The organism is Flavobacterium cerinum, from assembly GCF_004028155.1.
Classification (GTDB): Bacteria; Bacteroidota; Bacteroidia; order Flavobacteriales; family Flavobacteriaceae; genus Flavobacterium; species Flavobacterium cerinum.
Genome location: NZ_SBII01000014.1, coordinates 1 through 115,343 on the forward strand (window position 1 = coordinate 1; position 115,343 = coordinate 115,343).

The following is a 115,343-nucleotide window of genomic DNA, read 5'->3' on the forward strand; positions in this document are numbered from 1 at the left end:
ACCATCACTAAAATGGTCTGGCTGTTTGGAACTACATTGGTGTACAGCCTTGGAAGTGCTGTTCCTGCATCAAGTGCTGCCTGGTCAAAATAGAATTCGATAGTATAGTCTGCCGCTGAATTATTACCCAGTATCTTTTCAATATGATCGTTCAGCTTAAACTCTGCAAAACCAGTAAGGTTGTCCTGGCAGATCGGATACGGCGGTACATTACCGTTAGCATCGCCAATGGCCGGCAGAGGGTTTACTTTTAATTCCAGTTGCACAACCTGGTGGCATTTTGGATCTGCAGGATTATTCGTATTGGCTTCCATTCTAACCCATACAAAACCTGAGCCACTTGGATAGGCTGTCGGATCTGCTATCGCATTAGTTCCTGCCTCCGCATCGGGTTCCTGAGCATAGTAAGTAACTACCGACTGGTTGTCGTTGTCCCTGATGTCGGCTTCTGCCAATTTCAGGTTAAAGATCTCGATACCGTCGGGTGAGTTGTTGTCATCACACAGCTCAAGTCTATCCGGGGTGGTATCCGGCATTGGTAATGGAAGTACTTTTATGGTTAAGGTCGTATAGCTTTTGCAGCCTTCTTTACTGGTCACTACCACATACAGCGTTTTTGGGTTACCTGCAGGTGGTGCAGGGTTGGTATACGCCGTTGGTGTAGCGATAGCTACTGCCAGCGGATTGGTTTTTGGGTTGGTCTCGTAATACGCTACCGTGTATCCTTTACCTACCCCTAACGGACCTAAGATATCATTGTCTCTTTGGGTAAGGTCAAATACCGCCTGGCCGGTGTTGGGAAGGGTTTCTGTACATACCGTAAGCATAGGCGGGGTAGTTAACAATAGCGGTTTGTTCACTTTTAGAACAAAGCTCGTTACACTGAAACAGCCGTTGGCGCTTGCTACACGGACCCAGATAACCTGGGCGTCTGAACCAAAATAATTCCCCGAGGTAGTGATCCTAGGAGCTCCCGCTCGGGCTGCTGCCTCCGTTATAAAATAATGGATTGTAAGGCTTCCAGGAGCTGCATTAAGCGCTGCATAGATAACAGCATCCTGCTGGGTTAAGTTAAAGATCGTTTTTAAGTCCTGGTTGTTGCTGTCCTCATCACAAAGGGTCAGGGGATCAAGTGCAGGCGCCTGGGGTGCAGGCTCTACAATAAGGCTTAACTGGTAAACTTCTCCATTAACGCAGCCGCTTACCGTATTGACTACTCGTACATAGATGTACTCAAGGTAGGGATCCGTGTTGATGTACTCTGTGGTATTGCCGATAGGGTTGTTACCATCCTGAGCATCCTCTAAGGTATGGTGGAAAGTAATAGCTATATTAGGCTCTCCGTTTTCCATGGCAGTAATAAGAGCTGCAAGGTTAAACTCCCCAATACCATTACCATCAGTATCACATACCGTTAGCACATCCTGGGTAGGTTCCAGGATAATTGGAAGTGGTTCTACTTTAAGATCCTGAAGTACGATCCTGTAGCAGCCTGTACCTTCTACTGTTACTCTTACAAATACCGTCTCTACGGCAGGACCGCTTGGATAAGCATTTGGAGCAGCAATCGCTCCGGTATTACTCGGCATAACTGTGGTGGAACGTTACATTGATTCCCTGTTGTGCACCGATGATCGATGGAATAACACTCGTAAGGTCAAAGATCTCAATACCGTCCATAAGAGGCGCGGTAACATCACACAAGGTTAATGCTACTGTTGGCTGTACTGCCGTAGGAAGTAAATTTACTATAAGTTTAAGTTTGACAATGTCATAACAACCGGTAGCATTATTGGTTACTTTTATGAAAACCTCTCCACTTTCACTTAAGTAGCTTATGGGGTTGCCAATTGCAGGTGTACCTGCCTCTGCATTAGCCTGAGTCAGGTAATAACTTACACTGTAGAGTGCAGGGTTTAATGTTCCAAGGACTTCCGCTGCTTTTGTGGTAAGGTTAAATACCGCTTCTCCATCAGTATCGCTATTGCCATCATCGCATAGTATGTATGATTTTGGTGTTATAGCTTCAGGTAATGGGTTTACAATAAGTTGAAGGGTAGTGGTATCGAAACAATGTGTGAGTGTTGATTCTACACGAATATATAAAGTTTGGGTATTTAATTCGTTATTAGGGTAGGCATCAGTATCTGTAATAATGTTTTGTCCAAATATTGCATCCTCGGGGGTTTCATGTATGGTTACTATTGTATTACTTATTGTGTTTTGGATGGATTGAATTATAGAATCAAGACCAAAAAATGCAGTACCATCATTATTGTCATCACATACTTGAAGAGCCGGTAATATGTATGCTTGTGGAGAAGGTAATATATGAATTTGAAAATTTGTAACCCTAAAGCATCCTGTTACTGTATTGGTGAGCCTAACGTAAATTGTTTGAGGATTAGATGTATTGGCATAGTTATTTGGGGCAGCAATACGGTTATCGTCAATTTCGGCATCAGTAATGTCTTCATAATAGGTAATTGCTATGTTGTTTTGAGTGCCAATCATAACCCCAGTATGAACTCTGAGATCAAAGGGAGTAGATTGATCATCAATACCATCAGTATCACATTTATAGAGATCAAATGAAATATTGTCGGGGTTATTAAAAACAGGTAATGGCTTTACGCTGATGGTAAAAGATTTAATATCATAAACAACGCAAACCGGGGTTGTTCTTTCTAAGCGTGCCCAAAGGGTTTCGGTAGAATAAGGAATGGTTGTTTGATATAGCGGACCTATTTGATTTTGCCTGCTCACCGCATCATCAAATGATTTATAGTAGGTCACGCCACTATCAGTATTGCCGTTCTTTACATTATTATCATTTAAAGCAAGGTCAAATTCGTTTAATCCATCATCATCAAGATCACAATAAGCCATGTTTTCCGGTTCACCGGCTTTTATATCATAAACAGTAATATCGAAAGGTAAGATGTCAAAACATCCTGTTTCAATATTGGCAAGCCTCATATAAATGGTTTGTGGTGAAGCAGTATTTGTATAGATGGTAGGGCTTTGAATTTCATTATCGCCTGCATTAGCTTCATCATTATTTTCGTGGTAGGTAAGTATAACGTTTGACTGATCGCCAATAAGTATGTCTTTATACAAAGTAAGGTCAAAGACTGCTGTGTGATCGTCCTGACCATTTTCACATATGTGCAGATCTAATGTTAGATTTCCGGGATTATTAAATACAGGGAGAGGTAAAATACTAATAGTGAAAAAATTAAAATCATAACTGTAACAGCCTTCGGCATTTTCCAGGCGTGCCCATATTGTTTGTATTGGTGCTTCATTTTCAAAAAGAGGACCTACTGCATTAACCCCATCTCTGGCATCCTCTAGTGAAGTATGGTAAGTAACAAAACTTTCGGGATTATCGTTAATAACCGCTATATCATTAGACGAAAGATCAAAGGTTTGTACACCATTTTTGTTATCGTCACACAGTTCCATATTTAGCGGCTGTCCTGCGACCATTGGAGGTGTTATATTGATCGTAAAAGTTTCGGTAGAATAGCATCCCGTGACAGTATTTGTCATTCGCAGATAGATTATTTGCGGATTTGAGGTGTTAGGATAGGCTTCTGGTAAAGCAATAGGATCTTCACCAATAGTTGCATCATTAAGGTTTTCGTGGTAAGTAATTTCGACAGGGCTTTGTGTACCTATGAACATATCTTCATAAACGGTAAGATCAAAAGCAGTAGATTGATCGTTTACACCATCTTTATCACACTGGATAATGTCGAGAGGAATGTTGTTTGGATTTAAAAATTGTGGTACTGCATGAAAAGTTGCAGTGCCGGTCCATTCCATAGAAAAATTTCCAAATCCATGTGGCCTGTCGATAACCAAATAGTAAAATTCATTGTCCTGTACGGTTATCCATTGAACGAAGCCATTACCGTTAGGTCCGGGACCTTCAGAAACATCTGTTTCTGTTTCGTTCATGCCTGTTGTTATATAATTTAAATTAGCCTGCAATGGATTTGTTGTAGAACAGCGTATGGCAGTACCAATAATACCACATTCTTCGATAGGGCCGAAAAGCCAAAAATCAAAATCTATTACCATATCATCCTCTGTAGGAGTGAGGATAAAACCCAGCGTACCACCTTGATTAATTTGTATTTTTAGCCATATTGTATTGTTTTCTCCACTGGCGCAGGCATTATCAGGCGATATTTCAGGTGTCTGTCCAATACCTTCTGCTTCAAGGTCAAAATAATTTGCGTCACCACATACTATAATCGCATCAGGGCAATCGCTCTGAGCGTTAACGTTAAGGTGAAATAAAAATAACAGTATGAATACACATGTAATTTTCACAGCATAGCAATGTTAATTTTTCCCTAAATTTAGAGAAAATTATCTTACCATAGCAAAATGTCCTTTAATTATTCTTCCACTATCTAGTTGAAGCACAAACCAATAATCTGTAGAAGGTAGTTTTTTATCATTAAGTGTCCCATCCCATCCAGGGCTTCCGCCTTTAAAACCTGTAATTACTTTACCATATCTGTCATAAATGGTGACAACCGCCTGTGGCTGTAAGTTTAGGTATGGAATTCTCCATGTTTCATTTTTACCATCTCCGTTTGGAGAAAAGAATTTAGGGTAATTTAGGATTATAAGATCTTCACTTATGGTTTTACATCCACTTTTTGCTTTTATGTAAATAGTATAAGGACCAGGAAGTAAATTTTCAAATAATGGGGTGTCACTAAAATTTTTACCGTCTATAGAAAATTGATAATCTTCTGCATCAGGCATTACGATCCCAATTGAATTTGTAATATTTGTAAAGTCTTTTATATCCAGAGTGTATACTATTTTAGGCAGTGGTGTAACTGTTATAGTAAATGAAGTTATACTATGTCCCAGACAAACACTTGTGCTTTCCAGTCGTGCCCAAATAGTTTGAGTTGAACTTGTATTTTGATATTGTGGTGGTAATGGATTTACTTTATTTTGAGCATCTGCCTGCGAAGCATAATAGGATAATGCTGTATCTATACTACCATTAATTATGGCGTCATTATTTGCAGCAAGGTTAAAGGTTTGAAACCCGGTTTCCTTACTATCGCATAGTGCAAAATCCATTGGTTTTCCTGCAACTACAGAATTAGTAATCTCTAACTTAAGTTCTTCAGTTGTAAAACAATCCGTATTACCATTGGTCATTCTCATATATACAGTCTGAGGATTACTTGTATTGGTATACGCAGAAGGATTAATAATAGGATTGATGTTAGTAACAGCGTCGTTTATACTTTCGTGATAACTAAGAACTACATCAGGCTGGCCATTTAAAATAGCGATGCTGTTTGTGGTAAGATTAAATATTGATTTTTGATCGTCTACACCATCACTATCGCACATTGTAATAGCAAAAGGAGCTGCTTGTGGGTTATTAAATACAGGTGCATTGAAAAATGTTGCGGTTCCGGTCCATTGCAGTGAGAAATCGCTTCCTCCTATAGGCCTGTCTATTACAAGAAAATAAACTTCACCAGCCAGTACGTTTAATGCACTTACGAAACTGTTTCCATTTGGACCCGGACCTTCGGAAGTATCTGTTTCATTTTCATTTAACCCTGTTTGATTATTAGAAGCATTAATTGCAGCCGGATTTGTGGTTGAGCAGCGTATCGCCTGTCCAATATTACCACAGGCAGGATTAGGGCCAAATATATAAAAGTCAAAATCAATATCAATACTGGGATCATTAGGAGTAAGTACAAAACTTAAAGTACCGGATGTATTGATAGGCAGCCTAAGCCATAGGCTATTCGTTTCGACACCATCACAAGAATTTGAACTGTTTAATTCCTGCATGCCAACACCAATGGCGGAAAGACCTTCATAACCCATATTGCCACATACTGTAATAGCATCGCGGCAATCATTTTGTGCAAATAGAGAATGTATGCTGAAAAGTAACAGCATACTTAGGGTAAATTTAAATTTCATAGCAAGGGGCAACGTTAATTTTTTGTAAATATATAAATTACATTAATCTCATTATAAGGAATATAAAAAAAGAAGGCTCTTTATTTAAAAAGAGCCTTCCTGAGATGAAATTATATGTTACGAATTTATTATAAATCCCTATTTTTTAATGTTCTGTACGACATAAATATAAAAAAAGCTGTCCATACTAGCACTATTGCTATCTGGTACCAGTGTACGCCATAATCTTTTACATTTACCTGTCCGGCAGTTGCCTGGCTTTCAAGAGCTTTGTATAGCTGAAATCTCGATATAGGTTCTTTTATTAAGTTACTCATAGACTCCAGAGGGAAAAATTGCATATACTGATTCAGTATTTCCTTTTTTGTAATGACAAATCCCCATAAAAGGCCTTCGATGATTTTTTCGGCAATAAACCACACAAAGATAAATCCTATAGCAAAAGCCGAACGTTTTATTAGTATACCAATAAAAAGACAGAAGGAGAAAAACGCTACCAGTTTTATAAAGTAGGCACCAATATACTGCAGGTCTGAAAATACTATGGAAGCCTCGGTGTAAGATGAAAAACTATATCCTAATATAAGTGTCATTATAAAGATGAACACAGTAGATCCAAAGGCAAACAATATAACGGTAAGTACTTTAGATTGTATAAATTCTTTTTTACTAAGTCCGTCTATAAGGTTTTGTTTAAGTGTTCCATAGGTATATTCATTTGCCATCATCGATACAATTACTATAGCAAGGAATAATTTTAGAATAGCGGCTATCCAGGTATTAAAATGCCAGATGTATGGAAAATTGAAGATACCCTGATCTGCAAGGCGAAAATCGATACCAATGATTTTAAAATTTACCGATGCCAGTAATGCAATAAATGATAACAGTATAAAGTAGGTAAGGATAAGTACTTTACTCGCCCTGTTTTTCCACAATTTTTGGAGTTCTATATTTAAAAGTCGTTTCATGATAAGGAGTTAGTTTGATGGATAGTTAGAAGTTAACTGAAGGAACTGCTCTTCAAGGCTGTATTTCCTTTTTACCAAATGGTTAAGGCAAATACCTTTGTCGAATAGAAAACGGTTAAGTTCTCCTGCTTCTAAAGGCTGGCTTATATATACCATTAATTTCCCTTCAGACTCTTCTATTTTATCTATGGCAGGATGCTGAGAAAGTACAGTTTTAAGCTGTTCATTGTTATCTGCTAAAAGTTCAAAAAAGCCTTCATTAGATATCATTCCGTTTACACTACCGGTATATAAAATTTCTCCTTTTCTCAATACCACAACGTGGCTGCATACTTTTTCTACCTCGTCAAGCAGGTGGGAGGCAAGGAGTATGGTTGTTCCAAAAGAAGCTATGTGCCTGATGATATCTCTTATCTGGCGTATTCCCTGAGGATCTAAACCATTTGTAGGTTCGTCAAGTATAAGAATTTCCGGATCATTAAGCAGGGCAGAAGCTATAGCAAGACGCTGTTTCATACCCAATGAGAAAGTACGGAATTTACTGTCTTTTCGCTCTAAAAGCCCAACTAAATCTAGTTTTTCGTCTATTTTGCTATAATTAGTGCCTTTTATTTTGCAAACCAGTTTGAGGTTTTCATAGGCCGTCATGTATGGGTAAAAGTTTGGACGTTCTATAATTGCACCCACTTTTTTAAGTGCTTCGTGCGTTTCGAGTTTACCGCCAAACCAGCTGTATTCACCGGATGTTTTGTTTACAACATTTAGTATAATACCCAGTGTGGTCGATTTTCCGCTGCCGTTAGGACCTAAAATCCCATAAACATTGCCTTTTTTTATTTCGAAAGAGGCATTTTTAACTGCATGTACTTTACCAAACCTCTTATCGAGGTTATTAATGGTCAGGATGGTTTCCAAAATAATAGATTTATTGGTTGTTCTAATTTGACGAGAACAACCATCTTTTGTTACCAGAGAAAGTGAAAAAGAAAAAAAGTTTTTTTTAAATGCCTTACTCATAAGGTACAACAGTAGGTTTACCCACCTGGAAATCGGGTAGTTCTATATCGTCATTTTTAAAGGAATTGGTTTTAAAAATGTTATAGCCATTATCTGGTATACTTGGATAATAGGCAAATGATAACTGGAAGCTGTTAAAAATAAGGTAGTCATTGTAAATAAGCAGTCCAACACCAAATCGAGTATATACTTTACTGTTGTATAATTTGTTTTCTTCGTCGCCAATTACTCCCATTGTAAAGCTTGCAAAAGGATTTAAACGAAAACCAAATACATTCCAGGGAGAGTAGGACTGTGTTTGTAAAGTAAGTAATATTTTTTTGGTTCCCAGTAATGTTCTGGTTTCAAAACCCTGTATGCCATTATTACCATTTAGATCTAAAAGGTCTTTTATTATAGGCATCCTGTGGTCTCCAAAAACCAGTGTTGGTTTTATAAAGTGCCTAAAACGCCAGCGACCCCAGTTCTTAATGTTAGTAAAATAAATACCGTCTATGCGCAGCGTAGTCTGATCGGTTCTTTGTTTGTAATAAAATGTACCTACTTCGGCATCAACGCCGAGATAGCCCCAGGTAAAGAGGTTACCATAGGCATAGCGTCCTCCTAAATAAATGCGGTGTTCATCATTTTTATGCTGTACACCCGTAGTAAGGGAGTACACTTTACCAATGGGAATATCCTCTACGATGTCATAATTAAAAAGGAACTTATCCTGCACGAATTTCCTTGATGTAAGACCGATACTGGCCATATAAAACTTTTCATTCGAGAAAAAATTAATAGAATCATACGCAATTGGCGGTCGTTCTTTATAATGCTGAGAGAAGTAACGACCTGTTGCTACCAGTCGGGTAGTTCGTTCTTCTTCGGTTTGTCCTTTGTAAATTTTAAAAGAATACCCCGCCCAAAAATCCTGTGCATCAGATTTGAAATTTTGTATTGCCCATTCATCATTAGCATCCGGTAAAGAATCACGCAGCACTCTCGATTCAAAATAGGCACCACCAGCCCATTTGGTATAGGCAGAGAAGAACTTTCGTTCCAAACCAAAACTTTTTAAGGAGTTATCGCTTTTTTCTATCTGATAGTTTGCCGTAGCGGTGATGTACGTATTCAGGATATTCGGTACTGTATAACGTGCCAGATAAGAAGTTTCACCAGAACTGAACCGCTTGTCAAAGCTATTGCGGAATTCATGTCCCAGTCCCATAAAATTTCGTTCTGTAAGCTCTAATGATGTGGCAGATCCGGATGCCGATCCATTAGGAATAAGGCTCCAGGAATCCAGAACTCTAATATCAATATCTATTGAGTCATTGCTTGTGCCGGCTGGTACAGCTCTTATAGCTACACGGCGCACATAGCGCTGGCTTCTAATTAAACGTTCTGATTCTTTTACCAGTAGTGAATCTAAAGGTTCATTTCGCTTAAACAGCAGCAGGTTTCTTATGGTGAGTTGTTTTGTTTTTAAATGGACTCCGTTACCAAAACGATCCAGCCAAACTGCCGGTTTCCTGGTAGTGTCGTTTACAGAGTAACCAAATGGGTCTAAGGTTACAATATTTATTTTACGTATAATTTTCCCTTCATAACGATCATAAGTATTCGTCATTTCGGGGGTTTTTTCCTTAATTTTTCTTCTGGATTGCGATGGCCGCTGTGAAGCAACGGGTCTAAAAATAAGCTTGTGTATAAACTTGGTGAATTTTTTTTGTTTTGAATAATCTTCCAGTTTTTTATACATCTGGTCCCTCTTTTCCTTAACGGTATCCTTTTTTACAGGAGTAACCTGTGCCACTGCAGGTGCCATTACAAAGAATGCCAATAGTATAAGCAGTTTTATTTTTAAGGCCATTTTTTAAATAAGGTAAATTGTTAGTCGAAAATTAGGAAATATAAACTTAACATAGAGCCAAAATTAGCGTTAAAGCCTTTTTTTTATTAATGTTTTAACAATAAAAAAGAGACCGTGAGGTCTCTTTTTTATTCTAGTCAAAGTGATTAGCTTTTTTGCTCTTTATTAAAGTAAACAAGGTAATAGTACATTTGTTTTTCTTCGTCCCAGCCTTTTTCTACAAATTTTTCTGCACTTTCAGGGTTAATGAAGTCTAATTTGATCTGGATATTTGTATCCAGGTTAATTACATTTTTCATTTTTTTCCTTGCATCAGAAACAGCTGCATTTGCAATAGGGAATGACGTTACGTCTTCAATACTGTATTTAGGTGCTTTCTCTACTTTATAGTTTTTAAACTCAGGAATAAGATCCGGATTGTCTAATACTTCGTTAAGGAAATTTGTTTCTTCAAACTCATCATTTTTTGCAAAATAATTTACAGAGCGGTTCATGAACATTACCTCTTCTTTTTTGTCTTCTGCAGGAAGTACTACATCTTTAGCGAAGTCCTGACAGAATTTAAGGTATTTTTTCGTGATAAAGTTCTCATCCTGAAAAGCATCTACAGATAAAAAATGCTCTAACCAGTAACGTGCATCATAGCGGTTACTGTCTATAGTAAGTATTTTGTAACCTTCTTCTTTTTTGTAGTTAAAAATAATACAGCCTTTATCAAGTTTATTAAGATTGATACCTTGTTGAAGCATTACTTCAAGGTTGGCCTCTTTCTCTTCAAACTGAAGAAAATCTGTTTTAATCTCACTTTTAAAGATACCTATAGCATCTACAGGATTATTATCTATTGTAAGGTGTGTTAAATAAGCAACATATACCTCTCCGTTTTTAATGTGCGGGTGGTTAGACTGCTCAAATAAGTGCTTTGTTATTTTTTTTGAAACCTCATGAACTGATTCAGGATTTGTAAATACTTCTGTAGCAAAATTGTACATGTCGTGATAATCCAAATGCACATCATGGGCAAACTGAAAATAATTTTCTTCTTTATCCCTAAATGGCTTAAAGAAATATTCCTTTAATAGCGGAACAATCTCATCGTTTAAGTTATAAGGTTGTTCAGATAAAAAGAAAGCTTCGTTACGGCTTTTGTTACCTACTCTGTGTACAGAAAGGTTTTCAATGTGCGTGTTGAATAAATTGATCATTTTTTGGCGGGTAGCTAAATGCTATTATAAACAGTTTTAGTAATATTTTTTATTATAAATTGGATTCAGTTCCAAGTATCTCAGTTTCTCAGATTAATTCCAATTATGGTCATCCATACCTATGTCGCCAAAGCTTTGGTCGTCATCAAACATATCCAGGTCTTCCTCATCATAATCGTCATCAAACTCGCCATACAGGTCATCTTCAGCACCATCTGTACCAAAAGCATGTTCAGGAGCATTAGCCGGCATTTCGCCATGAGAAAAAAGCAATTCAGGATAACTGGCACCGCTTTCCGGTTCTTCAATAGCTGCAAGCTCAACAAAGAAGGTCCACATGTTTAAAAAGTCATACACGTAGATGATCTTGTTGTCCATTTCGTCAAGATTATCAGCAAGAATATAATCTGCCATTGTTTTTTGTTCACCGGCTACATCACCAGTATCAAACAACGGGATTTCTTCTCCCTGTGTCCATTCGTTATCACTCATATAGAATGATGCAATTTCAAGTCCGTCAAAGCCAAAAGCATTTACTATAGCGTTGTGCAGGTCTTCCAGCGTGTCTGTATTAAGGATTGCTATATCCCTAAAAATATCCTCTTCGGCATCAAGTATAACTCTGAATTTATAAACCATGGTTCAAGTATTTTGTAGAGGGCAAAGGTAATCTATAAATTCTTATTTTGGATTTTGGAATTTTAGATTTTTTGGATATGGATATTTAAAATGAAGATGAAAGTTATCCTAAATCAAATTTAAGTGATTTGTAATCAGTAGGATTTATAAAAAATGGTGAATCTAATTTTATTCTGATTTACGGATATTTATTAAGTATACTTAAATATGGAATCCTATTTTAAAACCTCCCCATTTATGGGCATATCCGGTTTTAAATTCGCGGGTAATATCGGCACGTGAATATTCAAAATAAAGTTTTTTGAATCGGATAACGATACCATAGTTGTTTTGCATAACAAAACGTTCTATGCCGCCAGCTGAAATAGTGTAAGGATTATTAGTACTAAAAAGACCTCCCTGGATTGAGGCATCATAACCCACAACTTTTATTTGGGGTTGGGTAAATAGATATACCTGGAAACGATTTTGATCTTTAAAAGATGTAAATGGCGAATTAATAATGCCTAATGTAGCATTTATTCCTGCTGAAATATGAGTGTTATAGGTACCCAGCCTTGCTTTTGAGTCCAGGTTGATCCTAAAAATGTTCTGTAATTGATATAATTGTTTTTCGTATACCAGTTCATAATCCAGTATCAGGTCATTTTTCATTTGGTATTTCCATCCCATAGGCAGTTCGTCGCCAATCCATTTATGGATTCCGCTCTGCATTTGATCGCCTAATGCTGCAGGTCCTATCATACCGGATGTTAATGATGAGGATAATCGTGATTTATTCAGGGTATCGGTAGCAATAACAAAACTTTTAAGGGCAATGGTTGCGGCATAAGGACGGTCGCCATACAGTATTTGATCTGCCGAAATATCGGTAGGTATAAATCCGGTCTGCTCAAACGAAAGTCCGTATCGTTTCTCGCTGGTTTTAGGCGCAATCAGTATTTTGTTTATCGGGTTTCCTTTTAGCCAGGGTGTAACCAATTCGAGAGTATAGCCCTGGGTATAATAAAGATCGCTTGAGGTGAAAAAATCATTATCATAATCAAAACGAAAGTAACGATCGTTTTTAATATCGCGAAAAGATGCTGTGTTGTCTATTCTTTGTGCTATAGAAGAGCTCGAAATAAGAAGGATAATTGCTGCTATGTATAATTTACTTTTCATAAAACTCTATAGGCAGCCCGTCCGGGTCGCTTATAAAGGTAAAGCGTTTCCCCGTGAACTGATCTATACGTACGGGTTCTGCTGATATCTGGTTTTTGTTAAGCCATTCTAAGGTAGTATCTATATCATTAACTTCAAAAGCAAGATGTCTTAAACCGGCGGCTTCGGGACGTGAAATACGTGTAGGTGGAAACGGGAAAGAGAACAGTTCTATAGCGTAATTTTCGTTTACTGCCAGATCCAGTTTATAAGAATCCCGTTCTTTGCGGTAATACTCAGCAAGTATAGTGAACCCCATTATTTGGGTATAAAATTGTTTTGAAACCTCGTAATCAGAACAGATTATAGCTACGTGGTGTATTTTGTTTATGTTTAGCATTCTTATAAATATTCAGCTTCAGTTATCCACCATTGATTACCAAAAGGATCTTCAAATCCGGCGGCATAACCATATTCTTTTCTTTCGGGTTTTTGCAGTGATGTACCTCCCTGTTCAATTCCTGCATTGTATATACGATCTACATCTTCAACAAACAGAAACATCCCTGCCGGTTTTTGTTTCCATGTATCCGTACTTTGTGCAAACATAATAACAGCATCGTTAATTTTTATTTCGCCATGCATAATCTGCCTGTTAGGATCATCTCCATCCGGCACGATCATTTGTTCTCTGGCACCAAAGACTTTTTTGGTATATTGAAGAAATTCGGCAGACTTATCTAAAATAAGGTAAGGCATTACCGGAAGATAGTGAGGAGGTATTTTCATGATGGTATGATTTAAGATACCATAAATATACAGTGTAACACCATTGTATAAAAGCCTTTTAAGGTTTTATTGACTTTTTAAGGTCTCTTTTAAATTTTTTAAATTTGGTAAGTGCCTGGTGTGATGGGTATCTTCTTTTCTCGGTTAGATTGTTGAAAAACAATGCTACTATAAGCAATATTACGGCTCCGCTTAAAACAGGTGTCACTACATAACTATAACCTAATGCTTTAATTTGCGGCGAACCTGTAACGGCTATCAGTGCTGTTGCGCCTCCAGGCGGATGCAGGGTTTTGGTGATCTGCATAAAAACGATAGATAATGAAACGGCCAGTGGAGCAGAGAGCCATAAAACATCCGGTATTAGTTTTTGAACAGTAACACCAATGATGGCAGATACTACGTGACCACCTATAAGATTTCGGGGCTGCGCCAGCGGACTTTGGATAACACCGTATACCAAAACACATGAGGCACCAAATGAACCTATAAGGAATACATAATCCTGCTGCGGAAAGGCTTCATACTCTAAAAAAGCAATAATACCCAAACCGACAAATGATCCAAGAAATGCCCAAAAGTGTTCTTTGTAGTCAACTAATGTTTCTTTATAAAAAACATACCGTGCTTTTCGGTAATTGTGTTTTATCTTTTTTATAGGCATATTAGTGTTTTATAGGTGCTAAGGTATAAACGGTATAAGGATATATTGCTTTAGCACTGTATTTAGCAATAAGGCTTATAATTAGTATAGGTACAAAAAGAGTATAGTCGTTTATAAGACCACAAACCAGAAATAATGCAGTGAATGGTGCATGGATACTGGCACTTAACATGGCTGCCATTCCTATAACCATAAAGTTAATAGGGATAACTCCTGCATCAAAATACGTATTTAGGAATACCGCTAAGAAAAGACCTAAAAAAGCGCCTATAAACAGGCTAGGGGCAAACACACCTCCATCACCTCCCGCCGAAAGCGTTATGGATGTTATAATAGGTTTTAAAAGCAGGATTCCGATCAAAACCATTACGTGAGGTAAAGTTAATGATAAGGTATTAGCCGTTAGTATACTGTCTTTCATGGCGTGGTATCCGTCACCATATAATTGTGGGAAAACAAATAGAATACTGCTTATTATTGCTGCTCCCAGTAATATCTTATAATAATGATTTGAAAATTTAGCAAACTGTGCTTTAAAGAAGAAAACACATTTGGTAAGGTATATTGAGTTTAATCCACACAGTACACCAAGTAAGACCAAATAGGGCATTGCATTTAAATGCCATTGCGTGATGTTCATAGCAAATAAAGGCTTCTCTTTAAGTACCAGTACAAAGGCAAAAGCAATTATAGCTGCCAGTATATTGGTTATTAAAAATACTTTATTGGCTTTTTTAGAAACTACTTCATAAGCAAAAAGCAACCCCGCAAATGGACTGCAGAAAAGCGCAGTAATACCTGCAGTAATACCCGCGCAGATCAGTTCTGTTTTATATTTTCTAAATATTTTTTCCTTTTCCTGAGCTAATGATCCTATTGCAGCTGTGGATACTACGGTTGAAACCTCAATACCGGTGCTTCCACCAAAAATTACAGTTATCAGTCCGTTTACAAAGTGCGAAGGAATCTTGTAAGATGGAAGATTTTTACCTGTCCGGGTACTTTCAAATACTTCTTTGATACCCTTGTTCTCTTTCTTTCTAAAAAGGTACTGCCTTAGGATATAAATAAGTGACAATCCAAAGAATGGGAATATGATAAGGTAAATACTGCTGTGTTGTGACTGATGGAAAAGTATTTCCTCATAATACTCAGTTATCCTTTTAAGAGATATGGCAAGCAATGCAGCTAAAAAGCCTATAACTAAAGAAACAACGATTAACTTTTGGTATTTAACAAAGGCATATTTTTCTTTAAGAGTATGGGGCAGCATTGCAGTATATGTATTTATTATTGCAAAAATAGCGATAACGATACATTTATTGCATTAAAAACGCGTTAAAGTTGGTTGAATGATATTGTTTTTCAACAGACTGTCTAATCACGCATCTTTATCTGCTCTATAAGTTCAAGTCTTTTTACAATAGTTCCTTTTTCTAAAATTGTTCCGGGAGATAATACTGCATTTGCGCCAATCTTGCAATGATCAGCTACTAAAGAGCCGAATTTTGAAACGTTTGTATTGATTATTTCCGATCTGTAAAGCACGCTGATGTCTTTTATTGTTCGTTCATTATAGTGATTGGCTGCAATTGATCCGGCTTCAAAATTTACATGACGTCCAATTATACTATTGCCAATATAATTGAAATGTGCGATCGCAGTATCGGAACTGATTATACTGCTCTTGATCTCGCATCCCGGACCAACTTTTACCGATTTATCAAGATAAATACCTTCCCTGAAATAAGCATTTGCACCTACATAGCACCCTTCATTTATAATAGCAGCATTTTTTAGGGTAACTCCTTTTTCTATAATTGCTGACTTATGTATTGCTACAGCTCCTGTAATCAAATAATCACTGTTTAGTTTTGGGATGAGTTCTTCTATAATTGAATTTAATCTGCTTGTAAGCTCCCAAGGTTTTAGTGTAGTATTATAAGTAAATGATGTAGAGAATCCGGTTATAAATTCATTAATGTTAATCATTTTTTTTACCTCTAAATTAAAATTAATAGGCAAACGATTTATGGTTTATATAAATTAATTTCTCTTAACAGTTCGTCCATGAAATTCTACAGTTGGGTATTGTTTTTTATGAAAGGTCAATTTACCGATGCAATTTTGACGCAACAAACCAATCTACCATGAAACTACTAATTACTCTCTTATTATTTTTATCGGGCTTAGCCTTGCAAGCGCAGACTAAGATAACCGGCACAGTAACCGATACCAAAGGCCAGCCACTTGCTGCTACAAGCATTTATATTGACGGAACGTATGACGGAGGCACGACTGATGATAAAGGACATTTCTCCTTTGAAACCACAGCAGCCGGAAGCCAGATACTGGTAATTTCATTCCTGTTTTATGAAGACATAAAAAAAACGATAGTAATAGAAAATTATCAGCCGCAAACCTTTAAAATGAAAGAGAGTATGAATACGTTGGATACTGTTGTTATTTCAGCAGGAACCTTCCAGGCCGGCGATAACAGTAAGGTAACAGCTTTAAAACCATTGGATATTGTTACTACTGCCGGTGCTGTGGGTGATATTACAGGAGCCTTTCTTACCTTACCAGGTACACAAACGGTAGGAGAGAGCGGCAGGTTATTTGTTAGAGGAGGGGAGGCTGATGAAACCCAAACCTTTGTAGATGGTCTTAGAGTGGCTCAGCCCTATGGTGCTCAGGCAAATAACCTTCCTACCCGCGGCCGTTTTTCTCCGTTCCTGTTTAGCGGAATGACATTTTCTACTGGAGGATATTCGGCAGAATATGGTGAAGCGCTTTCCAGTGTACTGCTGCTAAATACCATCGAAGAACCGGCTCAGGAACAAACAGACATCTCTCTGATGACCGTGGGATTAGGACTCGGTAATACGCAGAAATGGGAGAAAAGCTCATTAAGTTTCAACCTGTCTTATGTAAATTTAGAGCCGTACCAATGGATGGTTCCGCAAAAGGTAAATTGGAATAAGCCTTATCAGTCATTGTCAGGAGAAACGGTATACCGTTACAAGTTCAATGGCGGTATGCTTAAAGTATATGCAGCATTCGACCATGCTAATTTTGACATTAACCAAAATGATGTTAATGAACCTGACCCGGTTAGAGTAAATATGAAAAACGACAACTTCTATTTTAATACTTCCTATAAAGGAATGTTTGGTACCCAATGGACCATTCATACTGGGCTTAGTTATGGTTATAGTCACAATGACATCGGACTTAATAAAGACAATGTAACCAACGGTGAGCATTCATCACATCTTAAACTAAAACTTCGTAAAAGCTTTAGTGACAGGATAAAACTAACTTTCGGAGCCGATTATTTTATTACCGATTTTACCGAAGACTACCGCCAACCCGCAGGAACGACCTATAATCTAGGTTACAACAACTCGATAGCAGCTGCCTATGCCGAGACTGATATTTTTCTATCCAAAGAGCTGGCTTTTAAAGCCGGTATCAGAACTTCTTATTCAGATTTACTAAGCGAAGGAACTGTAGAACCTCGTGCTGCATTAGCTTATAAAGTAAGTAGTAAAAGCCAATTTTCTCTTGCTTATGGCGATTTTTACCAAACGCCGAAACAAGATTATTTAAAGTATTATAAAGATTTTGAGCACGAAAAAACAGCGCACTATATTTTTAATTATATGTACAATGTAGAAGGTAAGATGTTTAGAGCAGAAGTCTATTACAAACAATACGACCGTCTGGTAAAATACAATACAAAAATACCGGAGTACGGTACCCAGTTTACAAATGGAGGTGTTGGTTTTGCAAAAGGTATCGATCTTCTTTGGAGGGATAATAAGATTTTTAAAAACCTGGAATACTGGATATCTTATTCATATATAGACAGTAAAAGGGATTATAAAAATTATGAATATAGTGTGACACCCAGCTATATAGCAAAACACAATTTTTCTGTAGTTGGGAAGTATTGGGTCAATAGTTTAAAGTCGCAGGTAGGTGTCACTTATACTTTTAATAGCGGAAGACCATACAACAATCCTAATGAAAATGCTTTTATGGATGAGCATACAAAATGCTATAACAATTTGGTTTTGAGTTGGGCATGGCTATTGAGTCCTCAAAAAATATTATACTTTTCGGTATCTAATGTTATGGGGAGTGACAACGTTTTTGGGTATAGCTATGCCAATACTGCGGGAGCAGATGGACAGTATGCAAGACAGGCCATTACCCAGCCAGCCGACCGTTTCTTTTTTGTGGGCTTTTTCTGGACCATAAGTGCTGATAAAAAAAGAAACCAACTGGAGAATTTATAATTTTTTTTAGATTTTAGTTAGAAATTAATATTCCACTTTATGTTCGTAATATGCGTTTTTAGAGTGGAATATTGTTTTGTATTAAAATGCTTTAAATCAGATCCTTATAAAGTACAGGTCCGCTTTTGGTACTTTTTATAAGATCAGTGCAATCCAAAGCTTGTCGTAGCAAATTTTTAAGAATAATTACCTTATTTTTTCACTGCAAAGACCATTGCAGTAAATTCTTAAAATAGGGTTGTAATTTTGTAATGATAGAAAATAAATTCAAACGCCCGATATTTCTATAACACGAGTTACTTTCATAAAGTATAAACACAAAATTATTCTTTTATGGGTTTCATTTTTTTAATACTGTTTTTTAGGATAGGTATAAAGTAAATAAATACTTGGTTTATTTAAATATTTTTAGAATAGATGTTTGTAATTCTGAGGGTGTTAGGCCTGTGTAGATTTTAATGAAACCGCTAAAGTTTGCTGGGCTGTCGAAATTTAGTTCATAGGCAATTTCTTTGAGCGAATGCTTATTTAGTAATAGCATACGTCGTATTTCCAGTAGCATTTCTTCGTGAATAAGCTTTAGTGCTGTTTTTCCTAACGCCGATTTACAGGCTATATTGAGCTTATCAGGATTGCAGCCCATAAGATCACAATACTCAGATACTTTCTTTTTAGATTTTATATATTGAGGTAATAGTGATAGAAACTGAATAACAACATGCTCATTGGTATGTGCTGTTTTATCATGGTGCAATTCTGTTAATGAGATCAATATAATTTGTAAATAGCTATATGCTTTATGTACAGAAAACGGAGATAAGTCTTCTTTTTGAAGCAGCTGCCACATGCTTTCAGTAAGATTATACAAGTGCGAAAAAGTTTCTGGATCTAAAGTGAATACGGGTTCAGGAAAGTACAGATGGGAATGTTTTATGGGATAAATAAATTCGAAAATGTTTTTACGAAATTGTATGATCATACCCTCAGCGGTATTGCGTTCCATAAGATGTACCTGTCCTGGGTATACTGTAAAAACCTGCCCCTCATTAATGGTGTAAGGTGTAAAATCGATAAGCTGAAAACCAGTGCCGCTTTTTATAAGGATGATTTCAAAATAATCGTGACGATGCGGATGATGAAAATCATAAGGATTTGGGTAATCAAGCGGTTCAATGATTAGCAGCTTGCTGGGATGCGGTAATGAAACTGCATTAGTTTGAATGGTTTCCTTATAATTCATAGTGTTTGGCGTTTTATACTATGATTTCAAACAGGTGTGTGGCAGTTTACCCTAATTTTATTTGTTAATATAGTGGGTGTAATTAAAAATAAAATCTGTTATTACATTTTTTTATAGATGCATGTAATTTTTAATGTGATCCATTTGGCGGTAGCAAAATCATAATAATTTTTGCTAAACATTGCTTTTAGCATGTTTTTCCCTATTACCTGAACATTATCTACATTACCATATATCCCATTAGAACCATTGTTGTTAAGTGTAATTGTTTGAGTTGCATTATCAAACTCATAATAATAACCCAAACCACTTCGAATATAGGATATTGATCCATGAGGTTTTCCCGGAGTAGTAAAATTCAGTTTTGGTAATGGAAGGTAAAAGCTCATCATAGGAACGAGCTGATTATTAACTATTGTCGGTTTTATTTCAAGCTCCGGTGTTTGAGCATTAAAAAATGCAGGATCGATCTCTGTTAATAAATCGGTAGATAATATTCCATCATCATTTAAGTCTACTTCAATATTAGAAGTCATTGAAACAATGTTATAAGATCCCCCAATAGAGGAAGATGATGAAGTATGGGGTTTATTTCCGCTATCTTCTTCACTGCTGCTGCAACCATAAATAGAACTGAAAAAAGCAACGGCGAGCAGTACTTTAAGTAGAGATGCTTTCATTTTTTTCACGTTTTAATTAGTATAAATTTAATTAGTTGGCAATTTAATATCAAATATAACAACTAAAGTGATAAGTTTTAGTGTGATAGGATATTATTGCGAATATTTTTTGTGATTTTTTAAGAATTCACAAATGGTGTAACCTTGACGTTTTTGTTGCCTTCAAAAGCCTCAGTTACTAATTTTGTCAGTTCGGCAAAATCACATTGAAGGGTATTGGAAGAAATTGATAAGGGTGTGCCTACCATTTTCATATTGGCCTTCATTATTCTTGCTTTGTTTTTATTAGCCTTGGCTAAATATTTTTCAGGATTGTAAACGTGTATTAACAAGAACTTTGTAGACATTACAGCTGATGTACTTACACCCGCAATATCATTCCATTCTATCAGCCCAACACATACACCGCTGGAATTATCTGTAATACCTTTGTCATCAACTATCAGCCCCGGAGTACGGTCAAATATTTTTTTAGAGCCAAATATAGCTATTGCTCCAAAAAACACAACCGATACAAAACCAATACCCTGTACTAGTAAAGGGTTAAAATCTTCTTGTGAATGTGCACCTTTTAAAATAATATAAAAACCAAGCACTACAAAAAGTGCGGCACTGCCAACGCTAATTAAAAGTTTGGTTTTGCTTAAAGGAATTTCAATTCGTGTCATAGTAAAAAGGTTTGTTTTGCCAAATCTAACTAAAAATAACAACTCATCCCTAAAATTCTACAGTTGGGTAAAACTGTTTTTTACAAGAAGTTAATTGTTAGCACCTTTGCTACATCAAAAAACAACAACCTTAAACCTTAAATTATTATGATACGACTTATTACACTTTTAATGGTACTTGTAGTGAATGCAGTAACTGCACAAACACAGTATGAAACAGGAATGAAAAAAGCACTTACTTTATGGGGTGAAAATAAACCAACGGAAGCATCCGCATTATTTGAAAGGATTGCAACAGTAGAAAAAAATAACTGGCTGCCTTCTTATTATGTTGCATTGGTAAACACAACAGAGGCGTTTAAAACAAAAGACAAAGACATGATCAATGCATTGCTTACTAAAGCACAAACGGCTCAGGATAATGCAATGGTTATAGCACCTGATAATGCCGAACTGCTGGTTATGCAGGCCATGATCAATACTGCCTGGATTGTTTATGACCCAATGACAAACGGAATGAAACTCTCTGCTAAAACCAATGAACTTTATGATAAAGCAATTAGTATTGCGCCTAAGAACCCGAGGGTAGTATTTTGTAAAGCAGAATTTGAAATTGGAGCAGCGGCATATTTTAATATGGATACCAAGCCAATGTGTGCAGAGATTGAACGTGCAATTGGTCTTTTTGCTACCTTTAAGCCTGAATCTGCTTTTCATCCTAATTGGGGGCTGGACAGAGCTCAGAATGCTTTAAAACAATGTGATAAATAGAGAGTAGGATGAAAAGATTGTATAGAGAATTAATTAGGGGAATAGTACTTGGCACGATCATCTTTCTCGTGGTATGGATCATTGCACTGGCTAATGGATTGTCTTTACAATTGAACGATGACCTGCTAATTAATTTTTTATGTGTAATACTCTATACGCTCATTCTGTATGCAGTCAATTCTTTCGTTTTCCACAAGATGGATATCGTTTTTGGTAAAGGACATATTACGTTCAAAAAATTTATAGCAAGTGTTTTCTTTTCTTTTACCAGTACTCTTTTTTGTATTTTTTTATTAAGGATAGCGGAAGAGATAGTAATAAAGGGCAAAACAATCACAGAATTTATTGCTGCCGAAACACTTGGTAATTATTATGTGTCAATAATTATTACCCTGGTAATTACACTTTTAGTAAACGCATTTTATGTCTACAAAAGATATCAGGAAAATAAGATAAAAGAACAAAAAATAATTGCAGGAACGGCTTCGGCAAAGTTCGAAACACTTAAAAACCAAATAGATCCTCACTTCCTGTTCAATAGCCTTAACGTGTTAAGTTCACTTATAGAAGAAAACCCTGATAATGCCCAGCGTTTTACTACCTCGCTATCTAAAATATACAGATACGTTTTAGAACAAAAGGATAAAGAACTGGTAAGTGTAGACGAAGAACTGGCTTTTGCAAAAACGTACATGAATCTGCTTAAGATGCGATTCGAGAACAGTATTTTCTATGAATTGCCTCAAACGGGTTCAAGTCCGGATGCTAAGGTAGTACCACTTTCATTGCAGCTGCTGTTGGAAAATACGGTAAAACATAATATAGCGAGCCCTAAGAAGCCGCTTCGCATACGAATATTTGAAGAAAAAGGTTACCTCGTAGTACAAAATGATTTTCAAAAGAAAGAAGTACTGCAGGACAGACGGGGTGTAGGGCTGCAAAATATTATTAGCCGCTATGCTATTATTACTGCCCGAAAGGTGCAGATAGAACAAACAGACCAGTATTTTACGGTAAAATTGCCGGTATTAACGAAACAAATTACTATCATGGAAACAAGTCACGACGAATCAAATACTATATATTTCAGAGCAAAGAAAAAGGTAGAAGAAATAAAAGCATTTTATGGCAATTTAGCCTCATATATAGTGGTAATAACCGGGCTCGCAATATTGAATATTATTACCTATCCTGAACATTTATGGTTTATATATCCTGCTGCGGGTTGGGGCATAGGTGTAGTGATGCATGCTTTCAAAGCATTCGATTATATGCCCTTTTTAAATAATGATTGGGAGGAGCGTAAAGTAAAAGAACTTATGGAAAAAGACAAGTCTAACCGTTGGAAATAATATCATGGAAGAGTCTGAAAAAATTGCTTACGATAAGGCAAAGCGAAAAGTAAAAGAAATTAAAGGGTTTTATATAAACCTTACCTGTTATCTCATTGTACTACCCATTATTATCTATGTAAATCTTACGTACACGCCCGAATTTCAGTGGTTTTGGTTCTCTATGCTGGGCTGGGGTATAGGGGTAATCTCTCATGGAATGGGTGCCTTTGGATATTATCCGTTTTTAGGAAGAGATTGGGAAGAAAGAAAGCTAAAAGAGCTTATGGATAAGATGAACAAGATAGAAGAGCAGCGAACAAAATTTGAATAATACTGTTATGGACAATTCATTTAAAAATCAACACTTAGAGGATAAGTATAGAAAAAAAGTAAAAGCAATGGCAGGCTTTTATAAGCATCTGGCAGTTTATTTATTGGTAAATATATCCCTCTTGATAATGGAATTGGTTAGTATGAAATCCGATGACGTTTTTTTTGAATGGGCTACTTTTACAACAATGATCAGCTGGGGTGTAGGATTAGGTGTGCACTGGGTAAGTGTATTTAAACCAACTATCATTATTGCTAAAGATTGGGAAGAAGAAAAAATTAAAGAATACATGGAACGCGAAAAGAATAAAAAGAACCAATGGGAGTAGCGTGAACCAAAATGATACCTTACTAACAACCATTAACTTTGAACCAATCCTAATGAACGTAATAATAATTGAAGACGAAAAACCGGCAGCAAGATTGCTACAGCGCAAGTTGCAAAAACTGGGAGTAGAAGCTGGTGTCATGCTGCATTCTGTAGAAGAATCAATTGAATGGTTTCAAAACAATCCGCATCCGGAGCTGATATTTTTAGACATACAGCTCTCAGACGGTCTTTCATTCGAAATATTCGATACCATAGCCATAGATAGTGCCGTTATTTTCACTACAGCTTATGATGAATATGCCCTTCGTGCCTTCAAATTAAACAGTATAGACTACCTGCTCAAACCTATAGATGAAGACGATCTTGAATTGGCGATTAAAAAGTTTAGGGAACGCCTGCCAAAACTCCCAAGCCATTCACTGGATTTCGATCAGATAAAACGAATGCTGGCCAATCCGTTAGAGAAAAGCTACAAGAAGCGTTTTACGGTAAAAATGGGACAGCACCTCAAAATGATCAACATTGAGGATGCAGAATGCTTTTACAGCGAAAATAAAGGCACCTATATCCATACTACAGATGGACGCAATTATCTTTTAGAATGTACTTTGGAACAACTGGAAACAGAACTCGACCCTGCTCAGTTTTTCCGCGTAAGCAGGAAGTTTATTGTATGTATAAATGCAATAAAAGATATAGTAGTATATACCAATTCCCGCTTAAAAGTTATACTGCCTACCTATAAAGAAGATGAGGTAATCGTGAGCCGTGAACGTGTAAACGATTTTAGAGAATGGCTTAACTGATCTTTTTGAAGTTAGATAAAAATCTATGAATCAGATTTTTGTAATTTATTTGTTGTTAACTTTAGGGCAGCCAATCAATTACAATTATGAAAACAATTACCCATTACACCAAAACCCAAAATATCTTCAGGATACTATTGGGCTGTCTTTTAGTTTTTACAGGTATTGGACACCTTACTTTTTTACGTATTGATTTTCTCGCGCAGGTACCCAGCTGGGCGCCGCTCCATGACGATCTGGTAGTCCTCTTATCCGGTGTGGTAGAAATAGTGCTTGGACTTTCACTGATCTTCCTTAAAAGCTACCGCATTACTATTGGATGGATTGCTGCACTATTTTTTATTGCCATATTTCCTGGTAACTATGCTCAGTATGCCAATCATGTTGATGCTTTTGGTCTTAATACCGACCAGCTCAGGCTAACACGATTGTTTTTACATCCATTGCTTGTCCTGTGGCCGCTATGGAGCTGTGGTGTTTTTAATAAAAGACTAAAAGAATAAATTATAGACATAAAAAGAGCTGTTTGATAAACTTTTGCAACATCAGCATCTGCTAATTGCGTGTTTATGAAACAGCTCCGGAAGGTGTGGTTTTACAACCTGAAGGAAAATAGATTATTGGAATAAAGACATAATTTCTTTTTTCGCCTTACCTAATTTCTGTTCAAGTTTTCCCCACATTTCATCTTCTTTGCCTTCCTGATACGTAACGTCATCGTCTGTCAGTTCAGCATATTTTTGTTTTAGTTTTCCTTTAAATTCGTCCCAGTTTCCTTTTAGTTCAGTTGAATTTGGCATAACATTTATTGTTTTAAGTTTTTATTTCTTTTATAAAGTTACTGCCATAAAAGGTATAAAGCCAGTGGTTTAATACAAGTTTAACCGCTTACTAATATTATGTGAACGGATTATTTTTTATTTCAAAATAACCTCAAAAGCTTTATTAACCAAGGCATCAGTGTTGTTTTGAACATCTTTAATAGTGGGTTTTACAACAATATCCGGTACTATGCCTATTCTTTGGGTTTCGCTCTTATCAGTATAAAAAATACCTAAACCGGAAAATACCATAGTGCCTCCGTCAATCAGCGGGATTGGTGTTTTATTACCATCTGCACCTGCCGTCTGGCTTCCTATAAGCGTTACCCCCGGAATAGTCTTAAACATCATAGCCCACAATTCTTCGGCACTTTGAGTATATTCATTGATCAATACCACAACTTTACCATTGTAGGCATCAGGATTATTCTTTCCTGCATATTTATACTTTTCAATGATAATAAAGTCCTCAAAGCAAAACCTGCCCGGTCTACTAAAATCTGCTTTAGTCTTTATGCCAAACCATTTCGGTTCCTTTAGCAGGTAATGAAATGTTTTAAAAAGGCCGCCGTCATCATTATATCCCCTAAGATCAAAACAATCCCTTTGGTGTTTTTCATGGCTTTCATAAGGCTGTCGGTCTCAGCCGGATTAAGCATCGAAAAATCAATGTAACCAATGTTCTTATCTGTTATAGCAGAATAGATCGTTTTTTGTGTTTTTTCATCATAACGCACTAAAGGATTATCAGGTATACCTTCCTTGTACCAAACATTGATCTTGTCAGTACGCTTTATAGTTCGGTTAAATGGAACATTCTCTTTATCGTAACCCTTAATGGTAAAAGTATCCTCATTGTTACTTTTGAAGAGATAATTATAGGCATCCCTGTTTTTTACAGCATTGTTTGATGCCGGGATGTATTTCGATTTTTCAGCAATAATATCTTTAATAGGAATATTGTCTAGTGTTTCAATAACATCACCCGGTTTAACACCATAGTAAGGAGGCTCGATCATCTTTGTAACTACAGCTTTGTCTTCGGTGATCTGAATGGTAAAGGGCGCGCCATAGGTTCCAAATACTTCAGTATAAAGGCTGGGTGTAATTTCTCCATGTGTATCTTCAATCGTAGACGAGAAAGCCATTAGCGTTTTGCTGTGTGTAAGCCTGTCTGATGCATTCCTGAACTGCGGAATGAAATCTGCAAGTACTTTATCCCAGCTTTTGGAAATGGCATATTTATACGGGAAGAAATATTCTATTACATTCCATGCCCTGAAAAGATTTAGAATACGATAGCGTTCCTCTCCGTTTTTGTCTTTATAGGTCTTTTCATTATGCCCGGAATAGGTTATGGTCTCTATATCGTCAACATTATGAGAGTAATAAGTACCCGGATTGGGGTTTTGTGCTAATGCGTTAAGGTATTTCTTTTGTTTGTCGGTAAGGTTTTTATCGGTCTTTATCCAGTTTAACGAGACGTTGCGGTTATCAGCATCATCACATTTAGATGTATTTACAGCAGTATTCTTTACAGGCTTACGATCGATATACGTTAGCCATTCCTTTATATGATCTGACGCTTTACCGGCTCTGTTTAATGAAGTAAGCAAAAGAGAATCGGCATCAATTTTTCCATTAGAGACTTCAGGATGATAGTATTTTATTAGTCCCCATACTTTACAGAGGGTGTATAAATCTTCATCGGATTGTTTTACATTTTGCTGTGCGGTAGTGGCTGCTGTTACAAAAAAGGCGATTACAATCCAGATGTTTTTCATACTTCTAAAGTTATGGTTTTTCTTTTGCTTTCTAATATCATGTAAAACTGTACCCCAAAAAGCAAAGAGGCTACTACTAAGTGGGTACTTTGCATGCCAAATGGGAAATCAAAATAATACATTACAACACCCGATATTATCTCTATAACCATCAGCCACATTATCCAGGTTGTTTTGGCAAAGCCAAGGTTTAGTTTTTTGTTACGGAGGTACAGCCACAGGTTAATACCAAAAACTACAAAAGAGAAGGTTCTGTGAAAGTAAAAACTAACCAGCGGATTGTCCAGTACTAGGTGCATATTCTCGTACCCCAGCATTTTTACACGCTCGTCTACAAATTGGCGTACCTGTGTACCCAATACTACCTGTATAAGGGTTAATAGTATCGATACTATTAATAAACTTTTAAACAGTTTATCATATTTAAAAGCTGCAGTTTTTGCTTTGGCAAGCGATAGTATATATAGGATAAGAGCAACAATAACCAGTGCCATTACCATGTGTATAGTGATCTTAACAGGATTAAGCACCGAATAGACTACCGTTGCACCCAGCCAGCCCTGGAAGCCCATTAAAAAGACAGCTAACCACGACAGAAAAATAACTTTTGTTTTTTCACGCCAAAATGAAAATGATGCAATAGCCATAATAAATACGGCAACACCTGCAAGTGCACCTACAAGCCGATTTGCATATTCTACCCAGGTATGCATGGGGTTAAACGTTGCATAGTCGTGTTTGGTGTATAGCTCCCAATTTCCTGCATCATAGGTGTCGGTAGTGGTAAAGGTTTCTTTAGCTACCCAAAGTTTTTCATCTTTAATAATTACCTGACCTGATTTGAATTCATGGTTGGGCGACCACATCAGTTCCGAAATATCAGTTGGCGGAATGTAATACCCAAAACATCTCGGCCAGTCCGGGCAGCCCATTCCTGAGCCCGTCATACGTACTAATGCTCCGGCTACAATAACCAGATAAACAAGTACAAGTGCGATTTTCGTAATGCGGGTAAAATATTTTTTCATGATGCTTGTATTTTCCTGCAAGGTCTTAAAGTCCTTGTAGGTATGAAATGATAAAAGTCATAAGATGCTTAAAACCTATACAGGTTCCAACTGTGTTATTTTGTAACAACTAATCCCAGCTTTTTTGCTCTTTCCATCATATAAGCATAAGCCGAATCATAGTCGTTGTGTATTTCGCCTTCCAATATGGCTTCTTTAATAGCTTCTTTAAGAATACCAATCTCTTTAGACGGTTTTAAATTAAAGATCTCCATGATCTCCTCACCACTAATAGGCGGCTGGAAATTGCGCACATGGTCTCTTTCTTCAACTTCTACGATCTTTTGGCGTACGATCTTAAAGTTGTTATGGTACTTCTTGAATTTCTGAGCATTTTTTGTTGTAATGTCAGCTTCACAAAGTGTCATCAGGTCTTCTACATCTTCACCTGCATCAAAGATAAGTCTGCGCACTGCCGAGTCGGTCACGATATCCTGTGCCAAAACAATAGGGCGGGAGCTTAGCATAACCATTTTAGAAACAAATTTCATTTTATGGTTAAGCGGCATATGTAGTCGTTCAAACAGTTTTTTTACCATTTTTCCACCTACAAATTCATGTCCGTGGAATGTCCACCCTGCTTTTTTGTGAAATTTCTTTGTTGGTGCTTTACCGATGTCGTGTAATAGGGCAGACCATCGCAGCCATACATCATCAGTATTTAGTGCTATATTGTCTACCACTTCAAGGGTATGGTAAAAATTGTCTTTATGAGTTTGTCCTTCTACTTCTTCAACGCCTTTTAGAGCTGTAAGTTCAGGCAGTATAATATCCAGCAAACCGGTTTGGTATAAAAGCAAAAAACCTACAGATGGTACAGCAGATGATAGTATCTTGTTCAATTCATCAACTATACGCTCACCCGAAATAATACTGATACGCTCTTTATTGCGCTCAATAGCCTTTAGAGATTCCTCTTCAATAGTAAAATTAAGCTGGGATGCAAAACGGATGGCACGCATCATTCGCAACGGATCGTCAGAATAGGTGATATCAGGATTAAGAGGTGTACGGATGATCTTGTTGTTAAGATCTTCCACACCGTTAAAAGGATCTACCAGTGCGCCATAATCGGCTTCATCTAATGAAAGCGCTAAGGCATTTATAGTAAAGTCGCGTCGGTTCTGGTCGTCTTCCAGTGTTCCCGTTTCTACAATAGGGTTACGGCTGTCGTGCTGGTACGATTCTTTTCGCGCACCAACAAATTCGATATCAATCTCGTCAAAGCGAAGCATTGCAGTACCATAGGTTTTAAATACCTGTACTTTTGGTTTTTTAGGCAAAAGAGAAGACACTTTTTGTGCCAGATCAATACCACTGCCTACGGCAACAATATCAATATCCTTTTTAAAATCCCTTTTTAAAAGAAAATCCCTTACAAAACCGCCTATAACATAACTCTTAACGTTAAGTTCTACAGCAGCCTGCGAGGTGATTTTAAATATCTTATTATCTAATGCTTCTTTGTATGAAGTTTTGTTTTCCATTAAGGTCGTATCACTTTTACCTGTAAATCATTACCTAATTTTATAATGGTAGATGGTTTTGCGGCAACTTTATTGTGCTGCAAATTTACAATATAGTCTACGCCGTCCAAAATATGACGGGAGATTTCTTTAAAAGAATTAGGTGTAGGCATACCGCTCACGTTTGCCGATGTAGAAACCAATGGTTTTTTCATGCGTTCCATCAGCTTAAAACAAAAAGGTTCTTTTACCATACGTATACCTAGGGTTTTATCCGGAGCGATAAGGTTTGATGCTACATTACGCGGATTGTCCAGTATAAGTGTTGTAGGCTTTTCGCTAAGGTCCATAATCTGCCATGCTACTTCCGGGATATCTTTAAATACGCTGTACATCATCTTTTCGGCATTCATAAGCACGATCATGCTCTTGGTTTCTTCACGGCGTTTAAGCGCATAAATTTTGCTTACGGCCTCAGCATTGGTAGCATCACAGCCAATTCCCCAAACGGTATCGGTTGGATAAAGAATGATACCTCCATTTTTTATTACCTCAAAGGCATTGTGTACTTCTGCATTAATATCTTCTGTGCTCATGTTATAGGGTATACGCGTTGATGGTATCAACAATTAATCTTATTTCTTCTTGTGTCATTACCGGGCTAATTGGCAGGCTTAATACCTCACGATGGATCTGTTCTGTAATAGGGAACGATAAATGGTTTAGTTCCGGGTAAGCCTGCTGCTGGTGCGGCGGTATAGGGTAGTGGATCAGGGTTTGTATTCCCTTTTCATCCAGGTATTGTTTTAGTTTATCTCTTTGAGAGGTCCTGATCACAAACAGGTGCCAAACGTGCACATTATCAATGGGCAGTTGTGGCAGTATAATGGTACTGTTCTTAATGTTCTCAATAAAAAACAGTGCTATCTCTTTTCGAATCTGGTTTTCAGTATCAAGGTATTTTAGCTTTACATTCAGTACGGCAGCCTGTATTTCGTCCAGTCTTGAGTTAAGGCCCTGATACATGTTTACATACTTCTGTTCCGATCCATAATTAGCTACGGCTCTTATGGTCTTTGCTAAAGCATCATCATTAGTAGTAATCGCTCCGGCATCGCCTATGGCTCCAAGGTTTTTACCGGGATAAAAACTAAACCCGGCAGCATCGCCAAGATTTCCTGTTTTTATATCATTCCATTCAGCACCAATAGCCTGAGCATTGTCTTCAATAATTTTCAGGTTATGTTTTTCGGCCAGTATTTTTAAATCATTGCTAAATACTGCCTGTCCATACAAATGTACTATCATTATTGCTTTTGTTCTCTCAGACAATTTTGCTTCAATTTTAGCAATATCGATATTATAAGTATTTATATCCGGCTCTATCAGTACAGGTACAAGATTATTATCTGTAATGGCAAGTATTGTAGCAATATAAGTGTTAGCAGGTACAATAACTTCATCACCATGCTCCATAATACCCATTTCTATATAGGCTTTTAAGATCAGTCGCAGCGCATCCAGTCCGTTGGCCACACCTATGGCATGTTCAACACCAATGTAAGCCGCCAGGTTTTCTTCAAAAAGCTTCACTTCTTCACCAAAAAGGTACCAGCCGCTTCTAAATGTTTTTAGCAGCTGCGCTTCAATTTCCTGTTGGTACAGGAGGTTTACTTTTTGGAGGTCAAGAAATTTTATCATATTACAAACAGCACTTCGCCAGTTATAAGTTGTTTATTCGGTAAAATTAAGCATATCAGCCGATATATCTTTATGGTATCGCTTAGGATAATGATTTTAAGAACTTATAATAGTTCTGTTTCATTGTTTTAAGATCGTGATTTTCGGTAACGGTTGTATAAGCATTTTGAACAATACGTTCTTTAAAAGCATCGTCTTTTAGTATTCGGATAACGTTATCAGATAATGCTTCTGTATCTTTTACAGCTGTCATAAGTCCTGTTTTTTCATGAATAAGCACTTCTCTTATTCCTCCGGCATCAGTAGATACTACAGGTATTTTTGCAGCAAATGCCTCATAGATAGTAAGTGGAAGTCCCTCGGTAATAGAGGTCATTAAAAAGACATCAAATTCCGGAAGCAAATCGGCAGCATTGCTTCTAAAGCCCATCAGGAAAACATCATTCTGTAAACCAAGTTGTTTAATGTAAGCAGTAAGGTCGTCCATAAGTACTCCATTACCGGCTACAACAAATTTTACAGGGAAAAGACCGTTGCTTTTATCCAGTATTTTTTTTGCAGTATCCACAAAAGTGAAAATATCTTTTTGGTTGGTAAGCCCTGCTATATTGCCTACTATTTTGGTATCGGTACTTAAATTGTACTCTTCGTGTATAAGGTTAAGGCTCTTTTTAGAAGCATACTTTTGTACGTCGATGGCATCATAAATGGTCACCAGTTTACTTTTGTCGCTAATAATGTTTCCAAAAATAGCTTCTACAGCTTTTGATACCGATACTATTTTTACGATCCTTGGGTGTGAATATTTGTAACGGTTTAAGAACTTGTCTTTAATACGGTTGTTGCGTTTCCTGCTTAGTACCAATTTTATAGATGACGGTAAAAACTTCAGCGCCATCAGTGCATAGGTAAGTGCGGTAGAATCGTGTATATGCAGTATATCGATTTTTTCCTTACGGCATATCTTTATAATGGCACTCACAGTATTCAAAACCTTGAGCTTATTTTTCTTGTACGTATAGTATTGAGCATGGTCCCTCTCGCACATTTTAGCAAGGTCAGATGTTTCAGGGCAAAGTATAAACTGTTTTACATCTTCATACTCTCTAAGAAGGTTATATACGGTATACATCTGCATATCACCGCCTCTAATACCTACCATTGTAGTTACATTAAGTACATTCATCCTTGCTGTTACGATTTTAGTTTATAGATACCCAGAGCTTTTTTAAGCATTTTATTAAAAAGTACCCACTTAACATAGAGTTCGTTCTTAAAACTTGTCCATGCCCATTTGCTGTGGGGCAGTATTTCACTGTTTATGGTGGCTGCCATAGCGTCAGATACTATAAATTCATTACTGATGCTGTTCCACGGTACGTTACCATAACCGTCAAATTCATTCACTTTGTTTTTCTCATGGATTATAGACATCCATAATCTTTTATCGGTAATTTGTGTTACGCGGGTCTCTTTTTTCCAGTGGTTATGGTCGTTGGCCCACACGGTTTTCGGATTCTCGTTTTTCTCAATAAGACTGATAAAAGGGTTAAAAATGTGCTCTTTTTTACCCACCATTATCAGTGGTTTTATTTGGAGCGAGTATCCTTTTATAATATCTATAGCCATGTAATCCTGGCTGGCAAACTGTTTTTGTACTTCGTCTATAAAGTTTTTACTAATACAGTCGTCATTATCAATACGCGAGGTAATTAGATAGGGTTTGTTTGTGGCTTCAATAATGATCAGCTTGTTTATTTCAGGATAAAAAGCAGGCATGCCATCAATATAAAACAACTTTACATTAGGCTGCTGGCCAATTATTGCCTCAATTTTTCGCTTGTATGCATCGGGAGTTGTAGTGTCAAAATAGATCAGCCAGGTAAAATTCTGGTTGGTTTGCGCTGCTACCGATGGAAAGCAGAAATTTTCAAAAAGCCACAGCCTGTGTTCCAGCCACTCATCTGTTAACAGGGTTTCGTTATTTTTAGTAACATCCCATTTTGGGTTTTTAAGATTAAAACGGGTAATAAGATAGTGGTTAAACATGATGGCGCTTGCGGTTAGTGGAGGTAAAAATAAACCAATTATTTGAAGTAAGAAATTCAAAATGGTTACTTTTGTACAAAATTGCAATTGCTGAATGAATAAAGTCATCCATCCTGAATTCCTGCACCAATCTGAAGAGATAAACCGTATAATCGAAAATTTCGATACACAGGGTAGATTGTTTGTTGACGGAAAAAGAAACAAGATAAAACTGTTTGGACTGGGGACCATTACAGTAAATGTAAAATCGTTTAAGATTCCCAATATTGTAAACAAACTGGTTTACCGTTTTTTCAGAAAATCTAAAGCACGCCGCTCGTATGAGTTTGCAAACCTGCTTCTGGAAAAAGGTATTGGTACACCACAGCCTATAGCTTATTTTGAGCACCGTACCCTGCTGTCGCTACAGGATAGTTACTACATGAGCGAACAGCTGGTAACAGAACTTACCTTCAGGCAGCTGATAGAAATACCTGATTATCCTGAACACGAAATCATTTTAAGGCAGTTTACGCGTTTTACCTATGAGCTTCATGAAAAAGGAATAGAATTCCTTGACCATACTCCCGGAAATACCCTGATCAAGAAGGTAGGTGAGGGGCAGTATGCCTTCTTCTTGGTAGATCTTAACAGGATGAACTTCCACCGCAAGATGTCCTTTGAAGAAAGGGTAGTCAATATGGCAAAACTAACACCCGAAATACATTTGGTTGAGGTAATGAGTGATGAATATGCTAAACTGTATGGTAAGACTTATAATGAGGTTTTATCTCTTATGATAAAGCACACCCAGTATTTTAGCAACAGGTTTCACCGCAAACGTGCCCTTAAAAGAAAACTGGGCCTCCGAAAAAATTAAATATCTTTATTTTCAATAAGGTTCTTCTGTGCTAAGGCGCTTAAGTACTTAGAAACTCAAAAAAGAAATGAAAGCATCAGTTATAATGAGTACCTATAATGCAGAAGAATGGCTTGAAAAAGTGATTTGGGGCTTTAGTGTGCAGACTGAAAGAGAATTTGAAATTATTATTGCTGATGATGGTTCACGTCCTAAAACGAAAGAACTGTTAGACAGGATGCGTGAAGAGATAAGCATACCACTGGTACATGTGTGGCAGGAGGATAATGGCTTTCAGAAATCACAGATATTAAATAAAGCCATAATGGCTGCACAGTCTGACTATCTTATTTTTACAGATGGCGACTGCATACCAAGAAAAGACTTTGTTGCTACACATATAAAATTCAGGGAACCTGGATATTTTCTTTCAGGAGGATATTTCAAACTGCCTATGAATATTTCTCAGGCCATATCTAAAGACGATATTTTTAACCAGCGCTGTTTTGATGTAAAATGGCTTATGGATATGGGTTTACCATCTAAAAATAAGCTTAAGTTATCTGCAAGTGGATTTCTGGCTAAATTCCTTAATTTTATTACACCCACAAAAGCAACCTGGAATGGACATAATGCATCGGGCTGGAAAAGCGACCTCGTTTATATAAACGGCTTTAATCAGGAAATGCAGTATGGCGGACAGGACAGGGAACTTGGCGAAAGGCTTTTCAATAAAGGACTTAAGTCAAAACAAATACGCTACAGCGCTATCTGCGTGCATTTGGATCATGCCCGTGGTTATGTAAACGAAGAAACGTGGAAGAAAAACTACGCCATTCGTGAAAATACCCGGAAAAATAAAGTGATTAAAACTCCTGTAGGTATCGACTCTAATTAATTTCAAGATATTCTTCCAAAACCGGAATTACAAGATCGGGAGTAAACTCAGCATAAAGTTCTAAAGCTTTAGGCTTCATTTCTTTTGGTGACAGATTCCCGTAAATTTCAGGCTTAAAGTCTTTTAAGTGTACGGAAATTGTTGTTGTTCCGTCTTCAAAAGAGTTCCATGCTTCCTTTTTTATCCAGGTAGAGAATATGGTAAAAGTAGATATGTCTAATGCTTTAGCCATATTAACAGCACCGCCTTCATTACCAATAAGCGCATTACAATGGTAAAGTACAGAGATAAACTCCCTGATGCTTCCCGGAGCAATATCCATTCTTATTTTAGATTTAGTAGCATCGTTACATAAGTTGTAAATTGTCTCCGCTTCCTCTTTTTGAGCAGGAATATAATTAAATATTAAAACCGCATCACTTTTTTGAGCAATGGTATCCAGTAATGTTGCCATGTAAGGAGCAGGGTAGGACTTAATTTTTGTACTTCCCAGAACACTTATCATGTAAACTTTATCGGCAGGATTAATACCGCTATCCAATAAGATTTTAGCGCCATTATCAATTTCCTGCTGCGTAATATAAATTTTAGGTTTATTCTCTAAAGGAATCTCAGGCTTTAATGCCTTAAGTAACTGTAAACGGTTATCCAGAGCAAGACCGGCATTGGTTAAAGGTGTTTTAAGGTCTTTAACCGTATCAGTATATACAAAGCTGGTATAAGGTTTGTAAAAACCTATTTTCTTGTCTGCCATAGAGAAGCCTACAATAATATTGCTCCCTAATATGCCATACGCATCAATTACAATATCATATTTTTTGTTACGTATAGAAAATACAAATTTTAAAAACTGCCACTTACTGTCCCTGTACTTCTGTTCAAAAAGAATCACATTATCAATGTAAGGATTATTCTCAACGACGGGAGTTGTAAACGGGTAAATAAGGTAATCAACCTGAGCATCTTTGTACATCTTCTTAAGATTGGTACAAATAATACTGCTCGCCAAAACATCGCCCAGCATTTTTTGCTGGATCACAAGTATCTTCGGATTTGGCTTATAGTTGGTCATTTCTCTAAGATATACGTATCTCATGTATACATGGTATCCTAATATACGTGCAATTTCCAGTCCTCGGCTCCCGTTAAGGAAGCCAAGTCCCAGAAAATAATATTTAAAGAAACGAAAAGCGGGTCTTACCGTAAGGTGGTATAAGTTAGTCTTAACCCCTTTTTGGTAGAGTTCTTTTGCTTTTAGTTTAGAATATTGAAGTCTTTTAGTTAAGAATTCGTCTTTACTTTTAAAAGAAAAGTGATGGATAGATTCTTTTAAATAACCGGTTTTCCCATCAATAACCAGTGTTTCGTGTACAAGTTTTTCAGAATATCGTGCTTTAGACTTCCTGAAAAGCCTGATTGCCATGTCTTTATTGAAACTGTTGTTAACCATAGGCTTACCTTTATAATAAAAGATACGCTTAAACCAAAAAGCAACATCTGCAGGGTTGCTGTTTACGGTACTAACAATTTCATCGATACCTTTTTGGGTTACCCTTTCATCGGCATCAAAAAATATAACCCAGTCGTTTGTGGCCAGGTCAATGGTATAGTTTCGCTGCGAAGAGAAATCATCAAATGCACGCTGGTAAAATTTTACATGCGGATATTCTTCCTTAATAATTCTGGGAGTGTCATCAGTACTAAAAGAGTCAACCACAACGATCTCATCGGCAAAAGCCATGTTGTCAAGATATAATCTTATGTTGTGCTCCTCGTTAAAAACAATTCCAAGTGCTGATATTTTCGTCTTCTGTTCGCTCATTGTAAGTTTATTAAACCGCTACATCATACTCACGTAACGCATTGTTAAGCGAGGTTTTCAAATCGGTTGAAGGTTTGCGTTTTCCGATGATCAGTGCACAAGGCACCTGAAATTCACCTGCTGCAAATTTTTTGGTATAACTACCCGGTATAACTACGCTTCTTGCAGGTACAATACCTTTCATTTCTACAGGAACATCACCTGTAACATCTATAATTTTTGTAGATGCAGTAAGGCATACGTTTGCACCAAGTACCGCTTCGGTCTCTACACGAACACCTTCTACTACAATGCAGCGTGAGCCAATAAAAGCACCATCTTCAATAATAACCGGAGCAGCTTGTAAAGGCTCTAAAACACCACCAATACCAACACCGCCGCTAAGGTGAACGTTTTTGCCTATTTGTGCGCAGCTGCCCACAGTAGCCCATGTATCTACCATTGTACCTTCGTCTACATAAGCACCAATGTTTACATAACTTGGCATTAATATAACACCCGATGAGATGTAAGCACCGTGGCGTGCCACAGCATTAGGAACAACACGAATGCCTTTTTCGGCATAATTGCGTTTCAATGGAATTTTATCGTGGTATTCAAATATTCCGGCTTCAAGGGTTTCCATTTTCTGGATAGGGAAGTACATAACAACTGCTTTTTTTACCCACTCGTTTACCTGCCATCCGCCATCTTTAGGCTCGGCAACACGCAGTTTCCCTGCATCTAGAAGGTCAATAACTTCGCGAATAGCTGTTGTAGTAGCTTCTTCCTGTAACAGCGCTCTGTCGTTCCAGGCCTGTTCTATAATGGATTGTAAATTATTCATGGCATTTAAGTAGTTTCGGCAAATATAAGATGAATTTTGAGTAGCATAAAGTAATAATTACATTATATAACAATGTTGTTTTAAATCGTATGATTTATCTTTACTACAAAGAATTTTGTATTATGAAAGACAACTTCTCTGCACTCGCTGGCGGGTATTCCAAATACCGTCCGTATTATCCTCCCGAAATGATCGAATACATTGTTTCGTTTGTAAAAGAAAAGCATGAAGCGCTCGATGTTGCTACAGGTAACGGTCAGGTGGCAATTGAATTGTCGAAACATTTCAAGAAAGTATATGCTACAGATATCAGCCAAAAGCAATTGGATAATGCCACTCAGGCAGATAATATTGTATATAAGGTAGAAAGCGCTGAACATACTGCTTTCGCTGATGGTCAGTTCGATTTGATAACCGTTGCTCAGGCGATACACTGGTTTGATTTTGAGGCTTTTTATAAAGAAGTATACCGGATATTAAAACCCGATGGTGTTTTTGCTGTTTTGGGGTACGGACTCTTTTCTACCAATCCCGAAACCGACAAACTGCTGAGGTATTTTTATTATGAAACTATAGGTCCGTTTTGGGATCCCGAAAGAAAGTATATCGATAATAACTACACCACGATTCCTTTTCCGTTTGATGAAATTGAAGTAAAGCAGTTTATGAACGAATTCATCTGGACGTTCGATCAATTGATAGGTTATCTTGAAACCTGGTCGGCAGTACAGCATTATACCAATAAGGTAGGGAAGAATCCTGTAAATGATATTAAGGATGCACTTAAAATATCATGGGAGAAAAGTGATAAAAAAGTTACATTTCCATTACTTTTGAGGATTGGAAAAATAGTTTAAAGTTTCACGTTTCAGGTTACTGAACGTTATGCTTAGAAATTGTTATTTGTATCCACTGTTAACAATTTTTGCCAGCGAACTTGAAACTTTAAACCTGAAACAAAAAAACATGAGAATACTCGCAATAGATTACGGACAAAAACGTACCGGTATAGCTGTAACCGACGAGATGCAGATGATAGGATCTGGACTAACAACCGTAGCATCCGAAACGGCATTGACTTTTCTTGCTAATTATTTTGCCAAAGAAAAGGTTGAAAAAGTACTTATTGGCGACCCAAAACAAATGAACGGACTCCCATCACAAAGTGCTCCTTTGATCGAAGCTTTTATCGAAAAATTCGTAGTTCAGTTTCCAGATATGCCTTTAGAAAAAGTAGACGAACGCTTTACGAGCAAGATGGCATTTCAAACGATGATAGATAGCGGACTCAAAAAAAAGCAGCGTCAGGATAAAGCATTAATTGATGAGATTTCTGCAACAATTTTACTTCAGGATTATTTATCCCGAAAAAAATAAAGATATTTCTTTTGGTATTAATAAAAATTAAGAAATTCCTTTAAACCTGCCGTTTTAAGACAAATTTTAGAGAGATTCAAAGTAAATTTGCATATTCAAATTTACACAATGTCTACAACCATAAAACAGGAGCCAGATGTGGTTCTTATAGGCGCAGGGATCATGAGCGCAACGCTTGGCATGTTTCTTAAAGAATTAATGCCCGAAGTGAAAATTGATATCTACGAAAGGCTTAATGGAGCTGCCGCAGAAAGTTCTGATGCATGGAACAATGCCGGTACAGGTCACTCTGCCTTTTGTGAACTGAACTACACCCCGGAAATGGATAACGGTGCTATCGATACCTCAAAAGCGGTAAAGATTGCCGAATCATTTGAGCTTTCTAAACAGTTTTGGGCTTATTTGATTGAAAAGAACCTTATTAAAAACCCAAAAGAGTTTGTAAGCAGTATTCCGCACATGAGTTTTGTGTGGGGTCAGGATAATGTAGAGTACTTAAAGAAGAGGTTTGAAGCCCTTACTAAGTTCGCTATCTTTAAGGGAATGGAATATTCTGAAGACCGTGCTACTATAGCCTCATGGATGCCTCTTGTAATGGAAGGCCGTAATGAGAACGATGCTGTTGCGGCTACAAATATGCGTATCGGTACCGATGTGAACTTTGGCGAACTTACAAGAGATATGTTTGCATGGCTGGGTTCTCAGCCGGGTGTAAACATGTATTTTGAGCATGATGTAACAAGCATGAGAAGATCGGCTAAAAGCAGCAAATGGAAACTAAAGATAAAAGACATGGTGTCGGGCGATAAAAAACGCGTGTATGCTAAGTTTGTATTTATTGGCGCTGGCGGCGGATCATTACACCTGCTTGAAAAAGCCGACATTCCGGAAGGAAAAGGTTTTGGCGGATTCCCGGTAAGCGGACAATGGCTTAAATGCATCAACGAAGATGTTATACAGCAGCACAATGCTAAGGTATACGGTAAAGCATCTGTAGGCGCACCGCCAATGTCGGTACCGCACATAGACAGCCGTATGATCAATGGTAAGAAAGAATTACTTTTTGGTCCTTATGCAGGTTTTAGTACTAAATTTTTAAAGCAGGGTTCTTATTTTGACCTGCCTACTTCTATACGTGCTAACAATATCGGTCCAATGCTGGCTGCAGGTTATCACAACATGTCATTAACCAAATACCTTATTCAGCAGGTAACACAGTCGCAGGACGACAGAATGGAAGCCCTTAGGGAATACCTTCCGGATGCTAAGAAAGAAGACTGGGTACTGGAAATGGCAGGACAGCGTGTACAGGTTATTAAAAAGGACGAGAAAGAAGGCGGTAAGCTGGAATTTGGCACCGAAGTAATAAACAGTGCCGACGGTTCCTTAGCAGTGCTTTTAGGAGCTTCTCCGGGTGCTTCAACAGCCGTTTCTATTATGCTTGACTTAGTTGGGCGTTGTTTCCCTGATAAGATCAATACAAGCGAATGGCAGGATAAACTAAAAGAAATGATCCCGTCTTACGGGCAGTCGCTTAATGCGAACCCTGAACTGCTTGCCAAAATACGTGAGCATTCAGACAGGATGCTTGGTTTAGAACATTCACAGAAATAAATAATTTTTGTTACAATATATAATCCCCTCTTGAAGCTATTTCAGGAGGGGATTTTTTTTTGCGGTAAAACCGTAAGTATGTTGGGTCGAAAATTAGTAATATTGTGTTAGTCTGTGTTTTAAACAATTTGTTTAAGATCAATTCGCTTATCATGATCGAAAAATGGATAATAATGCTGGTGCTGTTTTGTTTTGCGACAGGTTATGCGCAAAATGATAAAGATGTTTATCTTCTTTTTAAGGAAGGTGCCAGATCTATATGTCGGCATAGTATGTTTAAGGATGGTCGCGAAAAAACTGAAATTGACTTTATTTGTAAAAAAAGGAATAGTGAAGGAAAGGTATGGTTTATAATGTGCCTCAGAAACTTTGAAGCGATAGATAATGGCGAAACAATAACAGTTGAAGAGTTCCAAAAGCTAAAGATTGGTACAATCGATGATTTAATGCGTAAAGCAGAGTCTGATTGGCAGGTTACACATAAGGGAAATATCTTTAAGGATATTTATATTATTGAAGAAAACGAAGGTAAATACAATAAATTCAAAGTGAAATGGATTGGTGTTTATGAGGATGAGTAATTATCGGATAAGGATTTCAACTTAATATTTTTTTGCATTGGACTGTAGATAAATTACTAATTTTATTAATATTGTACTAACAATACTACGTTATTATGGATAAGCTTATAAATAATTTTAGTTCAGGTCTGTTCTTATGGCAGCTATTTATGATCGTTCTGGCTGTTTTACTAATTGTTTTCTTAGTTAGACTGGGCAGGAAAATGCAAAGACATTATACTCAAAAGAAATAGCTTGTGAAGAGATTACTATTTTTCATGTTCTTATTACTATCTATTCCGGCTTTCAGCCAACCGGAAAAAGATGCTTTGCTTGCAAAAGATTCTGAATCAGTTCTTGAAAGATTAAAATTTATGCATTACCTCGATGAAGTAGGGATGGAATATTGGAAGATGGAGAATAATGAAATTCGTGAAACAAGTGATGAAACATTTCCGTATTATTTTTCAAGTAAGATCATTAAAAACAATCCTGCTTCTTCAATTGATATAAAAGAATACCTCGGGTTTAATTTCAAAGAATTTGTACCTATAACATGGAAGGATTTTCTCTACGCTGCTTATAATAAAAATATGCTGTCATTAATTGAGTTAACCGATAAATATGGGTATCTCTCTGCTGATAGGCTGAAAAAATACACAGCAGATGATAAAATAATGGATGGCAACGTCATATTTGCGGTACGTACTAATAAATATGACAAGCAGCTTAAAAAGATGCTTAAGCATGAGTGTAAACTGGGAAATATTTCTTTAAAGGAATATGAGAGTTTTAATTTTTTTTTACAAAGGAAAAATGCTTTGACAAAACAGGATATAGCAGAGCTGGAGAAGAATACTGGGAAGAAAGCTATCTTTGTTCATAAACAGTAGTTTATTTCGTTAACTCTAGCTGTCTTACTGCTTTTACAATTTTTTCTGATAAACTATTAAGCCATACCAGTTGTTCAATAACCAAGTGGGCTTCTTCCATTTTTAATCGAAACTCTTCCTCTTCGGTTACATGTACTTCACGAAGCTCACGTGCCCTGATGTTTTTTAATTCGGTAAAACGCATAGCAAGCTCTTCATTATTGGCAAGATGTGCCTCTTCTGCCTGAACATCCATGGTAAGCAATGCTATAGCGTGATCCAGGTTTTTAATTACGGTATTCACTACAACATTAAATGCCTCAGATGCTGTTGAGGTTTTATGCGACTGTGTATATGTGCCTAACGATGCCAGCGACGATAGTAGCGTGTGGTTAAGTACGGCAAGTTTATAAACCTGCTGCTGCTGTTTTTGTTTCGATTTTGGTTCCTGCACCATTCGCTGGTAAGACGACATCAGGTTGCCTATTTCTACAAACGCATTTTTTCTGGCAAGTCGGTAGGATGTAGTTACAGTGCCTTTTTTATTATAATACAGTGATATCTCTGTTAGGTAGTTTCTATTCGCTTCGATAGATTTTTTAATGAATACGGGAAGGTTCATGAATTCCCATGACGGCCATAGGAAATAATTAGCTATAAATGCAATAAGCGCACCCACAGCGGTATCTACTATTCTGTATTGAATAACATCATTAATATTTGGATTCAGCATACCATACACGAATACCACATATATGGTAACAAAAGTAGCTCCTATGCGGTAGTTAATTGCTGTAAATGTATAGCCCAAGATCATACACACAATGGCTAGTGTGCCTATAATAACGGGATGGTGTACAAAGCTCAAAACCGCAAAGGCAATAATGCCGCCGGTTATTGTACCAATAATCCTTTGGTAGGAGCGCTGTTTGGTTAATCCGTAACCCGGACGCATAATAACCACAATGGTAAGCAGTATCCAGTATACATTTTGGAGTGGAAAGATCAGCCCGATAACAAATCCCAAAGCGATAGACATCGTAAGACGAAGGGAATGCCTGAAAATCGTAGAGGAGAAACTAAGGTTTTCCTTTAAAATATGTACAGGATAATATTCCGGAGTAAGAAACTTTTCAAGGTCTTTATCTCTTTCTTTAATGTCTTTAAATTCTATGCTTGTAGTAAAAGCACGTTCTATAATATTGATCTTCTCAATTTGCTTTTCGGCATAGTGCAGCATATTCGACAGCATCCATACGCCTTCAGAGGCTGCTTCTTTACCCAGCTCATTTTCATATTCGGTTATGGCTTTTTCTAATGCTTCAACATCTTTTAAAAGCTGATGTTTTTTTACATATTTCTTTCGGTTCTCAATACTGTTCGAAATTTTCTTTAAAGCCGAGGCAAGGTTGTAAGCTAAGTTCTGGTAGGTAGTAAGAACCTTTGGGTGGGCACTAAACTTTTCATGCAGTTTGCTGTGATCAAAAGAAGCCGAAAGTGCCAATTCTAAGATCTCCATTAACGAAATGAATACCAATAGCATTTTACGGCTTCGGTTGGAGTTTTCGGCATGGGTACGGCTGCGTAATAGTACTTCTCTAATATTTTCGTGTGTAAGGTTTATTTCAACCTGCAGGTGAAGCTGTTTTTCTACAATACCTGCCCTGTCGGCATCAATATCCCAAAGGTCGCCGCGCAGTTTCATGTACTTAGCGGTAAGCTTCATGCATTCAGCCACCTGAAGCTCTGTATACCGGTGCGGACTCAGGTAGTTAAACGCTAACGATATCAGGGTATACATAAGTCCGCCCGATAATATATAGCTCGTGTAAATAAGAATATCCCAACCGGTATGCAGGTGTCCTGTGGCAAGCGCAATGGCTAAAAGTCCCGAGAACGAAACCATAGTGGCCCGCTGTCCGTAAACAGAGATCATAGAAAGGAAAAAGACCACTATAATAGTAGCCGGATAAAAGATCCACGGATAAGGGTGCAGTAGGTTCACCGCCATTATGCATCCCGCAACAATGAATGATGCGGTTACGAGTCCTTTAGTGCGGTGTACTAAATTACTAGGAATATCGGCAGGGTAGGTAAGAAGTGCACCCAGGGATATCGCAAAACCTATTTCGAACATTTCAAAATGAGAGAGGATAAGTACGGGTAGAGCGGCGGCTATGGTAACCATAACGGCCTTGGTAAAATTAGTATTGTCGGTGAAATTTCTTATCCTTTGCAGCATAAACGGAGACTTAGCTGTAAAGGTAGTAAATGCTAAAATCATTCTTTAGCTGGCTGAGTGAATTCTCACAAAATTTTAGCATTTGGCTTTGCCGTGGCAAATCATTTTTATTTACTATTTTTGCACCCTGAAAACGACAGTTTTACTGTATGTTGCCAAATTTTTAAAGCAATACGATTATGATATTACCAATTATAGGATATGGCGATCCTGTGTTAAGGAAAAAAGGAGAGGTTATCGCTAAAGATCATCCAAATTTGAAAGAGATTGTTGCCAACATGTATGATACTATGTATAATGCTTATGGTGTGGGGCTTGCTGCTCCACAGGTAGGTCTTTCATTACGCCTTTTTACTATAGATACTTCACCTTTTAGCGATGATGAAGACCTTTCTAAAGAAGAACAGGAGCTGTTAGCCAACTTTAAAAAGACATTTATTAATCCTGTAATGCTTAAAGAAGAAGGAGAAGAATGGGGTTTTAATGAAGGCTGTCTTAGTATTCCTGAAGTTCGTGAAGATGTATACCGTCATGAAAAGATCACGATCGAGTATTATGATGAAGATTTTAACAAACATACCGATGTATACGATGGTCTTATCGCCAGAGTTATCCAACATGAGTACGATCATATTGAGGGTGTGCTGTTTACCGATAAAATATCGTCATTAAAAAAACGTTTAATACAAAAGAAGCTGCAAAATATCATGGAGGGTAAAACAAGACCCGACTATAAAATGAAATTTATCGCCAAAAAAGGTAGATAATTTTTGTTTTTTAGCCCAAAGATTAGATATTTGCCTTCCTTTAAAAAATAGTAGAACAATGAGCATCGAGAAAATATTATCAATATCCGGAAAACCGGGACTATATGAATTAAAGCTGCAAACACGTACAGGTTTCGTAGCAGAATCTCTAATCGACGGTAAAAAAGTAACTGTTGGATTAAGGAGTAACGTTAGCCTTTTATCTGAAATATCTGTTTATACTTATGATGGCGAAGTGCGTCTTTCAGAAGTATTCCGTGCTATTGCAGAAAAAGAAGACAATGGACCATCGCTTTCTCATAAAGAGGATAACGCTAAACTGGAGTCATACTTTAGAGAAGTACTACCTGATTTTGATGAAGACAGGGTTTATCCATCAGATATGAAAAAGATCCTTAACTGGTACAGTATGCTTCAGGCAAAAGGATTGGTTTCTAAAGAGAAACCGGTTGCTGCTGAGGCTCCTGTTGCTGAAGAGGTTAAGACTGAAGAATAATAAAGTACGCCAATAATATTATCCTGCCTTTTGTTTTCAAACGGCAGGATTTTTTATTTTTACACAAAAAACAATGAATACACGACAACAACAGCTCGATGCCTTTGGCAGGTTATTGGATATAATGGATGATCTAAGGGAAAAATGCCCGTGGGATAAAAAGCAAACGCTTCAAACCCTGCGCCATCTTACCATTGAAGAAACCTATGAATTAGGTGATGCTATCTTGGATAACGACCTTCAGGAAGTTAAAAAAGAGTTGGGCGATATATTGCTGCACATTGTTTTTTATGCTAAAATAGGCAGTGAAACCGGAGATTTTGATATTGCAGATGTCGCAAATAACATCTGTGAAAAGCTTATTCACCGTCATCCGCATATTTATGGTGATGTTGTGGTTCAGGATGAAGAAGAAGTAAAACAAAACTGGGAAAAGCTAAAGCTTAAAGAAGGTAAAACGTCGGTGCTTGAAGGAGTGCCTAAGAGTTTACCTGCCCTTGTTAAAGCCAGCAGGATACAGGATAAGGCAAAAGGAGTAGGCTTCGATTGGGAAGAGCCGCATCAGGTTTGGGATAAAGTTCAGGAAGAAATTGAGGAATTTCAGGAAGAAGTGAAAATTGGCGATCAGGATAAAATGGAGTCAGAGTTTGGCGATGTATTATTCTCCATGATCAATTATGCACGTTTCCTTAATATCAACCCCGAAGATGCATTGGAGCGCACCAATAAAAAATTCATTAAACGGTTCATGTATCTTGAAAGCAAAGCTGGGGAGTTGGGTAAGCCATTAGCCGATATGACCTTGGCTGAAATGGATATTTTCTGGAATGAAGCAAAAAAACTATAGAACACCTTTACTACTATGAACAAATTCATGGCTCTGTTATTGTTTACGGGCATTTGTACTGCACAAAAAATTAGTGTTACCGAACAGCAATTACGAATAAATCCGGGAACTGTCGAAGAACTTTTTTACAGTTTTGCTGCACGAGATAAAATACTGCTTACTATAGAAGAGATAAGTGATAATACCATTGGTGAAGTCACTGTACTGGAATATCCGGATACCTATAAGTATAAAGGGTATGATGTGAAAAAAGAAAAGAACAGGGAATTTATAGCTAATAATAGATCGGTTTATAAGTTCAGGTTCAATAATACTTCAAAAGATGTTAGGGTATGTAATGTTAAAATTCAGCGTGTACCGACTTCTAAACAGACAGAAAATTTCAATACAGCTGTAAAATGGATCACAAAACAGGATACTACATGGAATTCGCTTACTAAAGATGTTGTTGTGGGCTATGACACATTAAGTGTGCAAAAAACCCGAAAGGCAGTAGTATTCGAGAAAAAATATGAAGAGGTAGTGATCGACAAAAGCCAGAGGGTAGATTCTAAAGCAACCCTTGGACAGAATAAAGCTAGTGTTGTCTTCATGCTGCCAATGAATTATGTAGCTAAAGATGAAACCAAAAAAGTTATAGCATGGGCTTACTGGGTAGGAGTAGGAGAAGAAAGTAATGAGTTCTGGAAACAAAACCGCAAGATCATTGTTGGGGCTGTGCAAGGCGCCACAACCCTATTTACATCGCCATTAGGCGGTATAGCTGCTGGTGCAATTACAAATCTTGTATTACCTACAAATGGTGAAGATGTAGAATATGCTCTTGTAAATGAGCAAAACAATAAGCTTTTCTTTCAGGATAAGACCTGCAAAATGCTGGACACAGGTAAAGGAGTTGCAGCCTATAAACGTTTTATAGATGCTAATATGCTTCAGGGGAAATTTTATATGGCGCTAACAAATGATAATTTTGTACAGCCAATAGATGTTAATGTAAAGATATCTGCGATCATAGAGCATATTAAATATAAAGATGAGAAATATATGGATAAGGTAATTACTCCGAGATATGAAAAAAAGATCGTAAAAGAACCTAAAATTATTTCAAGAATTATTCCTGTTCCGTTCGATCAAAAAATGCAATAGTATTATTTGATTTTTATGTAGTATATTTCTTTCTGCTGTAAAAAATAATAAAAACCCCAAATCTGTCCCGAAATTCCAGGCAGGTCTGGGGTTTTCTCGTTTTTTGTGTTAATTTTTTTTGAACTTTTTATAGTCAATTATCTTAAAATTAATATAAATTTTAACATAATTAAGGTTTATGTGTTTAATTTGTTAAATATTATGTTAACTTAAACTAAAACTTTATGATAAAAAAATTACTCAATTTATTGTGCATTATAATGGTACTGCCATTTTGCGCTGTAAATGCACAAAATTATCAGGCGTTTACTATAACATCCGGATACAATGCAGATGTTATAGCTAACGGTATTGGTCCATCTGCGTTGTCAACAACAATGGCTGTAGATAATGCTGATTTTAATTTCATGGCTAATAATTTTCAACTAACGGGTTCATCAACTGCGCCTGCTTATGCATTGCCTTCTACCGGATTAATTACTTCATTGGTAACACCGGGATTAAATTATCAGCTAGGTCCATTAACCGGACCTAATTCCTTAAGAATAGACACAACTACCAGTGGTACACTTGCTTTTTCTAGCCCTGTATCAGCGACTAAAGTATTCGTATTGATTACTTCAGGGAGCGGAATTTCAACTATAGATGCAGTAGTTAACTTTAGCGATGCTACATCACAGCCTCTTATTGCTGCAACTGTACCCGATTGGTTTTCAGGTACGGCACTGCCTACTGCGGCTTCAGGTTTCGGGCGTGTAAGCAGGCTTACTGATATATTGGAAAATCCTTCGGGTAATCCAAGGCTATATCAATTAACTATTGATATTCTTCCGGCAAATCAAACCAAACCAATAACAAGTATACAGTTTACAAAGACATCGACTGCAGAAGGTGTTGTTAATGTATTTGCTGTATCGGCCAATGTTTTGGGTACATGTCCTTCGCCATCATCAATAACTGTAGATCAAAGCAGTTTAGTAACAACGACAATTAACTGGACTGTTCCGGTAATAGTACCTGCTGGCGGATATGATTATTATTTATCAATACTAGCTACAGCACCTGTTGCAGCAACCACTCCTACAGGAAATGTTGCTGTACCCACAGTTGCATTAAACAGCCTTATTTTAGGAACACCTTATTATTTTTGGGTAAGGTCAAATTGCAGTCCTACAGATAAAGGACCATGGCAATTAAAGACATTCACACCTGGGCAGGTGTCTTATGTATATGCTGGAGGAGAAATTTCATCAATGTTTCAGGATGAGGATATAGAGCCTGTAACAGAAACATCTGTAACACCATGTCCTGGTTCGTTAACTGTAAACGTTCCTGCGGGTTACAAAATTGCATCTGTTGGAACGGCTTATACTATGACAACAGGTTCTGGTGCTTATCAGTCAGAACAAAGAAGTTTATTAAGATGTATAACAACAAATACATCCGAAGCAGCTATAATTACCGGACCTCCGGCTTTTGGAGGTACTGCTACTTATAACCGTACCGGATTGAATATAGCAAATAATGCTACAGGTGCTGTTCAGTTCGAATTAAGAGCATGGAGAGTATGGGGTGATTTTGAGGAAGATCAATGTGGTGTGATATATAATAAAGTAGATGCCGGAAGCTGGACAATTACAGTTACACTTGAATCGATTATTTGTGTGCCTCCCGCAGCTCCAACAGCAGCTGCTACTCAATCACTATGCGCAACGGCTACTGTAGCAAATTTAACAGCTACAGGAACAACGGGCGCAGTTATGCAATGGTATACAGCCCCAACAGGAGGTACTGCATTAGCAGTAACAACACCGTTGGCTGCCGGAAATTACTATGGCGCTCAAAAAATTGGTAACTGTGAGAGTTTAACAAGAACACCGGTAGCAGTAACTTTATTGGCAGCAACACCACTACCTGTAGCAGCTCCACAAGCATTTTGTTCTGGTGCTAATGTAACAAGTTTGCTTGCAACAGGAGTTACAGGCGGAACCTTCAAATGGTACACAGCTCTAACCGGTGGAACAGAATTGGCAGGAACTACACCGTTAGTAACAGGTAATTATTTTGTATCACAAACAGTAACAGGCTGCGAGAGTTTAAGAACGTCTGTAGTTGTAACAATAACTACAACGGCATTACCTGTAGCAGTTGCACAGGGACATTGTTTTGGGGCTACTGTGGCTAACTTAGTTGCTACAGCAGCTACGGGTGGAACATTAAAATGGTATGCAGTGTCAACAGGCGGTACAGAGCTGACGCCTACTACAGCATTAGCTTCAGGTAATTATTATGTGTCTCAAACTATAACAGCTTGCGAAAGTGTAAGAGTACTGGTAGTGGTAACTATAACTACACCTACACTGCCTACAGCGAATACCCAGACACATTGTTCAGGTGCTACCGTGGCAAATTTAACTGCTACAGGTACTACAGGCGCAACGTTTAAATGGTATACTGCTCTTACTGGCGGTACAGAACTGGTAGCAACAACACCATTAATAGCAGGCAATTATTTTGTGTCTCAAACTGTAAATGGATGTGAAAGTTTAAGAGTATCGGTGGCGGTAACGGTAACTATAACGGCATTGCCAACTGCTACTGCTCAAACCCATTGTTCTGGTGCTACAGTAGCAAATTTAACTGTTACAGGTACTACAGGGGCAACGTTTAAATGGTATGCAGCTTTAACAGGTGGAACAGCACTACCAGCAACTACGCCATTAACTGCAGGTACTTATTTTGTATCTCAGACAGTAAGTGGCTGTGAAAGTTTACGACTTCCTGTGATAGTAACGGTAAATGCAACTGCATTACCAACAGTTAATACTCAAATATATTGTGCTGGGGCTACCGTCGCAAACTTAGTTGCAACAGGAGAGACGGGTGCAGCATTTAAATGGTACACAGCTTTAACCGGTGGAACAGAATTGGCAGGAACTACACCGTTAGTAACAGGTAATTATTTTGTATCGCAAACAGTAAACGGATGTGAAAGTGCAAGAAAAATTGCTGTAGTAACGATTGCAGCTTCTGTAAATGCACCTGCTGCAGTAAATCAGGCGGTGTGTTCAGGTAGTTCAGTGGGCAGTCTGGCTGTTACTGGAGAAACCGGAGCAACATTCAACTGGTATTCGGCGCCAGCCGGAGGTACTGCACTAACAGTAGGCACTTCAGTTGTAGACGGAACTTATTATGTATCACAAACTATAGGAACTTGCGAAAGTATCAGGATTCCGGTTATTGTAACGATTACCGTTGTAACCGATGTTATAGTGCTTGAAGAATATTCATATTGTGGAGATGCTACAATAGCAGATATCACTATTGATGGTGTTATGACAGGAGCTACTGTTAAGTGGTATTCAGGAGGAGATGAATTACTTACTCCGGATACAGTGCTTGTAAGTGGTACTTATTTTGTTACACAGTCTATAGGTTTATGTGAAAGCGCTATGACCGAAGTTGTAGTGGTGGTTAACCCAATTCCAAATAGTCCTGAAGGAGAAACGCAACAGGATTTTGAAGAAGGTGAAACAATTGCAGCTCTTGATATCGAAACCATTACGGGCGCAGTTGTGTCATGGTATATACTTGACGAAGACGTATATGTAAGTGTACCGGTTGGTACAGTGCTTGAAGATGGTGTAACGTATTATGTTAAACAAGTAGTTGGTACATGCGAAAGTGAAATGCTTGCAGTTACTGCAAATGCAGTTTTAGGCAGATCATCTTTTGATGTAAAAAGCCTAATGGTATATCCAAACCCGGCTGTTGATGTACTTACTGTGTCAGGTAAGACAGATCTTTCTGAAATTGTAGTTAGTAATTTACTAGGGCAGGAGGTTATACGCCAAAAAGTAAATGGTAATTCTACACAAATTAATATCTCAGGATTATCGCAGGCAAGTTATATACTACAGGTGTATACTGCAGAGGGAGCATCAGCTTCTATTAAAATAGTCAAACAGTAACATAAATAGTTTTTAGTTTTTAGATAAAGGGTCTGGCTTATGCCGGCCCTTTATTTTTATAGTTATGCCTAAAATAAAGGCATAAAAAAACCATCCGTTAGGATGGTTTTTCATTTAATCAGGGTGTTTTATTGTTGCTTAAGGCTTCTGATCTGCTTAAGCTTTTCTTTCCATGTTTTAAGTTCTTCTTTGTGACGCTCAATGGTTTTAAGTACTTCTTTTACAAAAGGATTATCGCCTTTAGCATTCGAGATAAACTGGATGTTATTTTCCAGCTGGAAGATCTCTCCCTGTACTTCATCAATCTTACGCATAATGAATAACTGTTCGTTTTCCAGTCTGCGGGTATCATCACCTTCGGCAAGCTGGCCAAGACGGTTATTGAATTTAACCATATCGGTTTCCTTTTTAGAAAGGCTTAGCTTGTCAAAAAGGGCATCAAGAATCTTGTTGAATTTACCCTCGATATGTCTTCTTGCTTGCGGTACACGTCCAAAACTTTTCCAGTTTTCTATATGCTTTTTGATGGCATCAAGATCGGTCCTGTGGTCACCTGTAAGTTCAAATTCTTTAAGGTTATCAAGGTATTCTTTTTTCTTTTCAAAGGCATCAATCTCTTCTTTGTTAGCTTCGTTGCGCTGTGCATGTAGTCTGTCAAAGAAATGGTTACAGGCACCTTTAAAATCTTTCCAAACACTATCGGAATATTTTCTAGGTACATGACCAATTTTTTTCCACTCTTCCTGTATTTGTTTCATTACGGCAGTGGTGCCTTCAAAATCTTCACTTTCCTGTAAAGATCTTGCTTTCTCAACTAAAGCCTGTTTTTTATTCAGGTTATCCTGTTGGTCTTTTTTAATGTCTTTGTAAAAAGAGTTCTTTACGGTATTAAAGTTCCTTACAGCAGCTTTAAAAGCAGCCCAGGTGTCTTCATTTACCTCTAGTGGCACTTTACCAGCTTTAAAGAATTGCTCTCTTAATGCTTCGATACGGTCTATTTGACCCTGCCATGCGTTATGAGCTGTTATTTTCTCTTCAGCGATAGCATTTATGCCGGCAATGATTTCTTTCTTTTTAGCAAGATTTTCTTCTTCAAGTTCTCTGCTTTTAGCCACTAAGCCTTCACGTTTGTCGTGCAGCTGTTTTGTAAGCTCGCTAAAACGATTCCATATCTCCTCACGGTGATCTCTGGATACAGGGCCTATTTCTTCTTTCCAGATTTTGTGCAGTGCCTGCAATTCGCGGAAAGCTTTATTGATATCTTCTTCTTTTACAAGCTCTTCTACGCGGGCAATAATTTTTTGTTTTTGCTCCAGGTTATGTTTAAAGTCCATATCTCTGGCCTCTCTGTCAAGGTGCAGGTGGTCATAAAAACGCTCTATATGGAAGTGGAAGTTGTTCCAAACGTGGTTGTATTTGTCGCGAGGAATTGGTCCGGCGTTTTTCCAACGATCACGAAGATCACTCACATGCTTAAGAGCATCTTTCATGTTTTCACCGCCATCTGTAAGTCCTTTCAGCTCTTCAATAATGGCAAGCCTGTTTTCAAGGTTACCTTTTAAATCTGTCTGAAGCTTTTTAAAATGACTGTTTTTTCTGTCTCTGTATTGGTTATACAGTGTGTCAAATTTTCCTTTAAGAGGGAAGTGGTATTCAAAGTCAGTAGTGTCACCATTGTTATCATGGCTGTACTCATCTTTTTTCTCCTCAATAAAGTGATTGTATTTAGAGTAGAATTCTTTTTTTATTTCTTCAACGTGGTCCTTAACCGACATCACTTTTTCATTACCTACATGTTTCTCAAGTTCAGCTGTAAGCTCTTCCATGGATAACTCTTCGTAGTTTTGCATAGGGATATCATGCCTTTCTAAAAGGGAATCGTCTTCACCTTCTTCAGCATTAGTCTCAGCAATAGCTTCAACAGCAGATAATTGTTTGTCTTCTACTGCAGGAGCAGCAGTTTCTGCGGCAACTTCAGGCTCGTCAGCTACTTTAGCCGCTTCAAGTAGTTCTTTTGGCGCAAAAGGCAGCTGCCCTTCGGTTTCATGAACAACAGGAACCTCGTCGTTTTCAACATTGTTGTTTTCAGGTGAATAGTCGGTCTGTACAGTACCATTCACTTGATTTACTTGCTCTCCATCTGCGTCATGCAGGTTATCATTCTTTTCTTCTAACATTGTAAAATGCTTAAGGGATTAATAGCTTAATTGTCGAAAGATACTAAAGACAGTTTAAAATTCAAAGAAAAACATGAATTTCTAAAGTTTAAGTTATATTTTTTTAAATTTAAATAATAATTTTAGGATTGACTGAATACTTATTACCTATTCCAAATTTCCCATGCTTTCTCGGCCTGGTGCACTAGCATTTCATAACCATTCTTTATAACAGCACCTTTTTCTGAAGCACGTTTTAAAAACTCGGTCTTTACCGGATTGTAAACCAAATCAAAAGCGATGTGTTTACTGGTAAATAAATCATAGTTTATAGGTGGGCATTCTTCAACATCGGGAAATGTACCTAGTGGGGTAGTATTAATTATGATCTGGTATTCATTGAAAACTTCTTCATTAAGTGAATTGTATGCATAGATGGTTTCATTGCTGGTGCGTGAAACAAAATCATATTCAATGTTCATTTTGCGCAGGGCATAGGCAACAGCTTTAGATGCGCCTCCTGTGCCCAGTATTAATGCTTTTGTATGATGTGATTTCAGGAGAGGCTTCAGGGCTTTTTTAAAACCATAATGATCTGTATTATATCCTTTAAGCCCTTTCTTTGTAATAGCAATGGTGTTAACAGCTCCTATTATAGCAGCAGTTTTAGACACCTTATCTAATAGTGGAATAACCGTTTCTTTGTACGGAATAGTAATATTAAGCCCTTTAAGCCTTTTTGTATCTTCAATAAGTACAGGAAGCTGTTGTATATCTACAATGTCAAAATTGGTGTACATGTAACCGTCTAATCCTTCTTCTCTGAATTTTTTATTAAAATAGGCAGCAGAAAAAGAGTAGCTTATATTGTGGCCTACGAGCCCGAATGCTTTTGGTTTCAAATTAGTAAGGAATTAAAGATAAAGACATTTTTGTACTTACAGACCTGGTTTGTTCAAATGTTGGTGACCATTTTGGCTTCTGCATAATTACTATGGTAACGTCTTTTTTATGTTTTTTATTTTCTGAGTTCGCTCTATTTATATCAGAAACCCTGCCATTTTTATAATAATGAATATTATAAAAAAGGGGAAGAGATTTCATTGTTTTTTTAAAAGAACCGAGATTTAAATTTTCGTAAAGCAATTTATGAAAATTAGTTTTACCTCCTGGAAATTCTTAATCCCTATCAGAAACATTTAAAGATATTGTTTCATGCTCATGTGTATTGCTAAACAAGTGGCTGAGCAGTAATATTATATATTTAGCATACTTCCTGAATTATAAAAAATAAAAAAAACCTGATTAGGTTTGTGTTCCAATCAGGTTTTCAAAATAAATTAAAATGTATTATTTCTTTTTCTTATGCTTTGCTATTGCATCCTGCACGGTTTCTGAGTACCATATAGCAGGGAAATATTCTTCAATCAGCGTATGATGTTTAAAGCCCAATCGTAGTCCGTTGCTAAGGTGAAATACTGCTTTATCTGTTTCCTGCTGCATGAAATATAGCCCCGATAAACGGTATTCGATTTCATACTCATCAGTAAAATATTCAGATGCCTGCAGCAATGTAGTAATGGCGGTATCATACTCGCCAAGAACTACAAGTGTATCGGTCCAAAACAACCAGGTGTCTAACTGGTAATCACCAAACTCTACAGCTTTTCGGTAGCCTTCTTCAGCTTCTTCGTGAAAGCTCAGTGCTTTGTTTATAATGGCATAACGTTTCCAGTACAATTTATTCTCGTTGTCAATACCAATGGCTTTATTTACATAATACAGCGCTTTTTGGTGGTTTTTACGACGAATGTAAAAGTCGGTAATAGCTATCCATGCTTTGTCTAATAACGGGTCTTCATGAACCGTCTTTAGATAGAACTTAAGTGCCTCTTCAAAATTGTTTAAACGCTCATGGCATTTACCCACGCGCAATAACGCAAAAGAAGTAGGGTCATCAAGTTCCATTGTTGTTGTGTAACACTCGATAGCTTCTTCGTAGCGTTTTAATTTCTCAAGGGTTTTCGCTTTTTCAAGGAATGCTCCCAGGAAACTATCATCAATAAGAGTAGCATAATCAAATGCACGCAATGCACCTTCATAATCTTTTATGGCATAATGCTGCCTTCCTAACTGGTGCCATGCCACCTCACTGTAAGGATTCTTGTCAATAAATGTATTTAAAAACTCTACAGCCTCAAGGTTTTGGTCAAGGAAATCAAAACAATACACTACGTTATATAGTGCAGAGTGATCTTCAGTATCCTCTTCCAGGCATTTAATAAAATTATCCCTGGCCAGCTCTAAGTTATCCATAAACAGGTATTCCATACCTATAAGCGAATAAACATCGGCAAAGTCATCGGTGTATTTTAGAGCAATCTTTAAAAGTTCAACCGCTTTTTCGTGCTGGTCTCTCTTAGAGTAAATATTAGCCTTCTGGATGTAAATTTCTTCGTTAGTAGGCTCTATAGCATATAAGTCATTCAATAATCGTTCTGCTAGGTCAAGCTTATCGTCAAAAACTAAAAGCTCAACTTGTACTAATTTTAAGCCTGTGGATCTGGGATGCTGTTCCAGACCGAGTTTTAAGGCCTTTTTAGCTAAATTTATTTTTCCGGTGTCGAGATAATGAAGAATAATGTCCTCAAACTCTTCGGAGTCAAAGAATAAAACTTTGTTGGTTTTCAACATCGATTCAAACTTTGATAAGGATAAACTGTGATCTTCTTCTTCTTGGCTCAAATTCATATTCCTGATGTTTAAAATTATCCTTCTTAAAGTTACGAAATGTAAAGGTTAGAAAGAAATAATTTAGATTTGTTTTGAACAATTTAATTAACAAATTTTGACGCTAATTTTCCTATTGTTCAGCAAGGATCTCGTTCATAACTTCAATAATAATGCCACATCCTTCTTTAATCTCATCTTCTGAGATTGTTAGGGGAGGAGTTATCCTTATAGCACAGCCTTCAAACAGCAGCCAGAACAAAATAAGTCCTTTTTCCTGGCAGCGTAATATTACTTTATCTGTAATATCGGCTCTTTCAGTCATAGCAGCAAGCATAAGGCCTATGCCGCGTACTTCTTTAATTAATGGGTGCACTAAAAGTGTTCTGAATAATTTTTCTTTTTTCAGTGCCTGCGCCATTATGTCAGTCTCAACCAGCTCCTGCAATGTAGCTAAACATGCAGCAGCGATAACAGGGTGTCCGCCAAAAGTGGTTATATGGCCTAGTTTTGGGTCGTGGCTTAATAAATCCATCATTTCAGCCGATGCAGTAAAGGCACCTACCGGCATTCCGCCACCCATACCTTTACCCATAACAACTACGTCAGGAACTACATTATAGTTTTCAAAACCAAATAGTTTTCCTGTACGGCCAAATCCAGGTTGTATCTCATCCAGTATCATTACAGCTCCTACTTCGTCACAACGCTGTCTCACTTTTTTAAGAAATTCGTTGTGAGGCTGTATAAAACCGGCTCCGCCCTGAATGGTTTCCAGTATAATTCCGGCAGTTTTTGTCGTTATCTTTAAAAGATCTTCTTCGTTATTGAATGTAATAAAATCGACATCGGGTATTAGCGGTCGGAAGATTTGCTTACGCTCTTCATGTCCCATTACACTCATAGACCCCATCGTATTACCATGATAAGCACTAAAACACGAAATGAGCTGGCTTCTTCCTGTAACCCTTCGTGCTAGTTTTAAGGCACCCTCTGTAGCTTCTGTACCCGAATTGGTAAGATAAGTTTTGTTTAATTGAGCAGGCATGTTCATAGCAAGCAATTTACATAGTTCCGTTGCCGGATGCTGTGCATACTCACCATATACCATAACGTGCGAATATTTATTCAACTGGTCTATTATGGCACCGTTTACTCTTGGATGCTGGTGACCAAGGCTTGCTGCCGAAACTCCGGCTACAAAGTCAAGGTAAGACTTGTTGTTTGTGTCGTATATATAAGAACCCTTAGCATGAGAAACTTCCATTCCTAATGGGTAAGGAGAAGTTTGTGCCTGGTACTTTAAAAAATCATTGATCATTGTAATGTAATTTATGCGTGTGGCCGTATTGGGGCTGTTTGATTGCTGATATTACTCAGCTTTTACCGGAGCTTTTTTAGGTTTTGGCTTCGGATTGTTTTTGTCATAATTCAGCGTTTCTTTCGAAGGCGTCATAGGAGTGTCTACTTTGTCCTTATTCTTATCGCTATCTTTTACTATTTTATCGTGTATTTCCTGCTCTTCAGGCGGAAATATATCATCTTTGGTTTTTATTATTTCATCACCCCGCCATATGAAGCCCCGTAGTTTTCTAACATTCTGAGGTAATTCCGCATCAGGGTATATCTGGCTTTCGGTCTTTTTAAAAAGAGTAGCCGATGTGATCTGGTTGTCTTTTAATTCAAGGTGAATCCTGCTGCCTACACCTTTGTCTATTCCAAATAACACCTCTTTATCATACATGTAAAAGATCTTCTCGGCATTACCTATCAGGTCTACCTGGTAGAGTTTATTATCCCGGAATTTACCATAGAGGTTTTTACCCTTTATCTGATTGTACCCGGTTCCGAGTGTGTCCTTCTGAATAATAAAAGCATTACTGAGCACCTTAAGGGAGTCGATTTGTTCTGTTTTACTATTAGATATAATATGAATTACATCTCCGGTAAGCTGGCTGTCGCCATTCCATACTACCGGACGTTTTATTAGCTGTGTGAGCCCCCTTGCTTCATCCGAATGAATAGAGTCACATTTACCACTCATGTCGGTTTTATAAAATCGGGCATTGTTATAACCTCTCATAATCCTGCTGCCGGGTTTTCCTGTAACCACAAGACGTTTTGCATGGGTGTATAAAGAGTCATTCTCTACCTGTGTAACAGCCAGAGCTCTTTTTTCTATAAATAAAGAATCCTTCATTTTATATACTTCAGCATAATGCCCCATTACCTTAAATTTGTTTACAGTATCGGTAACGCTTACATTCCGTGTTGCCGATGAAAACTGTTTGTTCCGGTCATAATAAAGACTATCGCCCTTAATGATCTGGGTGTCCTGTTTTATATAGGATTTAGTTAGTAAATGAGCTAAATTTTTCTTGGTGTCGTAAAATCCTTTTTCGGTATAGATAAAACTGTCTTTTCCTGTAATGGTTGTTGGTCCAAAAACATACGAATGCCCAGAATTGGTGTAATAGTCCAAATGATTGGTCTTCATTACATATTTAGGATTCGTAAGTGTAACAGCGGTAAGGAACTGGTATTTTTTCTGCGCAATAAAAAAGCGTCCGGATTTGCTTTTTAAGGTATTTTCACCACTCACAATTGTACCATAAGAATTGTAATAGGCCTGCTGAGTATTTCGGTCTAAATTAATAGTATCGGTCACAAGGCTCATTTCCGGCGAACGCATGTTAACGTTACCGGTTGCATAGGCAAATTTCTTATCACCATTATATTCTGCATAACGGCTGTCCATAAATAAGGTGTCTCCCTGGTTAATTTTTACATTACCAAATAACTTAATATAGTTTTCATCAATAAACTGATAAGCCTTATTGCAGGTTATAATAGCTCCGTCATGGTTTACCCTTACATTGCCTATTAATACAACAGCGCCGGGAATTTCCGTTTGGTTATGATCTGTAAAATCAGCATATTCTAAAATAATCTTCTTTTTTTCCTGGGCTATAGAGAAATGGCTCCAAAAGAAGCTGAAGGATATAAATAAGAAAAATAGTTTTTTCAAGGTCTAAAAATTTGGGACAAATTTACGCAAATTATATAACAATAATCAGGACTCATCTATCGAAGATTAAAACGTTAAAATGGGTTTGAAAATTATATGAAAAGGTTGTTCTTTTGATCAATTTTAATATTTTAACTATATAGTTTCATTGGTCATTCGCATTGCAGAGAAATATTCTATTTTAATATGAACCAGTTCTTTTTTAATTTTTACAGCTATTTCATTTCCTTCCCGGTCAAGTTCATTACCTATATTGAGGTCGTTAAATCCGTTATGATGTGCGTCTTTGTATTTTGATAACCATATAATAATCTGATTTACTATATCGTCGCTTAATTTTAGGTCTTTTGGGTTTAAATATCCTGCTTTATATTTATCTCTAATTCCTGTTCCACCCAGATAACCATCAACTATTAAATATTTCATGTACTATTTATTATTTGTTAGGATTATGGTAGCATAAACACAGATAGATATATGAAAAAGGCCATTCTTTCGAACGGCCTTTTAAAAATTATTTCATTATCGTCTGAGTCCTGTCCGGACCTACCGAAACTACTTTGATAGGCACTTCAAGTTCTCTTTCAATAAACTCAATGTATTCTTTTAATTCAGCAGGAAGCTGATCGTAAGTTGTCATTCCTGTAAGGTCTGCAGCCCATCCTTTTTTCTCAACAAAAACAGGAGTTACATTTTCCGGTTCAATGTTGTAAGGAAGGTAATCTGTTTGTTTTCCTTTGTATTCGTATGCAGTACATATTTTCAGGGTATCAAAACCAGAAAGTACGTCACCTTTCATCATGTAAAGAGCAGTAACTCCGTTTACCTGTACAGCATATTTCAATGCTACAAGATCTAACCATCCGCAACGTCTTGCTCTGCCTGTTACAGATCCAAATTCGTTACCTACGCGTGCCATTGTAGCACCGTCTTCATCAAAAAGTTCAGTAGGGAATGGTCCGCTGCCCACACGTGTAGTGTAAGCTTTAAAGATACCAAATACATCTTTCACTTTGTTTGGAGCAATACCAAGACCTGTACATGCACCTGCAGCAGTAGTGTTAGATGATGTTACAAACGGGTATGTACCAAAATCGATATCAAGTAAAGAACCCTGTGCGCCTTCGGCAAGGATCGTTTTACCTTCTTTCATTGCTTTGTTAAGATATTCTTCGCTATCAATAAAAGTTAATTTTTTCAATTCTTCTATTGCAGTGAAAAATTCTGTTTCAAGTTCAGCAAGATCATATTCAAGATCTACGTTGTAGAAATCGATCATTGACTGGTGCTTGTCAGCGAGAGCACGATAGCGCTCTTTAAAATCAACAAGTTCGATATCGCCTACGCGGATACCGTTTCTGCCGGTTTTGTCCATATATGTTGGGCCAATACCTTTAAGTGTTGAGCCTATTTTCGCTTTACCTTTAGAAGCCTCAGAAGCTGCGTCTAATAAACGGTGAGTTGGCAGGATAAGGTGCGCTTTTCTAGATATAAAAAGACGTGATACAATATCAATGTTGAATTTTTCCAGTCCTTCAAGCTCTTTTACAAAAACTACAGGGTCAATAACTACACCATTACCAATGATGTTTACTGATTTTTCATGGAAAATTCCGGAAGGAATTGTTCTTAGAACGTGTTTAATACCATCAAATTCCAGTGTGTGACCAGCGTTAGGTCCGCCCTGGAAACGGGCAATAATATCATATTTAGAGGTGAGTACGTCAACGATCTTTCCTTTGCCTTCGTCGCCCCACTGTAATCCAAGCAGCAAATCTACGGTCATTCCTTTATTATTTATTATATTGAAATTATTGTTTTTTCGTGTAATCTTTAAAAATAAAAACCAATCCTTATTCAGGGTTGGTTTGTCGTTGCTTTAAAACGATCCCTTATATTAATTTTCAGCAGCAGGCTGTTCAGCGATGGGCTGATCGGCTGCAGGCTGTTTTTTATGGCCGTAAAGGTATAAAGAATGGTTATGAATTTCAATACCAAATATTTCTTCTATCGTTTTTTTGATAGTTTGTATTCTTGGGTCACAAAATTCTATAACTTCTCCAGTATCGGTCATAATAATGTGATCATGCTGCTTATCAAAATAAGATTTTTCATAATGCGACTGGTTCTGTCCAAACTGGTGTCTTCTTACCAGATTACTTTCCAATAGCAGCTCTATCGTGTTGTAAAGCGTTGCACGGCTCACACGATAGTTTTTGTTCTTCATTTTTATGTACAGCGATTCTATGTCAAAATGATCCTGAGCATTGTAAATTTCCTGAAGTATAGCATAGCGTTCAGGTGTTTTCCTGTGTCCCTTCTGTTCAAGGAATTTGGTGAAAACATTTTTTACAATGTCCTGGTTTTTATTATTTTCCATTGGTTTTTGTATCGATAGGGCAAAGATAATCTAATTTTCGTGAAGTGAAAGTATTAAACTTAATTGTTGTAGATACGTGTTACTTTATCTATACCCTCAATTTTTTTAATGTTGTCTATAAGTTTTTTAAGAATAGTGTTGTTTTGTACTACTACAGTTACCTGTCCGTTAAATATACCCGCATTACCACTAAGGGAAATACTTTGAATGTTTACGTGCATATTGTTCGAAATAACCTTAGTAAGTTCGTTAGTAAGGCCTAAAATGTCCATACCCGTAATTTTAAGTGTGGCCTTAAATTCTTCCTGTGAAGAATCAATCCACTTGGCCTGCATAATGCGATATGCATAATTAGACTGTAATCTAATGGCATTGGGGCAATCTTTTTTATGTACTTTGATCCCTTCATTAATGGTAATGAATCCAAAGACATCGTCTCCCGGTATAGGGTTACAGCAGCTGGAAAGTTTATAATCCAGTTTATCTTCATTTTTACCAAAAACCAAAAGGTCATAGTTACGGCTTATCTCTTCTTTATGAATTTGTTCCTGAGGCACACTAGGCGTACGCTTCATTTTATTCTTAAAGAAGTTCATAAATGTATTGCTCTTTAAGGCGGCGAAGTCCTTAAGCTGCTGATTGTCTATAGTCCCTACACCCACACGATAAAACAGGTCAAGACTGGTTTTTAACTTAAAATAATTTACCAGTTCGTTAACCGTATTTTCATTAAGTATGATTTTTAAATGGCGCAGTTTACGGGTAAGTAGTTCTTTACCGTCTTCAGCTATTTTTTTGGTACTTTCATTAAGTACGTTCTTGATTTTGTTTTTAGCACGCGATGTAGTAACATAATCTAACCAGTGCGGAGTTGGTTTTTGGTTGAGCGATGTAATTACCTCTACCTGATCACCACTATTAAGTACATGGTTAAGCGGTACTAATTTTCCGTTTACGCGCGTTCCTCTCGTGTGAATACCTATTTCTGAGTGGATACTGAAAGCAAAATCCAGTGAAGTAGCACCTTTGGGCAGAGATTTTATTTCGCCTTTTGGAGTAAAGACATAAATTTCCTTAGCATAAAGATTCAGTTTAAAGTCCTCTACAAAGTCAACCGCATTCGCGGATGAATTCTCGAGTGCTTCTTTAAGCAGGTTTAGCCAGGTTTCAAGACCATGTTCTTCGGTATTAGCACCCTGTTTGTATTTGTAATGGGCAGCATAGCCTTTTTCAGCAACTTCATCCATACGCTCACTACGCACCTGTATTTCTACCCATCGGCCTTTCGGTCCCATAACAGTAATGTGAAGGGCTTCATACCCTGTAGATTTAGGTGACGATATCCAGTCCCTAAGCCTGCTTGGACTGGGACGGTAATGATCGGTTACTATAGAGTATATTTTCCAGGCAACAAATTTTTCTTCGTGCTGGTCCGATTTATAAATAATACGCAGCGCAAACTTATCGTACACTTCGTCAAAGGTTACCCCTTGAGCAAGCATCTTTCTGCGAATGGAGTAAATCGATTTTGGACGGCCTTTTATTACATAGTCAATTCCTTCAACATCCAGAGAAGCTTTCAAAACATCCGATATTGATTTTATGTAAGCATCCTGTTCTTCTTTGGTCTCTTTCATTTTGCTCACAATGTCATTGTACACTGCGGGCTCTGTATATTTTAGTCCAAGGTCTTCCAGTTCGTTTTTAATGTTGTATAAACCTAAACGGTGTGCAAGAGGAGCATAAATATACAATGTTTCCGATGCAATTTTTGCCTGCTTGTAATCGGCCATCGATTCCATAGTCTGCATATTATGCAGCCTGTCGGCGATCTTGATAAGAATAACCCTTACATCATCATTCAGCGTAAGCAGCATCTTTCTAAAGTTCTCTGCCTGCATCGACATCTCCTGATCGGTCTTTACCTGTGCAATTTTGGTAAGGCCTTCCACGATCTGTGCAATTTTTGGATTAAACATCTTTTCGATGTCAGCCACAGTGATATCAGTATCTTCAACTACATCATGCAGTAGGGCAGAGGCAATAGATGTTGCTCCAAGTCCAATTTCTGAGGCTACAATTTTAGCTACAGCAATAGGGTGGAAGATATAAGCTTCGCCCGATTTTCTTCGCTGGTCTTTGTGTGCGTCCACTGCAACGTCAAAAGCTTTTCGAATTAGCTTTTTATCGTCTTCAGAAAGTGTTTGGTAACTAATACGGAGTAATTCCTTATATTCTTTAGCAATAGCTTTATTTTCCTGTTCTATATCAATTTCTATCATAGTCATGTATCAATAGCCTTAAAATTAATGATAATTTTTATCAATTGCAAGTGCCATGATAGTATTATTCTATGGTTGTATAGGTAATTTACCGGAAGGGTAGACTGTTAGATAGTTAGCCATAAACTTTAAATTTATCCTCTTTCAATAAAGAGATTATTTACAGTATTTTTCGAGTAGTTTTTTTTCTGCGCCAAGCTTTACAGCTATGTTATAAGCTAAGGATGCAAAAGGAGTCAGCAGGTAAAAAAAAGTGTTTTTTATATGGGTATCTCCCCATTTAAGTAATATTGCTGCATGAAAGGGATGTAAAGGCACCATGCCTTTGGTTGTTTTACCATCGTTTACCAGTCCAAAGAGAACTTTAATGAAATTTTCAAAACCGGGCTGCCCGTCACGGAGTATGATCCTGAAAACAATAGGCTCATTACCATCATTAAAAAAGCGGTGTTCAATTCCTATAGGTACCAACCTGCTTTCTCCAGGTTCAAGGTAGACTATGTCTTTTTCATACCTAAGGCCAAGCCTGCCGTTTACAGCAAAAAACTCTTCGGTAAAACGGGTATGGTAATGCACCGGATTCCCACCACCCGGCATAAGGCTGACTTCTAAGAGCGAGTACTCACCGTTAGTGTCGGCAGAAGTTTCCAGTATTTTGGTATACTCACCGTTTAAAGGATTATAGTATGTTTTAATTTGCTTCATTTAGCACGGGAAAAAGCACTCTATAGATTTTAAGTAACCATTTTTAAAAGTAAAACGCCATTCGCTGTCGTCCAGTTGGTCAGACGAGCCTAATAAGATGTATTTATAAGGTTCATTTTTCCCACTTTCTGTTTCTTTTACAGTGTTAGGAAAAAGTGCTTTAAGATCACTTAATCGTGTTGATGCATCAAACCGCTGCCCTTTATAGGTAAAATACAATCCTGTTTTTTTACTAAATGTTATCTGCCTGAAATTCATGATTCCATTATCCAGTTCATATTGTAGGTTTTTATAGTAATAGTACTGAAAGTTACTGCTTTCATCAGTTCCGCAAATGTTCTCATAATCCGGTGTGACAATACTATCGGCTTTTTTGTATACCTTTTCAAAATCTCTTTTATTGATTGTAAGGGAGAGTTTATCATTTATGGTCGCATCATCCCAGGTTATAGATTCGCTGGTTTGCGCAAATAGGGCAGCCGGTACTAATAATAGTAAATAAAGAAATTTCATTAAGATAATAGTTTTAAAATCCTCGCTGCCTTTTTGCTTCAAAGATCAATATAGCAGCAGCGACAGATACATTCATAGAATCGATCTCACCCTGCATAGGGATAATAATATTTTTTGTAGCAGCATCACGCCATTCCTGTGTTAATCCTGTAGCTTCAGTACCTACAACAAGTGCTGTTGGTGTAGTGTAATCCTGAGTATGATAGGAAGTTGAGTCCTGTAAAGTAGCACAGTAAATGGTAATATTTTTGGATTTAAGATAAGCTATAACCTCTTCTGTTGTTCCGGTTGCTATATTATTGGTAAATAAACAGCCTACGCTGGAACGCACAATGTTAGGGTTGTACATATCACTTTTTGGATTAGCGATAATTACAGCATCAAGATTTGCTGCATCGGCAGTGCGCAGTAATGCACCAAGATTCCCCGGTTTTTCAGGAGCTTCGGCAACTAAGAGTAAAGGATTGTCTCCCAGTTGTAAATCAGCTAATTCAAGGCTTTTGCTTTTAGCAATTGCAATTACACCTTCGGTAGTATCACGGTAAGCCAGTTTTTGATAAACTTCACGGCTTATCTCTATGATTTCAATCTGTCTTCCGGCCAAATTTTTCACTTCTGTTTCGGTAAGCATATCCGGAAGAAACAATATTGTTTCTATCTCATAACCACCTTTTCTCGCCAGTTGTATTTCACGTTGTCCCTCAATAAGAAAAGTACCGCTCAGGCGCCTTGCCTTTGCTTTTTCCTGTAACTGTACCAGTGATTTTATAAAAGGGTTTTGGGCGCTGGTTATCTGTTTCAATGCTCGATGTTTTTTGGTAATTATTATACAAATTTACAATGTTACTATGCACTGCAAACTATTTACCGTTATATTTTGTCTGCTCTGCCATTATTTCTGCTTTAAGAGCATCATAATTTTTAGTGGTTTCAAGAACTATTTTTACAAGTTTAGAAGTAAAGCTATCCGGATTTTGAGATATGAAATTATTAAATTCGGCTATATTTTCAGGATAGAGTTTAGTGTCAGGATACTCCATTGTAGGGGTATTGTCTTCTCCAAAAAGATAATTTAACTGGTAGCTGGTATACATTTCGGTAGCCCTATCCAGTAATGTGCTATTAGGATATTTATGTATGAATTTTTCCCAGTTCAGGATTCTTTTACCTACTTCATTAAACGAGACTGCTAAGCCTCCATCAGCACTATAAAGTACTTTGTCTTCTTCGGCATTGATCCTTAAAAAATCACGATAATCGTTTGTAACATAATTTTCGAAGATCAAAAGATAAAAATCAGCTTGAGTACGAATATCGGTATAGCCTTCGCCAATTTCCCAAAATTCTAATCCTGCCTTATTCAACAAGTCTTTTTTTACAGCAATAGAGTCAGGAGGAGTAATGCTTTCTCCTTTATCATTATAGAAATAGCTGAAATAATTATTCGTTTCAAGCAAATGTCCTTCGTGATTTTGAACTTTCATCACTTCCTCTGTGTTTTCAGCCAGATAGGATTCGTACAACTTGTTTGCTTGTTCAGGGGATAAAGACTTTAATTTTTCCTGTATTTTATGTTTTTTCTCTGTAAACAGTGATAGTAGTACTTTAAGCTCTTCGGCGCTTTTTTTAGATTTCGAAACAATATCAGTAGCACTGCTATCAATATCATTTTTTCCCTGAAGAGATTTAACCGTGGTAGTTTCTTCTTTGCAGGAAACTAAAATAAGTAAGCACATTGCGAGTAATGCATAGCTTGTTTTCATAATAACTAGAGGTGTTTCTATAGAAGGCTAAAGGATTATAAAATACCTCGTGCTTTAATTTCAAGGTATTTATTAATACTATCTATAGTAAGATTTTCCGGTTTTGTAAGTACTGAGTAAATTCCGTATTTTCTCAGCTCATTTACAATAAGTCTTTTTTCGAAAGCAAATTTTTCGGCAATTACCTGGTCATATATCTCCTGAATATTACCGGCACGTTTGTGTATCATCTCTTCCAGTTCTATGTTTTCAAAGAAAACAACAACCAGCAAATGGCTCTTTGCTATTCCTTTAAGATAAGGCAGCTGGCGTTTAAGCCCGTCCAGTGTTTCAAAATTAGTATAAAGTACTATTAAGCTTCGCTGCGTGATATTTTTTTTAATATCCGCATAAAGCCTCCCGTAATCACTTTCAAAAAAGTCGGTTTTAATATTATAAAGGTTTTCCAGTATGCGCTGCATTTGCGAAGAACGCTTTTCAGAAGCTACACGGTTTTCTACTTTTTTAGAAAAAGCAAACATACCCGCTTTATCCTGTTTTTTAAGTATAACGTTAGAGAGTACCAGAGTAGCATTAATAGCATAATCAAGCAGGCTTAACCCGTTAAAAGGCATTTTCATAACCCGCCCTTTATCAATTGCCATGTATACATTCTGAGATTTTTCGTCCTGAAACTGGTTTACCATTAATTGGTTCTTCTTAGCAGTAGCTTTCCAGTTTATAGTACGGATATCGTCTCCGGCAACATATTCCTTAATCTGTTCAAATTCCATGGTATGCCCTATACGGCGAATCTTTTTTAGCCCATACTGGAACAGTCTGTTTGAAAAAGCCATCAGGTCATATTTGCGAAGCTGGATATAAGAAGGGTAGGTAGGTACCATCTGTCCGTTGTCAAAAACAAACCTGCGGTTTACAAGATGCAGTGGAGAGGAAACATAAATGTTTAGATTTCCAAAGTAATACTCACCACGTTCAACAGGACGAAGAGAATATTCAAAACTATCGGTTCCACCAGTTGGTACTTTTCTTTTTACTTCAAAATTCCGTACCTGAAACTGAAATGGGATCTCGTCAATTATTTTAAGATTGACAGCAAAAGAATAACCGCTTTCTACTTTTATAATGATAGGGTTTTCATCGCCATTAGATAATTTTTCGGGAGTGTTACGTGAAGCAATAAATTTTTGATTGGATACAAAAAGAAGTATAAAATCAATAACAGTAAAACCTATAAAAACATACAGTAGCAGCCAGGTAGCATTATACAGTGCCGGAAAAAATTGGGCCAGTATAAAGCACAGCAAAATACCCATGAATACATAGAAAAAGAAATTGTTTAGGTATATACGTTTAAACCACTTCATTAACGCGGAATTTCTACGGTATCAATTATTTGTTTGATGATCTGCTCACTGGTAAGGCCTTCCATTTCACGTTCCGGAGCCACCATAACACGGTGCTGTAATACTGGTATTGCCGATTCTTTAATGTCTTCAGGTGATACAAAATCCCTGCCTCTTAAAGCAGCATAGCCTTTAGCAGCATTTAATATTGCAATAGAGGCACGCGGTGAAGCTCCTAAGTATAAGAAAGCATTATCACGGGTACTGGTTACAATTTTAGCTATGTACTCTATAAGCTGGGGCTCAATAACAATTTGCTTAACAAGAGCCTGATATTTAATAATGTCTGCCTGAGAAAGTACTTTTTTTATCTTGTCCAGTTTTGCTCTGTCCTGCAATGCGTTCTCTCTTTGAAGTATTGCTATTTCTTCATCCAGATTAGGATAGTCAATAACTACTTTAAATAGAAAACGGTCAAGCTGTGCTTCCGGCAGGCGGTAGGTACCTTCCTGCTCAATAGGGTTTTGAGTCGCAATAACTAAAAACGGAGCTTCCATTTCGTAAGTAGTTCCTTCTACAGTGATCTGGCGCTCTTCCATTACTTCAAAAAGTGCGGCCTGTGTTTTCGCAGGGGCTCTGTTGATTTCATCAATCAGAACAAAATTCGAGAATATAGGTCCTTTTTTAAAGGTAAAAGCCGATTTTGAAAGATCGAATACCGATGTTCCTAAAATGTCCGAAGGCATCAGGTCGGGTGTAAATTGAATCCTGCTAAAATGAAGTGATAAAGTTTTAGACAACAGTTTTGCTGTTATCGTTTTTGCTACTCCGGGAACACCTTCAAGTAAAACGTGTCCGTTAGAAAGTATGGCAACCAGTAACTGATCGATCATTTTATGCTGTCCAACAATAACCGAATTGATTTCTTCCTTTATAGCAGTAATGCTTTGCTGAAGTTCAGTAAGGTTCAATCTTGATTCAAAATTTATATTTTCACTTTCAGAAACGATAGTTTCAGCTGTGTTTTTTTCAAGAGTAATTTCTCCGGTATTTGTTTCTGGAATTATTCCTTCGGGATTAATGTTCTCTGTATTGCCGTTTTCAAATGATTCTGTCATAATCTTAAATTTTCAATTGCTTTATTAATCGCGATCACATCAGCTTCCGTGCTTTCAAACTGATGTCTGTGTTTTTTTATCAAACTTACTGTTTTTTCAATATCCACTATTGATTTACCTGTTTTTAAATGCAGTTTTTCTATAAAAACATCATCTAGTGAATAGGTGTCAATGTGGTATTCATTCCTTATATGCTCAAGGAAATAGATTATTTTTTTCTCTATAATTGTATGGTGGTTGCCTTCCTGGTAATAAAGGTTGCCGATTGTCTTGGCAAAATCTACTGTGGTGTTTTTAAGCGGAATGATCTCAGGAATAATACGTTGTTTTCTTTTGGCATTGAATAAAAGGAATATAAAGAAAGCAATAATTGCTAACCACATGGTCCATTTTAAAGCAGGCTGGCTTAAAATGTAACGTAATGGGTTGCCGGATACTTCTTCATCGTAAGCAAATTGCTTGGAATACCAATAGATTGTTCCTTCAGGAATATAAGATAATATATTTTCCGCATACTGATAATGGTTTCCTTTAAGCAAATGAAAGTTACTAAACGCAGCAGGCTGGGTATGCAGTAAAAAGTTACCATTCCCAAAAGGAACTTTTATAAAATTAGGTTTCTTGTCTTTTGAAAATTCCTGGTAACCCAGTATTTGTACATTTTTTGTATCTATTGAGTCAAAGTATGTAAAACCTACGCCTTCGTTAAAAGAATATTTCTGATTATTTTTTCTGCTAAGTGACAACGCTATCGAATCTTTAAAAGAATACCCGCCATCTACTTTTAAGTTAAGGGTGTCAAGAAGACTGCGCGGAAAATCTTTCGCGCTTAAAAATACAGTATTACCATGATCTACAAAATAGATAAGTTCTTTTGCAGATTCATTGTCAATGCTGTTTTGTTCACTGATGTTTATAAAAGTTCCATTCTCGGTATATTTCTTAGCATCATAATCATATAGATCATTAAAATACTCGTAGGGTGTTTCCCTTAGTTTTTCAATTTTCTGTCCTTTAAATAGTTTAGGTGCTTCTTTGTCAAATACATAAAGACCTAATGGGATCTTATCTTTTACAGCATAGGTGGGTGTCCAGTTTATAGGCTTAGGCCTTGAGGAATCTATAAAGATTAAAATTCCTATTACAGCGACGAGAAGTACGATATAAATGGTTAGTTTCTTATTCATTTTATAGCGTATTTAAGGTTTTTTTAAATGCCTTTTCTGCCTTAAGAAATGCGGCTTCATCAAGCGGAAAATCGCCATACCAGCTATAGTCATAGAGATAAGAAAGGTATTCAAAATCTTTTTTCAGGGTACTGTTTTTTATTTCATAGAGATAATCGCTATTGGTTTTGTCCCAATGCCAGTCTATAATTTCATTTGCTGAAAGTTTCTTAAGCAGCCACAGGTAGTAATAACGCACAGCAAGTTTGTAGTCTCCGGCTCTTTTAGTGTTTTCTGTAAGCTGGCTAAAGTCCATCTGATGGATATTTTCTTCATTGATATCCTGCACGCTGATGTTTTTGCGTGAACGGCCAAATATCCACATGCCTTCTTTATTAAGCAGTGCACGTACGATCATGTATATGGCAAAACCAATGATCAGGCCAGCCATGATTCTTATAAAAATGGTAAAAGCCGAAGTTCCCGTTGTTTTATCACCAACACTAAAAATATCATCTATTAGTTTGCCCAGCCATTCTAAAAAGCGTTCCCATTGCGACTTTGCTTTTGTTTTGGTTTCATAAGTAAAATCACTGTCGGTATATTTATCTTTAAAGCCTTTTGTAAATTTCCGGTCTTTATAAACAAGAGGAATGTTTACATCAGGAGAGGATTTGTTCTCATCAGAAACAAGAGAATCTCCTGCTTCAATAAAAGTTTCAGATACCACAATAGTATCCTCTTCCACGGTCTGTGCAGAAAGGTTAATATGCAGGCTGGCAAATAGCAGCGGATATATAATAAGTTTATTCAATGTCACTTCCTATTAAATCTATTTCATTGTGCAGGGACTTGTTCTCTGATTGTTCTTTACAACTGTAATAGACCATTCCGTGTCCTACCATTACTACATTACTTAAAAGATAAGCCAGAATAATATAGAGCACAAATACAATCAGCATTAATATACTTATTGTAGAAAAGGTTTCTGCTTTTTCGGATGAATCATTTTCTGCAGTAGCGATCATTGCCACAATACCTATTATGTAAGGTATAACGGCCAGTATTCCCTGAACAGCATATATGATAAGATAGAAAATCATAGTACTCCCGGCATGGACCCAAAAGTTGCTAAACAGCATTTTCCAACCATTACTCATTGATGTAAAATAACTGTTGTTGGAATTTAGGTAATCAAAAAAGGTAAGATATACCCAGCAGGTAAACGCTGCAAAAAGTATAATCGCTCCCGGTATCCCTATAACAATTACAATGAGCAGTATACTAAATAAACCTATTGCTATGGCGATCGGAATAAAAGTAATGAGAGACATAAGCCCAAAAAGTAAGATCCTTCCGAATTTTGTCTTTAAAACGGCTAATATCTGTTTTGCATCCGGTTTTTCATTTTTTTCAGAAAGAGCCAGATAAATTACAGGATAGCTGTAATTTATCATAGTCATCAGTAACACTATAATTCCCATAATAATGCCGGTAATCATAAAGAAACCTACATTGTTGTCAAAATATTCACTGATCATTTGCTGTGAGCTTTCAGAAGTCATTCCTGAAAATATATTCTCAAAAAACACTTTTCCTACTATAAAACAAAGTACAATGAGTATAAGAAGCATTCCACCGTTTAAGAGAAGGTAGTTTTTAAAATAATTTTTTCCATATTGCCTGAAAAGCGAAAAAGTATCGTTTATAATGGCACTGAAATTTCTGTTTTTATAAAGTGGAAACATGATTTTTATTTAATTTTTTATGTACCAAAAACGGATAGATCAGGAAATAAAAAGAAATAACCGATAAAGTGAATAGTATGATAAAGACATTTAAAACCCTTGGCATATCTGGCGAGTAACGGGTTACAAAACCTTCCAGCATACCTGCAGCAAATGTAAAAGGCATGGTGCTTAGCAGTATTTTGAGGCCATTTTTAAAGCCTATCTTAAATGATGCGAGTCTTGAATATGTTTTAGGAAAGAGAATGCTGGCGCCCAATATAAATCCTGCAGCTGCTTCTATCACAATAGCAAAAATTTCCATGGCTCCGTGTATCCATATGCCCCTTACACTTTCCCAAAAGACACCCTGCTCATAAAAAAAGTATTGAAAAGCACCCAGCATTATGCAGTTGAATAGCAACATCATGAGCGTTCCGATACCTGCAAAAATTCCATAAACGAAGCAGCGAATACCCACATAAAGGTTATTTGCAGTAATACCTACTGCGCTGCCCCAGTTACTTCCGCTTTTATACACTGCTACCGGATTTCCCTTTTCTATATTTTCAAGCGTCATATTTACATATTCATCACCCAGTATAAGGCGAACGAAGGCTCCATCATTAGCGGCAGAAATCACACCAATGGCTGTGAATACAAAAAACAACAGGAAAGCATACAAAACATAACGCCTGTTTTCATAGATTATCAACGGAACTTCGGTTTTAAAAAAATAAACCAATCTGTTGCTCTCTTCGCGTTTTGTCTTATATATTTTTTGATAAGTTAGTGATGCAAGGTGGTTTAGGTAAACAACAGTCTTGCTTTTTGGGTAATAAGTTTGTGAATAGGAGAGGTCATTAACTAAATGAATGTACAGGCTGGCCAGTTCATCAGGATTTTTTTTAGCTTTACCAAAAATAGCCTGCTCAAATTCGAGCCATTTTTCTTTATTTTGTTTTATAAACGCAACTTCTCTCATACACAGCTAAAATATAAAATATGTCAGAACTTTCTATTACTACAACCCAAAATGTGAATATAAATTTTAATACGGCATCCGTAGGTGAACGCATATTGGCTCACTTGCTTGATTACGTGGTTAAGATTGCTTATTTTATTGCAATAGCTTATCTGGTTTTTAATCTGATGGGAGTAGAAAAATTTGTAAATAAGCTTGATATGTGGGAGCAAATGACCATTTATCTGTTATTTTACTTACCCATTATTCTTTATACGCTTGTGCAGGAGAGCCTTTTTGAAGGGCAGACCATAGGTAAACGAATTATGAAGATCAAAGTGATTAAGATCGACGGTTACCAGGCAGGTTTTGGCGACTACCTGATGAGATGGCTTTTAAGGCTGGTAGATATTGTTTTAAGTTTTAATGCAATAGGTTTAGTCACTATGTTGGTAAACAGTAAAACCCAGCGGTTAGGAGATATGGTTGCAGGTACGGCAGTAATAACACTCAAGAACGATATTACAATTAACCACACTATACTTAAAGAGATTAGTAATGACTATATTCCGATATATCCTCTGGTTATTAAGCTAACAGATAATGATATTCGAATTATTAAAGAAACGTATGAGGCTAGTGTTAAAACGGCTGATTTTGAAATGATCAATAAACTTAAGGTTAAGGTTGAGACAGTTACAGGAATAAAATCTACATCGGCAAATGCTACAGCTTTTATAGATACCATACTGCATGATTATAACTATTATACCCAAAAAATGTAATGTTTTACCTTCTTGATTTATTAGGAACCATGGCGTTTGCCATCTCCGGAGTATTAACGGCAATGAAAAAGCGAATGGACCCTTTTGGTGTGTTTGTCATCGCTTTTGTAACAGCTGTAGGAGGTGGAACCCTTCGTGATATGCTTATTGGTCGCACACCTATTGGATGGATGCTGGATCTTAACTATGCTTATATAATTACATTAGGTTTTTTTGTGGCAATAATCTTTAGAAAAAAACTGGATAAGTTCAGGGTTTCTCTATTTCTGTTCGATACTATTGGACTTGGAGTTTTTACTCTTATTGGTTTGGAAAGAGGTATTGCTATTGGTCTGCACCCTATGATCTGTGTCGCATTAGGTACTATGACCGCTTGTTTTGGCGGAGTAATACGGGATATACTATGTAATGAGATCCCTGTTATTTTTAGGAAAGAAATTTATGCCACTATATGTATTGTAGGCGGGTGTGTTTTCTTTTTACTGCGAAGCTGGAATGTAAATGAAGATGTTTTATATCTTACAACATCCGGGGTTATCATCGTGATACGATTACTTGTAGTTCATTATAAATGGTCTTTACCATCATTAGGAAGAGATTAATTTTAATAATTACATACTCAAATACTCGTTCATTTTTTCTTTTTCAAAAAGTATGCGTCCTATTTTTATATCGCTAGATCCTTGTTTAAGCTGATACGTAAAAGTAGGAGTATCATCTTGTAGGTCACAATCTAAATAATAACATGAAATTTTATCCGATTGTATTTCATCCATAGTAATGAGCTGATGCAGGTGACTGGATACAAAAAATAACGAATCAGTAAAATTGAGCATTCCTTTAAGCGTTGTTCTGGTAATTTCCAACGCATCGTCAATATTAGTTCCTCTAAAAAGCTCATCGAAAATGGCAAAGCATTTTTTTGAAGTCCTTGCTTCGATCACTACTTTTTTGAGGTTTATAATTTCAGTCATAAAGTGACTGTAACCACTTTGCAGATCGTCATTAAGGTTAATAAAAACATCTATGTTAGAGTAAAAGGGAATACTTCCTTTATTGGCTGGTATAGCAAAGCCAATATTGGCTAAATAAGTGCATATACCGATGGCTTTTAATAGTGTCGATTTCCCCGACATATTAGGGCCTGTAAGCAATATTACATTGCTTTCTGTTACCAATGAATTTCTAACAGGAGCTTTTAACAAGGGATGATAAAAATTATCCAGTTCTATACCTTTATCACCTATATTCGGGAAAGAAAAATGCTGTGTGTATATACCTATAGCCGCAGATAAATAAGCTTCAAACAAAGGGAAAATAGTATGGAATTCCTGAATTTTCAGTTTCTTTTTTTTAGAAGCTATGATGCTAATGATCTCAAGAATGTGTTTTATTTTAAACTTGTTTTCACGAATTAAACCCTGATAGTAATCGGGTCTAAAACTGCTAAAATACTCGTCAATACAGATTATTTCTGACTTATATTTTTTTGGAAAAGCAGCTGTAGGCAGGTTTTTAATATAGTTATGAAGCCTGTGGTATAGCATTATTAGTTGTACACACTTGCTTTGGTATTCATAGTGCTTACTTTTATAAAGCCTGAGTTTTAATTTTATCCCTTTTGGAAGGTAGGTATCTTTATCAAAAGTCTCTAAAAAATAGTTTACTTCCCTAAAGTCAATTTTTGAGTACGAATAATTATGAAAAACCTTTAGGTTTACAAGAAAGCCCTTTAAGATATTCTGCCTTTCAATGATGGCTTCTTTTGATGATAGAGGAGTAGCCAGTAGTTTCTTTAATGAGATCTTAGCATCATCATTTAAGGTATAATCAAAAAGGTTTACAATATCATTATTGATGTTTAGGTCTTTTATATTCATTTAGAAGAGACTTATACTTGTTGTTGAGTTTTTCTCTATTTCGTTACATAAACCCATCCTACAATAGGTTCAGGGAAATCAGGGTCATTGAGTTCTAAAACAAAGTAGTAAGTACCTACAGGTACTATTGTTCCTTCTGTCCCTACTTTAGATACATCTGCAATAGTATTCCAGTCGGCTTTACTATGATCGCCTGTCCAAATAAGAGTACCCCAGCGGTTGTAAATGCTCATTTTAAAATTCAGGAAGATATTGCGCAGTCCATCCACATAAAAGCCATCATTAAGTCCGTCACTATTTGGCGTTACATAATTGTAAGGCTTTGGAGGGCATTTTTTAGAGCGAAGCAGGAAAGAAGCAGTGGTGTGACATGTACCATTATCTAAACGAACAAAAATACGCGTGGGGTTTTGGTCAATGCGATACTGTGAGGTGTTATAAATACGATCCAGATCTTGGTCGGCATTTTGTTGTGAAGTATAGAAAGTAACAACTTCGTCAGGATAATTTTTTAATTCCTGGGCATAGTGCGAAAAATCAAATGTACTACTGCCTAATCCCTCGTCACACGATTCTATATCGGCAGGCTGTTGTAATACGGGAGAAAGCACAAGTTTTTCGGCTTTTGTAAAGTTATTATTGGTTTCGTCGAGTTCAATAACAATTCCGCTTCCATCGCCTGTATCGTCTACTACAAAGGAAAGATCAAAGTCTAACGGAATACCTATAGGTATTGTAACCTGTATAAAACCGCTTTCGCTTCCATCTATGGCGATATCGTTAATCGTTGCTGTAACATCCAGTAATGTGCCATTAGCATAAATAGCTACGGGTGTTTCGGCAGGTAATATATCTGTACCGTCAAAATTACTTACGGTATAATGTATATGAAGTATTCTTGAGTTACACTGTTTGTACACATCATCTATAACAACAGTGCCGTCAGGAAAGTAACAGTCAATGATAACAAGTTTAAACGAAGCAGTGTCAAAACAGCCGTTCTTATCTTCAAGGCGCACGAATATCTCTTTACCTGTAGCCGATGTAAAAGTACCGGAATCAGTAATATCATTATCACCACTCACTGCATCTTCGAGAGAGTTATGAAAAGTCACAATGTCAGTCGGACTATTTTTAAGAGATTCCAAATAACCTGAAAAATTAAATAGCCCTATGCCAGATCCATTGAATGTTTCGCATGCTGTTACGTCTTCAGGTTGTTGTAAAACAGGCGATACCCATAACGAAACAGGGACTGTAAAACTATTATTGGTCTCAATCATTTCAGGAACAATACCGTTACCTGTACCATTATCATCTACAACAAAAATCAAATTAAAGTTAAGAGGTATTCCTGCAGGTATTGTTATCGTAATAGTTGCAGTCTCACTACCGCCTACTGGAATATCGGCAGTAGTTGCTGTAACGGTTAGTAATGTATTGTTTGCATAAATAGCAACAGGTGTAGTGGCAGGAAGCACAATCTCGCCAATATTATTTACCGTGTAGTTTACTACAAGTACCCTTGAGTCGCAGTTTTGCAAGATTGAATTAACTACAACTGTAGCATCTGCACAAAGCACAGTAATAAGATCGAATGAACTTACAGCAAAACACCCGTGCAGATCAGTAAGGCGAACAAATATTTCCTGAGGGTTAGAAGTTGCATTGTAAGCAGCGGTATCGGTAATATTGCCTGTTCCTGCTTGAGCAGCGGCAAATGAAGTATAGAATGTAATAGTATCAGACGGAACATTTTTTAAAGATGTTTCATAGCCAGACAGGTCGAATATACCTGTTCCATCTCCGGTATTACAGGCTGTAAGATCGGCAGGAGAAGTAAGGGTAGGTGATACCCATAATTTTCCGTTTACAATAAACGAATTGTTGATTTCGCTAATTTCAATCACGATGCCATTTCCCGTGCCATCATCATCTGCAATAAAAATAAGCTGATAATCAAGCGGGGCACCATTAGGGACAGTTATCGAAATAGAACCACTTTCGCTTCCGTTTATGGGAATATTAGTTATAGTAAGGAAAGTTTGCACAAGATCACCATTCAAATACACTGAAACGGGAGTGTTGGCGGGCAATATATCTGTACTGTTATTATTATGGATGGTATAGTTCGCTACAATGGTTCTGGAATCACATTCCTGATCTGTAGTAACTGTTACTGTAGCATCAGGTGAAATACTATTGAGTCGCGTAACGATGGTATTAATCATTACAAAATCTGCAGCAGATGTAAGCTTAATCTCTGCCGTTGCATCGCCAACTACTATATAATCCTGAATATTATAAATGTCAAGATCCATATTGTAAAGGCTTGTAGAACCTGTAACGGTATTGGTACTATTAAAAGCATTAGTTGATGGATTTAAAGCATTACTCAAAACCGCATTGTTTACTTTTAAGCTTTCGCCACTATTCAAGGCCACATCACCTTCCCAGGCTACAAAACCTATTTTTGCTCCTGTACTATCCAGTACATTAAGGTTATTAAGAGTAATATTAACTTCATCCGGTACAAATTGTAAACCGTCATATATGTTAATTTGATTAAGCTGAATGTTTTCATTTTTATAAACTACAACAATGACCCATCCGCCAAAATTTGTCCCGTTTCTGCAGTAAATATTTTGTGACGGAACGTCGCCGTTTATAACATTAGTCAAATCCAGGTCTGAAACCGTATATAATGCATTTCCTGTAGTTGTTACAATAGAAGTTACATCGGCAAAAGCACTAAAAAATGGTCGCGGAATATTATCATTTCCGCTATTAAAAATCACATTAAATGTGCGTTCGGAAATAATTTCCTGACCATTGAGTTTTATATTTAAATCTCCGGTGCCAGATCCTGCCCAATATAAATAAGCCTTTTCTATAACGTTGCCTGAAGGAAGGTTTAGACTCTGAGAGGAAGAAGTTAAGATAGTACAGGGAGTATTACCCGCATTATGCGTAGTATTTAATGTATTACCTACAAAAGTAAAATCATACCTGCCGTTAAATTGCTGATATAATGCAACATCTACCTGGCTGTAAGTAGTAATCGCAACAATGAAAGCGAAAAAGGTGAGTAGGTTTCTTTTCACAGGGTTTTTAATTTTTTTTGCTTAAAATTAACAAATATTTGTTAATACCCAATTTTTTAACTAAAAACACCTTTATATGGATGGAATTATTAATAAAGTTATTTAAGAGGCATTGCCAAATATTTTTTTTTAATTTTACAATTCTAAAAATGTGATATTAAAACTACAGCATGTATACTATAAAAAAATATAATATATCACATTATGACCAATGGAATGAATTTGTTGCAGAATCTAAAAATGGTACATTTTTATTTCATCGGGATTTTATGGAATACCATAGTGACCGGTTTCAGGATTTTTCATTATTAGTTTTTCAGGAGAAAAAACTTGTTGCTCTATTACCAGCAAATAGAGTAGAAAATGTACTGTATTCACATCAAGGACTTACTTATGGTGGACTTGTGTATTCTGATAAGGTGAAGCTTAGCTCTGTAATTACTGCTTTTGGTGCTGTATTGCGGTATCTGAATGAAAATTCGATCGAAAAACTTCATGTAAAGTTAATACCCGCTATTTATCATAAATATCCTTCAGATGAATTTAACTATGCTTTATTTTTAGCTAATGCTAAATTAGTAAGAAGAGATAGTCTTTGCGTAATAGAGATGCTTAATAAGTTGCCGTTTTCCAGGTCAAGAAGGGGAGATATTAGAAAAGGATATAATAATAAACTTCTAATAATTGAAGAACCTAAATTTGAATTATTCTGGAATGAAATATTAATTCCTAACATGCAGAATAAACATGAAGTTAAGCCTATTCATACCGTTGAAGAAATAATAGCATTACATCAAAAATTCCCAAATAATATCAGGCATTTTAATGTTTATCATGAAGGTAAAATAGTTGCTGGCACAACCGTTTTTATTACAGACAGGGTTGCTCATCCGCAGCATATATCGGGTAATAAAGATAAAAACAAACTTGGAAGCCTCGATTTTTTATACAATCATCTTATAACAGAAGTTTTTAAAGATGTGAAATATTTTGACTTTGGCATCTCTAATGAAGAACAGGGCAGAAAGCTTAACGAAGGAATTATTTTTTGGAAAGAAAGTTTTGGAGCCCGTACTATTGTTCAGGATTTTTATGATGTTAATACTAAAGATTATACTCTTTTAGATCACGTGTTTGTGTAAAAGCATAAAAGTTGAAATACTCCAATTAATGTCCGATAAAGAAAATACATATTCAAAAATAATAAAATCTACATCTATATTTGGAGGTGTTCAATTAGTAAATCTTTTTATATCGGTTGTAAAATTTAAATTTCTGGCCATACTTATTGGACCGGCAGGATATGGCATTTTAAGTTTGTTAAATAACACAGTAGATCTTGTTAGACAGGCTACTGGTTTTAGTATTGAAACCAGTGGTGTTAAGAAAATATCAGAAAGTAAATCTGCCGCCAATGATATTGCCATTGCTAAAAATGCAGCAATACTATTACGATTGTCACTTCTTTCAGGAATTGCAGGAACTCTTATCGTTATAGCGTTATCAAAATACCTCAGTATTTGGACATTTGGTAATAATAGCCAGATAGCGGCTATTATATGGATATCAGTTTCTGTATTATTAAAACAACTCACAGGCTCCAGATTGGCGGTAATTCAAGGCTTATCGAAATTAGGTTATATGGCTAAAGCCAATCTTTATGGGAGTTTAATAGGTTTTATATTAAGTTTACCATTATTTATCTTTTTTAAAATAGATGCGATAGTTCCTTCAATTTTACTTTCATCGCTAATAAGCTTTTTAATTTCAGTTATATACTATAAAAAATTAAGAATAGAAAAATATGACATAGATATAAAAGAATCCTTTATAGAAGGGAAAGAAATATTGTTTTTTGGGGGGTTACTCTCAATAAGTGGTTTTTTGCCAATTCTATCCAATTACTTAATTCAACTATTTGTTAATAATTATGGTGGAATTTCGGAAGTAGGATTTTTAAATGTTGGATTATTAATAATCAACACTTATGTTGGGATTGTATTTACTGCAATGAGTACAGAGTATTATCCCCGCTTGGCAGCAATGAGCCAGGATGATAAAAAAGTAAGTGAAACAGTTAATCAGCAGGCGATAATTTCGATGCTTATTATACTGCCAATTATTGTTTTATTTATAGGTTTTTCACCATTAATAATCAGGTTATTATTCTCTAATAAATTTGATGGAGCAATCCCCTTGGTTTCCTGGGCGATTATAGCCATGTTTTTTAAGGCAGTTTCCTGGTCAATGGGCTATGTAATAATTGCAAGGGCAGATTCTAAAGTGTTTGTAAAAACAGCAATGGTATTTAATATATTTTATCTCTTACTTTGTATAGGAGGTTATCATTTGTATGGATTAGAGGGGATAGGCTTAGCTCTTGTACTTTATTTTTCAACTCATATGATAGCTATATATTTAATTACAAGAAAGAGATATAACATAGTACTTACGAAAGATTTATACCAAATTTTCGGAATGGGTTTTTTGGTTTGTTTTTTATCTGTTATTGTATATCATATGTCGGATGGATTATTTAAACAAATAATTTTTATTGCTTTATTTGTTCTTTCAGTTTTAATCTCATTCAAAGAAATTGACAAGAGGGTACATTTAAAAAGTATCTTTGTAAACTTTAAGAACAGAAGGAAATAATTTAAATCGTCAGCTATTATGTATACTCTTTTTCGAAAAATTTACCGTAAAAGAAAATTATATTATAAAGTAAACTGGATTAAAACAATTTATTTTAATCTAAAGGCATTTCCTTTTTCTATGGCGAAAAAGCTTCCGGTTTATATCTATGGAAGAGTTAAGCTGCAGAATATTAATGGCAATATTAAGATAGAAGCTCCAATTAAACCCGGGATGATTGGATTTGGGCAGCCTTTTGAACTTAATAGCGTTCATCGGGGAACAGCTGAACTTGTAATTCAGGGTGAGATGGTATTTAAAGGGCACGTTCAGTTTGGAAAAGACTATTTTATATATGTCGCGAAAGACGCTTATATCGAATTTGGCCATATGTCTTCTTTGGCTTCAAATGGTAAAATAATATGCCGGCATAAAATAGTACTTGGAGATTATACAAGAATAGGCTCGGAATCACAGCTTATTGATACAAATTTTCATCAAATGATAGATTCAATTACAGGAGAGAAATTTGTATTGCAGGCTCCTATAGTTTTAGGAAGCTATAACTATATAAGTAATAGAGTATCCGTTATGCTTGATACAAAAACTCCCAGCTATTGTACCATTGCTTCTAACACTTTGTGTAATAAAGATTATACGGCATTAGGACAAAATATATTAATTGGCGGTATACCTGCAAAACTTCTTAAAAGTAATATTACTAGAGACTGGAAAACAGAAAAGGAATTACTTGATCAATGGTTAATTGTGTAGATTTCTCACTCAAAATTTTTAATGTCAGAACGTAATTATATTATAAATTCCACAGTTGCTTTGTCTTATTTATTTAAGTACTATTAATTATCCTTTATTTATAGGTTGATTTTGAGAAAAAATCAAATCTTACATAATCTGTTTTTCTTAAAAAATATCTTACAAAATTTGCCTTGTTAAATGATTTAAAATTTACCTTAGTTGTCTAATTTTAAAATGTTTAATTATGAAAAAAATTATTTTACCAGCATTATTGTTGGTCGGTTTATTTACTAATGCACAGATTGTTCAGGGGACTATGGGTATTTTTACAAAATCCGCTGTAGACGGACAAACATTTGCCAATAATTCGGCTCGTGTAAACGCATCAATGGTTTTAACAGCTGGGACATTAGTAAATAGTCTTGGAACGCAGGAAAGAACATTACAGTTTATGGATTTCCCTGTATCCAATATGAATGCAACACCTACAATTTGGTTTTGTTTAAACAATAGAAATGATGCTACCCGATTGAGATTTTATGCTGGCCAAAATAGTATTTCTCAATTCACTCTTTTTGATAAAGCACAGGTTGAAAATTTTAGCGTGTATGACGACGCAAACAACAACATCTCTCTGACTATGCCAAAAGCAAATTCAAGGGTAATGATTGGTACATCTTCTTATACAGATGGTGTAGATACTTATAGTCTTTCAGTAAATGGTAATGTAAGAGCAGACAGGGTTAAAGTATATACTACATGGGCAGATTATGTTTTTGAAAAAGACTATAAATTACCAACACTTGAAGAAGTAGAACAGCATATAAAAGAAAAAGGACACTTACAAGACATACCATCTGCTAAAGATGTAGAAAAAAATGGTATAGAATTGGGAGAAATGAATAAGCTTTTACTTCAAAAAATAGAAGAACTTACACTGTATACTATTGAACTAAAAAAGCAAATAGAACAAGTTAAAGCAGAAGTAAAAACACTGAAGGAGTAAAAACAACACTATATTTTAATTATTATGAAATTTAAAATACATTTTTTACTTTTAGCAGTATTACTATGGAGTTCTGTTGGTCTACAGGCACAAACCCCAGACCATTTTCACTGTGGTATAGGGGAAGGAAATCAAAACATGCCTTTAGGGGTTTTTAGTACACCTACTTATTCAGGCTCTGTAAACCCACTGTATTTATCCTCTTTTCCGCAACTAACCTTTAATATTTACTTTTGGGTAGTTAAAAGAAGCGACGGGACAGCTGATGATATTGTTTCAAATCAGCAAATCATTAAAGAGATGAATCAGATTAATGAATTTTTTAAACCAATGGGAATTTGTTTTGTTCTGGGTGGAGTAGGTTCTATAAATAACGATCAGCTTTATCCAAAAGGTACTGATTTTTGGAGTATTGCGAGTTATGCCCAAAACAATAATTATATGAAATCAAATAATTTTAATGTGTATATACATCCAGATATTAGTAATGGAAATGGAGTTACAAATTATGGACTTAATTACATAGGTATTGATATGTGGGTTATTCAGGGACTTTGGAGTGCTCCTAAGCACGTACTTGCACATGAATTAGCACATACTTTTGGATTATATCACGCCTGGGGAAATAATAATGGCGGAACATATACTGATGAACGTGTAACTAGGGATCCTAATAATCCAAATTACAATGCTCTTACCGCTGGAGATAGAGTTGCCGATACACCCGCTATGGTAAGTTTTAATAATGAAGCTATAGCACTTGGAGTACCTTTATCTAATATTCTTGACTTTGATAATTGTTTGTATATTGGAACTTCTACAGATAATCTGGGTGTGCCGTTTTCTTTAACTCCCGCAGATGTTGGAAATCCAATGCAGTATACGCATTCACCGTGTGTCCAAAGTTTCACAACGGGTCAGGGAATTAGAATAAGGGAATATATTTCGGGTTCTCCGAATGTACTATCAGTACAAGCTATGAGAGCAAATAATTCAACAAAAACCTTAAATACCCCAGAAACGAACTTATCATTTATTTACCAGTATTCGAGTACTATTATAACAAATGGTAATTACCAAACTGCTATAGGTCAAAATATTAATCTTAAAGCAGGGGATTATATTTTACTTGAATCAAATACTGATATTAAAGGAGGCAGTGTATTTGTGGCAGAAATAGAAAAATGCGATTGCCCTTCAATTTTACAGAAAAAAACTTCATATATAGAAGATTTTGCAAATTTGTATGAAAATAAGAACGCTGTAAACTTAGTTTTGTACCCAAATCCTGCAAATGAGTCTATAACTATCTCTTTGGATAGTGCAATTAATAATCTTACTATAACTTCTATTGAAGGGTTTATTATGTATAAAAAAGAGGTGAAAAATAATTCTGCTGATATTGATGTTAGTAATTATAAAAAAGGTATTTATATAGTTACAATACAAACAAATGAAGGGGAAATATTAACTGAAAAATTAATAAAAAACTAAAAATAGTTACTTTATGAGCCGGCTTTTAATGCCGGCTTTTTATTTACTCCATTTTTCAATATATTTTTTGGCTACAACAATATGTTCGTGCTCTTTCTCTATAAATGCCCGTGTGCGTTTGCTAATAGCAATAATTTCGTCAGGATTTTCTATAAGTAAAGAAAGTTCGTTAACAAGGTAGTCTACATCAGGAAGCGCATTTATCGCAACACGTTCAATGAGGTTGTAATGTTCCATGAATTCTTTCTCGGCACCTGTAAATACGACTTTACCTTTTGCCATTGCCTCAAGGGCATTATAGCCTTGATCGTAAGCATATACCTGATCAAGCAGGATATGTGCTTTACTATATAGCTTTATATAATCATTATAGGGCAGGCTTTCAGCAATAACTATTTCTATCTTTTCCTGATATTTTGCTTTAACAATGGTTAGTGCTTTTTCAAAATAAGGAATACCTTTTTGGTTATAAATCCATCGGTTAATACCCATAAAAATTATAATGGGTCCGTTTATAACAGGCTCATTATATTCGAGTTTAGAGATATTAATTGGATTTGGGATTAACCCCATAAATTTAGAATTACCCAACAGTGGAACGTAGTAGTCCATATCACTAGCAATAACTCCGGTAATTTTGCTGTATAGAAAATCATGTAATTTTTTATGTCCTTTGGATATATATTCAAACATAATCCGATATTCTTTTATAAGGGATATGTCTTTAAAAAAAGGATCCATGATTGAATAACGTGGCTTTTTATCGGCCATATATTTAACTACTGTGTAATCCATACCACAGCAAAGCAAAAAAGTTTTTTTGTTTTGTTTTATAATTTTATTGAGAAGATACTTTTCAAAGGGTTTTGATGTCTTTATTGGGGCTTCATTAATCAGTTGTACAACATCGTAGTTTTTAAGTTTAGGGAGCAATTTATAAAACCTCATACCTCTTTCAAGTTGAGCGATATCGTATTTAAAGATCCGGAAAATAATTTGTCGTGGAATGTTTAAAAATCCTTTACTGAGGGTTTTTGGGGTAATTAGAAAATCTGAAGGATATTGTTTAAATCCGTCTCCATCGCTAATAAGGATTACTTCGTGTCCCAGCGCTAACAAACCTTCTTTTAAGGAATTGTGCAGCCTGCTGTATTCGCCAATCAATAAAATCCTCATGAATGTTTATATTTGCCTCAAAAATAACTAATATCCCTTAATGCTACAACCTCGTAAAACTAAAATATGCCTTGTAGGCGATGCTTTATCCGGAGGCGGGGCAGAACGGGTACACGCATTTCTGTCCAATTATTTTGTAAGTAAGGATATAGATGTACACAATGCAGTAGTACAGGACAATGTATCTTATAATTTTTCGGGAGAGCTACTCAATTTGGGCTTACTCAAAAACCGTTCTAATGGGGTGTTTAATAAACTTAAACGCTTTTGGGTTTTACGAAGTTATATTAAAAAGCATAAATTCGATTACATTATAGATTTTAGGATGAGAACAAAGCCGGTTCAGGATTTGTTAATAGCTAGACTTGTTTATACTGCTCCTTCAATTTACACAGTGCACAGTTCTTTTATAAACTGGTATATGCCGCAACAGTCTTGGCTTACACGTATAATTTATGGCAATGCTTATGGTGTAGTAAGTATTACCCATAAAATGAAAGAATTAATAGAAAGTACACATGGATTAAAAAATGTGGCTACTATTTATAATCCGGTTAATATAGATTATATAGAGAAAAAATATATGGAAGGTACCGAGACTAATGAATTTAAATACATTCTTTCGGTAGGAAGCATGCATGATCATAATGTAAAGCAATTTGATAAATTAATTGAAGCCTACTCCAACTCTATGCTTCCTGAAAATAATATAAAATTACTTATACTGGGTGAAGGAAGCCAAAGGAATAAGCTGGAAAATATCGTTAAAAATAAAGGGCTGAATGATAAAATTGTATTCAAAAGTTTTCAGGAAAATCCGTACGTTTACATGCGTAATGCCTTATTCTATGTTCTTTCCAGCAAATTTGAAGGCCTACCTATGGTGTTGTTAGAATCTTTAGCCTGCGGAATACCAGTGGTAGCGTTTGACTGTTTTACCGGACCGTCGGAAATTATTGTTGACAAAGAAAATGGATTATTGATTGATAACCAAAATGTTCAGAAACTTACAGAAGGGATTAACCTTATGTTTGAAGATGAAAAATTATATATTAATTGTAAACAAAATTCATCTGCAAGCATAGAGAAATTTTCTTTAGAAAATATCGGGTCACAATGGCTGCACTATTTAAAAATTGACAACTAAATAATGGACATACAAATTATTGATATACCTAAATTTGAAGATCATACTGGTAATGTAGGAGTGATAGAAGGAAACGCAATTCCTTTTGAAATGAAGCGAATATTCTATTTGTATGATATTTCGGGAACCTCAGTAAGGGGAAGGCATGCTCATAAAGAATTAAAGCAATTTCTTATAGCAATTTCAGGTAGTTTTGAGGTTACCATAACAGACGGTACTAACAAAGAAAGAGTGTTTTTAAACCGTCCGGACAAAGGGCTCTTAATTAATAGTGGCTTGTGGAGCGAATTGGAAAATTTTTCATCCGGAGCCGTTTGTATGGTCGTAGCTTCTGATGTTTATATAGAAGACGACTATATAAGAAACTATGATGAGTTTCTTGATTATGTAAAAAGTTAGCTATAACTGTTTACAACAACTCCTTTTTGCAATAGCTTTTTCTTAAACCGGGTAATTAACTTAATTAGGAATAAGGGTGCTATAAGTAAAAAACGCTGTTTGTAATTTAAGTTTTGATAATTCAGGTTTTGAATCATTTTTCTAAAACCTGTTTTATTGCCTTCTAAACGATATGCCTTTGCCATAAAATACCTATAAAAATCTAAAAATCGTTTTATATCGGGTCTGTTTATGGCTAACGTTTCATATTTATCAAAATCAGGGATAACCTTATCTTTAATTCCAGCTAAAGACATTTGTTGCTGAGAATAAATCATATAACAGGCATGGGATTGATTGTAGTATGCCAATTGATAGTGGTGATTTGCACGTATGTAAAAATCGATATCTTCGGCAAAAGTAATTGTTTCATCAAAATGTCCTACCTTTTCAAATACGTTTTTGTTGATGCAAATACTGGAACAACTAATTAAAAGCTTACCTAAGTTTGCTGTAAAAAAATTCATCAGAGTCATGCTTCCGTCTGTAGTGTGTAAAGGATCATTTATTGGAATGATACTATTTCCGGGGTGTACTTCTTCATATTTTGTAGCAAATAATGAAGCTTGCGGATAATAGTTAATTAGAGCATGAATTTTCTCTAAAAACTGGGGCTTCCATAAATCATCTGCATCTAATAGGGCTATATAATTTGATTTTGCATTTTTTATACCTGTATTTCTTGAAGCAGATAACCCTTTATTGAAGTCATGGGTTATTAATCGTATTCTGTTATCGTTTATTGATCGTATAGCTTTAAGGCTGTCATCTGTAGAAACATCGTTAATAATAATTATTTCAAAATCAGTAAATGTCTGCGCTATAACACTTTTTAGGGTGGCTATAATATGGTCTTGTTTATTATAAAGAGGGATAACGATAGAAAAATAGGGCATGACGCTTATTTTAATGAACAAAGATAACCTAATCGATATAAATCAAAAATAAAAAGTGAAGGATTACTCCCTAAAAGGTTTTTATTAAAAGATCTTTTAACTATTTTGAAGGACAGTCTTGCTAATGGAGCTAAGCCGGACTTTCTAATCGAATTATGTATTTTAGCAATTCGCGTATAACTTTGAGGTAACAAATTGTTGTCAGTAAGATATTTGAGACCTACCACAGATTCTTCTGATTTTTTCATGAATATCTCACTGCTCTCAAGCCCCAGGTGATATACAGGGTTTTCAATATGTTCTACGGTTACTTTTTCTACACTTAAATCATAGGAGAACAAAGTGTCTTCATGTCTTAAGTTAGGGATGGATTCATTAAATGTAACTTTAGAAAATATAGATTTACTTATGGCAAAGTTAAGCGTAAGTAAACTCAGATGAGGTGCTTTTTGTCGCTGTTCTGCTAATAAAGCCTCACGACTGTTACCGTATACCCAACGTAATAATTTATCGTCGGATGGTTTTTCTTCCTGGTATTTTATACCTCCATAAACCACCTTTTCTTCCTGATCAAGATGCGGAAGGTATACAGAAATGAAATTATCATGAATGGGGAGGGTATCTGCATCTAGAAAAAGAAGCCATTCGTATTTTGCTTTCTTTGCTAAAAGATTACGCATACGGCTTCGCCCTATATTTTTCTTCAAAAGCTCATACATGCAATGTTCAAGTTGGTTAATCTTTTGGTTTTCGGCTATTGAAATACTATCTGTTGAGGCATCATCCAATACTATAATTTCAAAAGCTATGTTTTCACAATTAGCAAGTTTTTGTAATTTCTGTACTAATGGCAATACATTGTAATTGTAAGTAGGAATAAGTATAGATAACATTTCGCTGGTTTGAGACAAATGTATAAAGAAATAGTATCTATTTAAAATAACATAAAAAACGTTTGTAGATTTTATAAATGTCGCGAATTTTATATGTGAACTTTTTTCACATAAAACCACATAGTAGATTTTTATTTAATTAATAGATTTAATTCAGCTTTTTGATGAATTTTTAACCATTTAATGAATTTAATTTCGTAAGAAAATTAACATATTACATGTTAATTAAACCATAAACACTTGTTATTTTTAACCAAAAATTAAAAATATAATTTTATGAAAAAAGAATTTTTTATTGTCGGTTTATTATTGGCAGGAGTAATGCAATTAAATGCGCAAACGGGGTTAATTGAAACAGTAAACGAAACAGGTTTAGGAACTCAGAACGGAGCGGCTCAATCAGCTTCCGCAGCAACAGGATCAACTTTTGTAGGTTATCAGGCAGGTTTTGCAAATACTGGTATAGCACCAGGAACAGGTGCCAAAAACTCTTTCGTAGGATCACAAGCTGGACGTAGTAATACTACAGGGACACAAAATACTTATGTGGGATTTAATAGTGGGTATGTAAATACTACAGGTAACAATAATGTTTTTATTGGTGGTTATACAGGATATAACAGTACAGGAGGCGGAAATACGTTCACTGGTTACTATTCGGGATACAACACTTCTTCTGAATATAATTCTTTTTATGGATTTGGAAGTGGACGCTATAATACTACAGGTACCCAGAATGTTTTTATAGGAGCGAATTCAGGTTTTAATAATGTTAGTGGTACAGGAAATACTTTTAGTGGAACTAACACAGGAATTAATAATACAACAGGATTTGAAAATACTTATTTAGGATTTAATGCAGGATATAATAATAAGACTTCTGGAATGAACACTTTTGTAGGAACAAGAACGGGCTTTAATACATTAGGCTCTGGTAATGTGTTTTTGGGTCATGAAGCAGGTACAAATGAAACAGGCAGTAATAAATTTTATCTTGCTGTTGGGACTAATACACTTATGTACGGTGATTTTGCTACAGGAAAAATAGCAATAGGCGGTGCAACCAGTTTTCCTACTTCAGCTGGTAGTGTAAATGTTTCAAACTATAAATTGTTTGTAAAAGGAGGAATTCTTACTGAAGAAGTGAGAATACAATTGGCCACAGGATGGGCAGATTATGTTTTTGCAGATAACTACAAATTACCTTCATTAAATGAGGTAGAGCAGTTTATTGCAAAAAACGGTCACTTACCAAATGTACCTTCTGCAAAACAAGTAAAAGAAGATGGTATAGAGCTAGGACAAATGGCGAACATACAACAGGAAAAAATAGAAGAGCTTACATTGTATGCGATAGAGCAAAACAAACAGATAGAAACTCAAAAAAGTCAGCTTGAGCAGCAGCAAAAAGAGATAGATGAACTAAAAGCAGCCGTAAAATCTTTAGTAGGTAAACAATAATTATACGTTTAATCTAAATTTAAGAAATTATGAAAAGCGTATATTTATATATATTATTTTGTTTGTGTTTTAGTTATTCTTACAGTCAATATACAGTGAGTATGATTAATGTAAGATACTCAAACGGTACACCTATACCATCTGGGCAACCAATTAATTTTAATTCGTCAGGTACTGTATCATTTACATTTGATGCAAAAGTTACAACAGATGTAAATTTAGTGGACTCTGATGCTTTCGGAAACGTTGAGGTTTATGCTAAAAGAACGAACAAGATTGAACCAGATTGGTTGCAAACGGTCGGTATAACTCTTGGGCCAACTAATTCATCACCTAAATTTCATGGAGTAACGGGTGTAGGGAAAATTATTCTTAATGCATCAGATTTTAATTTTTCAGGAGATTATATATATGTAGTTTATAAACCTTTAAATATTGGTGGCAGTGGTACTTCAGTGGGATGGCCTATTGATAAAACAAGCGTATCAGGAAATCCTATTCTTAATAATGTCATTTCTGCTAATCAAAGTTTACCTGTAGGCGGGATACCGGAGCCCATAATTGGATCTACTCCAACTGGTGGGTCTGGTGTTTTTACATATATATGGAAACAATATTTTGTGCCTAATGGTCCACAGAGCGTGATTCCGGGAGCTACATCAAAAGATTATAATCCAGGGCCAATTACCCAAAATACTTTTTTTGTAAGGGAAGTTTCCTCTCCGGGTTCTTCAAATTCTGTCAGTACTTCGGTCTATATTCAATTTCCTCCATGCAAAATAGGTAACTATCATGAATTTAACGAAATGACGACATATACTACTCCTTATTTTAGTCAGCAATCCGGCTTTCTTAGATTGCAGTCATTTATATATTCAGGAGTGAAAACTACTTATCAGGCAGGTGAATATATAGTCATGGAGACTGGTTTTTATGGTGCTGGAGGATCACAATTACATGCTTATATAGCAGGATGTGGTGACTCGTCTGCAATGATGATGGCTAATACTGAAAATGTAGAAGCAGAAAAAAAAGAAGAAATTTTTGTTCTTTATCCTAATCCCGCGATAGATAATGTATCAATAACATCAAACAAGTTAATGAGTTCTGTTTTAGTAGCATCACTTAGTGGGTTAACGTTTTTTCAAAGTGAAATCAAAGCGACTTCCTATGAGCTTAATATAGGTAATTATCCCAAAGGGATATATGTTGTAACCGTCACCACTTCTGATGGTAAAACAGAATTTAAAAAACTTATTAAAAATTAATACAGTTTGATAATTAGTTAAGGTCGTCAATTGACGGCCTTAACTTTAAAAATGAATGAAGATTATGAAAAAGCTATATATATGGTTTGCAGTCATTATGCCTATTTTCTTAGTAGAGGCACAAAATCTGCAAAATGCCAATTGGGATTTTGGTTATGGTTTAGCATTCGAGTTTTTGCCATATCCTCAGAAGTCATCATCCGTTGATATGACTGCTTTCGCTAGTTGTGCAACCGTATCTGATCAATCAGGTAAAAAGTTATTTCATACTAATGGACGGTCTATTGTTTCTATTGGAACTAATAGTGTTTATTATATAACATCTAACGATTTAAAAGGCGACTTTATTAGCACACAGGGTGTTATAATTGTGCCAAAACCCGGGGACAGTGATAATTATTATGTTGTAACATTAGACGGTGTTCAGTCTATGACCGAGTCATTCCCAAGGGGGGGATTGTATTATAGTGAGGTTGATATGGCATTAAATGGAGGTTTGGGCGGTATTGTAGCAGGTGCTAAAAATATTCCATTAAAAGATCATAATGGGGTCATTATAGATGAAAACTACACTGTTGCTAGCTATGTAGGTAATTATAGCGAAAAGTTAACAGCGACTGTACAGAGTAATGGAAACGACTATTGGATAGTTACACAAATTGACCGATACATTTATTCCTATAAAGTAACTTCTGCAGGTATCACTTTAGTTCCAAATTCATACACTCAAACTGTTAATACTGTTACGAATGATTTATTATCAGGAATAGGAGGTATGAAAATAAGTCCTGATACACAAAGAATAGCGATAGCATATCATGATGGGGTACAAAATTCTATACAAACCAAAGCTTTAATTCCTTCAAATCGATATCCCGGTGTGGTTTTGGGTAGTTTTAATAATACTACAGGTAAAGTGATATTGGATGAGGAACATCCCATAATTATCACAAAAAATAATGGAAATCCATATGGAGTGGAATTTTCTCCAGACAGTAGTAATATTTATTTTTCAGCGGGTGACGTTTATAATCCAAATGGAGATTTCTTAGGTAAGAAAATTTATTACACTACTTCACAATATGATGTATTAAATTATGTGTCTTTTGATAATGGAATCTATGATTTACAGCTTGGTATTGATAATAAGATATATTTCACAAATCAAATTGGAAATCGACTTGGGGTGATAAATAATCCAAATAATATACTGGCTCCAACTATAGTAGAAGATGCTTATTTGTATGGATCAGGTACAACGGTTGTTAGTAGGGGACTTCCTCAATGGGTACATTGGCAGCAATCAGGCTGTACTTCTATATTAACTCTTACTACAGCAAATAATGTTGTTCAGGGACAAAACAACAGGCAGGCTTCAAATACCTTAAATGCTGCTAATGTAATTACAGAAAATGGTTCTGCAAATTATCATGCAGGCACTGCAGTTGTATTAAAGCCCGGTTTTCATGGAGCGAGTGGAGCTTCTTTTAGAGGGTATATTGAAGGGTGTTCCGGTCAGTTTTCGGGTCTAAGAACTACAGAAGAAGATAATCAGAGTTTTGCTAAGACCGAAGTTAAGCAAAGCCTTTTCACACTTTCACCTAACCCTGCTGCTGACAGAACTGTTATAGCATCAGATAAGATGATGGTACATGTAGAAGTGAAATCGTTAACAGGGACTATATTCTATAGCGGAAAGGTTAATGATAAATCTCATGAGCTGTATATAGGTAATTATCCTAAAGGTTTTTACATGGTAATGGTAACAACTGATACAGGAGAAGTTGAGGTTAAAAAACTGATAAAAGATTAAATATTTATTTCTTATAAAAGAAAAGCCCCGCGATTGCGGGGCTTTCTTATTTATATATTACTGCGAATTAAACTGTTCTTTGTATAACTTCAAACAAAGTACCTGCATCGCATTTAAGTGTTTTAGAAGGGAACTTCATTAATAAAGCATAATCATGTGTTGCCATAATAATGGTTTTTCCGTTTTGGTTGATCTCACGAAGCAGCTGCATAACCTCTACACTGGTTTGTGGGTCAAGGTTACCGGTAGGCTCATCAGCGAGGATAACTTCCGGATCATTTAATAGGGCACGGGCAACGGCAATTCTTTGTTGCTCTCCACCCGATACCTGATGCGGCATTTTATTAGCGGCATTTTTCATGCCTACTTTATCCAGTACTTCATTGATCTTAACATCCATTTCCTGTTTTTCACTCCATCCGGTAGCTTTCAGTACAAACAATAAATTATCATGTACACTACGGTCTGGCAGGAGCTTAAAATCCTGAAACACGATACCAATTTTTCTACGTAGGTACGGAATGTCTTTTTCTTTTAATGTCTTTAGGTCGTAATCTACAAATGTTCCTTCGCCTTCCTGTAGTTTAAGATCGGCATACAGGGTTTTCATAAAACTACTTTTTCCAGATCCTGTTTTTCCAATTATATAAATAAACTCACCGTGATTAACTTCAAGGTTAATGTCAGATAGTACGGCATTGTTATCCTGGTAAATGGTAACATTTTGTAGTGATAATACAGGCTGGGACATAGATTTAGAGTGTTTGTTTTGGTAAAAGTAATAAGTAAACGCTTTTATTCAAAATTTTATTTTTGAGAGTGTTTACGGTTTATAGGTGAAAGGTCGTTTTTTTAAATTAGTTTTTGTTTGTTTCGTCTAAAAAAAAGTTAATTGATTTGAAAAATTCATAGTGTTATGATTTTCCTAAAACGATACTAAAAGCCTAAAAACTTCCGTTGATTAATAATAAGAATTGATATATTTGGCTTTCCATAAAAATTAACACACATGCGCAGACTAAACAGGCTACTCCTATTTTCGGTACCGCTTTGGGGCTTAAGCCTTTCGGCACAACAATCCGCAATTTACACCCATGAACTAAAAGATTTTGATAAAGCAATAACGCTTTACAATGACAAGCAGTATCAGGCAGCGCAGATACTTTTTGAAAAAACAAAGGGTGAAAACAAAGAAATGGAGGTTCAGGCAGATTGTGCTTATTACATCGCAAATTGCGCAATAAGACTCGACCAGATGGATGCTGATATGCTTATGGAGAATTTTGTTGAAGATTACCCTACCAGCACAAAACAAAATCAGGCTTTTATTGAGGTTGCCGGTTATTATTTTGCCCAGGGCAAATATCCGCAGGCATTGCAATGGTATGACAAAGTAGATGAAAGCAGCATGAGTACTGCCGATAGGGATAAATATAACTTTCAAAAAGGCTACAGTTATTTTAGTGCAGGTGATAAAAAACAGGCAGATAAATACCTGAACAAAGTTATAAACTCTAAGGAATTTGGTTCTCAGGCTAAATATTATCTGGGTTTCATGTCATACGAAAGTGACGATTATAAAAAAGCAAACCAGTTATTTGAACAGGTAGAAGACCAAGGGAAGTACAAAGAAAAAATGTCGTACTTCCAAGCTGATATGAATTTTAAGCTTGGTAACTTCCAAAAGGCGATCGATCTTGGTGTGCCACAGCTTTCTAAATCTGATGCGAATGAAAAGTCAGAGCTTAATAAAATTATAGGAGAGAGCTACTTTAACCTTGGTAAATACGATAAGGCTATTCCTTATCTAAAAGAATACCACGGTAAAAAAGGCAAATGGAATAATACTGATTTCTATCAATTGGGTTATGCGTATTACAAGCAAGGTGACTATGAAAATGCGATCGCTCAGTTCAACAAAATTATAGAAGGTAATGATTCAGTTGCCCAAAATGCATATTACCACCTTGGTGAAAGTTATCTGAAATCGGGTAAAAAACAGCAGGCGCTTAATGCGTTTAAAAATGCATCTGAAATGGAATACGACCTGAAAATTCAGGAAGATGCATGGCTTAATTATGCAAAGGTAAGTTACGAAATCGGTAACCCTTATCAAAGTGTTCCTGCAGTATTGGGAGCTTTCCTTGAAAAATATCCTGCTACCCAATTTAAACAAGAGATACAGACCCTTTTAATCAATTCTTACATTACATCTAAGAATTACAAGGAAGCATTAATCCTGCTAGAAAAAGATAAGTCAGCAACTAATAGGCCGGCTTACCAAAAGGTGACTTTTTACCGCGGACTTGAGTTGTATACTGATGGTAACTATCAGGAAGCAATGACAATGTTTAAAAAATCGATTGCTGAACCTCGTGACCCAAGGATCACTGCCCGTGCTACGTTCTGGAAAGCAGAAACAGAATCTGTACTTAATGCTTTTAGTGAAGCATTGATAACCTTTAAACAATTTATGGGTAATGCTGAGGCGAAAACGACACCTGAGTATAAAAATATTAATTATAATATGGCCTATACTTACTTTAAGCTAAAAGAGTATGAACAGGCGGCAAAATATTTTCAGGATTATGTTTCGCAGGCAACTGCAAAAGGAGATGCGGTAAGGCTTAACGATGCTTACCTTCGTTTAGGTGATAGTAACTTCGTTACAGGTAAATACTGGCCGGCTATGGAAGCTTATAATAAAGCTATTGATATGAAAGGTATTGATGCTGATTATGCTTTCTTCCAAAAAGGACTTAGTTATGGCTTTGTAGCCAGGAATGAAAAGAAGATTGAAGATCTTACCAAGTTTGTACAAACTTATCCTAAATCGAAGTATGCAGACGATGCTTTGTATGAACTAGGGAATACCTATGTTACCGAGAAAAACACAACTAAAGCAATTCAGACGTACGATAAACTTATCGCCGACTACAAAGAGAGCTCTTACGTGTCTAAAGCAATAATGCGTCAGGCGCTTATTTATTATAATGCAGAGAACGATGAAAAAGCATTGGATAAATTCAAAAAGGTGGTTGCCGAATTCCCTAATACACCGGAGGCTATGGAAGCAGTATCTACTGCCCGTTTGATCTATGTAGATAAAGGACGTACAGACGAATATGCTGCATGGGTTAAAACACTGGATTTTGTTGATGTAACTGATGCCGATCTTGATAATACTGCCTTTGAAGCTGCTGAAAAGCAATATCTTCAAAATAACAACAAACAAGCAATATCATCACTGAGTGGTTATGTGGCTAAATTCCCTAACGGAATATCGTCGTTAAAAGCCAATTTCTATCTGGCGCAGTCGTACTATGCAGAAGGATTAGAAAGCAATGCGATACCTAGTTACGAATTTGTGATCTCTAAATCGAGAAGTGAATTTACAGAGCAGGCGTTAGCAAGGTTATCACAGATCTATTTAAAGAAAGGTGATTATGCTAAAGCTATTCCTGTATTAAAACGTCTTGAAGTTGAGGCAGATTTTCCTCAGAATGTAACTTTTGCGCAGTCTAACCTAATGAAGGGGTACTATGATCAGCAGGATTATGCTAATGCAGTAGTGTATGCTGGTAAAGTATTGAGTAATACTAAAACGGAAGATAAGGTAAAAAGCGACGCACAGATAATCGTAGCACGTTCTGCAGTTAAAGCGAATGATGAGCCTAAAGCGAGAGAAGCTTATGCTAAACTGCTAACAATTGCTAAGGGGGAGTTAGCGGCAGAGGCATTATACTATGATGCTTATTTTAAAAACAAAGATGGAAAGTTTGAAGCTTCAAATACAACAGTACAAAAGCTTTCTAAAGACTATTCAGGTTACAAATATTTTGGAGCAAAAGGATTAGTTGTAATGGCTAAAAACTTTTACGGATTAAAAGACAGCTTCCAGGCAACTTATATACTGGAAAGTGTTGTTAAGAACTTTACAGCTTATCCGGATGCTGTTGCAGAAGCACAGAAAGAGCTTGATGCTATAAAGGCAGAAGAAGCGAAACGTAACTCATCCATCCAAAAATAATCAGACTAAGCCATGAAGATCAAATTTCAATATAAAATAGCCGTATTAGCAGCATTTGCTGTTGCACAGGGAGCGCATTCACAAAAGAAGGATGAAAATATAGGTACTGAGGTGGTAAATGTTGTAAAACCCTACACACCTACAATATCTGATGCTTTTAAAGTAAAAGAGACACCTGTAATAGAAGACGAGGATAATACACAGAAGGAAGAGATAAAATATAATATTTTCTCATTTCCCGTTGCTTCAACTTTTACACCATCTAAAGGTAAAGCTGCTGGTGTAGACAGGCAGCAGCGTGAAAAATTATATAACAATTATGCTACTTTAGGAGTTGGCAACTATGGTACTATTAATGCAGAATTGTTTATTACAGAAAATCTTAATCGTAACGAATATGTTGGGGCTATGTTGCGCCATATCTCTTCTCAGGGAGGGATAAAAAACATCAAACTTGATGATAAATATTATAATACCGGATTAGATCTTACTTATGGTAACCGTCAGAAGGATTTTAGTTGGAATGCCGATTTGGGTTTCCAGAATCAGGTGTATAACTGGTATGGTCTTCCGTTACAGTTCCAGGATATAGATAATGAAACAATTAGAGGGATAGATCCAAAGCAAACCTATAATACTGTTTATGTAGGAGGTAAGATCGCTGCTGAAGATAGTTTCTTTAGGGAAGCTTCTATGCAGTACAAACGTTTCTGGGACGGTTACGGTTCCGTAGAGAATCGCTTTTTTGTAAAACCATCATTAGATATTGATGTGATGGAAGAAAAAATAAAAGTTGATTTTGTTGCCGATTACGTAGGCGGAAATCTTGCAGAAGATACTGAGTTCCCAATAGAGTACAGCAATTTGAATTTTGGTATACAGCCAAGTTTAGTGTATCAGAAGGATGATCTTTCGGTACAGCTGGGTGCGGGGTTGTTTTATAGTATGGGTAAGATGAATGGCGATACAGATAATAAATTCTATGTTTACCCTCAGGTAAAAGCATCCTATAAAGTAGTGGGCGATCTTATGGTTGCTTATGCAGGGGCAGAAGGAGGGTTGAAACAAAACTCGTATGCTGATTTTGTATCTGAGAACCCTTTTATATCGCCATTACAGGCAATTACACCTACAGATAAGAAATATGATATTTATGTTGGGTTAAAAGGTAAGCTTGCAAGTGCCATTGCTTACAACATTCGCGGTTCGTACATGAATGAAGGTAATAAAGCAATGTTCTTAAATTTTGATCCAAGAGTATTACCTGGCCCTGGAGCAAATCTTAATGGTTTCGAATATGGTAATTCATTCAGTGTAGTGTATGATCAGGTGCAAACAGTAAGTTTCTTTGGAGAATTAAAAGCAGATTTAAGTAAAAACATAAGGTTTGGTGTTAATGGAACTTTTAGCAGCTATTCGTTAGACAACCAGTCTGAAGCCTGGAATATGCCGCAAATAAAAGTAGGGACAAGCCTTGATGTTGATATCAATACAAAATGGTCTGCCGGAGCCAATGTATTTTACGTAGGCGATAGAAAAGATCTTGTTTTTCCGGGTAACACATTTGTAGATACCGGGCTGGCTTATGATACTAAAGTGGTTACGCTTAAAAATTATTTCGATGTTAATGCTCATGTAGGGTATAAATACAGTGAGCGCCTTAGTGCTTTCTTGAAATTAAATAATATAGCGAATCAGGATTATGAGCGCTGGGTGAATTATAAAGTACAGGGCTTCCAGGTTTTGGTAGGAGCATCTTACAAGTTTAATTTCTAAAAGAAAAATAGTTAAAAATTATAATTGAAAGATTTAAAGATTGGGTAGTTTCTCAATTTTTAAATCTTTCAATCGTTTAAATCTTCAACACATTGCATACACTAAAACATAAAACGCTAAACTACTACATACAGCAGGTAGATGACAAGATAGACGCATTTCGTGACATGATAAGCGCATTAACCGAAGATGCTTCTAATGATGCAAAAGGATCGGCTGGAGATAAGCACGAAACAGCGCTTTCTATGATGCATTTGGAGCAGGAGAAGCTAAATCATAAGTTAAGTGAATTTCTTGCTCAAAAGGCAGTATTGGAGAAAATAAATACTGAAATTACTGTGCCCAGAGTAGTGCTGGGGAGTCTTGTAAAGGCTAATAATATGTATTTATTTGTAAGTGCTGCACTGCCTAAAATAATGATAGATGGAATATCTGTCATTGCGTTATCGCCCCAATCGCCTTTGGGTACTAAACTCATGGGCATAGAGGTTGGAGGAACTTTTGAGATAAGCGGTACAAAATATACAATAGAAGAAATTAGCTAAAAAAAACCATCCTTTCCGGATGGTTTTTTTATGATTTGTAACCTCTTTCTGGTTTAAATAGGTATGTTGCTTATATAATATGTTAAAATAGTCTTTGTTTGTTTTTATTTGTAAGCTAAATTGTTCTTTGTGTTTTATAATTAAAACTATAATATCATTTTTGCTTTGCTAAAGTGAAGTGAAAGATGCTTTAGTGATAAATTTTAAAATAAGAATAATATGTGTGGGATTTTAGCAATTATCGGTAAAGGGAAAGATGAAGTGTTAGTAAAGCAGCTTTCTAAAAGGATGTCGCATAGAGGCCCGGATGAAAGTGATCTTTATGTTACTGAGAGTGGAAGTATATTAAGCCATGAGCGCTTATCGATTATAGATCTTAATACGGGAAGGCAGCCAATTCAGGGAACATCTAAAGCATGGATGGTACATAATGGTGAAATTTACAACCATCAGAACCTGCGTGATACAGTATTAAGAAATCACACATTCAGAACTACTTCTGATTCTGAAGTTATTGTTCATTTATATGAAGAGTTTGGTTATGATTTTTGCAACATGCTCGATGGGATGTTTGCCTTTGTGGTAATTGATGGCGATGATTTTATTGCCGGGCGTGATCCCTTAGGTATTAAGCCATTGTATTATGGACTTGATGAAAGAGGCAGGATTTATTTTGCTTCGGAAATGAAAGCCATTGCCGATCATTGTAAAACATTTTCAACGTTCCCTCCCGGATACTATTATACCCAAAAAACAGGTTTTGTAAAGTATTACAAACCGGAATGGGAAGATGCATCTAAAGCGGTAGAAGATGCCGATTTGGAGGCTATAAGATCAAGTCTTACTCAGGCTGTAAAGAAAAGGCTTATGAGTGATGTTCCGGTAGGCGTATTGCTTTCCGGAGGGTTAGATTCTTCACTTACATCTTCTATAGCAGCCCGATTGCTGCAGGATTCAGGAAAAAAACTAAAATCATTTTCAATTGGTCTTAATGCTGATGCTCCAGATGCTGTTGCTGCCCGAAAAGTAGCTGATTTTTTAGGTACAGAACATCATGAGATACATTTCACGATAGAACAGGGTATTGAGATTCTTGATAAACTCATATGGCATTTGGAAACCTATGACGTTACTTCCATAAGAGCCAGTACACCAATGTATTTCCTGTCTAAAGCTATAAGAGAAACAGGGGTAAAGGTTGTGCTTTCCGGAGAAGGAGCCGATGAGGTTTTTGGAGGTTATCTGTATTTTAGAAATGCGCCATCTGCAGCCGATTTTCAGAAAGAAACGATAGAAAGGGTTCAAAAACTTTTTACGGCCGATTTACTGCGTGCAGATAAGTCAACAATGGCCCATGGCCTGGAGGCGCGTGTACCGTTTTTAGATAAAGCATTTTTAGAGCTGGCTATAAAAATACGACCGGAAGAAAAACAACCTATAACTTATGATGGTATAGAGAAATATATCCTTAGAAAAGCATTTGATACACCGGAAAGTCCTTATTTACCGGATGAGGTATTGTGGAGGCAGAAGGAGCAGTTTAGTGATGGGGTAGGATACAGCTGGATCGATACATTGATCGAATACTGCTCGGCACAAGTAACAGATGAAGAACTGGCAGGCGCACCCGAACGATTCCCTTACAATACACCCGTTACGAGGGAAGCTTACTTTTACAGAGCTATTTTTCATAAACATTTCCCGCAGGTAAGTGCTGCACAGACAGTGCGCAGATGGATACCAAAATGGCAGCAAAATACAGACCCGAGCGGACGTGCTAATGCAGCACACGTTCAGGCAGATACATATATGGCACAGATTAGTCAGGAAGTGTAATAGGATTTATTAAATTTTAGTTTGTTTGTTTATGTTTAAGGCGTTCCGCTGTAAAAGGAGCGTCTTTTTTTTGCACTATTTTTAACACTATAGTGGCTTATTATCATAGTATGCTCTCTTTTAATAAATTGTTAATAACTTAGGTGCCAAAAGGGGTGTTTTGATAGCTTTATCCCTCCTGTTTTCATATATTTGTTCGTTAAACCTAAAATTTAGTTAAGAATAAAATTTTATGAGTGAAGAGGTAAATAAAAACAGTTATTCGGCAGACAGTATTCAGGCCTTAGAGGGAATGGAGCACGTAAGAATGCGTCCTTCCATGTATATAGGCGATGTAGGTGTCCGTGGTTTGCACCATCTGGTATATGAAGTAGTGGATAACTCTATTGATGAGGCGATGGGTGGCCATTGCGACACAATAGGTGTTACTATAAATGAAGATGGTTCTGTAACAGTTGAAGATAATGGTCGTGGTATACCGGTAGACATGCACAAAAAAGAAGGAGTTTCTGCCCTTGAGGTAGTAATGACTAAAATTGGTGCGGGAGGTAAATTCGATAAAGATTCTTATAAAGTTTCCGGAGGTCTTCACGGTGTGGGTGTATCTGTAGTAAATGCATTATCCAACCACATGCGCTCTACTGTTTACAGAGACGGTAAAATTTATGAACAGGAATACGAAAAAGGTAAGTCAGTCTACCCTGTAAAACAGATTGGTGAGACAACCAAAAGAGGTACTACCCAGACGTTTTATCCTGATAATACTATCTTTACACAAACAACAGAGTTCTCTTATGATACTCTTGCCGCACGTATGCGTGAGCTTTCATTCCTTAATAAAGGAATAACAGTAACGCTTACTGATAAAAGAGAGAAAAACGATAAAGGCGAATTTGTTTCTGAAATTTTCCATTCTGATGAAGGGTTAAAGGAGTATATCCGTTTCCTTGATGGTAACCGTGAACCGATCATTTCGCACGTTATCAGCATGGAAAGTGAAAAAGGTGAAATACCTGTAGAAGTTGCGCTTATCTATAATACGAGTTATACAGAGAATATTTTCTCTTATGTAAATAATATAAATACACACGAAGGAGGTACTCACTTGTCAGGTTTCCGTAGGGGATTAACAAATACCCTAAAGAAATATGCTGATAGTTCAGGTCTTCTTGATAAACTGAAATTTGAAATTTCAGGTGATGACTTCCGTGAGGGGCTTACAGCTATTATCTCGGTAAAAGTTCAGGAGCCGCAATTTGAAGGACAGACAAAAACAAAATTAGGTAACCGTGAGGTTGTCGCGCCGGTAAGCCAGGCTGTTAGTGAAATGCTTGAGAACTATCTTGAGGAGAATCCTAATGACGCAAGGGTTATTGTGCAAAAAGTAATACTTGCTGCACAGGCACGTCACGCTGCTAAAAAAGCACGTGAAATGGTTCAGCGTAAAACCGTAATGGGTGGCGGTGGACTTCCGGGTAAGCTATCGGACTGTTCTGAACAGGATCCTGCTAAATGTGAAGTATTCCTTGTCGAGGGAGACTCGGCAGGTGGAACTGCAAAACAAGGACGTGACAGGGCTTTTCAGGCAATTTTACCACTAAGGGGTAAAATCCTTAACGTAGAGAAGGCAATGCATCATAAGGTGTTCGAGAACGAAGAGATTCGTAATATCTTTACTGCACTTGGTGTTACCATTGGTACTGCTGAAGATAGTAAAGCGCTTAACCTTGAAAAACTGCGTTACCATAAAGTTGTTATTATGTGTGATGCCGATGTTGATGGTAGTCACATTGCTACGCTTATCCTTACGTTCTTTTTCCGTTTTATGAAAGAGCTTATCGAGAATGGACACGTTTATATTGCAACTCCACCATTATACCTTGTGAAAAAAGGAACTAAGAAGGAGTATGCATGGACAGATGCTCAGCGTGATGCTATAACTGAGAAAATGGGCGGTGGATCTGCGATTCAACGTTATAAAGGTCTTGGAGAGATGAACGCGGAGCAGCTTTGGGATACTACTATGGATCCAAGTTTCCGTACACTTCGTCAGGTAAATATTGACAGTCTTGCAGAGGCAGACAGGATATTCTCAATGCTTATGGGGGATGAGGTTCCACCAAGAAGGGAATTTATTGAAAAGAATGCAGCTTACGCAAAAATTGACGCATAAGTATTTCTATATATACAAACACAACAAGGCATTCGGTAACGGATGCCTTGTCTTTTTTTAAGCAATTATAAGATTTCTTTTGGGCTGGAACGTGTAAAAAGGTTTTTTCTTTAAGAAATGGAAAAAAAATATGTGGAAAAGTGGTCAAATATGTTTAATATTGAGAAGATTTAATATGCAAACATGGTTTGCTTTTGATATTTTTGTAGATATCAGTATTTGCTGATGTCGTTAATAACCTAAAAACAACCAAAATTCAATAAATTATGAAAGTAACAATAGTAGGTGCCGGCAATGTGGGCGCTACCTGTGCTGATGTTATCTCTTACAGAGGGATAGCAAGCGAAGTGGTTCTGCTTGATATTAAAGAAGGATTTGCTGAAGGCAAAGCGATGGATATTATGCAGTGTGCTACCACGACAGGATTTAATACAAAAGTATCAGGCAGTACAAACGATTATTCTAAGACTGCAAATAGTGATGTAGTAGTAATTACATCCGGGATACCAAGAAAACCGGGAATGACTCGCGAAGAACTTATAGGGATCAATGCAGGTATTGTGAAATCGGTTGCAGAAAATGTGCTTAAACATTCACCAAATACTATAATAGTAGTTGTGTCTAACCCAATGGACACAATGACTTATCTAACACTAAAAGCTACCGGTCTGCCTAAGAACAGAGTTATTGGTATGGGTGGGGCATTAGATAGCTCACGTTTTAAATATTATCTTTCAAAAGCTTTAGATAAGCCTTCTAACGATGTTCAGGGTATGGTTATAGGTGGGCATGGTGATACAACTATGATACCTCTTACAAGGCTTGCTTCTTACAACGGCAGTCCTGTGTCCGATTTCCTTTCTCAGGAGCAGTTAGAAAAAGTAGCTGCCGATACAATGGTGGGGGGAGCTACACTTACAGGTTTATTAGGTACATCTGCATGGTATGCTCCGGGAGCATCTGTCGCTTATCTTGTAGATAGTATTCTTAACGACCAGAAAAAAATGATTGCATGCTCAGTGTTCCTTGAAGGTGAATATGGTCAGGACGATATCTGTCTTGGTGTGCCGTGTATCATTGGAAAGAATGGTATCGAAGAAATTGTGAGTATTAAGCTTAACGACAGTGAAAAAGCCCTATTGGCTAAAAGTGCTGATGCGGTAAGAAATATGAACGCCGACCTAAAGTCGGTATTGGCGTAAAAAGTAAGAGTAAAGATAAAGGCTGCCGTGGCAGCCTTATTTGTGTATATTTTGCTATTCTTTTACCGTCATATAGTTGCCATTGCTGTTACGATCAATAGTGTTATAATCGAGATTCTGCCCTGGTGCCGGCATATACATAATAACAGGATCGGTGTTGCCTCTGTAGAATCCGTCCTGAATATTTTGTAAGTAAATATCGTAGAAATCTATAGTCTCTGCCTTGTCTTTAGTACTGTTTTCAGTTATTGCGGGCTTATTGTCTTTAGCGTAATAAAGGATGTTTTTTTGTCGTGCTTCTTCCAGTTTTTTAGCGCTGTCTTTTATTGCAACACTTAAATTGTCAGATAGTTGGGTTTGCTGTCCGCGGGTATTGAATGCAAAGGCCATAAATGCCGAAATTACCACTAACTTTTTCATAAAGAAGATTTTAAGATACTCAAAGTTAAGCGGTTTGTGCCTTACAGCCAAACTGTTAAAAAATACTTTTTGAGTGAATTTTGTTTTTTGTGATAATGTTAGTAAATAAATTGGTTAATCTAATGGTAAATTATATATTTGCTCGTTTTAAAAAAATTGAACATAATTAATTTTTAGTAATAATGCAGAATAAGGGACTCATTAAATTTTTCGCAATACTATTTGCGTTAGTATGTATCTACCAGCTTTCGTTCACATTCGTTTCTAATGGTATTGAGAAAGATGCTAAGGCTTTTGCCGGTGGCGACTCTGATAAAGAGCTAGCCTATCTTGATTCAATGAAGGATTCGGTTGTGTATTTAGGGTATACATATGATCAAGTAAGGAACAAACAGATCAACAAAGGTCTTGACCTTGAAGGAGGGATTAACGTAATGCTGCAGATATCTGTAAAAGATATCATACATGGCCTTGCTAATAACTCTAAAAATCCTGTTTTAAACAAAGCTTTAAGTGAAGCTACAAAAAACAGACAGGGTAATCAGGATTATCTTGACGCGTTCTTTATTGCGTTTGATAAAGAGTCTAACGGCAGCGTGAAATTAGCTTCGCCTGAACTATTCACAAACAGGATAATGGGTGATGCTGTCAATACAAAAATGACAGATGATCAGGTTAAAGCCGTTATAAAGAAAAAAGTTAGCGAGTCTATCGATAGTGCCTTTGGCGTATTGACAGAGCGTATTGATAAATTTGGTGTTGTACAGCCTAATATCCAGAAAATTGGAGAGTCAGGTCGTATCATGGTAGAATTACCTGGTGCTAAAGATATTGACCGTGTAAAAAAATTATTGCAGAGTACTGCACAACTTGAATTCTGGGAAGCATACAAAGTAAACGACCTGCAAGGATTCCTTATGGGAGCTAATGAGGTTCTTAAGAAAACAGAGAAAGCAGAAACTGCTGAAGTAGCAAAAGATACTACAAAAGCAAATTCTGATATCGAAAAACTTCTTACAGATAAATCTAAAGATTCAGCTGTAGCTCCGGTAAAAGGTGCTAACCCATTATTTGATAAGCTTGTTCCAAGCCAGGGAGGTCCTGTAATTGGTATGGCTTCTACAAAAGATACAGCAGCAGTAAACAATTGGTTTAAAAGATCAGATATCCGTTCGTTACTTTCAGGTGATCTTCGTTATGTGCGTTTTGCATGGGGTAAAGAAAACAAAAAGAACAAAGGAATGCTTGAGCTTTATGCTCTTAAAACAAACAGAGAAGGTATTCCTGACCTAAGCGGAAACGTTATTACAGGTGCAAGCGATACTTTCGACCAGTTTGGTAAGCCATCTGTAGAAATGCAGATGAATAATAGAGGTGCTCAGGTTTGGGAAGAAATGACAGGAAAAGCATATACTACACAAGGGTATATTGCTATTGTTCTTGATAATGTTGTTTATTCTGCACCAGGTGTATCTACAGGTCCTATTGCAGGAGGTAATTCTCAAATTTCCGGATCATTTGATGTAACAGAAACAAAAGATTTAGCTAACATCCTAAGAGCAGGTAAACTTCCGGCTTCAGCTGATATCGTTCAGTCAGAAGTGGTAGGTCCGTCATTAGGTCAGGAAGCTATTGATAATGGTATACTATCATCTATTGCTGGTCTATTACTAGTATCACTTTGGATGGTTATTTATTATGGTAAATCAGGTTGGTATGCTAACATTGCACTTATTGTTAACTTACTTTTCCTTTTTGGTTTCCTTGCAAGTTTAGGTGCTGTATTAACATTGCCGGGTATTGCGGGTATCGTACTTACAATGGGTACAGCAGTAGATGCGAACATTATTATATATGAGCGTGCAAAAGAAGAGTTACGTCATGGAAAAACACTTGACGAAGCAATTAAAACATCGTTTAGCTGGAGAGGTGCAATGTCATCTATTACCGATGCGAACGTTACACACGTACTTACAGGTTTAGTGTTATTAATATTTGGTACAGGTCCGGTTAAAGGTTTTGCTACTACATTGTTGATAGGTATATTTACATCTCTTTTCACATCGATATTTATTACAAGAATGATGCTTGACTGGAGTGTAAGAAGAGGAGATAAACTAACTTTTGTTACTAATCTTTCTAAAAACTGGTTTACTAACTTCCATTTCGATTTCCTTGGAGCTAAGAAATATACTTATGCTTTCTCTTCTATAGTAGTAATCGTAAGCTGTGTGTCTATATTCTTTGTGAATGGACTTGATCAAGGTATTGACTTCGTTGGTGGTAGAACATTCCAGGTTAAATTTGACAAGTCAGTTTCTACTGAAGATGTGAAAAAAGATCTTGGAGATATCTTTAAAGATAATGTTGATGCAAAAGTATTTGGTAATGATTCGCAATTAAGAATTACAACTAAATATAAAATTGAAGAAAAAACCGTTGCAGCTGATGCAGAAGTAAATAAATTATTGTTTGAAGGACTTAAGAAGTACTATAGTACTCCAATTACATACGAACAGTTTGTAAATACTTACGAAGGTAAAAAACTAGGTGTACTACAGGCTAGTAAAGTTGATGGTTCTGTTGCAGACGATATCAAGACCAATTCAATTTGGGCAATATTAGGCTCTATGGCTATTGTATTTATTTACTTAATGGTAAGTTTTAGAAAATGGCAGTACAGCTTAGGTGCTATTGCAGCTGTAGCGCACGACGTTATATTTGTACTTGGTATCTACTCTCTATGTTACAAATTCATGCCTTTCCATATGGAAATGGATCAGCACTTTATTGCTGCGATCCTTACTGTTATTGGTTATTCGATGAATGATACGGTAATTGTATTTGACAGGGTAAGGGAATATCTTGCAGGTAATACTAAAGGTAACTTCCGTGATATTGTGAACACTTCTATTAATACAACTATGTCAAGAACGATCAACACATCGTTAACCATGATCATGGTATTATTAATTATGTTCATCTTTGGTGGAGATTCTATCCGTGGATTTATATTTGCAATGCTTGTGGGTATCGTAGTAGGAACTTATTCTTCACTATTTATTGCTACACCGGTTCTTGTAGATACAGTATCTAAAAAAGATAAAGACCTGATTGTGAAACGTCACAATGAAGAGGTGTAATATAATATAGATTATTATAAAAAAACCTGTCTATGCATATAGACAGGTTTTTTTTATTTTGTTTTTTTGCATACTCAAAAAAGCATATATTCGTTATCATTATAAAGAAGAATACTTAGAAAAGAGTATATTTTACATTTAAAAGAAACTTTTATCAGAACATGACAAACTTAATTTTATTACTACAGGACTCACTTGCTGTGGCAAAAGATGCAGCTCCTGGTGATGCGGCGGCTGCAGGAACAGAACAATCGATTAATTTCTTTTCGATGCTTATGAAAGGTGGGGTTATGGTAATTCCAATCCTTATACTCCTGTTCTTTACTATTTACATTATTATTGAAAGAGCTTTGTATATAAGTAAACAGGGTAAAGAAGATAATGCACTTATTAATGATGTGCGTTACCAGCTTAACTCAGGTAAAATTGAGGCAGCACAAATTGCTGCAAGTAAATCAGGTACGGCTTATGGTACTATTCTTGAAAGTGGTATAGCTTTAGTAGGGAGACCATTGAGCGAGATAGAAGGTATGATGGAAAAGACTACCAATGTTGAGATCGCTATGATGGAGAAGAAATTAGGTTATTTAGGTCTTGTGGCTGGTATTGCACCTATTCTTGGTTTCATCGGTACAATTTCAGGGGTTATTAAAATATTTTATACCATTTCGATTACAGAGAATATTAGTATTGGAAGTATCTCAGGCGGTTTGTATGAAAAAATGATCAGTTCGGGATTAGGGCTTATTGTTGGTGTTATAGCCTATTCAGGTTATCACTTCTTTAATATGATGATCGATAACTTCGCGCTAAAAGTGCAAAAACAGGTTATACAGTTTGTTAATGTAATAACTACAGGAAAATGAGAGTAAGGAGAAATAAACGTTTTCATGCAGAAATTGCGGCATCGGCGCTAAGCGATATCATGTTCTTTTTGCTGTTGTTCTTCCTTATTATCTCTACACTGGCTAACCCAAACGTTATAGACCTTGCGCTACCAAAGGCAGATTCTAATAAAACGACTGATAAAGCACATGTTACAATATCTGTAACCGCCGATAAAAAGTATTTTATAGACAAGCAGCAGGTTCCTTTTGAAGAACTTGAAGGTACGTTAATGTCAAGAATTAGCGCTAGTGGAGACAATGTAGTTATCGTTAGACTTCCAAAAGAGCTTCAGGTGCAGGACATGGTAGATATATTACAGATTGGGCAGAAGAACAAACTGAAGTTTTCTATCGCCACTACTAAATAATTGAGGTTATGGCTAATTTAACAGCAGAAGAGAAAAAAGCACTGATAATTACTATGGTAACTTTTGCTATAGTATTGTTATTGCTTTTTATTATGAAATATACTCAAAAAACAGACCTTGTAGACCTTTCCGAACTCGAAGGCGGTGGAGGTGGAGGCGGTGTGACTGTAAACTTTGGAGATAGTGATGTAGGTTCCGGAGCTGATTTTCGCAATGAAGTACTTAATGTTACCGAAAAAGTAAAACAAGTACCGCAGGCATCTCAAGCTAATGAAGAGGAAGTTGTTTCCAGTGATCTTGATGATGCTCCGGCAGTAGTAAAAACGAAGCCTGTGGAGAAGAAAGAGCCTAAGAAAGTAGAGACGAAGCCTGTTAGTGTAAAAGGTCCGCCACATCCATCTAAAACAACATCTGATGCCCTTGCTAATATATTAAATGGAAACAGTAAAGGTGGTGATGGAGATGATGGGCAATCCGGAAATAAAGGAAGACTTGGCGGAGATAAGAATTCCGGAAGCTATTATGGTGATGGTGGGAGCGGAGGAGGCTCTGGTGGGGGTAACGGTTCTGGAAATGGAACGGGTACCGGGCCGGGTTCAGGAAGCGGTTCAGGCGGTGGAAGTGGAGCTGGCAGAGGAACTGGAGTTGGTGATTATCAACTCGGAGGAAGAAAGCCGTTAACTAAACCTAAACCTCTTTATAAATGCAATGAAGAAGGTATAGTTGTTGTGGAAATTTCTGTAGATAAAAATGGTAAGGTGATTGGTGCTGTGCCAGGTGTTAGAGGTACTACTAACTCAGCTAAATGTCTTTTGGATCAGGCTAAAATTGCTGCAATGGACACTAAATTTAATAGCAGTGATTCAGCTCCTGAGAAGCAGGTAGGTAAAATCATTTATAATTTCAAACTGTCAGAATAATTCATTTTCAAATTATTGTTATAAAAACAAATAACCCACACAATTGCGTGGGTTATTTGTTTTTATAATTGTTTCATAATCCAGTCCAGGCATTGCTGAGAATCCATAATTGACCACGAATGCGGATGCTTCTGTCCATTAGGACGTATACCCTTGTCATATGTAATAATCAATTCCGCATTTTTATTTCCACCTAATTGTAAAAGGTTTATCATTGCTGAAATGTCAAGAGCATTAAGATCATAAAAATCACGCTGCCTGTTTTTCATTGCCCAGGCAACATCAGGTTCTGCATATAATAATACGGGAGTACTTAGTAGGTATTTTGCATTTCCCCCATCTTTCTGGCTATGGGAGTAAATGGAATATTTAATATATTTCTCAGGGAATTCATCCGGCGATCCTCCAAACTCTTTTTTGTACATTTCAGTAACCCATTTGCCTTCGGCAACTGCTGCCTCAGACACATTACGTTCAAGGTCGTTAATACAGTGCTGCCATAAATTTGCATAATCTAAGGGTGGATCAATTCCGAATATAGCTTTAGGTACTACAGTGGTACTTCCCTTTTCACTATTGGCTTTTTCAGCATAACTTAATGATAGCATAGCTCCTCCCGAAAATCCACCTAAAACAAATTTATCTTTTGGTATGCCAAAGCGTTTAATTACCTGTGTAAATATTTTATTAAGCATTTCATGTTCATACGTCTGTTTTGTAGAAATCTGGTTTATTGACGGAAATATTACAAGAAAACCTTTGTCCGCTGCCAGTTTGTGTAGCGTTATCTGATCAGCTGCATAGTCTAACGGTTCTCCTGCTCCCGGAAGTATAACTAAAACGGCAATAGGTTTTGTTTTAGGAATAATCAACTTGTAAAACAGGGTGGAAGAGTCTTTGTCATGTGATCTGTACAAATCATACGGATCAGAATTTGAAAGGATCACTGTTTCTTTTGTTTGAGAGTTTCCAACTACACTTATAAAAAGTAGAATCAGGTTTATATATTTCATGATTTGTTTGTTATGAATATGGTATTAGTAGTAAATATGTACTATTTGTTACCAAAATATAAACAAAAAACCGCCCAAATGGCGGTTTGTATTTATAAAGTTTCTGTTTTGTTTTTAGAGGTGAAAATGAGATAAAAACCTACAAGGATAAATGGAATACTTAACCACTGTCCGGTTAATAATATTGGATTGTCACCTTCAAAGCCTCCCTGACTTTCCTTAACAAATTCTACAAAGAATCGTACTGCCCATAATAATACAAGGAATATACCAAAAATGAATCCGTGCTTTTTGCGAGCATCTGTTTTCCAGTACATATAAAAGACCACAGCGAAGACGAAAATGTAACCAAAGGCTTCATACAACTGTGCAGGATGTCTATAAGGTATCTTTGCGAGAATCTCACTGAAATCAGGATTATGTTGTATCATTTGATAAGCTTTATTAAGGTCTTGTTCGCCTGTAACAGCAGATATATTTGAATCGTTTAGAAATTCTTCCCCTCTAATGAATTTCACTGCTGTCGGTAGGCTTTGATCTGTTGGTTTACCAATTATTTCTGAATTTACAAAGTTGGCTATGCGTATTAAAATGCCTCCACTGACTACTGGTATGGCAATTCTGTCCAGTATCCATAATAATGGGCGATGAACTACTTTTTTGCTGTAATAGATCATTGTTAGTATGACTCCAATAGCTGCGCCATGACTGGCAAGACCTTTAAATCCAGTAAATTCAAATTTAGGATTAAAGCTAAATGGGAGAAATATACTTAATGGATCTTGTGTGAACAGTTCGGTTTGATAGAAAAGGACATGACCTAAACGTGCTCCTATCATAGTAGCTGCTATAGTGTAGATAAACAATTTATCAAGGTTTTCTATCGATTCGCCATCGCGAATGTAAATACGTTTCATAAGATACCATCCTAAAGCAAATGCGGCTACCCATAGAAGGCTGTAATAATGTAATGTGAAGATTCCTAAATCGATGCCTTTGGATGGATTCCAGACAATGCTTAATGCGTGTGTCATTATGTAATTTTGAATTTTGGTAAAAGTAAAAAAATGCCCGAAGTATCTGGGTTAAAAGGAGGTTAATATCTATAATGGTAATGTGGTATAATAAAAAAACCGCCACTTGGGCGGTTTAAATTATAATGTTTCGGTTCTATTCTTTGCGGTAAATATAAAATAGAAACCAGCAAGTATAAATGGAATGCTTAGCCACTGTCCAGTAAGAAGTATTGGATTATCACCTTCAAAGCCTCCCTGACTTTCTTTAACAAATTCTACGAAGAATCGTACTGCCCAAAGTAAAACAAGGAATACACCAAAGATAAGTCCGTGTTTTTTACGAGCGTCTGTTTTCCAATACATATAGAATATAATAAGGAATACAAAAACATAACCTACAGCTTCATAAAGCTGTGCAGGGTGTCTGAATGGTATTTTTGCTAATGTACTGGCAAAATCCGGATTGGTTTCTATGGCTTTGTAGGCTTGGTTGTAATCTACAATTTTTGTAATTTCTACGGCATCATGTTTATTAAGAAAGTCTTCGCCTCTTATAAATTTAATTGCTGTAGGAACATCCTGAGTTGTTTCTTTACCTAATATTTCACTGTTAAAGAAGTTTCCTAATCTTACAAAAACACCTCCACTGGTTACAGGGATAACGACTCTGTCCAGTACCCATAATAATGGTCTGTGAATGATTTTTTTACTATAATATACCATTGTTAATATTATAGCTATAGCTGCACCGTGACTCGCAAGTCCGGCAAAGCCTGTAAATTCAAAGTTAGGACTGAAACGCACTGGTAGCAGTATTTCTGCCGGATGATCTTTAAAATAGTCCCAATCATAAAAGAATACATGACCAAGTCTTGCACCTAAGAGAGTAGCGATAAGAGTGTAGATGAAAAGTTTATCCAGCTTTTCTACCGATTCTCCTTCACGATCAAATATCTTTTTCATGATGAACCATCCAAGGCCAAAAGCAACTACAAACATAAGGCTGTAGTAACGTATCATAAATGACCCAAGATTAATTCCTTCGGATGGATTCCATACTATACTTAAACTATGTGTCATTATTTATTGTGTTAGTTTTTTGTAAAATTAAAGAAATGTGCATGACAGGCAAGAAAAAACATATTAATTAATGTTTGTGATTGCATCCTTTTTCTGGTACAGGGTCATAACCTTGTCCTCCCCACGGATTACAACTTACGATTCTCTTTATACTAAGCCAACTGCCTTTAAAAAGACCGTGTATCTGTAAAGCTTCTATTGTGTACTGTGAGCAGGTAGGGCTGTAACGACAGGCTGATGGCAAAACAGGGGATATAGCCACCTGATAAAAACGGACTAATAGTATAAACGGTGCTGCTAGTATGCTTTTTGCCTTCAATGGCTTTGGTTTAGTTTAATGAAAAAGTAGTACCTTCTTTAGAGTCTTTTAGCTCTATGCCAAGATCTGTAAGTTTGTTTCTTATTT

At 36.5% G+C, this 115,343-nt stretch carries 100 protein-coding genes and 1 pseudogene (1 of these 101 running past the window's edge); 41 read left to right on the forward strand and 60 right to left on the reverse strand.

Going from position 1 to position 115,343, the window contains the following annotated elements; all coding sequences use genetic code 11:
- The 14 genes and pseudogenes from EPI11_RS16550 to EPI11_RS16615 all read right to left on the reverse strand — a co-directional run.
- Window positions 1-1,589: pseudogene (locus EPI11_RS16550) on the reverse strand (hypothetical protein); the annotation flags it as partial.
- Entirely contained in the window at window positions 1,579-4,344 is a 2,766-nt protein-coding gene (locus tag EPI11_RS16555) for a hypothetical protein (RefSeq protein ID WP_128391103.1), read from the reverse strand. The pseudogene EPI11_RS16550 and the gene EPI11_RS16555, both read right to left, overlap by 11 nt.
- A 39-nt stretch (window positions 4,345-4,383) precedes the next feature.
- Window positions 4,384-5,964: a T9SS type B sorting domain-containing protein gene (locus tag EPI11_RS16560; RefSeq protein WP_164879193.1), complete on the reverse strand. Its 1,581-nt coding sequence runs from the start codon at window positions 5,962-5,964 to the stop codon at window positions 4,384-4,386.
- Between the two features lie 152 nt (window positions 5,965-6,116).
- Window positions 6,117-6,959, reverse strand: a complete 843-nt coding sequence (locus tag EPI11_RS16565; RefSeq protein ID WP_128391105.1) for an ABC transporter permease — start codon at window positions 6,957-6,959, stop codon at window positions 6,117-6,119.
- A 9-nt stretch (window positions 6,960-6,968) separates the two neighbouring features.
- Window positions 6,969-7,874, reverse strand: coding sequence for an ABC transporter ATP-binding protein (locus EPI11_RS16570; RefSeq protein ID WP_128391106.1), 906 nt, complete (start codon window positions 7,872-7,874; stop codon window positions 6,969-6,971).
- A gap of 94 nt (window positions 7,875-7,968) precedes the next feature.
- Entirely contained in the window at window positions 7,969-9,831 is a 1,863-nt protein-coding gene (locus EPI11_RS16575; RefSeq protein WP_128391107.1) for a BamA/TamA family outer membrane protein, read from the reverse strand.
- A gap of 146 nt (window positions 9,832-9,977) precedes the next feature.
- Window positions 9,978-11,036: a nucleoid-associated protein gene (locus EPI11_RS16580; RefSeq protein WP_128391108.1), complete on the reverse strand. Its 1,059-nt coding sequence runs from the start codon at window positions 11,034-11,036 to the stop codon at window positions 9,978-9,980.
- A 93-nt stretch (window positions 11,037-11,129) separates the two neighbouring features.
- The gene (locus EPI11_RS16585) at window positions 11,130-11,675 is read right to left on the reverse strand and encodes an IS1096 element passenger TnpR family protein (RefSeq protein ID WP_128391109.1); all 546 of its coding nucleotides are present in this window, start codon (window positions 11,673-11,675) and stop codon (window positions 11,130-11,132) included.
- A 201-nt stretch (window positions 11,676-11,876) separates the two neighbouring features.
- Window positions 11,877-12,839 carry a lipid A deacylase LpxR family protein gene (locus EPI11_RS16590; RefSeq protein WP_128391110.1) on the reverse strand — a complete coding sequence of 321 codons (963 nt, stop codon included), beginning with the start codon at window positions 12,837-12,839 and terminating at the stop codon, window positions 11,877-11,879.
- Window positions 12,829-13,218, reverse strand: coding sequence for an SMU1112c/YaeR family gloxylase I-like metalloprotein (gene gloA2 / locus EPI11_RS16595; protein ID WP_128391111.1), 390 nt, complete (start codon window positions 13,216-13,218; stop codon window positions 12,829-12,831). The genes EPI11_RS16590 and gloA2 overlap by 11 nt, the downstream gene beginning before the upstream one ends.
- Before the next feature lie 2 nt (window positions 13,219-13,220).
- Window positions 13,221-13,607: a VOC family protein gene (locus EPI11_RS16600; RefSeq protein WP_128391112.1), complete on the reverse strand. Its 387-nt coding sequence runs from the start codon at window positions 13,605-13,607 to the stop codon at window positions 13,221-13,223.
- A gap of 58 nt (window positions 13,608-13,665) precedes the next feature.
- Window positions 13,666-14,271, reverse strand: a complete 606-nt coding sequence (locus EPI11_RS16605) for an HPP family protein (RefSeq protein ID WP_128391113.1) — start codon at window positions 14,269-14,271, stop codon at window positions 13,666-13,668.
- Window position 14,272: 1 nt separating this feature from the next.
- Window positions 14,273-15,544: a chloride channel protein gene (locus tag EPI11_RS16610; RefSeq protein ID WP_128391114.1), complete on the reverse strand. Its 1,272-nt coding sequence runs from the start codon at window positions 15,542-15,544 to the stop codon at window positions 14,273-14,275.
- Window positions 15,545-15,648: 104 nt separating this feature from the next.
- Window positions 15,649-16,263: an LbetaH domain-containing protein gene (locus EPI11_RS16615; protein WP_128391115.1), complete on the reverse strand. Its 615-nt coding sequence runs from the start codon at window positions 16,261-16,263 to the stop codon at window positions 15,649-15,651.
- Between the two features lie 158 nt (window positions 16,264-16,421).
- Here EPI11_RS16615 and EPI11_RS16620 point away from each other — a divergent pair, with 158 nt between their 5' ends.
- Window positions 16,422-18,575 carry a TonB-dependent receptor gene (locus EPI11_RS16620; protein WP_128391116.1) on the forward strand — a complete coding sequence of 718 codons (2,154 nt, stop codon included), beginning with the start codon at window positions 16,422-16,424 and terminating at the stop codon, window positions 18,573-18,575.
- Between the two features lie 394 nt (window positions 18,576-18,969).
- On the opposite strand, the gene EPI11_RS16625 is transcribed toward EPI11_RS16620, so the two are convergent.
- The 3 genes from EPI11_RS16625 to EPI11_RS16635 form a co-directional block, all read right to left on the reverse strand.
- Window positions 18,970-19,815 carry a helix-turn-helix domain-containing protein gene (locus EPI11_RS16625; protein ID WP_128391117.1) on the reverse strand — a complete coding sequence of 282 codons (846 nt, stop codon included), beginning with the start codon at window positions 19,813-19,815 and terminating at the stop codon, window positions 18,970-18,972.
- A gap of 101 nt (window positions 19,816-19,916) precedes the next feature.
- Window positions 19,917-20,495 carry a hypothetical protein gene (locus EPI11_RS16630; RefSeq protein WP_128391118.1) on the reverse strand — a complete coding sequence of 193 codons (579 nt, stop codon included), beginning with the start codon at window positions 20,493-20,495 and terminating at the stop codon, window positions 19,917-19,919.
- Between the two features lie 119 nt (window positions 20,496-20,614).
- On the reverse strand, window positions 20,615-21,163 hold the full coding sequence (locus EPI11_RS16635; RefSeq protein ID WP_128391119.1) for an STM3941 family protein: 549 nt from the start codon (window positions 21,161-21,163) through the stop codon (window positions 20,615-20,617).
- A 147-nt stretch (window positions 21,164-21,310) separates the two neighbouring features.
- Here EPI11_RS16635 and EPI11_RS16640 point away from each other — a divergent pair, with 147 nt between their 5' ends.
- The 6 genes from EPI11_RS16640 to EPI11_RS16665 all read left to right on the forward strand — a co-directional run bounded on the left by EPI11_RS16640 (window position 21,311) and on the right by EPI11_RS16665 (window position 25,238).
- Entirely contained in the window at window positions 21,311-21,934 is a 624-nt protein-coding gene (locus tag EPI11_RS16640) for a hypothetical protein (protein ID WP_128391120.1), read from the forward strand.
- A gap of 8 nt (window positions 21,935-21,942) precedes the next feature.
- Window positions 21,943-23,286: a 2TM domain-containing protein gene (locus EPI11_RS16645; protein WP_128391121.1), complete on the forward strand. Its 1,344-nt coding sequence runs from the start codon at window positions 21,943-21,945 to the stop codon at window positions 23,284-23,286.
- A gap of 4 nt (window positions 23,287-23,290) precedes the next feature.
- A complete protein-coding gene (locus tag EPI11_RS16650; RefSeq protein ID WP_128391122.1) occupies window positions 23,291-23,599 on the forward strand; it encodes a 2TM domain-containing protein in 309 nt (102 codons plus the stop codon).
- A 7-nt stretch (window positions 23,600-23,606) separates the two neighbouring features.
- Window positions 23,607-23,927, forward strand: a complete 321-nt coding sequence (locus tag EPI11_RS16655) for a 2TM domain-containing protein (protein ID WP_128391123.1) — start codon at window positions 23,607-23,609, stop codon at window positions 23,925-23,927.
- A gap of 52 nt (window positions 23,928-23,979) precedes the next feature.
- Complete coding sequence (locus EPI11_RS16660) at window positions 23,980-24,735, forward strand: LytR/AlgR family response regulator transcription factor (RefSeq protein WP_128391124.1); 756 nt, start codon at window positions 23,980-23,982, stop codon at window positions 24,733-24,735.
- 86 nt (window positions 24,736-24,821) lie between these two features.
- Complete coding sequence (locus EPI11_RS16665; protein ID WP_128391125.1) at window positions 24,822-25,238, forward strand: hypothetical protein; 417 nt, start codon at window positions 24,822-24,824, stop codon at window positions 25,236-25,238.
- Window positions 25,239-25,352: 114 nt separating this feature from the next.
- Here EPI11_RS16665 and EPI11_RS16670 read toward each other — a convergent pair whose 3' ends face one another.
- The 9 genes from EPI11_RS16670 to EPI11_RS16710 all read right to left on the reverse strand — a co-directional run bounded on the left by EPI11_RS16670 (window position 25,353) and on the right by EPI11_RS16710 (window position 33,623).
- A complete protein-coding gene (locus tag EPI11_RS16670; protein WP_128391126.1) occupies window positions 25,353-25,535 on the reverse strand; it encodes a CsbD family protein in 183 nt (60 codons plus the stop codon).
- A gap of 117 nt (window positions 25,536-25,652) precedes the next feature.
- Window positions 25,653-26,099 carry a S41 family peptidase gene (locus EPI11_RS16675; RefSeq protein WP_128391127.1) on the reverse strand — a complete coding sequence of 149 codons (447 nt, stop codon included), beginning with the start codon at window positions 26,097-26,099 and terminating at the stop codon, window positions 25,653-25,655.
- On the reverse strand, window positions 26,093-27,340 hold the full coding sequence (locus tag EPI11_RS16680; protein ID WP_128391128.1) for a hypothetical protein: 1,248 nt from the start codon (window positions 27,338-27,340) through the stop codon (window positions 26,093-26,095). Before EPI11_RS16680 ends, EPI11_RS16675 begins: the two co-directional genes overlap by 7 nt.
- Entirely contained in the window at window positions 27,337-28,368 is a 1,032-nt protein-coding gene (locus EPI11_RS16685) for a COX15/CtaA family protein (RefSeq protein ID WP_128391129.1), read from the reverse strand. The genes EPI11_RS16680 and EPI11_RS16685 overlap by 4 nt, the downstream gene beginning before the upstream one ends.
- 95 nt (window positions 28,369-28,463) lie before the next feature.
- Entirely contained in the window at window positions 28,464-29,894 is a 1,431-nt protein-coding gene (locus EPI11_RS16690) for a CCA tRNA nucleotidyltransferase (protein WP_128391130.1), read from the reverse strand.
- Entirely contained in the window at window positions 29,894-30,469 is a 576-nt protein-coding gene (locus EPI11_RS16695; protein WP_128391131.1) for an L-threonylcarbamoyladenylate synthase, read from the reverse strand. Before EPI11_RS16695 ends, EPI11_RS16690 begins: the two co-directional genes overlap by 1 nt.
- 1 nt (window position 30,470) lies before the next feature.
- Window positions 30,471-31,574, reverse strand: a complete 1,104-nt coding sequence (locus EPI11_RS16700; RefSeq protein WP_128391132.1) for a DegT/DnrJ/EryC1/StrS family aminotransferase — start codon at window positions 31,572-31,574, stop codon at window positions 30,471-30,473.
- A gap of 82 nt (window positions 31,575-31,656) precedes the next feature.
- Window positions 31,657-32,760 carry a glycosyltransferase family 4 protein gene (locus EPI11_RS16705; RefSeq protein ID WP_128391133.1) on the reverse strand — a complete coding sequence of 368 codons (1,104 nt, stop codon included), beginning with the start codon at window positions 32,758-32,760 and terminating at the stop codon, window positions 31,657-31,659.
- Between the two features lie 8 nt (window positions 32,761-32,768).
- On the reverse strand, window positions 32,769-33,623 hold the full coding sequence (locus EPI11_RS16710; protein ID WP_206619135.1) for a glycosyltransferase: 855 nt from the start codon (window positions 33,621-33,623) through the stop codon (window positions 32,769-32,771).
- 94 nt (window positions 33,624-33,717) lie between these two features.
- Between EPI11_RS16710 and EPI11_RS16715 the strand changes: the two genes are divergently transcribed.
- Together EPI11_RS16715 and EPI11_RS16720 are read left to right on the forward strand one after the other, a co-directional pair.
- Entirely contained in the window at window positions 33,718-34,482 is a 765-nt protein-coding gene (locus EPI11_RS16715; protein WP_128391135.1) for a Kdo domain containing protein, read from the forward strand.
- Between the two features lie 67 nt (window positions 34,483-34,549).
- Window positions 34,550-35,359 (forward strand): glycosyltransferase family 2 protein, encoded by an 810-nt coding sequence (locus tag EPI11_RS16720; protein WP_128391136.1) that lies wholly within the window; start codon window positions 34,550-34,552, stop codon window positions 35,357-35,359.
- Here EPI11_RS16720 and EPI11_RS16725 read toward each other — a convergent pair.
- Window positions 35,352-37,181 carry a glycosyltransferase gene (locus tag EPI11_RS16725; RefSeq protein ID WP_128391137.1) on the reverse strand — a complete coding sequence of 610 codons (1,830 nt, stop codon included), beginning with the start codon at window positions 37,179-37,181 and terminating at the stop codon, window positions 35,352-35,354. The genes EPI11_RS16720 and EPI11_RS16725 overlap by 8 nt on opposite strands.
- 10 nt (window positions 37,182-37,191) lie before the next feature.
- Entirely contained in the window at window positions 37,192-38,007 is an 816-nt protein-coding gene (locus EPI11_RS16730; RefSeq protein ID WP_128391138.1) for a 2,3,4,5-tetrahydropyridine-2,6-dicarboxylate N-succinyltransferase, read from the reverse strand.
- Between the two features lie 122 nt (window positions 38,008-38,129).
- On the opposite strand from EPI11_RS16730, the gene EPI11_RS16735 reads away from it, so the two are divergent.
- The 5 genes from EPI11_RS16735 to EPI11_RS16755 all read left to right on the forward strand — a co-directional run bounded on the left by EPI11_RS16735 (window position 38,130) and on the right by EPI11_RS16755 (window position 42,451).
- Complete coding sequence (locus EPI11_RS16735) at window positions 38,130-38,864, forward strand: class I SAM-dependent methyltransferase (protein ID WP_128391139.1); 735 nt, start codon at window positions 38,130-38,132, stop codon at window positions 38,862-38,864.
- Between the two features lie 109 nt (window positions 38,865-38,973).
- Window positions 38,974-39,384, forward strand: a complete 411-nt coding sequence (gene ruvX, locus EPI11_RS16740; RefSeq protein WP_128391140.1) for a Holliday junction resolvase RuvX — start codon at window positions 38,974-38,976, stop codon at window positions 39,382-39,384.
- 87 nt (window positions 39,385-39,471) lie between these two features.
- On the forward strand, window positions 39,472-40,998 hold the full coding sequence (locus tag EPI11_RS16745) for a malate:quinone oxidoreductase (RefSeq protein WP_394343653.1): 1,527 nt from the start codon (window positions 39,472-39,474) through the stop codon (window positions 40,996-40,998).
- 152 nt (window positions 40,999-41,150) lie between these two features.
- Window positions 41,151-41,579, forward strand: a complete 429-nt coding sequence (locus EPI11_RS16750) for a hypothetical protein (RefSeq protein ID WP_128391142.1) — start codon at window positions 41,151-41,153, stop codon at window positions 41,577-41,579.
- Window positions 41,580-41,815: 236 nt separating this feature from the next.
- Window positions 41,816-42,451 carry a hypothetical protein gene (locus EPI11_RS16755; RefSeq protein WP_128391143.1) on the forward strand — a complete coding sequence of 212 codons (636 nt, stop codon included), beginning with the start codon at window positions 41,816-41,818 and terminating at the stop codon, window positions 42,449-42,451.
- 1 nt (window position 42,452) lies between these two features.
- On the opposite strand, the gene EPI11_RS16760 is transcribed toward EPI11_RS16755, so the two are convergent.
- The gene (locus EPI11_RS16760; protein WP_317125648.1) at window positions 42,453-44,714 is read right to left on the reverse strand and encodes an FUSC family protein; all 2,262 of its coding nucleotides are present in this window, start codon (window positions 44,712-44,714) and stop codon (window positions 42,453-42,455) included.
- A 137-nt stretch (window positions 44,715-44,851) separates the two neighbouring features.
- Between EPI11_RS16760 and def the strand changes: the two genes are divergently transcribed.
- The 5 genes from def (at window position 44,852) to EPI11_RS16785 (ending at window position 51,899) form a co-directional block, all read left to right on the forward strand.
- A complete protein-coding gene (def, locus tag EPI11_RS16765; RefSeq protein WP_128391144.1) occupies window positions 44,852-45,439 on the forward strand; it encodes a peptide deformylase in 588 nt (195 codons plus the stop codon).
- A gap of 58 nt (window positions 45,440-45,497) precedes the next feature.
- A complete protein-coding gene (locus EPI11_RS16770) occupies window positions 45,498-45,935 on the forward strand; it encodes a DUF5606 family protein (protein WP_128391145.1) in 438 nt (145 codons plus the stop codon).
- A gap of 73 nt (window positions 45,936-46,008) precedes the next feature.
- On the forward strand, window positions 46,009-46,782 hold the full coding sequence (gene mazG, locus EPI11_RS16775) for a nucleoside triphosphate pyrophosphohydrolase (protein WP_128391146.1): 774 nt from the start codon (window positions 46,009-46,011) through the stop codon (window positions 46,780-46,782).
- Window positions 46,783-46,797: 15 nt separating this feature from the next.
- Complete coding sequence (locus EPI11_RS16780; RefSeq protein WP_128391147.1) at window positions 46,798-47,928, forward strand: hypothetical protein; 1,131 nt, start codon at window positions 46,798-46,800, stop codon at window positions 47,926-47,928.
- Between the two features lie 224 nt (window positions 47,929-48,152).
- Window positions 48,153-51,899: an Ig-like domain-containing protein gene (locus EPI11_RS16785; RefSeq protein ID WP_128391148.1), complete on the forward strand. Its 3,747-nt coding sequence runs from the start codon at window positions 48,153-48,155 to the stop codon at window positions 51,897-51,899.
- A 128-nt stretch (window positions 51,900-52,027) separates the two neighbouring features.
- On the opposite strand, the gene EPI11_RS16790 is transcribed toward EPI11_RS16785, so the two are convergent.
- The 19 genes from EPI11_RS16790 to EPI11_RS16880 form a co-directional block, all read right to left on the reverse strand.
- Window positions 52,028-54,076, reverse strand: coding sequence for a DUF349 domain-containing protein (locus tag EPI11_RS16790; RefSeq protein WP_128391149.1), 2,049 nt, complete (start codon window positions 54,074-54,076; stop codon window positions 52,028-52,030).
- A 143-nt stretch (window positions 54,077-54,219) separates the two neighbouring features.
- On the reverse strand, window positions 54,220-54,957 hold the full coding sequence (locus tag EPI11_RS16795; RefSeq protein ID WP_128391150.1) for a shikimate dehydrogenase family protein: 738 nt from the start codon (window positions 54,955-54,957) through the stop codon (window positions 54,220-54,222).
- Window positions 54,958-55,405: 448 nt separating this feature from the next.
- On the reverse strand, window positions 55,406-56,806 hold the full coding sequence (locus EPI11_RS16800) for a tetratricopeptide repeat protein (protein WP_128391151.1): 1,401 nt from the start codon (window positions 56,804-56,806) through the stop codon (window positions 55,406-55,408).
- A 112-nt stretch (window positions 56,807-56,918) separates the two neighbouring features.
- Window positions 56,919-58,106 carry an aspartate aminotransferase family protein gene (locus tag EPI11_RS16805; protein WP_128391152.1) on the reverse strand — a complete coding sequence of 396 codons (1,188 nt, stop codon included), beginning with the start codon at window positions 58,104-58,106 and terminating at the stop codon, window positions 56,919-56,921.
- Between the two features lie 51 nt (window positions 58,107-58,157).
- Entirely contained in the window at window positions 58,158-59,813 is a 1,656-nt protein-coding gene (locus EPI11_RS16810; RefSeq protein ID WP_128391153.1) for an OstA-like protein, read from the reverse strand.
- 135 nt (window positions 59,814-59,948) lie between these two features.
- Entirely contained in the window at window positions 59,949-60,239 is a 291-nt protein-coding gene (locus EPI11_RS16815) for a hypothetical protein (RefSeq protein WP_128391154.1), read from the reverse strand.
- A gap of 88 nt (window positions 60,240-60,327) precedes the next feature.
- Window positions 60,328-61,599, reverse strand: coding sequence for an adenylosuccinate synthase (locus tag EPI11_RS16820; protein WP_128391155.1), 1,272 nt, complete (start codon window positions 61,597-61,599; stop codon window positions 60,328-60,330).
- 111 nt (window positions 61,600-61,710) lie between these two features.
- Window positions 61,711-62,193, reverse strand: coding sequence for a Fur family transcriptional regulator (locus tag EPI11_RS16825; RefSeq protein ID WP_128391156.1), 483 nt, complete (start codon window positions 62,191-62,193; stop codon window positions 61,711-61,713).
- 59 nt (window positions 62,194-62,252) lie between these two features.
- Window positions 62,253-64,475 carry a RelA/SpoT family protein gene (locus EPI11_RS16830; RefSeq protein WP_128391202.1) on the reverse strand — a complete coding sequence of 741 codons (2,223 nt, stop codon included), beginning with the start codon at window positions 64,473-64,475 and terminating at the stop codon, window positions 62,253-62,255.
- A gap of 156 nt (window positions 64,476-64,631) precedes the next feature.
- Window positions 64,632-65,180: a cupin domain-containing protein gene (locus EPI11_RS16835; RefSeq protein WP_128391157.1), complete on the reverse strand. Its 549-nt coding sequence runs from the start codon at window positions 65,178-65,180 to the stop codon at window positions 64,632-64,634.
- Window positions 65,181-65,693: a hypothetical protein gene (locus EPI11_RS16840; RefSeq protein WP_128391158.1), complete on the reverse strand. Its 513-nt coding sequence runs from the start codon at window positions 65,691-65,693 to the stop codon at window positions 65,181-65,183. It abuts the gene before it with no gap.
- A gap of 13 nt (window positions 65,694-65,706) precedes the next feature.
- Complete coding sequence (locus tag EPI11_RS16845) at window positions 65,707-66,495, reverse strand: TrmH family RNA methyltransferase (RefSeq protein WP_128391159.1); 789 nt, start codon at window positions 66,493-66,495, stop codon at window positions 65,707-65,709.
- A 58-nt stretch (window positions 66,496-66,553) separates the two neighbouring features.
- Window positions 66,554-67,456: a hypothetical protein gene (locus tag EPI11_RS16850; protein WP_128391160.1), complete on the reverse strand. Its 903-nt coding sequence runs from the start codon at window positions 67,454-67,456 to the stop codon at window positions 66,554-66,556.
- 35 nt (window positions 67,457-67,491) lie between these two features.
- Window positions 67,492-68,823 carry a DUF58 domain-containing protein gene (locus EPI11_RS16855; RefSeq protein WP_128391161.1) on the reverse strand — a complete coding sequence of 444 codons (1,332 nt, stop codon included), beginning with the start codon at window positions 68,821-68,823 and terminating at the stop codon, window positions 67,492-67,494.
- Window positions 68,823-69,920, reverse strand: a complete 1,098-nt coding sequence (locus EPI11_RS16860; RefSeq protein ID WP_128391162.1) for an AAA family ATPase — start codon at window positions 69,918-69,920, stop codon at window positions 68,823-68,825. The genes EPI11_RS16855 and EPI11_RS16860 overlap by 1 nt, the downstream gene beginning before the upstream one ends.
- Window positions 69,917-71,107 (reverse strand): DUF4350 domain-containing protein, encoded by a 1,191-nt coding sequence (locus EPI11_RS16865; RefSeq protein ID WP_128391163.1) that lies wholly within the window; start codon window positions 71,105-71,107, stop codon window positions 69,917-69,919. Before EPI11_RS16865 ends, EPI11_RS16860 begins: the two co-directional genes overlap by 4 nt.
- Before the next feature lies 1 nt (window position 71,108).
- Entirely contained in the window at window positions 71,109-71,900 is a 792-nt protein-coding gene (locus tag EPI11_RS16870) for a DUF4129 domain-containing protein (protein ID WP_128391164.1), read from the reverse strand.
- The gene (locus EPI11_RS16875; protein ID WP_128391165.1) at window positions 71,893-72,834 is read right to left on the reverse strand and encodes a hypothetical protein; all 942 of its coding nucleotides are present in this window, start codon (window positions 72,832-72,834) and stop codon (window positions 71,893-71,895) included. Before EPI11_RS16875 ends, EPI11_RS16870 begins: the two co-directional genes overlap by 8 nt.
- Window positions 72,818-73,798, reverse strand: coding sequence for a stage II sporulation protein M (locus EPI11_RS16880; protein ID WP_128391166.1), 981 nt, complete (start codon window positions 73,796-73,798; stop codon window positions 72,818-72,820). The genes EPI11_RS16875 and EPI11_RS16880 overlap by 17 nt, the downstream gene beginning before the upstream one ends.
- Before the next feature lie 20 nt (window positions 73,799-73,818).
- Here EPI11_RS16880 and EPI11_RS16885 point away from each other — a divergent pair, with 20 nt between their 5' ends.
- The gene (locus tag EPI11_RS16885; RefSeq protein WP_128391167.1) at window positions 73,819-74,562 is read left to right on the forward strand and encodes an RDD family protein; all 744 of its coding nucleotides are present in this window, start codon (window positions 73,819-73,821) and stop codon (window positions 74,560-74,562) included.
- The gene (locus EPI11_RS16890; protein ID WP_128391168.1) at window positions 74,562-75,164 is read left to right on the forward strand and encodes a trimeric intracellular cation channel family protein; all 603 of its coding nucleotides are present in this window, start codon (window positions 74,562-74,564) and stop codon (window positions 75,162-75,164) included. Before EPI11_RS16885 ends, EPI11_RS16890 begins: the two co-directional genes overlap by 1 nt.
- A 9-nt stretch (window positions 75,165-75,173) precedes the next feature.
- Here EPI11_RS16890 and EPI11_RS16895 read toward each other — a convergent pair whose 3' ends face one another.
- Window positions 75,174-76,442 carry a MutS-related protein gene (locus EPI11_RS16895; RefSeq protein WP_128391169.1) on the reverse strand — a complete coding sequence of 423 codons (1,269 nt, stop codon included), beginning with the start codon at window positions 76,440-76,442 and terminating at the stop codon, window positions 75,174-75,176.
- 35 nt (window positions 76,443-76,477) lie between these two features.
- Entirely contained in the window at window positions 76,478-79,546 is a 3,069-nt protein-coding gene (locus EPI11_RS16900; protein WP_128391170.1) for a T9SS type B sorting domain-containing protein, read from the reverse strand.
- Between the two features lie 170 nt (window positions 79,547-79,716).
- Here EPI11_RS16900 and EPI11_RS16905 point away from each other — a divergent pair, with 170 nt between their 5' ends.
- The 5 genes from EPI11_RS16905 to EPI11_RS16925 all read left to right on the forward strand — a co-directional run bounded on the left by EPI11_RS16905 (window position 79,717) and on the right by EPI11_RS16925 (window position 85,436).
- Entirely contained in the window at window positions 79,717-80,688 is a 972-nt protein-coding gene (locus tag EPI11_RS16905; RefSeq protein WP_128391171.1) for a GNAT family N-acetyltransferase, read from the forward strand.
- Between the two features lie 28 nt (window positions 80,689-80,716).
- Window positions 80,717-82,201 carry an oligosaccharide flippase family protein gene (locus EPI11_RS16910; RefSeq protein ID WP_128391172.1) on the forward strand — a complete coding sequence of 495 codons (1,485 nt, stop codon included), beginning with the start codon at window positions 80,717-80,719 and terminating at the stop codon, window positions 82,199-82,201.
- 18 nt (window positions 82,202-82,219) lie between these two features.
- Window positions 82,220-82,954 carry an acyltransferase gene (locus tag EPI11_RS16915; protein WP_128391173.1) on the forward strand — a complete coding sequence of 245 codons (735 nt, stop codon included), beginning with the start codon at window positions 82,220-82,222 and terminating at the stop codon, window positions 82,952-82,954.
- Between the two features lie 226 nt (window positions 82,955-83,180).
- Complete coding sequence (locus EPI11_RS16920; protein WP_128391174.1) at window positions 83,181-83,942, forward strand: hypothetical protein; 762 nt, start codon at window positions 83,181-83,183, stop codon at window positions 83,940-83,942.
- A gap of 24 nt (window positions 83,943-83,966) precedes the next feature.
- A complete protein-coding gene (locus EPI11_RS16925; protein ID WP_128391175.1) occupies window positions 83,967-85,436 on the forward strand; it encodes a zinc-dependent metalloprotease in 1,470 nt (489 codons plus the stop codon).
- 39 nt (window positions 85,437-85,475) lie between these two features.
- Here the strand turns inward: EPI11_RS16925 and EPI11_RS16930 are convergent, their stop codons facing one another.
- Window positions 85,476-86,612 (reverse strand): glycosyltransferase, encoded by a 1,137-nt coding sequence (locus EPI11_RS16930; protein ID WP_128391176.1) that lies wholly within the window; start codon window positions 86,610-86,612, stop codon window positions 85,476-85,478.
- Between the two features lie 40 nt (window positions 86,613-86,652).
- On the opposite strand from EPI11_RS16930, the gene EPI11_RS16935 reads away from it, so the two are divergent.
- Both EPI11_RS16935 and EPI11_RS16940 read left to right on the forward strand, forming a co-directional pair.
- Window positions 86,653-87,759 (forward strand): glycosyltransferase, encoded by a 1,107-nt coding sequence (locus EPI11_RS16935; RefSeq protein WP_128391177.1) that lies wholly within the window; start codon window positions 86,653-86,655, stop codon window positions 87,757-87,759.
- A gap of 3 nt (window positions 87,760-87,762) precedes the next feature.
- Complete coding sequence (locus EPI11_RS16940) at window positions 87,763-88,158, forward strand: sugar 3,4-ketoisomerase (protein WP_128391178.1); 396 nt, start codon at window positions 87,763-87,765, stop codon at window positions 88,156-88,158.
- On the opposite strand, the gene EPI11_RS16945 is transcribed toward EPI11_RS16940, so the two are convergent.
- Together EPI11_RS16945 and EPI11_RS16950 are read right to left on the reverse strand one after the other, a co-directional pair.
- Window positions 88,155-89,093, reverse strand: a complete 939-nt coding sequence (locus tag EPI11_RS16945) for a glycosyltransferase family 2 protein (protein ID WP_128391179.1) — start codon at window positions 89,091-89,093, stop codon at window positions 88,155-88,157. The genes EPI11_RS16940 and EPI11_RS16945 overlap by 4 nt on opposite strands.
- A gap of 5 nt (window positions 89,094-89,098) precedes the next feature.
- The gene (locus EPI11_RS16950) at window positions 89,099-89,986 is read right to left on the reverse strand and encodes a glycosyltransferase family 2 protein (RefSeq protein ID WP_128391180.1); all 888 of its coding nucleotides are present in this window, start codon (window positions 89,984-89,986) and stop codon (window positions 89,099-89,101) included.
- 276 nt (window positions 89,987-90,262) lie between these two features.
- Between EPI11_RS16950 and EPI11_RS16955 the strand changes: the two genes are divergently transcribed.
- The 3 genes from EPI11_RS16955 (at window position 90,263) to EPI11_RS16965 (ending at window position 94,528) form a co-directional block, all read left to right on the forward strand.
- Window positions 90,263-91,447 carry an FtsB/FtsL family cell division protein gene (locus EPI11_RS16955; protein ID WP_128391181.1) on the forward strand — a complete coding sequence of 395 codons (1,185 nt, stop codon included), beginning with the start codon at window positions 90,263-90,265 and terminating at the stop codon, window positions 91,445-91,447.
- 101 nt (window positions 91,448-91,548) lie between these two features.
- The gene (locus EPI11_RS16960) at window positions 91,549-92,715 is read left to right on the forward strand and encodes a 3-coathanger stack domain-containing protein (RefSeq protein ID WP_164879195.1); all 1,167 of its coding nucleotides are present in this window, start codon (window positions 91,549-91,551) and stop codon (window positions 92,713-92,715) included.
- A 64-nt stretch (window positions 92,716-92,779) separates the two neighbouring features.
- A complete protein-coding gene (locus tag EPI11_RS16965; protein ID WP_164879196.1) occupies window positions 92,780-94,528 on the forward strand; it encodes a T9SS type A sorting domain-containing protein in 1,749 nt (582 codons plus the stop codon).
- A gap of 67 nt (window positions 94,529-94,595) precedes the next feature.
- Here the strand turns inward: EPI11_RS16965 and EPI11_RS16970 are convergent, their stop codons facing one another.
- The gene (locus EPI11_RS16970) at window positions 94,596-95,279 is read right to left on the reverse strand and encodes a cell division ATP-binding protein FtsE (protein ID WP_128391184.1); all 684 of its coding nucleotides are present in this window, start codon (window positions 95,277-95,279) and stop codon (window positions 94,596-94,598) included.
- Window positions 95,280-95,537: 258 nt separating this feature from the next.
- Here EPI11_RS16970 and EPI11_RS16975 point away from each other — a divergent pair, with 258 nt between their 5' ends.
- The 6 genes from EPI11_RS16975 to mdh all read left to right on the forward strand — a co-directional run bounded on the left by EPI11_RS16975 (window position 95,538) and on the right by mdh (window position 106,090).
- Window positions 95,538-98,558, forward strand: coding sequence for a tetratricopeptide repeat protein (locus EPI11_RS16975; RefSeq protein ID WP_128391185.1), 3,021 nt, complete (start codon window positions 95,538-95,540; stop codon window positions 98,556-98,558).
- 12 nt (window positions 98,559-98,570) lie between these two features.
- Window positions 98,571-100,334 (forward strand): porin family protein, encoded by a 1,764-nt coding sequence (locus tag EPI11_RS16980; RefSeq protein ID WP_128391186.1) that lies wholly within the window; start codon window positions 98,571-98,573, stop codon window positions 100,332-100,334.
- Between the two features lie 92 nt (window positions 100,335-100,426).
- Window positions 100,427-100,879, forward strand: coding sequence for a hypothetical protein (locus EPI11_RS16985; RefSeq protein ID WP_128391187.1), 453 nt, complete (start codon window positions 100,427-100,429; stop codon window positions 100,877-100,879).
- Between the two features lie 219 nt (window positions 100,880-101,098).
- Window positions 101,099-102,715, forward strand: coding sequence for an asparagine synthase B (gene asnB / locus EPI11_RS16990; RefSeq protein ID WP_128391188.1), 1,617 nt, complete (start codon window positions 101,099-101,101; stop codon window positions 102,713-102,715).
- 232 nt (window positions 102,716-102,947) lie between these two features.
- Window positions 102,948-104,888, forward strand: coding sequence for a DNA topoisomerase (ATP-hydrolyzing) subunit B (gene gyrB, locus EPI11_RS16995; RefSeq protein ID WP_128391189.1), 1,941 nt, complete (start codon window positions 102,948-102,950; stop codon window positions 104,886-104,888).
- A gap of 266 nt (window positions 104,889-105,154) precedes the next feature.
- Window positions 105,155-106,090, forward strand: coding sequence for a malate dehydrogenase (gene mdh, locus EPI11_RS17000; protein WP_128391190.1), 936 nt, complete (start codon window positions 105,155-105,157; stop codon window positions 106,088-106,090).
- 54 nt (window positions 106,091-106,144) lie between these two features.
- On the opposite strand, the gene EPI11_RS17005 is transcribed toward mdh, so the two are convergent.
- Window positions 106,145-106,510, reverse strand: a complete 366-nt coding sequence (locus EPI11_RS17005) for a hypothetical protein (protein WP_128391191.1) — start codon at window positions 106,508-106,510, stop codon at window positions 106,145-106,147.
- A gap of 182 nt (window positions 106,511-106,692) precedes the next feature.
- On the opposite strand from EPI11_RS17005, the gene secDF reads away from it, so the two are divergent.
- The 4 genes from secDF (at window position 106,693) to EPI11_RS17025 (ending at window position 111,828) form a co-directional block, all read left to right on the forward strand.
- On the forward strand, window positions 106,693-109,653 hold the full coding sequence (gene secDF, locus EPI11_RS17010; RefSeq protein WP_128391192.1) for a protein translocase subunit SecDF: 2,961 nt from the start codon (window positions 106,693-106,695) through the stop codon (window positions 109,651-109,653).
- Window positions 109,654-109,814: 161 nt separating this feature from the next.
- Window positions 109,815-110,519, forward strand: coding sequence for a MotA/TolQ/ExbB proton channel family protein (locus tag EPI11_RS17015; RefSeq protein WP_128391193.1), 705 nt, complete (start codon window positions 109,815-109,817; stop codon window positions 110,517-110,519).
- Entirely contained in the window at window positions 110,516-110,908 is a 393-nt protein-coding gene (locus EPI11_RS17020) for an ExbD/TolR family protein (RefSeq protein WP_128391194.1), read from the forward strand. The genes EPI11_RS17015 and EPI11_RS17020 overlap by 4 nt, the downstream gene beginning before the upstream one ends.
- An 8-nt stretch (window positions 110,909-110,916) precedes the next feature.
- A complete protein-coding gene (locus EPI11_RS17025) occupies window positions 110,917-111,828 on the forward strand; it encodes an energy transducer TonB (protein WP_128391195.1) in 912 nt (303 codons plus the stop codon).
- 62 nt (window positions 111,829-111,890) lie between these two features.
- Here the strand turns inward: EPI11_RS17025 and EPI11_RS17030 are convergent, their stop codons facing one another.
- The 5 genes from EPI11_RS17030 to cysS all read right to left on the reverse strand — a co-directional run.
- Window positions 111,891-112,841 (reverse strand): hypothetical protein, encoded by a 951-nt coding sequence (locus EPI11_RS17030; protein ID WP_128391196.1) that lies wholly within the window; start codon window positions 112,839-112,841, stop codon window positions 111,891-111,893.
- A gap of 92 nt (window positions 112,842-112,933) precedes the next feature.
- Entirely contained in the window at window positions 112,934-113,875 is a 942-nt protein-coding gene (gene lgt, locus EPI11_RS17035; protein ID WP_128391197.1) for a prolipoprotein diacylglyceryl transferase, read from the reverse strand.
- Between the two features lie 120 nt (window positions 113,876-113,995).
- Window positions 113,996-114,937, reverse strand: a complete 942-nt coding sequence (gene lgt / locus EPI11_RS17040) for a prolipoprotein diacylglyceryl transferase (protein ID WP_128391198.1) — start codon at window positions 114,935-114,937, stop codon at window positions 113,996-113,998.
- A 67-nt stretch (window positions 114,938-115,004) separates the two neighbouring features.
- On the reverse strand, window positions 115,005-115,256 hold the full coding sequence (gene yidD, locus EPI11_RS17045; protein ID WP_206619136.1) for a membrane protein insertion efficiency factor YidD: 252 nt from the start codon (window positions 115,254-115,256) through the stop codon (window positions 115,005-115,007).
- A 10-nt stretch (window positions 115,257-115,266) separates the two neighbouring features.
- Window positions 115,267-115,343 carry the 3' portion of a cysteine--tRNA ligase gene (cysS, locus tag EPI11_RS17050; RefSeq protein ID WP_128391199.1) on the reverse strand. The gene runs 1,405 nt beyond the window's last position, so the window shows 77 of its 1,482 coding nt (coding positions 1,406-1,482); the start codon falls outside the window, past its right edge; it ends in the stop codon at window positions 115,267-115,269.

Coding starts and splice junctions, on each gene's coding strand:
- EPI11_RS16560 (WP_164879193.1), bottom strand. CDS start 5,964: ATGCTGTTACTTTTCAGCATACATTCTCTATTTGCACAAAATGATTGC.
- EPI11_RS16565 (WP_128391105.1), bottom strand. CDS start 6,959: ATGAAACGACTTTTAAATATAGAACTCCAAAAATTGTGGAAAAACAGG.
- EPI11_RS16575 (WP_128391107.1), bottom strand. CDS start 9,831: ATGGCCTTAAAAATAAAACTGCTTATACTATTGGCATTCTTTGTAATG.
- EPI11_RS16580 (WP_128391108.1), bottom strand. CDS start 11,036: ATGATCAATTTATTCAACACGCACATTGAAAACCTTTCTGTACACAGA.
- EPI11_RS16585 (WP_128391109.1), bottom strand. CDS start 11,675: ATGGTTTATAAATTCAGAGTTATACTTGATGCCGAAGAGGATATTTTT.
- EPI11_RS16590 (WP_128391110.1), bottom strand. CDS start 12,839: ATGAAAAGTAAATTATACATAGCAGCAATTATCCTTCTTATTTCGAGC.
- gloA2 (WP_128391111.1), bottom strand. CDS start 13,218: ATGCTAAACATAAACAAAATACACCACGTAGCTATAATCTGTTCTGAT.
- EPI11_RS16600 (WP_128391112.1), bottom strand. CDS start 13,607: ATGAAAATACCTCCTCACTATCTTCCGGTAATGCCTTACCTTATTTTA.
- EPI11_RS16605 (WP_128391113.1), bottom strand. CDS start 14,271: ATGCCTATAAAAAAGATAAAACACAATTACCGAAAAGCACGGTATGTT.
- EPI11_RS16610 (WP_128391114.1), bottom strand. CDS start 15,544: ATGCTGCCCCATACTCTTAAAGAAAAATATGCCTTTGTTAAATACCAA.
- EPI11_RS16615 (WP_128391115.1), bottom strand. CDS start 16,263: ATGATTAACATTAATGAATTTATAACCGGATTCTCTACATCATTTACT.
- EPI11_RS16620 (WP_128391116.1), top strand. CDS start 16,422: ATGAAACTACTAATTACTCTCTTATTATTTTTATCGGGCTTAGCCTTG.
- EPI11_RS16625 (WP_128391117.1), bottom strand. CDS start 19,815: ATGAATTATAAGGAAACCATTCAAACTAATGCAGTTTCATTACCGCAT.
- EPI11_RS16630 (WP_128391118.1), bottom strand. CDS start 20,495: ATGAAAGCATCTCTACTTAAAGTACTGCTCGCCGTTGCTTTTTTCAGT.
- EPI11_RS16635 (WP_128391119.1), bottom strand. CDS start 21,163: ATGACACGAATTGAAATTCCTTTAAGCAAAACCAAACTTTTAATTAGC.
- EPI11_RS16640 (WP_128391120.1), top strand. CDS start 21,311: ATGATACGACTTATTACACTTTTAATGGTACTTGTAGTGAATGCAGTA.
- EPI11_RS16645 (WP_128391121.1), top strand. CDS start 21,943: ATGAAAAGATTGTATAGAGAATTAATTAGGGGAATAGTACTTGGCACG.
- EPI11_RS16650 (WP_128391122.1), top strand. CDS start 23,291: ATGGAAGAGTCTGAAAAAATTGCTTACGATAAGGCAAAGCGAAAAGTA.
- EPI11_RS16655 (WP_128391123.1), top strand. CDS start 23,607: ATGGACAATTCATTTAAAAATCAACACTTAGAGGATAAGTATAGAAAA.
- EPI11_RS16660 (WP_128391124.1), top strand. CDS start 23,980: ATGAACGTAATAATAATTGAAGACGAAAAACCGGCAGCAAGATTGCTA.
- EPI11_RS16665 (WP_128391125.1), top strand. CDS start 24,822: ATGAAAACAATTACCCATTACACCAAAACCCAAAATATCTTCAGGATA.
- EPI11_RS16670 (WP_128391126.1), bottom strand. CDS start 25,535: ATGCCAAATTCAACTGAACTAAAAGGAAACTGGGACGAATTTAAAGGA.
- EPI11_RS16680 (WP_128391128.1), bottom strand. CDS start 27,340: ATGAAAAACATCTGGATTGTAATCGCCTTTTTTGTAACAGCAGCCACT.
- EPI11_RS16685 (WP_128391129.1), bottom strand. CDS start 28,368: ATGAAAAAATATTTTACCCGCATTACGAAAATCGCACTTGTACTTGTT.
- EPI11_RS16690 (WP_128391130.1), bottom strand. CDS start 29,894: ATGGAAAACAAAACTTCATACAAAGAAGCATTAGATAATAAGATATTT.
- EPI11_RS16695 (WP_128391131.1), bottom strand. CDS start 30,469: ATGAGCACAGAAGATATTAATGCAGAAGTACACAATGCCTTTGAGGTA.
- EPI11_RS16700 (WP_128391132.1), bottom strand. CDS start 31,574: ATGATAAAATTTCTTGACCTCCAAAAAGTAAACCTCCTGTACCAACAG.
- EPI11_RS16705 (WP_128391133.1), bottom strand. CDS start 32,760: ATGAATGTACTTAATGTAACTACAATGGTAGGTATTAGAGGCGGTGAT.
- EPI11_RS16710 (WP_206619135.1), bottom strand. CDS start 33,623: ATGTTTAACCACTATCTTATTACCCGTTTTAATCTTAAAAACCCAAAA.
- EPI11_RS16715 (WP_128391135.1), top strand. CDS start 33,718: ATGAATAAAGTCATCCATCCTGAATTCCTGCACCAATCTGAAGAGATA.
- EPI11_RS16720 (WP_128391136.1), top strand. CDS start 34,550: ATGAAAGCATCAGTTATAATGAGTACCTATAATGCAGAAGAATGGCTT.
- EPI11_RS16725 (WP_128391137.1), bottom strand. CDS start 37,181: ATGAGCGAACAGAAGACGAAAATATCAGCACTTGGAATTGTTTTTAAC.
- EPI11_RS16730 (WP_128391138.1), bottom strand. CDS start 38,007: ATGAATAATTTACAATCCATTATAGAACAGGCCTGGAACGACAGAGCG.
- EPI11_RS16735 (WP_128391139.1), top strand. CDS start 38,130: ATGAAAGACAACTTCTCTGCACTCGCTGGCGGGTATTCCAAATACCGT.
- ruvX (WP_128391140.1), top strand. CDS start 38,974: ATGAGAATACTCGCAATAGATTACGGACAAAAACGTACCGGTATAGCT.
- EPI11_RS16750 (WP_128391142.1), top strand. CDS start 41,151: ATGATCGAAAAATGGATAATAATGCTGGTGCTGTTTTGTTTTGCGACA.
- EPI11_RS16760 (WP_317125648.1), bottom strand. CDS start 44,714: ATGATTTTAGCATTTACTACCTTTACAGCTAAGTCTCCGTTTATGCTG.
- def (WP_128391144.1), top strand. CDS start 44,852: ATGATATTACCAATTATAGGATATGGCGATCCTGTGTTAAGGAAAAAA.
- EPI11_RS16770 (WP_128391145.1), top strand. CDS start 45,498: ATGAGCATCGAGAAAATATTATCAATATCCGGAAAACCGGGACTATAT.
- mazG (WP_128391146.1), top strand. CDS start 46,009: ATGAATACACGACAACAACAGCTCGATGCCTTTGGCAGGTTATTGGAT.
- EPI11_RS16780 (WP_128391147.1), top strand. CDS start 46,798: ATGAACAAATTCATGGCTCTGTTATTGTTTACGGGCATTTGTACTGCA.
- EPI11_RS16785 (WP_128391148.1), top strand. CDS start 48,153: ATGATAAAAAAATTACTCAATTTATTGTGCATTATAATGGTACTGCCA.
- EPI11_RS16790 (WP_128391149.1), bottom strand. CDS start 54,076: ATGTTAGAAGAAAAGAATGATAACCTGCATGACGCAGATGGAGAGCAA.
- EPI11_RS16800 (WP_128391151.1), bottom strand. CDS start 56,806: ATGAATTTGAGCCAAGAAGAAGAAGATCACAGTTTATCCTTATCAAAG.
- EPI11_RS16805 (WP_128391152.1), bottom strand. CDS start 58,106: ATGATCAATGATTTTTTAAAGTACCAGGCACAAACTTCTCCTTACCCA.
- EPI11_RS16815 (WP_128391154.1), bottom strand. CDS start 60,239: ATGAAATATTTAATAGTTGATGGTTATCTGGGTGGAACAGGAATTAGA.
- EPI11_RS16820 (WP_128391155.1), bottom strand. CDS start 61,599: ATGACCGTAGATTTGCTGCTTGGATTACAGTGGGGCGACGAAGGCAAA.
- EPI11_RS16825 (WP_128391156.1), bottom strand. CDS start 62,193: ATGGAAAATAATAAAAACCAGGACATTGTAAAAAATGTTTTCACCAAA.
- EPI11_RS16830 (WP_128391202.1), bottom strand. CDS start 64,475: ATGATAGAAATTGATATAGAACAGGAAAATAAAGCTATTGCTAAAGAA.
- EPI11_RS16835 (WP_128391157.1), bottom strand. CDS start 65,180: ATGAAGCAAATTAAAACATACTATAATCCTTTAAACGGTGAGTATACC.
- EPI11_RS16840 (WP_128391158.1), bottom strand. CDS start 65,693: ATGAAATTTCTTTATTTACTATTATTAGTACCGGCTGCCCTATTTGCG.
- EPI11_RS16850 (WP_128391160.1), bottom strand. CDS start 67,456: ATGAAAACAAGCTATGCATTACTCGCAATGTGCTTACTTATTTTAGTT.
- EPI11_RS16855 (WP_128391161.1), bottom strand. CDS start 68,823: ATGAAGTGGTTTAAACGTATATACCTAAACAATTTCTTTTTCTATGTA.
- EPI11_RS16860 (WP_128391162.1), bottom strand. CDS start 69,920: ATGACAGAATCATTTGAAAACGGCAATACAGAGAACATTAATCCCGAA.
- EPI11_RS16865 (WP_128391163.1), bottom strand. CDS start 71,107: ATGAATAAGAAACTAACCATTTATATCGTACTTCTCGTCGCTGTAATA.
- EPI11_RS16875 (WP_128391165.1), bottom strand. CDS start 72,834: ATGTTTCCACTTTATAAAAACAGAAATTTCAGTGCCATTATAAACGAT.
- EPI11_RS16880 (WP_128391166.1), bottom strand. CDS start 73,798: ATGAGAGAAGTTGCGTTTATAAAACAAAATAAAGAAAAATGGCTCGAA.
- EPI11_RS16885 (WP_128391167.1), top strand. CDS start 73,819: ATGTCAGAACTTTCTATTACTACAACCCAAAATGTGAATATAAATTTT.
- EPI11_RS16890 (WP_128391168.1), top strand. CDS start 74,562: ATGTTTTACCTTCTTGATTTATTAGGAACCATGGCGTTTGCCATCTCC.
- EPI11_RS16895 (WP_128391169.1), bottom strand. CDS start 76,442: ATGAATATAAAAGACCTAAACATCAATAATGATATTGTAAACCTTTTT.
- EPI11_RS16905 (WP_128391171.1), top strand. CDS start 79,717: ATGTATACTATAAAAAAATATAATATATCACATTATGACCAATGGAAT.
- EPI11_RS16910 (WP_128391172.1), top strand. CDS start 80,717: ATGTCCGATAAAGAAAATACATATTCAAAAATAATAAAATCTACATCT.
- EPI11_RS16915 (WP_128391173.1), top strand. CDS start 82,220: ATGTATACTCTTTTTCGAAAAATTTACCGTAAAAGAAAATTATATTAT.
- EPI11_RS16920 (WP_128391174.1), top strand. CDS start 83,181: ATGAAAAAAATTATTTTACCAGCATTATTGTTGGTCGGTTTATTTACT.
- EPI11_RS16925 (WP_128391175.1), top strand. CDS start 83,967: ATGAAATTTAAAATACATTTTTTACTTTTAGCAGTATTACTATGGAGT.
- EPI11_RS16930 (WP_128391176.1), bottom strand. CDS start 86,612: ATGAGGATTTTATTGATTGGCGAATACAGCAGGCTGCACAATTCCTTA.
- EPI11_RS16935 (WP_128391177.1), top strand. CDS start 86,653: ATGCTACAACCTCGTAAAACTAAAATATGCCTTGTAGGCGATGCTTTA.
- EPI11_RS16940 (WP_128391178.1), top strand. CDS start 87,763: ATGGACATACAAATTATTGATATACCTAAATTTGAAGATCATACTGGT.
- EPI11_RS16945 (WP_128391179.1), bottom strand. CDS start 89,093: ATGCCCTATTTTTCTATCGTTATCCCTCTTTATAATAAACAAGACCAT.
- EPI11_RS16950 (WP_128391180.1), bottom strand. CDS start 89,986: ATGTTATCTATACTTATTCCTACTTACAATTACAATGTATTGCCATTA.
- EPI11_RS16955 (WP_128391181.1), top strand. CDS start 90,263: ATGAAAAAAGAATTTTTTATTGTCGGTTTATTATTGGCAGGAGTAATG.
- EPI11_RS16960 (WP_164879195.1), top strand. CDS start 91,549: ATGATTAATGTAAGATACTCAAACGGTACACCTATACCATCTGGGCAA.
- EPI11_RS16965 (WP_164879196.1), top strand. CDS start 92,780: ATGAAAAAGCTATATATATGGTTTGCAGTCATTATGCCTATTTTCTTA.
- EPI11_RS16970 (WP_128391184.1), bottom strand. CDS start 95,279: ATGTCCCAGCCTGTATTATCACTACAAAATGTTACCATTTACCAGGAT.
- EPI11_RS16975 (WP_128391185.1), top strand. CDS start 95,538: ATGCGCAGACTAAACAGGCTACTCCTATTTTCGGTACCGCTTTGGGGC.
- EPI11_RS16980 (WP_128391186.1), top strand. CDS start 98,571: ATGAAGATCAAATTTCAATATAAAATAGCCGTATTAGCAGCATTTGCT.
- asnB (WP_128391188.1), top strand. CDS start 101,099: ATGTGTGGGATTTTAGCAATTATCGGTAAAGGGAAAGATGAAGTGTTA.
- gyrB (WP_128391189.1), top strand. CDS start 102,948: ATGAGTGAAGAGGTAAATAAAAACAGTTATTCGGCAGACAGTATTCAG.
- mdh (WP_128391190.1), top strand. CDS start 105,155: ATGAAAGTAACAATAGTAGGTGCCGGCAATGTGGGCGCTACCTGTGCT.
- EPI11_RS17005 (WP_128391191.1), bottom strand. CDS start 106,510: ATGAAAAAGTTAGTGGTAATTTCGGCATTTATGGCCTTTGCATTCAAT.
- secDF (WP_128391192.1), top strand. CDS start 106,693: ATGCAGAATAAGGGACTCATTAAATTTTTCGCAATACTATTTGCGTTA.
- EPI11_RS17015 (WP_128391193.1), top strand. CDS start 109,815: ATGACAAACTTAATTTTATTACTACAGGACTCACTTGCTGTGGCAAAA.
- EPI11_RS17020 (WP_128391194.1), top strand. CDS start 110,516: ATGAGAGTAAGGAGAAATAAACGTTTTCATGCAGAAATTGCGGCATCG.
- EPI11_RS17025 (WP_128391195.1), top strand. CDS start 110,917: ATGGCTAATTTAACAGCAGAAGAGAAAAAAGCACTGATAATTACTATG.
- EPI11_RS17030 (WP_128391196.1), bottom strand. CDS start 112,841: ATGAAATATATAAACCTGATTCTACTTTTTATAAGTGTAGTTGGAAAC.
- lgt (WP_128391197.1), bottom strand. CDS start 113,875: ATGACACACGCATTAAGCATTGTCTGGAATCCATCCAAAGGCATCGAT.
- lgt (WP_128391198.1), bottom strand. CDS start 114,937: ATGACACATAGTTTAAGTATAGTATGGAATCCATCCGAAGGAATTAAT.